Annotated in this window: 110 protein-coding genes and 2 pseudogenes; 49 read left to right on the top strand and 63 right to left on the bottom strand. The window is 68.0% G+C overall.

Annotation, left to right across the window (positions count from 1 at the left end; translation table 11 throughout):
• Positions 1–639: 639 nt before the first annotated feature.
• From D5S19_RS03760 to D5S19_RS03745, 4 genes are all read right to left on the bottom strand, one after another.
• Positions 640–918: a DUF397 domain-containing protein gene (locus D5S19_RS03760; RefSeq protein WP_120021931.1), complete on the bottom strand. Its 279-nt coding sequence runs from the start codon at positions 916–918 to the stop codon at positions 640–642.
• Positions 919–1,015: 97 nt separating this feature from the next.
• Positions 1,016–2,029 carry a ketol-acid reductoisomerase gene (ilvC, locus tag D5S19_RS03755; RefSeq protein WP_120021930.1) on the bottom strand — a complete coding sequence of 338 codons (1,014 nt, stop codon included), beginning with the start codon at positions 2,027–2,029 and terminating at the stop codon, positions 1,016–1,018.
• A gap of 35 nt (positions 2,030–2,064) precedes the next feature.
• Positions 2,065–2,571, bottom strand: a complete 507-nt coding sequence (gene ilvN, locus D5S19_RS03750; RefSeq protein WP_098510852.1) for an acetolactate synthase small subunit — start codon at positions 2,569–2,571, stop codon at positions 2,065–2,067.
• The gene (locus tag D5S19_RS03745) at positions 2,568–4,451 is read right to left on the bottom strand and encodes an acetolactate synthase large subunit (RefSeq protein ID WP_120021929.1); all 1,884 of its coding nucleotides are present in this window, start codon (positions 4,449–4,451) and stop codon (positions 2,568–2,570) included. The genes ilvN and D5S19_RS03745 overlap by 4 nt, the downstream gene beginning before the upstream one ends.
• Before the next feature lie 324 nt (positions 4,452–4,775).
• On the opposite strand from D5S19_RS03745, the gene D5S19_RS03740 reads away from it, so the two are divergent.
• Positions 4,776–5,294 (top strand): PH domain-containing protein, encoded by a 519-nt coding sequence (locus tag D5S19_RS03740; RefSeq protein ID WP_120021954.1) that lies wholly within the window; start codon positions 4,776–4,778, stop codon positions 5,292–5,294.
• A 72-nt stretch (positions 5,295–5,366) separates the two neighbouring features.
• The gene (gene ilvD / locus D5S19_RS03735) at positions 5,367–7,211 is read left to right on the top strand and encodes a dihydroxy-acid dehydratase (protein WP_120021928.1); all 1,845 of its coding nucleotides are present in this window, start codon (positions 5,367–5,369) and stop codon (positions 7,209–7,211) included.
• Between the two features lie 395 nt (positions 7,212–7,606).
• On the opposite strand, the gene D5S19_RS03730 is transcribed toward ilvD, so the two are convergent.
• Together D5S19_RS03730 and D5S19_RS03725 are read right to left on the bottom strand one after the other, a co-directional pair.
• Positions 7,607–8,182, bottom strand: coding sequence for a DoxX family protein (locus D5S19_RS03730; RefSeq protein WP_120021927.1), 576 nt, complete (start codon positions 8,180–8,182; stop codon positions 7,607–7,609).
• An 83-nt stretch (positions 8,183–8,265) separates the two neighbouring features.
• Complete coding sequence (locus tag D5S19_RS03725) at positions 8,266–9,174, bottom strand: 2-hydroxyacid dehydrogenase (protein ID WP_120021953.1); 909 nt, start codon at positions 9,172–9,174, stop codon at positions 8,266–8,268.
• A 59-nt stretch (positions 9,175–9,233) separates the two neighbouring features.
• Between D5S19_RS03725 and D5S19_RS03720 the strand changes: the two genes are divergently transcribed.
• The gene (locus D5S19_RS03720; protein ID WP_120021926.1) at positions 9,234–10,439 is read left to right on the top strand and encodes a PQQ-dependent sugar dehydrogenase; all 1,206 of its coding nucleotides are present in this window, start codon (positions 9,234–9,236) and stop codon (positions 10,437–10,439) included.
• 478 nt (positions 10,440–10,917) lie between these two features.
• Here D5S19_RS03720 and D5S19_RS03715 read toward each other — a convergent pair whose 3' ends face one another.
• The 4 genes from D5S19_RS03715 to gatC are packed head-to-tail and all read right to left on the bottom strand — an operon-like array spanning position 10,918 to position 14,752.
• Positions 10,918–11,436, bottom strand: coding sequence for a hypothetical protein (locus D5S19_RS03715; RefSeq protein WP_120021925.1), 519 nt, complete (start codon positions 11,434–11,436; stop codon positions 10,918–10,920).
• Entirely contained in the window at positions 11,437–12,942 is a 1,506-nt protein-coding gene (gene gatB, locus D5S19_RS03710) for an Asp-tRNA(Asn)/Glu-tRNA(Gln) amidotransferase subunit GatB (protein ID WP_120021924.1), read from the bottom strand. It lies immediately after the preceding gene.
• On the bottom strand, positions 12,939–14,456 hold the full coding sequence (gene gatA, locus D5S19_RS03705; protein WP_120021923.1) for an Asp-tRNA(Asn)/Glu-tRNA(Gln) amidotransferase subunit GatA: 1,518 nt from the start codon (positions 14,454–14,456) through the stop codon (positions 12,939–12,941). Before gatA ends, gatB begins: the two co-directional genes overlap by 4 nt.
• Positions 14,453–14,752 carry an Asp-tRNA(Asn)/Glu-tRNA(Gln) amidotransferase subunit GatC gene (gene gatC, locus D5S19_RS03700; protein ID WP_120021922.1) on the bottom strand — a complete coding sequence of 100 codons (300 nt, stop codon included), beginning with the start codon at positions 14,750–14,752 and terminating at the stop codon, positions 14,453–14,455. Before gatC ends, gatA begins: the two co-directional genes overlap by 4 nt.
• Positions 14,753–14,976: 224 nt before the next feature.
• Here gatC and D5S19_RS03695 point away from each other — a divergent pair, with 224 nt between their 5' ends.
• Entirely contained in the window at positions 14,977–15,630 is a 654-nt protein-coding gene (locus D5S19_RS03695; protein ID WP_199730326.1) for an ACT domain-containing protein, read from the top strand.
• Between the two features lie 543 nt (positions 15,631–16,173).
• On the top strand, positions 16,174–17,268 hold the full coding sequence (locus tag D5S19_RS03690) for an IS110 family RNA-guided transposase (RefSeq protein ID WP_325050213.1): 1,095 nt from the start codon (positions 16,174–16,176) through the stop codon (positions 17,266–17,268).
• A 430-nt stretch (positions 17,269–17,698) separates the two neighbouring features.
• Here D5S19_RS03690 and D5S19_RS31920 read toward each other — a convergent pair whose 3' ends face one another.
• On the bottom strand, positions 17,699–17,860 hold the full coding sequence (locus tag D5S19_RS31920) for a hypothetical protein (protein ID WP_158605485.1): 162 nt from the start codon (positions 17,858–17,860) through the stop codon (positions 17,699–17,701).
• Positions 17,861–18,033: 173 nt separating this feature from the next.
• Here D5S19_RS31920 and D5S19_RS33505 point away from each other — a divergent pair, with 173 nt between their 5' ends.
• A complete protein-coding gene (locus D5S19_RS33505; protein ID WP_267901063.1) occupies positions 18,034–18,159 on the top strand; it encodes a hypothetical protein in 126 nt (41 codons plus the stop codon).
• Between the two features lie 13 nt (positions 18,160–18,172).
• Here the strand turns inward: D5S19_RS33505 and ligA are convergent, their stop codons facing one another.
• From ligA to D5S19_RS03675, 3 genes are all read right to left on the bottom strand, one after another.
• Positions 18,173–20,338 carry an NAD-dependent DNA ligase LigA gene (ligA, locus tag D5S19_RS03685; protein ID WP_120021919.1) on the bottom strand — a complete coding sequence of 722 codons (2,166 nt, stop codon included), beginning with the start codon at positions 20,336–20,338 and terminating at the stop codon, positions 18,173–18,175.
• A gap of 11 nt (positions 20,339–20,349) precedes the next feature.
• Positions 20,350–21,066: a hypothetical protein gene (locus D5S19_RS03680; protein ID WP_120021918.1), complete on the bottom strand. Its 717-nt coding sequence runs from the start codon at positions 21,064–21,066 to the stop codon at positions 20,350–20,352.
• 71 nt (positions 21,067–21,137) lie between these two features.
• Entirely contained in the window at positions 21,138–22,172 is a 1,035-nt protein-coding gene (locus D5S19_RS03675; RefSeq protein WP_120021952.1) for a methionine synthase, read from the bottom strand.
• Between the two features lie 146 nt (positions 22,173–22,318).
• Here D5S19_RS03675 and D5S19_RS03665 point away from each other — a divergent pair, with 146 nt between their 5' ends.
• The 3 genes from D5S19_RS03665 (at position 22,319) to D5S19_RS03655 (ending at position 25,697) form a co-directional block, all read left to right on the top strand.
• The gene (locus tag D5S19_RS03665; RefSeq protein ID WP_147397322.1) at positions 22,319–23,008 is read left to right on the top strand and encodes a hypothetical protein; all 690 of its coding nucleotides are present in this window, start codon (positions 22,319–22,321) and stop codon (positions 23,006–23,008) included.
• 113 nt (positions 23,009–23,121) lie between these two features.
• Complete coding sequence (locus D5S19_RS03660; RefSeq protein WP_120021915.1) at positions 23,122–24,165, top strand: MBL fold metallo-hydrolase; 1,044 nt, start codon at positions 23,122–23,124, stop codon at positions 24,163–24,165.
• Between the two features lie 263 nt (positions 24,166–24,428).
• On the top strand, positions 24,429–25,697 hold the full coding sequence (locus D5S19_RS03655; RefSeq protein WP_233573692.1) for a DUF222 domain-containing protein: 1,269 nt from the start codon (positions 24,429–24,431) through the stop codon (positions 25,695–25,697).
• Between the two features lie 11 nt (positions 25,698–25,708).
• Here D5S19_RS03655 and mnmA read toward each other — a convergent pair whose 3' ends face one another.
• The 4 genes from mnmA to D5S19_RS03635 all read right to left on the bottom strand — a co-directional run bounded on the left by mnmA (position 25,709) and on the right by D5S19_RS03635 (position 28,943).
• On the bottom strand, positions 25,709–26,803 hold the full coding sequence (gene mnmA / locus D5S19_RS03650) for a tRNA 2-thiouridine(34) synthase MnmA (protein ID WP_120021913.1): 1,095 nt from the start codon (positions 26,801–26,803) through the stop codon (positions 25,709–25,711).
• Positions 26,804–26,806: 3 nt separating this feature from the next.
• A complete protein-coding gene (locus D5S19_RS03645) occupies positions 26,807–28,003 on the bottom strand; it encodes a cysteine desulfurase family protein (protein WP_120021912.1) in 1,197 nt (398 codons plus the stop codon).
• Between the two features lie 64 nt (positions 28,004–28,067).
• Positions 28,068–28,244, bottom strand: coding sequence for a hypothetical protein (locus D5S19_RS34035; protein WP_407641705.1), 177 nt, complete (start codon positions 28,242–28,244; stop codon positions 28,068–28,070).
• Positions 28,245–28,490: 246 nt separating this feature from the next.
• Positions 28,491–28,943 carry a hypothetical protein gene (locus D5S19_RS03635; RefSeq protein WP_120021911.1) on the bottom strand — a complete coding sequence of 151 codons (453 nt, stop codon included), beginning with the start codon at positions 28,941–28,943 and terminating at the stop codon, positions 28,491–28,493.
• Between the two features lie 440 nt (positions 28,944–29,383).
• On the opposite strand from D5S19_RS03635, the gene D5S19_RS03625 reads away from it, so the two are divergent.
• Positions 29,384–30,289 (top strand): NADP-dependent oxidoreductase, encoded by a 906-nt coding sequence (locus tag D5S19_RS03625; protein ID WP_120021909.1) that lies wholly within the window; start codon positions 29,384–29,386, stop codon positions 30,287–30,289.
• Between the two features lie 322 nt (positions 30,290–30,611).
• On the opposite strand, the gene D5S19_RS03620 is transcribed toward D5S19_RS03625, so the two are convergent.
• The 4 genes from D5S19_RS03620 to D5S19_RS03605 form a co-directional block, all read right to left on the bottom strand.
• On the bottom strand, positions 30,612–31,511 hold the full coding sequence (locus D5S19_RS03620; protein WP_120021908.1) for a lysophospholipid acyltransferase family protein: 900 nt from the start codon (positions 31,509–31,511) through the stop codon (positions 30,612–30,614).
• Positions 31,508–32,290, bottom strand: a complete 783-nt coding sequence (locus D5S19_RS03615) for a GNAT family N-acetyltransferase (protein WP_120021907.1) — start codon at positions 32,288–32,290, stop codon at positions 31,508–31,510. Before D5S19_RS03615 ends, D5S19_RS03620 begins: the two co-directional genes overlap by 4 nt.
• A gap of 502 nt (positions 32,291–32,792) precedes the next feature.
• Entirely contained in the window at positions 32,793–33,752 is a 960-nt protein-coding gene (locus tag D5S19_RS03610) for an electron transfer flavoprotein subunit alpha/FixB family protein (protein ID WP_120021906.1), read from the bottom strand.
• Between the two features lie 26 nt (positions 33,753–33,778).
• Entirely contained in the window at positions 33,779–34,564 is a 786-nt protein-coding gene (locus D5S19_RS03605) for an electron transfer flavoprotein subunit beta/FixA family protein (RefSeq protein WP_120021905.1), read from the bottom strand.
• 242 nt (positions 34,565–34,806) lie between these two features.
• On the opposite strand from D5S19_RS03605, the gene D5S19_RS03600 reads away from it, so the two are divergent.
• Positions 34,807–35,646: a DegV family protein gene (locus D5S19_RS03600; RefSeq protein ID WP_120021904.1), complete on the top strand. Its 840-nt coding sequence runs from the start codon at positions 34,807–34,809 to the stop codon at positions 35,644–35,646.
• 57 nt (positions 35,647–35,703) lie between these two features.
• On the opposite strand, the gene D5S19_RS33725 is transcribed toward D5S19_RS03600, so the two are convergent.
• Both D5S19_RS33725 and D5S19_RS33720 read right to left on the bottom strand, forming a co-directional pair.
• Entirely contained in the window at positions 35,704–35,865 is a 162-nt protein-coding gene (locus tag D5S19_RS33725; protein ID WP_325050212.1) for a hypothetical protein, read from the bottom strand.
• A 24-nt stretch (positions 35,866–35,889) separates the two neighbouring features.
• Positions 35,890–36,018 carry a hypothetical protein gene (locus tag D5S19_RS33720; protein WP_325050211.1) on the bottom strand — a complete coding sequence of 43 codons (129 nt, stop codon included), beginning with the start codon at positions 36,016–36,018 and terminating at the stop codon, positions 35,890–35,892.
• A 75-nt stretch (positions 36,019–36,093) separates the two neighbouring features.
• Between D5S19_RS33720 and D5S19_RS03590 the strand changes: the two genes are divergently transcribed.
• From D5S19_RS03590 to D5S19_RS03575, 4 genes are all read left to right on the top strand, one after another.
• Positions 36,094–36,867: a class I SAM-dependent methyltransferase gene (locus D5S19_RS03590; RefSeq protein WP_199730325.1), complete on the top strand. Its 774-nt coding sequence runs from the start codon at positions 36,094–36,096 to the stop codon at positions 36,865–36,867.
• The gene (locus tag D5S19_RS03585) at positions 36,864–38,393 is read left to right on the top strand and encodes a 1,4-alpha-glucan branching protein domain-containing protein (protein WP_233573691.1); all 1,530 of its coding nucleotides are present in this window, start codon (positions 36,864–36,866) and stop codon (positions 38,391–38,393) included. The genes D5S19_RS03590 and D5S19_RS03585 overlap by 4 nt, the downstream gene beginning before the upstream one ends.
• Before the next feature lie 21 nt (positions 38,394–38,414).
• Positions 38,415–38,906 carry a glutathione peroxidase gene (locus tag D5S19_RS03580; RefSeq protein WP_120021901.1) on the top strand — a complete coding sequence of 164 codons (492 nt, stop codon included), beginning with the start codon at positions 38,415–38,417 and terminating at the stop codon, positions 38,904–38,906.
• Between the two features lie 823 nt (positions 38,907–39,729).
• Positions 39,730–40,983, top strand: coding sequence for a glycosyltransferase family 4 protein (locus D5S19_RS03575; RefSeq protein ID WP_120021900.1), 1,254 nt, complete (start codon positions 39,730–39,732; stop codon positions 40,981–40,983).
• Positions 40,984–41,012: 29 nt separating this feature from the next.
• On the opposite strand, the gene D5S19_RS32825 is transcribed toward D5S19_RS03575, so the two are convergent.
• The 4 genes from D5S19_RS32825 to aceA all read right to left on the bottom strand — a co-directional run bounded on the left by D5S19_RS32825 (position 41,013) and on the right by aceA (position 46,062).
• On the bottom strand, positions 41,013–41,441 hold the full coding sequence (locus D5S19_RS32825) for a hypothetical protein (RefSeq protein WP_233573699.1): 429 nt from the start codon (positions 41,439–41,441) through the stop codon (positions 41,013–41,015).
• Positions 41,372–41,632 (bottom strand): class I SAM-dependent methyltransferase, encoded by a 261-nt coding sequence (locus D5S19_RS32820; RefSeq protein WP_233573696.1) that lies wholly within the window; start codon positions 41,630–41,632, stop codon positions 41,372–41,374. Before D5S19_RS32820 ends, D5S19_RS32825 begins: the two co-directional genes overlap by 70 nt.
• A 1,451-nt stretch (positions 41,633–43,083) precedes the next feature.
• The gene (gene aceB, locus D5S19_RS03565) at positions 43,084–44,694 is read right to left on the bottom strand and encodes a malate synthase A (RefSeq protein ID WP_120021899.1); all 1,611 of its coding nucleotides are present in this window, start codon (positions 44,692–44,694) and stop codon (positions 43,084–43,086) included.
• 81 nt (positions 44,695–44,775) lie between these two features.
• Positions 44,776–46,062 (bottom strand): isocitrate lyase, encoded by a 1,287-nt coding sequence (gene aceA, locus D5S19_RS03560; protein ID WP_120021898.1) that lies wholly within the window; start codon positions 46,060–46,062, stop codon positions 44,776–44,778.
• A gap of 229 nt (positions 46,063–46,291) precedes the next feature.
• Between aceA and D5S19_RS03555 the strand changes: the two genes are divergently transcribed.
• Positions 46,292–47,716 (top strand): short-chain fatty acyl-CoA regulator family protein, encoded by a 1,425-nt coding sequence (locus D5S19_RS03555; RefSeq protein ID WP_120021897.1) that lies wholly within the window; start codon positions 46,292–46,294, stop codon positions 47,714–47,716.
• Positions 47,717–47,720: 4 nt separating this feature from the next.
• Here the strand turns inward: D5S19_RS03555 and D5S19_RS03550 are convergent, their stop codons facing one another.
• Positions 47,721–47,969 carry a hypothetical protein gene (locus tag D5S19_RS03550; RefSeq protein ID WP_120021896.1) on the bottom strand — a complete coding sequence of 83 codons (249 nt, stop codon included), beginning with the start codon at positions 47,967–47,969 and terminating at the stop codon, positions 47,721–47,723.
• 247 nt (positions 47,970–48,216) lie between these two features.
• Here D5S19_RS03550 and ilvA point away from each other — a divergent pair, with 247 nt between their 5' ends.
• Positions 48,217–49,473 (top strand): threonine ammonia-lyase IlvA, encoded by a 1,257-nt coding sequence (gene ilvA / locus D5S19_RS03545; protein WP_120021895.1) that lies wholly within the window; start codon positions 48,217–48,219, stop codon positions 49,471–49,473.
• Positions 49,474–49,519: 46 nt separating this feature from the next.
• Here ilvA and D5S19_RS03540 read toward each other — a convergent pair whose 3' ends face one another.
• From D5S19_RS03540 to D5S19_RS03525, 4 genes are all read right to left on the bottom strand, one after another.
• Positions 49,520–49,840, bottom strand: coding sequence for a nuclear transport factor 2-like protein (locus tag D5S19_RS03540; RefSeq protein WP_120021894.1), 321 nt, complete (start codon positions 49,838–49,840; stop codon positions 49,520–49,522).
• Between the two features lie 58 nt (positions 49,841–49,898).
• Entirely contained in the window at positions 49,899–51,362 is a 1,464-nt protein-coding gene (locus tag D5S19_RS03535; RefSeq protein WP_233573690.1) for an alpha/beta fold hydrolase, read from the bottom strand.
• A gap of 126 nt (positions 51,363–51,488) precedes the next feature.
• On the bottom strand, positions 51,489–51,773 hold the full coding sequence (locus D5S19_RS31570; RefSeq protein ID WP_147397321.1) for a hypothetical protein: 285 nt from the start codon (positions 51,771–51,773) through the stop codon (positions 51,489–51,491).
• Between the two features lie 151 nt (positions 51,774–51,924).
• On the bottom strand, positions 51,925–52,683 hold the full coding sequence (locus D5S19_RS03525) for an acyltransferase (RefSeq protein WP_098510886.1): 759 nt from the start codon (positions 52,681–52,683) through the stop codon (positions 51,925–51,927).
• 52 nt (positions 52,684–52,735) lie between these two features.
• Here D5S19_RS03525 and D5S19_RS03520 point away from each other — a divergent pair, with 52 nt between their 5' ends.
• Together D5S19_RS03520 and D5S19_RS03515 are read left to right on the top strand one after the other, a co-directional pair.
• Entirely contained in the window at positions 52,736–53,683 is a 948-nt protein-coding gene (locus D5S19_RS03520; RefSeq protein WP_120021892.1) for a nucleoside hydrolase, read from the top strand.
• 1,292 nt (positions 53,684–54,975) lie between these two features.
• Positions 54,976–56,136 carry a C40 family peptidase gene (locus tag D5S19_RS03515; protein ID WP_199730328.1) on the top strand — a complete coding sequence of 387 codons (1,161 nt, stop codon included), beginning with the start codon at positions 54,976–54,978 and terminating at the stop codon, positions 56,134–56,136.
• Here D5S19_RS03515 and D5S19_RS33500 read toward each other — a convergent pair.
• Positions 56,133–56,267 carry a hypothetical protein gene (locus D5S19_RS33500; RefSeq protein WP_267901062.1) on the bottom strand — a complete coding sequence of 45 codons (135 nt, stop codon included), beginning with the start codon at positions 56,265–56,267 and terminating at the stop codon, positions 56,133–56,135. The two genes, D5S19_RS03515 and D5S19_RS33500, sit on opposite strands and share 4 nt — an antisense overlap.
• Before the next feature lie 120 nt (positions 56,268–56,387).
• Between D5S19_RS33500 and D5S19_RS03510 the strand changes: the two genes are divergently transcribed.
• On the top strand, positions 56,388–56,747 hold the full coding sequence (locus D5S19_RS03510) for a carboxylesterase/lipase family protein (RefSeq protein ID WP_158605484.1): 360 nt from the start codon (positions 56,388–56,390) through the stop codon (positions 56,745–56,747).
• Here the strand turns inward: D5S19_RS03510 and D5S19_RS03505 are convergent, their stop codons facing one another.
• Positions 56,748–57,719: a helix-turn-helix transcriptional regulator gene (locus D5S19_RS03505; RefSeq protein ID WP_120021889.1), complete on the bottom strand. Its 972-nt coding sequence runs from the start codon at positions 57,717–57,719 to the stop codon at positions 56,748–56,750.
• Positions 57,720–57,820: 101 nt separating this feature from the next.
• On the opposite strand from D5S19_RS03505, the gene D5S19_RS03500 reads away from it, so the two are divergent.
• The 3 genes from D5S19_RS03500 to D5S19_RS03490 all read left to right on the top strand — a co-directional run bounded on the left by D5S19_RS03500 (position 57,821) and on the right by D5S19_RS03490 (position 59,861).
• Complete coding sequence (locus D5S19_RS03500) at positions 57,821–58,216, top strand: VOC family protein (RefSeq protein WP_120021888.1); 396 nt, start codon at positions 57,821–57,823, stop codon at positions 58,214–58,216.
• Between the two features lie 83 nt (positions 58,217–58,299).
• The gene (locus D5S19_RS03495) at positions 58,300–58,944 is read left to right on the top strand and encodes a TetR/AcrR family transcriptional regulator (RefSeq protein ID WP_233573689.1); all 645 of its coding nucleotides are present in this window, start codon (positions 58,300–58,302) and stop codon (positions 58,942–58,944) included.
• 17 nt (positions 58,945–58,961) lie between these two features.
• Positions 58,962–59,861 carry a carboxymuconolactone decarboxylase family protein gene (locus D5S19_RS03490; protein ID WP_120021886.1) on the top strand — a complete coding sequence of 300 codons (900 nt, stop codon included), beginning with the start codon at positions 58,962–58,964 and terminating at the stop codon, positions 59,859–59,861.
• Positions 59,862–59,874: 13 nt separating this feature from the next.
• Here the strand turns inward: D5S19_RS03490 and D5S19_RS03485 are convergent, their stop codons facing one another.
• Together D5S19_RS03485 and D5S19_RS03480 are read right to left on the bottom strand one after the other, a co-directional pair.
• Positions 59,875–60,924, bottom strand: a complete 1,050-nt coding sequence (locus D5S19_RS03485; RefSeq protein ID WP_120021885.1) for a sensor histidine kinase — start codon at positions 60,922–60,924, stop codon at positions 59,875–59,877.
• Entirely contained in the window at positions 60,921–61,580 is a 660-nt protein-coding gene (locus D5S19_RS03480) for a response regulator transcription factor (RefSeq protein ID WP_120021884.1), read from the bottom strand. The genes D5S19_RS03485 and D5S19_RS03480 overlap by 4 nt, the downstream gene beginning before the upstream one ends.
• A gap of 100 nt (positions 61,581–61,680) precedes the next feature.
• Here D5S19_RS03480 and mptB point away from each other — a divergent pair, with 100 nt between their 5' ends.
• A complete protein-coding gene (mptB, locus tag D5S19_RS32320; RefSeq protein WP_199730324.1) occupies positions 61,681–63,528 on the top strand; it encodes a polyprenol phosphomannose-dependent alpha 1,6 mannosyltransferase MptB in 1,848 nt (615 codons plus the stop codon).
• Positions 63,482–63,757: pseudogene (locus tag D5S19_RS34030) on the top strand (SRPBCC domain-containing protein); the annotation flags it as partial. The gene mptB and the pseudogene D5S19_RS34030, both read left to right, overlap by 47 nt.
• An 80-nt stretch (positions 63,758–63,837) precedes the next feature.
• On the opposite strand, the gene D5S19_RS03470 reads toward D5S19_RS34030, so the two are convergent.
• The 3 genes and pseudogenes from D5S19_RS03470 to D5S19_RS34025 form a co-directional block, all read right to left on the bottom strand.
• Positions 63,838–64,650, bottom strand: a complete 813-nt coding sequence (locus D5S19_RS03470; protein ID WP_120021883.1) for a mannitol dehydrogenase family protein — start codon at positions 64,648–64,650, stop codon at positions 63,838–63,840.
• A complete protein-coding gene (locus D5S19_RS03465) occupies positions 64,640–65,146 on the bottom strand; it encodes an enolase C-terminal domain-like protein (protein ID WP_407641704.1) in 507 nt (168 codons plus the stop codon). Before D5S19_RS03465 ends, D5S19_RS03470 begins: the two co-directional genes overlap by 11 nt.
• Before the next feature lie 55 nt (positions 65,147–65,201).
• A pseudogene (locus tag D5S19_RS34025) lies at positions 65,202–65,270 on the bottom strand (hypothetical protein); the annotation flags it as partial.
• A gap of 816 nt (positions 65,271–66,086) precedes the next feature.
• Here D5S19_RS34025 and D5S19_RS03455 point away from each other — a divergent pair.
• Positions 66,087–66,662 carry a DUF2975 domain-containing protein gene (locus D5S19_RS03455; RefSeq protein WP_120021881.1) on the top strand — a complete coding sequence of 192 codons (576 nt, stop codon included), beginning with the start codon at positions 66,087–66,089 and terminating at the stop codon, positions 66,660–66,662.
• Positions 66,663–66,682: 20 nt separating this feature from the next.
• The gene (locus D5S19_RS03450) at positions 66,683–66,889 is read left to right on the top strand and encodes a helix-turn-helix domain-containing protein (protein WP_199730322.1); all 207 of its coding nucleotides are present in this window, start codon (positions 66,683–66,685) and stop codon (positions 66,887–66,889) included.
• On the opposite strand, the gene D5S19_RS03445 is transcribed toward D5S19_RS03450, so the two are convergent.
• Complete coding sequence (locus D5S19_RS03445; protein ID WP_120021879.1) at positions 66,874–68,109, bottom strand: MFS transporter; 1,236 nt, start codon at positions 68,107–68,109, stop codon at positions 66,874–66,876. The two genes, D5S19_RS03450 and D5S19_RS03445, sit on opposite strands and share 16 nt — an antisense overlap.
• Positions 68,110–68,207: 98 nt before the next feature.
• Between D5S19_RS03445 and D5S19_RS03440 the strand changes: the two genes are divergently transcribed.
• Positions 68,208–68,489 (top strand): helix-turn-helix domain-containing protein, encoded by a 282-nt coding sequence (locus tag D5S19_RS03440; protein WP_120021878.1) that lies wholly within the window; start codon positions 68,208–68,210, stop codon positions 68,487–68,489.
• 794 nt (positions 68,490–69,283) lie between these two features.
• Here the strand turns inward: D5S19_RS03440 and D5S19_RS03435 are convergent.
• Together D5S19_RS03435 and D5S19_RS03430 are read right to left on the bottom strand one after the other, a co-directional pair.
• On the bottom strand, positions 69,284–69,778 hold the full coding sequence (locus tag D5S19_RS03435) for an SRPBCC family protein (protein ID WP_120021877.1): 495 nt from the start codon (positions 69,776–69,778) through the stop codon (positions 69,284–69,286).
• Positions 69,732–70,121 carry an ArsR/SmtB family transcription factor gene (locus D5S19_RS03430; protein WP_120021950.1) on the bottom strand — a complete coding sequence of 130 codons (390 nt, stop codon included), beginning with the start codon at positions 70,119–70,121 and terminating at the stop codon, positions 69,732–69,734. Before D5S19_RS03430 ends, D5S19_RS03435 begins: the two co-directional genes overlap by 47 nt.
• Before the next feature lie 120 nt (positions 70,122–70,241).
• Between D5S19_RS03430 and D5S19_RS03425 the strand changes: the two genes are divergently transcribed.
• Positions 70,242–71,237: an NAD(P)/FAD-dependent oxidoreductase gene (locus D5S19_RS03425; protein ID WP_120021876.1), complete on the top strand. Its 996-nt coding sequence runs from the start codon at positions 70,242–70,244 to the stop codon at positions 71,235–71,237.
• Between the two features lie 414 nt (positions 71,238–71,651).
• Here the strand turns inward: D5S19_RS03425 and D5S19_RS03420 are convergent, their stop codons facing one another.
• From D5S19_RS03420 to D5S19_RS03400, 5 genes are all read right to left on the bottom strand, one after another.
• Entirely contained in the window at positions 71,652–72,413 is a 762-nt protein-coding gene (locus tag D5S19_RS03420; protein WP_120021875.1) for an HAD family acid phosphatase, read from the bottom strand.
• 44 nt (positions 72,414–72,457) lie between these two features.
• A complete protein-coding gene (locus D5S19_RS03415; protein ID WP_120021874.1) occupies positions 72,458–73,657 on the bottom strand; it encodes a THUMP-like domain-containing protein in 1,200 nt (399 codons plus the stop codon).
• 1 nt (position 73,658) lies between these two features.
• Positions 73,659–74,624: a class I SAM-dependent methyltransferase gene (locus D5S19_RS03410; RefSeq protein ID WP_120021873.1), complete on the bottom strand. Its 966-nt coding sequence runs from the start codon at positions 74,622–74,624 to the stop codon at positions 73,659–73,661.
• Positions 74,621–75,400: an enoyl-CoA hydratase/isomerase family protein gene (locus D5S19_RS03405; RefSeq protein ID WP_120021872.1), complete on the bottom strand. Its 780-nt coding sequence runs from the start codon at positions 75,398–75,400 to the stop codon at positions 74,621–74,623. The genes D5S19_RS03410 and D5S19_RS03405 overlap by 4 nt, the downstream gene beginning before the upstream one ends.
• 64 nt (positions 75,401–75,464) lie before the next feature.
• Positions 75,465–76,277, bottom strand: coding sequence for an ABC transporter ATP-binding protein (locus D5S19_RS03400; protein WP_120021949.1), 813 nt, complete (start codon positions 76,275–76,277; stop codon positions 75,465–75,467).
• Positions 76,278–76,592: 315 nt separating this feature from the next.
• Here D5S19_RS03400 and D5S19_RS03395 point away from each other — a divergent pair, with 315 nt between their 5' ends.
• On the top strand, positions 76,593–77,135 hold the full coding sequence (locus tag D5S19_RS03395; protein ID WP_120021871.1) for a cysteine dioxygenase: 543 nt from the start codon (positions 76,593–76,595) through the stop codon (positions 77,133–77,135).
• The gene (locus D5S19_RS03390; protein ID WP_120021870.1) at positions 77,135–77,530 is read left to right on the top strand and encodes a rhodanese-like domain-containing protein; all 396 of its coding nucleotides are present in this window, start codon (positions 77,135–77,137) and stop codon (positions 77,528–77,530) included. The genes D5S19_RS03395 and D5S19_RS03390 overlap by 1 nt, the downstream gene beginning before the upstream one ends.
• Before the next feature lie 10 nt (positions 77,531–77,540).
• On the opposite strand, the gene D5S19_RS03385 is transcribed toward D5S19_RS03390, so the two are convergent.
• From D5S19_RS03385 to D5S19_RS03375, 3 genes are read right to left on the bottom strand one after another with little or no spacing between them, the layout of a single operon-like run.
• The gene (locus D5S19_RS03385; protein WP_120021869.1) at positions 77,541–78,197 is read right to left on the bottom strand and encodes a hypothetical protein; all 657 of its coding nucleotides are present in this window, start codon (positions 78,195–78,197) and stop codon (positions 77,541–77,543) included.
• Positions 78,197–78,544: a hypothetical protein gene (locus tag D5S19_RS03380; protein WP_120021868.1), complete on the bottom strand. Its 348-nt coding sequence runs from the start codon at positions 78,542–78,544 to the stop codon at positions 78,197–78,199. Before D5S19_RS03380 ends, D5S19_RS03385 begins: the two co-directional genes overlap by 1 nt.
• Before the next feature lie 16 nt (positions 78,545–78,560).
• Positions 78,561–79,391 (bottom strand): hypothetical protein, encoded by an 831-nt coding sequence (locus D5S19_RS03375; RefSeq protein WP_147397319.1) that lies wholly within the window; start codon positions 79,389–79,391, stop codon positions 78,561–78,563.
• Positions 79,392–79,689: 298 nt separating this feature from the next.
• Here D5S19_RS03375 and D5S19_RS03370 point away from each other — a divergent pair, with 298 nt between their 5' ends.
• The gene (locus D5S19_RS03370; protein WP_120021866.1) at positions 79,690–79,953 is read left to right on the top strand and encodes a hypothetical protein; all 264 of its coding nucleotides are present in this window, start codon (positions 79,690–79,692) and stop codon (positions 79,951–79,953) included.
• A 4-nt stretch (positions 79,954–79,957) separates the two neighbouring features.
• On the opposite strand, the gene glgP is transcribed toward D5S19_RS03370, so the two are convergent.
• Positions 79,958–82,501, bottom strand: coding sequence for an alpha-glucan family phosphorylase (gene glgP / locus D5S19_RS03365; RefSeq protein ID WP_120021865.1), 2,544 nt, complete (start codon positions 82,499–82,501; stop codon positions 79,958–79,960).
• Between the two features lie 124 nt (positions 82,502–82,625).
• Between glgP and D5S19_RS03360 the strand changes: the two genes are divergently transcribed.
• Positions 82,626–84,068 carry a neutral zinc metallopeptidase gene (locus D5S19_RS03360; RefSeq protein WP_120021864.1) on the top strand — a complete coding sequence of 481 codons (1,443 nt, stop codon included), beginning with the start codon at positions 82,626–82,628 and terminating at the stop codon, positions 84,066–84,068.
• Positions 84,069–84,141: 73 nt separating this feature from the next.
• On the opposite strand, the gene D5S19_RS03355 is transcribed toward D5S19_RS03360, so the two are convergent.
• Complete coding sequence (locus D5S19_RS03355; protein WP_120021863.1) at positions 84,142–85,113, bottom strand: tetratricopeptide repeat protein; 972 nt, start codon at positions 85,111–85,113, stop codon at positions 84,142–84,144.
• A 112-nt stretch (positions 85,114–85,225) separates the two neighbouring features.
• On the opposite strand from D5S19_RS03355, the gene D5S19_RS03350 reads away from it, so the two are divergent.
• Complete coding sequence (locus D5S19_RS03350) at positions 85,226–85,633, top strand: hypothetical protein (RefSeq protein WP_120021862.1); 408 nt, start codon at positions 85,226–85,228, stop codon at positions 85,631–85,633.
• An 89-nt stretch (positions 85,634–85,722) separates the two neighbouring features.
• On the opposite strand, the gene D5S19_RS03345 is transcribed toward D5S19_RS03350, so the two are convergent.
• The gene (locus D5S19_RS03345; RefSeq protein WP_120021861.1) at positions 85,723–86,025 is read right to left on the bottom strand and encodes a thiamine-binding protein; all 303 of its coding nucleotides are present in this window, start codon (positions 86,023–86,025) and stop codon (positions 85,723–85,725) included.
• Between the two features lie 79 nt (positions 86,026–86,104).
• Between D5S19_RS03345 and D5S19_RS03340 the strand changes: the two genes are divergently transcribed.
• Complete coding sequence (locus D5S19_RS03340) at positions 86,105–86,605, top strand: MarR family winged helix-turn-helix transcriptional regulator (protein ID WP_120021948.1); 501 nt, start codon at positions 86,105–86,107, stop codon at positions 86,603–86,605.
• Positions 86,606–86,662: 57 nt separating this feature from the next.
• Here the strand turns inward: D5S19_RS03340 and D5S19_RS03335 are convergent, their stop codons facing one another.
• Both D5S19_RS03335 and D5S19_RS03330 read right to left on the bottom strand, forming a co-directional pair.
• Positions 86,663–87,028 carry a DUF3817 domain-containing protein gene (locus tag D5S19_RS03335; RefSeq protein ID WP_120021860.1) on the bottom strand — a complete coding sequence of 122 codons (366 nt, stop codon included), beginning with the start codon at positions 87,026–87,028 and terminating at the stop codon, positions 86,663–86,665.
• Positions 87,029–87,472: 444 nt separating this feature from the next.
• Positions 87,473–90,712, bottom strand: a complete 3,240-nt coding sequence (locus tag D5S19_RS03330; RefSeq protein ID WP_233573688.1) for a GH92 family glycosyl hydrolase — start codon at positions 90,710–90,712, stop codon at positions 87,473–87,475.
• Positions 90,713–91,034: 322 nt separating this feature from the next.
• On the opposite strand from D5S19_RS03330, the gene D5S19_RS03325 reads away from it, so the two are divergent.
• From D5S19_RS03325 to D5S19_RS03290, 8 genes are all read left to right on the top strand, one after another.
• Positions 91,035–92,018 (top strand): LacI family DNA-binding transcriptional regulator, encoded by a 984-nt coding sequence (locus D5S19_RS03325; RefSeq protein WP_120021859.1) that lies wholly within the window; start codon positions 91,035–91,037, stop codon positions 92,016–92,018.
• Positions 92,015–93,052, top strand: coding sequence for a class I mannose-6-phosphate isomerase (locus tag D5S19_RS03320; protein WP_120021858.1), 1,038 nt, complete (start codon positions 92,015–92,017; stop codon positions 93,050–93,052). Before D5S19_RS03325 ends, D5S19_RS03320 begins: the two co-directional genes overlap by 4 nt.
• A 125-nt stretch (positions 93,053–93,177) precedes the next feature.
• On the top strand, positions 93,178–94,218 hold the full coding sequence (locus D5S19_RS03315; protein WP_120021857.1) for a sensor histidine kinase: 1,041 nt from the start codon (positions 93,178–93,180) through the stop codon (positions 94,216–94,218).
• Positions 94,215–94,967, top strand: coding sequence for a LytR/AlgR family response regulator transcription factor (locus D5S19_RS03310; RefSeq protein ID WP_120021856.1), 753 nt, complete (start codon positions 94,215–94,217; stop codon positions 94,965–94,967). The genes D5S19_RS03315 and D5S19_RS03310 overlap by 4 nt, the downstream gene beginning before the upstream one ends.
• The gene (locus D5S19_RS03305; protein ID WP_120021855.1) at positions 94,964–95,311 is read left to right on the top strand and encodes a DUF485 domain-containing protein; all 348 of its coding nucleotides are present in this window, start codon (positions 94,964–94,966) and stop codon (positions 95,309–95,311) included. The genes D5S19_RS03310 and D5S19_RS03305 overlap by 4 nt, the downstream gene beginning before the upstream one ends.
• On the top strand, positions 95,312–97,042 hold the full coding sequence (locus D5S19_RS03300; RefSeq protein ID WP_120021854.1) for a sodium/solute symporter: 1,731 nt from the start codon (positions 95,312–95,314) through the stop codon (positions 97,040–97,042).
• Positions 97,043–97,114: 72 nt separating this feature from the next.
• Positions 97,115–97,468, top strand: a complete 354-nt coding sequence (locus tag D5S19_RS03295) for a DUF485 domain-containing protein (RefSeq protein WP_120021853.1) — start codon at positions 97,115–97,117, stop codon at positions 97,466–97,468.
• The gene (locus D5S19_RS03290) at positions 97,465–99,096 is read left to right on the top strand and encodes a solute symporter family protein (protein WP_120021852.1); all 1,632 of its coding nucleotides are present in this window, start codon (positions 97,465–97,467) and stop codon (positions 99,094–99,096) included. Before D5S19_RS03295 ends, D5S19_RS03290 begins: the two co-directional genes overlap by 4 nt.
• A gap of 45 nt (positions 99,097–99,141) precedes the next feature.
• Here D5S19_RS03290 and D5S19_RS03285 read toward each other — a convergent pair whose 3' ends face one another.
• Positions 99,142–99,882, bottom strand: a complete 741-nt coding sequence (locus D5S19_RS03285; protein WP_120021851.1) for an isocitrate lyase/PEP mutase family protein — start codon at positions 99,880–99,882, stop codon at positions 99,142–99,144.
• A gap of 218 nt (positions 99,883–100,100) precedes the next feature.
• Between D5S19_RS03285 and D5S19_RS03280 the strand changes: the two genes are divergently transcribed.
• The gene (locus tag D5S19_RS03280) at positions 100,101–101,093 is read left to right on the top strand and encodes a trypsin-like serine peptidase (RefSeq protein WP_120021850.1); all 993 of its coding nucleotides are present in this window, start codon (positions 100,101–100,103) and stop codon (positions 101,091–101,093) included.
• Positions 101,094–101,456: 363 nt separating this feature from the next.
• Here D5S19_RS03280 and D5S19_RS03275 read toward each other — a convergent pair whose 3' ends face one another.
• Positions 101,457–102,644 (bottom strand): acetyl-CoA C-acetyltransferase, encoded by a 1,188-nt coding sequence (locus tag D5S19_RS03275; protein WP_120021946.1) that lies wholly within the window; start codon positions 102,642–102,644, stop codon positions 101,457–101,459.
• Between the two features lie 140 nt (positions 102,645–102,784).
• Between D5S19_RS03275 and mce the strand changes: the two genes are divergently transcribed.
• A complete protein-coding gene (gene mce, locus D5S19_RS03270; RefSeq protein WP_120021849.1) occupies positions 102,785–103,243 on the top strand; it encodes a methylmalonyl-CoA epimerase in 459 nt (152 codons plus the stop codon).
• Positions 103,244–103,315: 72 nt separating this feature from the next.
• Here mce and D5S19_RS03265 read toward each other — a convergent pair whose 3' ends face one another.
• Together D5S19_RS03265 and D5S19_RS03260 are read right to left on the bottom strand one after the other, a co-directional pair.
• Positions 103,316–103,897, bottom strand: a complete 582-nt coding sequence (locus tag D5S19_RS03265) for a TetR/AcrR family transcriptional regulator (RefSeq protein WP_120021848.1) — start codon at positions 103,895–103,897, stop codon at positions 103,316–103,318.
• A 43-nt stretch (positions 103,898–103,940) separates the two neighbouring features.
• A complete protein-coding gene (locus D5S19_RS03260) occupies positions 103,941–104,309 on the bottom strand; it encodes an SPW repeat domain-containing protein (RefSeq protein WP_120021847.1) in 369 nt (122 codons plus the stop codon).
• A 369-nt stretch (positions 104,310–104,678) separates the two neighbouring features.
• Between D5S19_RS03260 and D5S19_RS03255 the strand changes: the two genes are divergently transcribed.
• Positions 104,679–105,866: a chromosome segregation protein gene (locus tag D5S19_RS03255; RefSeq protein WP_407641707.1), complete on the top strand. Its 1,188-nt coding sequence runs from the start codon at positions 104,679–104,681 to the stop codon at positions 105,864–105,866.
• A gap of 8 nt (positions 105,867–105,874) precedes the next feature.
• The gene (locus D5S19_RS03250; protein ID WP_120021845.1) at positions 105,875–106,228 is read left to right on the top strand and encodes a hypothetical protein; all 354 of its coding nucleotides are present in this window, start codon (positions 105,875–105,877) and stop codon (positions 106,226–106,228) included.
• Positions 106,229–106,496: 268 nt separating this feature from the next.
• On the opposite strand, the gene D5S19_RS03245 is transcribed toward D5S19_RS03250, so the two are convergent.
• From D5S19_RS03245 to D5S19_RS31565, 3 genes are all read right to left on the bottom strand, one after another.
• Entirely contained in the window at positions 106,497–106,796 is a 300-nt protein-coding gene (locus D5S19_RS03245) for a barstar family protein (RefSeq protein ID WP_199730327.1), read from the bottom strand.
• A complete protein-coding gene (locus D5S19_RS03240) occupies positions 106,793–110,917 on the bottom strand; it encodes a polymorphic toxin-type HINT domain-containing protein (protein ID WP_120021844.1) in 4,125 nt (1,374 codons plus the stop codon). Before D5S19_RS03240 ends, D5S19_RS03245 begins: the two co-directional genes overlap by 4 nt.
• A gap of 354 nt (positions 110,918–111,271) precedes the next feature.
• Positions 111,272–111,484, bottom strand: a complete 213-nt coding sequence (locus D5S19_RS31565; protein WP_147397318.1) for a hypothetical protein — start codon at positions 111,482–111,484, stop codon at positions 111,272–111,274.
• 13 nt (positions 111,485–111,497) lie between these two features.
• Between D5S19_RS31565 and D5S19_RS03235 the strand changes: the two genes are divergently transcribed.
• Entirely contained in the window at positions 111,498–111,914 is a 417-nt protein-coding gene (locus tag D5S19_RS03235) for a hypothetical protein (RefSeq protein ID WP_120021843.1), read from the top strand.
• Positions 111,915–111,967: 53 nt separating this feature from the next.
• A complete protein-coding gene (locus D5S19_RS03230) occupies positions 111,968–113,467 on the top strand; it encodes a ricin-type beta-trefoil lectin domain protein (protein WP_120021842.1) in 1,500 nt (499 codons plus the stop codon).
• The last annotated feature ends 154 nt before the right edge of the window (positions 113,468–113,621 follow it).

Raw genomic sequence — 113,621 nt, 5'->3', positions numbered from 1 at the left:
CAACGGCAACAGCGGCGACCAGAGCATCCGAACCGTCGCCGTCTGGCCGTTCAACGGCGACTGTCGACCCCTCGACAATCCGCGCGTCGCCACCAAACGGCGAGGCCAGCATCACGCGATTCCACATGTCGCCACCAAGCGGCAACAGCCAGACCCGCACCGCCGCTCAGAGGCAACCGCCGACGCGACGACAGCCATCCCGCCTCTCGACGGCAAAGGCGATCGTCATCCGTTCGTCGCCGCCCAATGGCAACAGCCGCCTCCTGTAGCCGCCGAACGGCAACAGAAGCCACGGGACCCCGACCGTCGGCGCTCAAAGGCAACTCACCTCAGAAGCCCAAGCTGTCGCCACCCAAAGACCAGACTGCCCTCACCACTCCACCATCAAGACCACCATCCGTCGAACACACTCACCCGCCGCGGTGAACCATCGCCACACAGCGGCAACCCGCCGCCCCAGGACAAGCCGCTACCCCCACCACAGCTTCCGGCCAGCGACCCGAAGCCAACCAGAACCACCGGCCACCGCCCACCAGGAGCCGTCGCCGTTTTTCGGCAAAAGCACCCCGACCTGCCAATCCGGCGAGGGGCAACACCCTCATCCAGCACCCCGCCACCCGCGGACCATGGGCAAACCCGTCACCTGGCAGCCCGGTCCTCCGGCAACTCGAACTCCCCGGCCAGCACACCCTTCGTGAACGCATTCCACTCCGAAGGCGTGAAAATCAGAACCGCCCGGTCCGGATCCGTCGGCTGTCGAAGAGCCACGTAGGTGACACCGTCGGTATGCGGGACGAGGGCGTATTCAGCACAGTGCTCCAGCGTCGCACCTGCCGGTTGGGCACGGGTCCAGACGGCGCCGGCGAGGTCAAGCTCGTGCCGGATGTGCACCTTGTCGTCGGCAGGCCGGTCGCTCATGATCAGAGCGTATCCGTCGCCTGGCGGAAACCGGCCCACGGACGGCGAAGGCCCCTCACCCGGCGGGACGTGCGGGTGAGGGGCCGGTGAAAATCGCTCAGGCGGTCTCGGTGATCGGCCGGTCCACCCACGACATCAGACCGCGCAGCTTCTTGCCGGTCTCCTCGATCGGGTGCCGGTCGCCCTTCTGCTCGAGTTCGATGAACTTCGGGCGGCCCGCCTCGTCCTCGGCGACCCATTCGCGGGCGAACGTGCCGTCCTGGATCTCGCCGAGGATCTTCTTCATCTCCTCCTTGACCGCGGGCGAGATCACGCGCGGGCCGCGGGTGAGGTCGCCGTACTCCGCGGTGTCGGAGATGGAGTAGCGCTGCCGTGCGATACCGCCCTCGTACATGAGGTCGACGATCAGCTTCAGCTCGTGCAGCACCTCGAAGTATGCGATCTCCGGGGCGTAACCCGCCTCGGTCAGCACCTCGAAGCCGGTCTGCACCAGCGCCGAAGCACCACCGCACAGCACAGCCTGCTCGCCGAAGAGGTCGGTTTCGGTCTCCTCGGTGAAGGTCGTCTTGATGACGCCCGCGCGGGCGCCGCCGATGGCGGCGGCGTAGGACAGGGCCAGCGCCTGCGCGTTGCCCGAGGCGTCCTGCTCGACCGCGATCAGGCAGGGCACGCCCTTGCCGTCCACGAACTGGCGGCGGACCAGGTGGCCCGGACCCTTCGGGGCGACCATGGCCACGTCGACGTTGCCCGGCGGCTTGATCAGGTCGTACCGGATGTTGAAACCGTGCCCGAAGAACAGCGCGTCCCCGTCCTTGAGGTTCGGCGCGATGTGCTCCTCGTAGATGAAGCGCTGTTTGGTGTCCGGGGCGAGAATCATGATCACGTCCGCCTCGGCCGCCGCCTCGGCGACGGTCAGCACGCGCAGGCCCTGCTCCTCGGCCTTGGCGCGGGACTTCGACCCCTCCTGCAGGCCGATCCGGACGTCGACACCCGAGTCGCGCAGGCTCAGCGAGTGGGCGTGGCCCTGGCTGCCGTAGCCGATCACGGCGACCTTGCGACCCTGGATGATCGACAGGTCGGCGTCGTCGTCGTAGAAGATTTCCACTGCCATGGGGGGTACTACTTCCTTTCCTGACTACACAGAAATCAGCGGGGTGAGGTGGCGGTGATCGAGCGGGCCCCGCGACCCACCGCGACCATGCCGGACTGCACGAGCTCCCGGATGCCGTACGGCTCGAGCATCCGCAGCAGTGCGCCGATCTTGTCCGACGTCCCGGTCGCCTCGACGGTGAGCGCCTCCGGCGAGACGTCCACCACCTTGGCGCGGAAGAGCTGGACGGTCTCGAGCACCTGGCTGCGTACCGTGGCGTCCGCCCGGACCTTGACGAGCAGCAGTTCCCGCTGCACCGCGACGCCCGGTTCCAGTTCCACGATCTTGATCACGTTCACCAGCTTGTTGAGCTGCTTGGTCACCTGTTCGAGCGGTAGCTCTTCAACGGCGACCACGATCGTCATACGGGACACCTCGGGGTTCTCCGTGGGCCCGACGGCGAGGGACTCGATGTTGAACCCGCGGCGGGAGAACAGGCCGGACACCCGGGCGAGCACACCGGGCTTGTTCTCGACCAGCACGCTCAGCGTGTGCACAGTCATGCGTCTTCTCCCTCCGCGACCGCGGTGGCTTCCTGCGAGACCTCGTCGTCGTCGAACAGCGGCCGGATGCCGCGCACGGCCATGATCTCGTCGTTGCCGGTGCCCGCGGCCACCATCGGCCACACCTGGGCATCCTTCCCCACGACGAAGTCGATCACGACGGGGCGGTCGTTGATCTCCATCGCCCGCCGGATGGTGGCGTCGACGTCATCCTTGGTCTCGCAGCGCAGACCGGCGCAGCCCAGCGCCTCGGCCAGCAGCGCGAAATCCGGGATCCGGTGCTTGTGCGTACCGAGATCGGTGTTGGAGTAGCGCTCCGAGTAGAACAGGTTCTGCCACTGGCGGACCATGCCCAGGTTGCCGTTGTTGATCACAGCCACCTTGATCGGCGCGCCCTCGATGGCGCAGGTGGCCAGTTCCTGGTTGGTCATCTGGAAACAGCCGTCGCCGTCGATCGCCCACACCTGCGTGCCGGGCAACCCGAACTGCGCGCCCATCGCGGCAGGCACCGCGAAGCCCATGGTGCCGAGCCCACCGGAGTTGATCCACGTACGCGGCTTCTCGTACTTCACGAACTGCGCGGCCCACATCTGGTGCTGGCCGACCCCCGCCGTGTACACCGCGTCAGGCCCGGCCAGCTCGCCGATCCGCTCGATGACGTACTGCGGCGACAGCGAACCGTCGTCCGGCCACTCGTAGCCCATCGGATAGCTCTCGCGCCACGAGTCGACCTGCGTCCACCAACCGCTGAGGTCGGGGGCGCCGTCATGCTCGAACTCGGCCCGGACCGCGGCGATCAGCTCGGTGATGATCTCCTTGCAGTCCCCCACGATCGGCACGTCGGCCTTGCGGTTCTTGGAGATCTCCGCGGGGTCGATGTCCGCGTGCACGATCTTCGCTTCCGGCGCGAACGACGAGAGCTGGCCGGTGACCCGATCGTCGAACCGTGCGCCGAGCGCGATTAGTAGGTCCGCGCGCTGCATCGAGGCGACCGCGCCCACCGAGCCGTGCATTCCGGGCATGCCGACGTGCTGACGGTGCGAATCGGGGAACGCCCCGCGGGCCATCAGCGTGGTGGCGACCGGCATGTCGGTCAGCTCGGCGAGTTCGAGCAACGCCTCGGCGGCCTCCGCCTTGATCACGCCACCGCCGACGTAGAGCACGGGGCGACGCGCCTCGGCGATGAGCTTCGCCGCTTCGCGGACCTGCTTGCCGTGCGGCCGCAGCGTCGGCCGGTAGCCGGGCAGGCGCAGCTCGGGCGGCCAGGAGAAGGAGGTCATCTCCTGCAGTACGTCCTTGGGGATGTCGACCAGCACCGGGCCGGGCCGTCCGGTGGCGGCCAGGTGGAACGCCTCGGCGATCGCCTGCGGGATCTCGGCCGGGTCGGTGACCAGGAAGTTGTGCTTGGTCACCGGCATGGTGATGCCGCAGATGTCGGCTTCCTGGAACGCGTCGGTGCCGATCAGCGCCCGCGACTGCTGCCCGGTGATGGCCACCACCGGCACCGAGTCCATGTTCGCGTCGGCCAGCGGGGTGACCAGGTTCGTGGCGCCCGGCCCGGAAGTGGCCATGCAGACGCCGACCTTGCCGGTCGCCTGTGCGTAACCGGTCGCGGCGTGCCCGGCGCCCTGTTCGTGCCGCACCAGGATGTGCCGCACCTTCGTGGAGTCGAGCAGCGGATCGTAGGCGGGGAGGATCGTGCCACCCGGAATACCGAAAACGACCTCGGCGCCGACCGCCTCGAGCGAGCGGACGAGCGACTGCGCGCCGGTAACCCGTACCGGGGTACCGGCCGGGGGAGTCGGCTTCGGACGTGCTCCGGGGACTGCGGGCGCGGTCGGCCCGGGCTTCGCGTCGCTGTGCGACGTGGCACTGGTCATCGGTTCTGCCTCGTGGGTTCTCGGTGTCACTCGTTCGGGTAGGTCGGGGGCGGTACTGCCGGTCGAAACCGGTCCAACGCAACAAAAAACCCTCGCCGACCGAAAGGTCGCACGAGGGTCGCGCGTCGACGCAGCGGACTCTTCCTAAGCGTCGACGCGCTGAGGAAGTACGAGGCCGGTCTGCGGTGTCACGGCGGTGACGGTAGCCGGGCCACGGGTCGAGTGTCAACTGTACGGGACGGCGATTCCGCATGCTGGACGGCCAGTACTGCTCCCGGCGGACCCGGGCGCAACCCGCCACGACCGGCGGTGCACCATTTCCGGGTGGCCGAAAAAGAGCAGGACCAGCGCGCGGAAGAGGGCCGGAAGGCTGTGTTCCGGATTCCCAGCACGGCGTATCTCGCGATCGGTCTGCTGACCGTCTGTGTGACTCCGGTCGCACTCGGCGAGATCGGCGGATTCCAGTGGCTGTACGTCTTCCCGCTCGCCCTGCTCGTGTTCGTCGCGCGCACCCGTACGGTCGCGACAAAGGAGGGCATGAACGTCCGGACCGTCTTCGGCAAGCGCGACCTGCCGTGGTCGTCACTCAAGGGCTTGGCGATCACGAACAAGGCGCGCGTACGCGCTGTCCTCGGCGACGACACGCAGGTACCACTTCCCACCGTGCGTACGCGGCATTTGCCGGTACTGGCGCTGGTGAGCGAGGGCAAGATCAGGGACCCGTCGGGCGTACTGAGCGACGACGAACTGAAGGCGGACGCTTCGAGCAAGAAGCCCGCAGAGGACGAATCGCAGAAGGCGGCGGACGAGACCGCGCCGCCCGAGGGCGAACCCAAGGAGTAGAATTGGTAGGACCAGTTTGCGGGGCAGTCTCGTGACCCCGCCTGGACCTGCCTTCTGACCTGGGAGAATGCCGTGCCGCACCTCCGTTCCCGGACCACCACCCACGGTCGCAACGCGGCGGGCGCACGCTCGCTCTGGCGCGCGACCGGAATGACCGACAGCGATTTCGGCAAGCCGATCGTCGCGATCGCCAACTCCTACACCCAGTTCGTGCCCGGCCACGTGCACCTCAAGGACCTGGGCGAGATCGTCGCGGAGGCGGTTGCCGAGGCGGGCGGGATCGCCCGCGAGTTCCACACGATCGCAGTCGACGACGGTATCGCCATGGGCCACTCCGGCATGCTGTATTCGCTGCCGTCGCGGGAAATCATCGCGGATTCCGTGGAGTACATGGTCAACGCGCACCAAGCCGACGCGCTCGTGTGCATCTCCAACTGCGACAAGATCACCCCGGGCATGCTGAACGCCGCGATGCGGCTCAACATCCCGACGGTGTTCGTGTCCGGCGGTCCGATGGAAGCGGGCAAGGCGGTGGTCGTGGAAGGCGTCGCACACGCGCCGACCGACCTGATCACCACCATCGCAGCGTCGGCGAACTCCGCTATCGACGAAGACGGCCTGTCCGAGGTCGAACGCTCCGCCTGTCCCACCTGCGGTTCGTGCTCGGGCATGTTCACCGCCAACTCGATGAACTGCCTCACCGAAGCACTCGGGCTTTCCTTGCCCGGCAACGGTTCCACCCTCGCCACGCACGCCGCTCGCCGTGCGCTGTTCTCCGGCGCCGGGCGCACCGTGGTCGAACTGTGCAAGCGCTGGTACGGCGAGGACGACAAGTCGGCGCTGCCCCGCTCGATCGCGACGAAGGCGGCCTTCGAGAACGCGATGGCGCTCGACATGGCCATGGGCGGCTCCACCAACACGGTGCTGCACATCCTCGCCGCCGCGCAGGAAGGCGAGATCGATTTCACGATCAGCGACATCGACGCCATCGGCCGGCGGGTGCCGTGCCTGTCGAAGGTCGCGCCGAACTCCGATTACCACATGGAGGACGTGCACCGCGCCGGCGGAATCCCGGCCATCCTCGGCGAATTGCACCGGGGCGGGCTGCTGAACACCGACGTGCACTCGGTGCACTCCCCCGACATCGACTCCTGGCTGGCCAGCTGGGACATCCGCGCCGAGTCCCCGTCCGAGACGGCCCTCGAACTGTTCCACGCAGCCCCGGGTGGAGTCCGCACCACACAGGCGTTCTCCACCGAGAACCGCTGGTCGGCACTCGACACCGACGCCGCCGCCGGCTGCATTCGCGACATCGAGCACGCCTACACGAAGGACGGCGGCCTGGCCATCCTGCGCGGCAACCTCGCCGAGAACGGCGCCGTGATCAAGGCCGCGGGCATCGACGAGGACCTGTGGCACTTCGAGGGCCCCGCGCGTGTGCTGGAAAGCCAGGAGGAGGCCGTTTCGGCGATCCTCAAGAAGGAGATCCAGCCCGGCGAGGTCCTGGTGATCCGGTACGAAGGCCCGGCCGGCGGCCCCGGGATGCAGGAGATGCTGCACCCGACGGCGTTCCTCAAGGGCTCCGGCCTCGGCAAGAAGTGCGCCCTGATCACCGACGGCCGGTTCTCCGGCGGCTCATCGGGCATCTCGGTCGGGCACATCTCTCCGGAAGCCGCGGCCGGCGGCCTGATCGGCCTGGTGGAGAACGGCGACCGGATCGTCCTGGACATCCACGAACGCCGTCTGGAACTCCTCGTCGCCCCGGAAATCCTCGCCGAACGCCGGGCGAAGATGGACGCCGCCGAACGTCCTTGGCAGCCGAAGGAACGTCAGCGCCCGATCACCGCAGCGCTTCGTGCCTACGCCCGGATGGCCACCTCCGCCGACACCGGTGCCGTCCGGGATCCGAGCCGCTGAACCACTCCTTCAGCTATTTCGCCATTCGCGCTGGGCCGCGCACTTCCCTATGGGGTGCGCGGCCCTTTTGTCCGTCGGTGTTGCCCTCCAGTGGCGACGACAGCGTCGCCCCCAAGTTGGCCACCGCACTCTCGATCACCGCTCCAGATCTCCGGTCGTCCGATCTCCGGTCGTCCGATACGACCCGACACCGATTGCCTGGAGCCTGGCGTGATCGTCACCCACCGTTCGCGATCACTCCCATCCCCTGCAGTTCCGTCGCCACCTGACGGCGAAACACCGAAGAACCCCAGGTCAAAGCCTGTTGCCAAAAAACGGCAACACCCGTCCAGACCCGCAACGGCCACCGAATGACGACGGAGTGGCCCGCCACCGATGATCATTACGTCAGACGATCAACGCGTCAGGACGATGACCACCACGGACGCAGCCGCCGCCAGCAGCAGCGAGATGAACCCCAGGGGCAACGGCCGTTTCCGCCACGGGGTGTTCGTCTCCAGCGAAATACGACCCGAACCGGTGAAGATCAACGTGAGTGCACACAGTCCGAGCAGCAACTCGAATTCCCAGCCCTGCCCGGTCCCCAGGAAGAAACCACCGTGGAACTTCGCGTAGACGGCGTTCGCCGCGACCCCGAGCAGTCCCGCCGCCGCGAGCGGCGTGAACAGGCCGACGATCACCAGCGCGCTACCCGCGACCTCGGTGACCCCGGTTACCCAGGACAGCAGCGTGGTCTGCTTGTGGTACCCGTACATTTCGAGCACGTGTGCGAACCCGCCGACGCCCGGACCGCCGAATACGCCGAACAGATGCTGGAGACCGTGCGCGCCCATGATCGCGCCCAGCCCCAACCGCAGGATGAGCAGGCCGAAACCGAGACCACCCTGGCGCGATTCGCCGTAATCGTTGTTCTCGGATTCCTCGACGCCGGACAGCAGGCTGGTCTGGTGGTCATCCCCTTGACTGGTCACGCGCGAAGAGTAAGCGATCCAGACGTCCCCCGCGACCGAGCACGCCGAGGTCAGGGGCCATTTCAGGGTTTACCCGGAGGCAGTCAGTATTCACCGTGGACGAGGTTGTCCGGCAACTCCCCGCCGGCATACCGGGCGATCTCCGCCGCGGCCACTGCGTACGAACGCCGCCGGACCCCGTGCACCGCCCCGCCGACGTGCGGGGTGAGCACGACCCCGGGCGCAGTCCACAGTGGGTGTTCCGCAGGCAGTGGCTCCGGTTCCGTCACGTCGAGCGCCGCTCGCAGCCGCCCCGCGGTCACCTCCGCAACCAGCGCGTCGGTGACCACCACCGGCCCGCGAGCAGCGTTGACAAGGACAGCACCATCCCGCATCGAAGCAAGAAACCGGGCGTCGACCATGCCCCGGGTATGCGAGGTGAGGGGGACCATCATGACCACTACATCGTGAAGCGGTAACAATGCCGGGAGATCCTCGACGCCGTGCACCCCATCGCGCGCCGACATACCCACCATCGTGCACCGGACGTCGAACGATTCGAGCCGTCGCCGCAACTGCCGCCCGAGATCACCGGCGCCGACGATGAGCACATGCTGCCCCTGCAGCGTCTCGGACGTCATCGGTTCCCACCGCGCCATGCGCTGCGCCGTGGCGAAAACGTCCAGCTGCCGGTACATCGACAGCAGCACCGCGGCCACCCACTCAGCCATGCTGCCGCCGTGCGCGCCCCGGCAGGTGGAGAGCAGCACACCGTCGGGAACCTTGCCCACCCAGTCGTCCGCACCGGCCGACAGCAGCTGTACGAGCTTCAGGTTCGGCAACTCCCGCCACAACGCGTTGTCAGCCGGGTGTCTGCCGGGAATGAGCACCTCGGCCTTGCTCGCCTCCGGCGGCACGGGGTCGCCCCATTGGTAACGCACGGCCTGCACGAGGGGGTTTTCGGACAGCGCAGCGACGCCCTCGTCGTCGGGGACCAGCACGGTAACGGTCATGATCACCAAGGTAACCACTTACCCGTGGCTCACGCCTGGACACCTAGGCTGAAGCCATCATGCGTACCCGGTCCCGGTGGTCGGCGCCGCTGGCCCTGCTCGCCTGCGGCGGCCTCGTGCTCTCCGGCTGCGCCCGTTTCGACGACACCACGGCCGCGCAGAAGTTCAGCCCGGCCGCACCGCCGAGCCCCGAATCGCCTCCGCAGGTCAAGGACCCGGGAAGGTCGGGCAGCAGTCCGGGTAACGGGCCCTCCCAAGGCTCACCGACTCCCGTCCCTCCGCCACAGGGCTGCAAGGACTTCGACAAGGCAGTCATCGCGACCTGCCTGGACACGGTCTCCGCAGTAGCCGGCCTACCTGGCAACGGATCCGCGCCTGCCGCCCTCGCGGGAGAGCGGAAAACCGGCCGGGTTCTCCTTGCCACCGCCGGTCACGACGCGTCGTCGTTCGCCCAGCTCGACGTCCAGGCCGCCGGCGATGGTGGCCTCACCGGCCTGGCACTGTCCCCGAAGTACGTCGAGGACCAGCTGGTTTTCGCCTACATCACGACGCCGACCGACAACCGCGTCGTCCGGTTCGCCAAAGGACAACCGCCAAACCCGGTGCTGACCGGGATCCCGAAGGGTGCCACCGGCAACCGCGGCACGATCGCCGGCGATGGGCACGGCGCCCTACTCGTCGCGACCGGCGACGCCGGCAACCCCGCCGCCGCGGCGGACGCGAAATCGCTCGCCGGCAAGGTGCTGCGGATCGACACGTCGGGCAAGCCCGCGAGTGACAACCCCACCCCAGGATCCCCCGTGTACGCCTCTGGTCTGCATGCGCCAGGCGGCCTCTGCGGCTCCGCCGACGGGAAACGCATGTGGGTGACCGACCAGCCAGCTTCCGGTCCCGACGCGGTGTACCGCCTCCAACCCGGCCAATCCCTGAGCGCCCCCGCATGGACCTGGCCGGACAAACCTGCCGTCGGCGGCTGCACCGACTTCGTCGACGCAAACGGCATCCTCGCCGTCGCCTCGTCAGCGGGCCTGCAGAACGTCCCGGTCAACCCAGACGGCGCCGTCACCGGCACACCCACCGTCAGCCTCGATGGCAAAGGCAAACCCCCCACGACCTACGGCCGCCTCGCCGGCATGAGCATGATCAACCCTCAGACCGCCGTCGCAGGCACCACCAACAAGGACGGCGGCAAACCCGTCTCCAGCGACGACCGCGTAGTCCTGATCGTCATCTCCGACACCGGCGGCGGCCAAGGAAAGGACTGAGCCGCACGGACGACCCGGCGCTCCCGCCCCGCTCCGGCGAAGTTTGCCGTTGCCCGGCAACACCCGGTCCACCGGCCGAGCCTCCGGCCGTCGCCATTGGACCGCAAGTCCCGTACCCGGGACCGACCGCCAGCGTTTCCGCCCTCGCCGCTCAACGGCCAAAGTTCGACCGAAGACGATCCCGACGCCTGGAACGCACCCGTCCACCAAACGTCGTCGCCCCTCAATGGCGACTTCTCCACCGTGATGATCTCCCCGTCACCGCAGCGCCGACTCCACTCACCGCCACCGAGCCGCCGCCGAACGACGACCCACACCTCCATGGCCGCCGCTTCGCGTTCGCTCCCCGGCGACCACTGCTCCGCTCCGGCAAACGCCCAGAACACAAGCGACGAAACCCGTACCTCTACCCGATCAAACAGCCCTGCCTCGAACGCGCAACCCGTAGCCACTCACCGGCGAAACCCGCAGTTGCCGTTCAACGGCGACGCCGAGAAGCCCTGCTCTCCGCACGAGCCGCCCGCATGTCGAAGATCGCCACGACGACCGAGACCAGCGCGAACAGCAGACCCACGTAGCGCCCGACCCCAGCGCCGACCGCGATCCCCGCGGCGTCCAGGAACGCGCGCTGGTCACTGTCGAACACCCAGTCCAGCGTCGCCCACCCGATCGCCATCAGCAGCACGGTCGCGAGGCTCCCGACGAGCCACAGCTGCGGCAGCCCGGACATCCGGACCTTCCGGATTTGCCCGAGACCGACCACCGCGAGACCGATCAGCACCAAGACGAACGGCGGCAGCCACGAGAACGGATCCGAATTCCACGCCGAGCGCACGACGTCACCACGGGGCAATGCCTGAAAGGCGTTCTGCACGTCCGCATCCGCGGCGCCCGCCGTCAGCACCGTCCATGGCAGAAACAACGTGCCCAGCGCGAGCAGCCCGGCCGCCAAGCCAAGCCACTCGCGCCAGGTGACACGGGTGATCGAGAAGGCCACTCAGGAACCAACGCGCTCGATGATCAGCTCACGCACGCGCTTGGCGTCGGCCTGTCCCTTGGTCGCCTTCATGACAGCTCCGACGATCGCGCCGGCCGCGGCGACCTTGCCACCGCGGATCTTGTCGGCGACGTCCGGCTGCGCGGCAAGCGCCTCGTCGACGGCCGCGAGCAACGCGGAATCGTCGGAAACGACCTTCAGCCCGCGCTCTTCCACGACCTCACGCGGCGCGCCCTCGCCGGCCAGCACGCCCTGCAGGACCTCCTTGGCGAGCTTGTTCGTCAGCTCTCCCGAGGTCACGAGCCCGATCACCTCAGCCACCTGCGCCGGCGTGATCGGCAGCTCGCCGAGCTCCATCTCGCGTGAGTTCGCCTCTTGTGCCAGCGTGTTCACCCACCAGCCGCGCGCTTCGTCCGGGGTCGCCCCGGCCTCGACCGTGGCCGCCACGAGGTCGACAGCGCCGACGTTCAGCAAGTCCCGCAACGCTTCGTCGGAGAGCTTCCACTCCTCCTGGATCCGTTTCCGGCGCTCCCACGGCATTTCCGGCAGCGTCGCCCGGAGCTGTTCGACCCATTCCCGCGAAGGCGCGATCGGGACCAGGTCTGGTTCCGGGAAGTACCGGTAGTCCTCCGCGGTTTCCTTGGCCCGGCCGGCCGCCGTCGTGCCGTCCGCCTCCTGGAAGTGCCGCGTCTCCTGCCGGATCGAACCACCGTCGGCGAGGATCGCCGCCTGCCGCGTCATCTCGTACCGCACCGCCCGCTCCACGCTGCGCAACGAGTTCACGTTCTTCGTTTCGGTGCGCGTACCGAACTCCTCGGCGTCCTTGGCCATCAACGAGACGTTCGCGTCACAGCGCATCGAGCCTTGGTCCATCCGGACGTCGGACACGCCGATGGCGCACAGCAAGTCGCGCAACGCGGTCACGTACGCGCGCGCCACTTCCGGAGCCCGCGCACCGGTGCCGGTGATCGGCTTCGTGACGATCTCGATCAGAGGGACGCCGGCGCGGTTGTAGTCGAGAAGCGAGTGCTCGGCGCCGTGGATCCGACCGGTCGCACCACCGACGTGCAGCGACTTTCCGGTGTCCTCTTCCATGTGCGCGCGCTCGATGGCGACGCGTACGACCTCACCGTCGTCCAGCGTGACGTCGAGGTAGCCGTCGAAGGCGATCGGCTCGTCGTACTGCGAAGTCTGGAAGTTCTTCGGCATGTCGGGATAGAAGTAGTTCTTCCGGGCGAACCGGCACCACTCCGCGATCTCGCAGTTCAACGCCAGGCCGATGCGGATCGCGCCCTCCACCGCCTTGCCGTTCACCACCGGCAGCGAGCCGGGCAGCCCGAGACAGGTGGGGCAGGTCTTCGTGTTCGGCTCGCCGCCGAACTCGTTGACGCAGCCGCAGAACATCTTCGTCTTCGTGTTGAGTTCCACGTGGACCTCGAGCCCGAGGACGGGGTCGAAGCGCTCGAGGACCTCGGCGTAGTCCATCAACTCGGCCACGGCAGTCACTTCGTTCCTCCCAGCTCCGGAGCCTGGTGCACGAGCGAGCCGCCGGCACCAGCGTCGCGCGCGGCCTCGTACGCGGCGCCGACGCGGTACAGCCTGTCGTCGGCGAGCGCCGGGGCCATGATCTGCAGGCCGACCGGGAGACCGTCCTCGTCGGACAAACCGCTCGGCACGCTCATGGCGGCGTTACCGGCGAGGTTCGACGGGATGGTGCACAGGTCGGCGAAGTACATCGCCATCGGGTCGTCTACGCGCTCCCCGATCTTGAACGCCGTAGTCGGTGTCGTCGGCGAGACGAGCACATCGACCCTCTCGAACGCTGCGGTGAAGTCGCGCGTGATGAGCGTGCGCACCTTCTGCGCGGAACCGTAGTACGCGTCGTAGTAGCCCGACGACAGCGCGTACGTGCCCAACATGATGCGCCGCTTAACTTCAGGACCGAAGCCCTTCTCGCGTGTCAGCGACATGACTTCTTCAGCACTGTGCGAACCGTCATCGGCCACGCGCAGGCCGTAACGCATGGCGTCGAACCGCGCGAGGTTCGACGACGCTTCGCTGGGTGCGATCAAGTAGTACGCAGGCAACGCATAGGTGAAGCTCGGGCACGACACCTCGACAACGTCCGCACCCAGCGCACGCAGCTGCTCCACTGCCGCACCGAAAGACCGAAGAACACCGGGCTGGTAGCCGTCGCCACCGAACTCCTTGACGACGCCGACGCGTACGCCCTTGAGGTCACCGTTCGCGCCTTCGCGTGCCGCGGCCACAACGGGCGGCACCGGCGCGTCGATGGACGTCGAGTCCAAGGCGTCGTAACCGGCGATCACTTCGTGCAACAGCGCCGCGTCGAGCACCGTACGCGCACACGGTCCCGCCTGGTCGAGCGAAGACGAGAAGGCGACCAGGCCGTAGCGCGACACGCCACCGTACGTCGGCTTCACGCCCACGGTGCCCGTGACAGCGCCCGGCTGCCGGATCGACCCACCAGTGTCGGTACCGATGGCAAGCGCTGCTTCAAACGCGGCAATGGACGCAGACGAACCGCCGCCGGAGCCGCCTGGGATACGCGCGTGGTCCCACGGGTTGTGCGTAGGACCGTACGCAGAGTTCTCCGTGGAGGAGCCCATCGCGAACTCGTCCATGTTCGTCTTGCCCAGGATGACGACGCCTGCTTCGCGGAGCTTGCGTGTCACAGTCGCGTCGTACGGCGGAATCCAGCCCTCGAGCGTACGAGAGCCGCAAGTCGTCGGTACGCCTTCGGTGGTGAGCACGTCTTTCAGTGCAAGCGGCACGCCCGCGAGTGGCGAAGCAGGTTGCTCCCCCGTGGCGAGCTTCTCGTCAACGGCCCTGGCCGCAGCGAGCGCACCGTCGGTGTCGACGTGCAAGAAGGCGTGTACGTGGTCGTCAACCGCGGCAATGCGGTCCAGGTGTGCCTGCGCGACCTCGGTCGCGGACACCTCACGCGCGTGGATCTTCGCCGCCAGTTCGGCGGCGTTCAGCTTGACGAGATCGCTCACTGTTCTTCTCCCAGGATCCGCGGCACCCGGAACCGGCCCTCCTCGGCGGCCGGCGCACCGGCCAGCGCCTGCTGCTGCGTGAAGCAGGGGCGGATTTCGTCCTCGCGAAAGACGTTGGTCAGCGGTACGGCGTGCGAAGTCGGCGGAACGTCCTCCGTGGCGACTTCACTCACTTTCGCGACCGAGTCCAGGATCTGGTCGAGCTGGCCTGCGAAGACGTCGAGCTCGTCATCGGTCACGGCCAGCCTGGCCAGCTTCGCGAGGTGTGCGACCTCGTCTCGGGAAATGTTGGGCACGCGGGTGACTCCCGGGGTGTGCTGTGCGGGTGCTGTCGGAAGCTGTAAGTCTATGGTGACGACGTCGGACGGCTCGACCGGGTTATCCGGCGACGCGCACCGGGCAAGGCATCCCGCCGGCCGGACGGCGAGACCGCAACGGGTGCCCGGTCTGTCACAATCGGCGCCCGGCGAAGTCGCGTTCCACGGCAAGGCTGGAACGCCTGAGGCGAGAGGGGCGCGTGGTGTCGTTCTTGATCCGGGTCCAGCTTCCGGACTCCCCCGGCACCCTCGGCGCCGTGGCGACCGCGCTCGGCACCGTGGGCGCCGACATCCTCAGTGTGGACGTGGTGGAACGCACCGGCGGTCTCGCGATCGACGACCTGGTGGTGGAGCTGCCGTCCGGGCGGCTCCCGGACGCCCTGATCACCGCCGCGGAAAGCGTGGAAGGCGTCGAGGTGGACGCGGTCCGGCCGTACGCCGGGATCCTGGACACGCACCGTGAGCTGGAACTCGTCGAGGAGATCGCGGCACAACCGAAGACCGGGCTCGAGCTGCTCGCCGAAGGCCTGCCGAAGATCATCCGCGCCGGCTGGGCGGTGGTCGTGGAACACGGCGAACCGGAGTCCAGGCGGCTCGCGTCCTCGAGTGCCGCGCCGGAGAGCCCGTTCACCGACCTGCCGTGGCTACCCCTGGAACGCGCCACCGTCCTCGACGGCGAGGAGTCGTGGGTTCCGGATACCTGGAAGGAGCTCGGCACCGAGCTCGCCGCGACCCCGCTCGGCAAGCCGGGCAAAGCACTCCTGGTGGCCCGTCCCGGCGGGCCGAACTTCCGTGCCGCCGAGGTCGCCCGCCTGGCCCACTTCGCGGGCATCGTCGCCGTGGTCCTGGACGGCTGAACGACTCCGCCTTTCCCCGACCTACCGGTCGCTGCGCCGGCGATGTTTCGGAAGCCCGCTCTCCTCGAGCCTCGGGCTTTGCCGAAGCACGACCGGGAACTCAGCGACGGCCGACTTGTTTGTTCCAAAGGGAGTCGAAGGCGTCGGCAATTCCTGTCCGTTCGCGGACCTGGGCGGCCGGTCCGGTCCGCCGCCAACGATCGCCGGCATGCCTGGTTTCGTCTCCTGACCAAGGCCGCTCACGAACGTCACGTCGACCGCTGTGGCCAGCGGTAACCGACGGGCTGGCCCGTGTCTCGCCACTTGGCGGCAACACGATCCGAACAGAACGGGCAACCATGCCGTCGGAACGGCCCCGAACCAAGTTCGCCGTCGAATGGCGAATCGGCACCTCGCCAGGACGAGGCGACGCGGAGAGCGCTCGAAGACAAGACTCCAACCACCGACCTGTCAGCGAAAAAGCAAACCAGAGAAGCCCCACCCGCTGTTGCCAAAAAATGGCAACAGGCTCTGATGCGATGAAGGAGGGGGGCCTCGCTCCTCGTGGGGGTTCCCGGCGGATGCTGGGGGTGCTTACGTTCACGACGGAGGAGGCCCTTGGTGGAAGGATACGCAGGGCCGCAGTTTGTGGGTATTGATCTGCATCGGCGGCGCGGTGTGATCGTGCGGATGACCGAGGCTGGTGAGGTGCTGGAGACGACCCGGATCGTCAACGATGCCGGGCGGTTGGTGTCGGTGTTGCGCCGGTGCGGGGAGGCACCGGAAGTGGTCGTGGAGGCCACCTGTGGGTGGTACTGGGCCGCGGACGTGATCGCTGGTGCGGGTGCTCGGCTGCATGTGGCGCATCCGTTGGGGGTGAAGGCGTTTGAGTATCGGCGGGTGAAGAACGACGAGCGGGACGCGGCGGATCTGGCGGATCTGCTGCGGATGGGCCGCCTGCCGGAGGCATGGATCGCCCCGCCGGTGACCCGGGAGCTGCGGGAGCTGGTGCGGCATCGGGCCAAGCTGGTGGCGTTGCGGTCGCACTGCAGGGCCGAGATTCACGCGGTGCTGGCCACATGCGGGGTGCAGGTGCCGATGACCGACCTGTTCGGCGTGGCGGGCATCGACCTGCTCAACCGCGTTGGATTGCCCGGCGTCTATCGGGGCCGGATCGACTCGCTACGCCGGTTGCTGGAGCTGCTGGAGTTCGAGATCGACGTGTTCACCGGGATCGTGCGGGCCCGGCTGTCAGCCGATCCCGGCTATGTCGCACTGCAGACCATTCCCGGGATCGGGCCGGTCCTGGCGGCGGTGTTCGTCGCCGAGATCGCCGACGTGCATCGGTTCGCCGGCCCGGACAAGCTGGCCTGCTGGTGCGGGCTCACCCCGAAACACCACGAGTCCGACACCCACGTCCACCGCGGAGCCATCACCAAACAGGGCTCACGGCTGGTCCGCTGGGCCGCCGTCGAATCAGTACAGGTCCTCCCCGCGACCAGCGTTATCGGCGCGTTCCGGGACCGGATCGCCGCGAAACGAGGACGCAACATCGGCGCGGTCGCCGCCGCTCGCAAGCAAATCGGATATGTCTACTACGCGCTACGTGATCACCACGTTCGTGCTCTGCACGCCACATCGAAGGCGCGTGCGGCGTGAGCCGCACCGGTAGCGGGTCGGCGCGGGTCGTGCAGGTCATGACCCCCAGCCTGGCGCGGTCGCCGTTCTGATTGATCCCGCCGACCCAGCACAGCGCACCCCATCATGCCGCCACACGAGCGCGGCGAAGGGATGACCGGCAGCCGCTACCGGCCTGCCCACCGCCGGAACAACCGGCCCTGATGAGCGCCACGACCACACCACCGCAGACAGCACAGGAGAATCCTCACCCCCTTTCCCCGCCACCCACAGCATGCGCCGACCGGTGCCGGCGTCAAGGCCCTCCGGCCGCTCCGCGGTCGGGCTCCGCCCGAACCTTGACCCCAACACCTCAACCCGACGCGCCCACAACCCCGGCGGGGACCAACAAACCCAAGGTCAGCAACCCCTTGACCGACCCCACTCCTTCAGGGATGACCTGTGATAATCCCTACAGATCGTATTCGTCCGCGATCAGGCCAACACTCAGGACGCCGATCCCTCCCAGCCGACTGAAGCCGATCCGCTCATACAGCCGATGCGCCGTTCTCCTCTGCTCAAGGCTGCTCACCAAGACCTTGCCGACCCCAACGACGTCCTCCGGGTCCAGCACAGCCCGGTGAGTGCCGCACCGATCCCGCGCCCGCGATCCTTACCCGCTCATTGTCAGCATCCGGAACTCCAGCTCAGCGACGTGGGAACCCTCGGCATACTCACTCCCGGCCGCACGACCGTGACCGATCCGAGCATCCGGTCGTCGTCCTCGACGGCCACCAGCATCTCGGCATGCTCGGCTCGGCGGGCGGCATCCCGCAGCAACCCTCATGCCCAGCCTCGACGTCAAAAGCCGTCAATCCGGTACGCATCCACCATGACATCGCCGATTTCCGCGAATTCCTCGACCCGCGCTGACCGGGTCCGGACTTCAGCCATCGTCCCCCTCGGTCTCCGGTTCCTCATCCGTTCCCGTCTCGAGAGCCACCTCCGCGGCGGCGTCCGGGCCGCGGTCCAGCAACACCCGGAACCCGTTCTCGTCCAGGACAGGCACTTTCAGCTGTACCGCCTTGTCGTACTTCGACCCCGGCGAGTCGCCCACGACCACGAACGCCGTCTTCTTGGACACTGACCCAGCCGCTTTGCCGCCCCGGGCCATGATGACTTCCTTGGCCTCGTCACGGGAAAACCCACCGAGCGAGCCGGTGACGACGATCGAAAGCCCCTCCAGGTTCCGGGGTACGGAGTCGTCTCGCTCCTCCGCCATCCGGACCCCGGCGTTTCGCCATTTTTCGACGATCTCCCGATGCCAGCCGACCTCGAACCACTCCTGCACGGCATGCGCGATCGTCGGCCCGACGCCGTCGACGTCCGCCAGCTCTTCCTCACTCGCCTCCTCGATCCGCTGCACCGAACCGAATTCGCGGGCAAGGGCCTGCGCCGCGGTGGGGCCGACGTGCCGGATCGACAGCGCGACGATCACCTTCCACAGTGGCCGGTCCTTCGCCGAATCAAGATTGGACAGCAATTTCCGCGCATTCGCCGAAAGCTCCCCCGCCTTGGTGCGGAACAACTCCACTTCGGCGAGCGAATCCTCGTCGAGGTCGAAAACGTCACCCTCATCTGCGACGACCCGCGCATCGAGCAGCGCGACCGCAGCCTCGTACCCGAGCACTTCGATGTCGAACGCACCGCGCCCGGCCAGGTGGAACAATCGCTCCCGAAGCTGCGCGGGGCAGAACCGCGTGTTGGGGCAACGGATATCCTTGTCGCCCTCCTTCTGATAGGCGAGTTCCGTCCCGCATTCGGGGCAGCTCGTCGGCATGACGAACTCGCGCTCGTCGCCCGTCCGCGCGTCCACGACTGGGCCCAGCACCTCCGGGATCACGTCGCCGGCTTTGCGGATCACGATCCGGTCACCGATCAGCACGCCTTTGCGCTTGACCTCTTCCTGGTTGTGCAACGTCGCACGCGCGACCGTGGATCCCGCGACCTTGACCGGCTCAGTAACCGCAAACGGCGTCACCCTTCCGGTCCGCCCGACCCCGACCTGGATGTCGAGCAGGGTCGTGATCGCTTCTTCCGGCGGATACTTGTACGCGATCGCCCAGCGGGGAGCCCGCGACGTGCTGCCGAGCCGACGCTGAAGCACGACTTGGTCGACCTTGATCACCACACCGTCGATCTCGTGCTCGGCGTCGTGCCGATGTTCCCCCCAATAGGCGATGTGATCGGTGAGTTCCTTCGCGATCCGCAGGACCCGGGTGTGCGGCGAAACAGGCAGCCCCCAGGCCGCCAGTGCGTCGTAGGCGTGCGACTGCGTGACCGGTTCGAAGCCCTCGCGCTTGCCGAGCCCGTGGCAGATCAGACGCAGCCGTCGCTGTTTGGTGATCTTGGGATCCTTCTGCCGCAACGAGCCTGCCGCCGTGTTACGCGGATTCGCATACGGCGGTTTACCCGCCTCGACCATCCGCGCGTTCAGGTCGAGGAAATCCTCGACCCGGAAGTAGACCTCGCCCCGCACCTCCACGAGCTTGGGCACCGGGAACTCGTCGGTGCCGGTCAGCTGGTCCGGAACCTGTTCCAGGGTGCGGATGTTGAGCGTGACGTCCTCACCGATGCGGCCGTCGCCGCGAGTGAGCCCGCGGGTGAGCTTGCCGTTTTCGTACAGGAGGTTGATGGCCAGCCCGTCGATCTTCAGCTCGGTCAGGTATTCGGTGGGCCCGATTTCTTTCTCCACGCGTTCGACCCAAGTCAGGAACTCGTCCTGGTCGAACACGTTGTCCAGGCTCAGCATGCGTTCGAGATGGTTGTGCGCCGTGAACTCGGTGGAGAATGTCCCGCCGACGTTCTGCGTCGGCGAATCAGGCGTGACGAGGGCCGGGTGCTCGTCCTCGATGGCCTGCAGATCACCGAGGAGCGCGTCGAACTGGCCATCGGACACGATCGGCGAGTCCAGCACGTAGTACCGGAACTGGTGACTGCGGATCTCCTCGGCAAGAGCGCCGTGGCGCTCGCGGACGTCGGCCGGCACGTCGGCCACGTCCGGTGCGGCCGCCTCGGCCGCCGGGTCCTGGGGTAGGTCGGTGCTGCTCACGGGTAGTGAGCCTAGCCGGAGGTACCGGCACTTTCGTCCGGTCGTTCCGGCAGCGTACGGACCAGGTCGCGGAACTCCACCAAGCCGACGGTGCCCTCGGGCTCGGATTCGGCCGTTTCGACCCGGCGTAGCCGCTCAGCGGCGACCCGCTCGCCCAACGCGGCGTCGAGCGGGAGGAACGTCAACGCGGTGCGCGCAGCCTCATCGAGATCCGTGAATGCCGGATGATGCACGGCCAGGTCGACGACATCCTCGTCGACCTGGGCGACGATCCGGACATCGGCGAGCGAGACCCGTTGCCCGCCGACGTTGACGGTCACCTCGGTCGGATCGGGCACCGGCGGCACCGAATCGTGGTACTCCCAGATCGCGTCATCCTGCGGCCCGGCGGCTTTCCAGGCGTCGGTGTACGGCCGCAATTCCGGATCTTCCTGACCGCTGAGGACCAGCGCATAAATCGCCTGGCGGCCGCGCTCCAGCGCGAAGTGCAACCGCGGATGCAAAGCTTCCACAAGCTGGCACAGGTCGTGCTCGACTCGGTGTGGCTCCCGATCCCCGAGTGCCGCGCTGACCTCCGGAAGCAGCTCGTACCAGCCTGTCCAGAACGCGGCTGCGGCCGTCGTCACGTCCGATGGCACCGGCTGCTCTGGCCACGGCGTGCGCGGGTCGGGCGGCAGCACGCCGGCTGTGGTCCCGGACTCCGCACGACGGCGGCGGAACAAACCCATGATCGCGGAACTCCCCCTCGTCTTTCTCCCGCCTGCTACAGTACGCGCCCCGCGACCGCCGGGTCCTCGGATCACCAGCTTTCAGGCGGCTCCAGGAATGCTTTGCCCAGGTCACGGCTCAGAGCGAGAGCTCGACGCAACCACTCGTTCGTGGCACCCGCCAGGCCGCAAGCCGGCGTCGGCACAGCCCGTTCAGCCAGGATGGCGCGATTGAAGCCCAGCCGGTCGACAAGGTTGAGCGCGGGCGCCGCGAGCTCCTTGAGCCCTGGCTGCGTCGCCGGGTCCGTGGACGGGACAAGGCCCAGGAAGAGTGATGTGCCGCTGTCCCAGGTTTCACCGACCTCATCGAGCAGCCCCGCCGAGGCGCCGCCGAGCTGGCTGACATCGAAGGCGATGGCACCAGCGCCGGCCGATCGCAAGAGCGCGATCGGCGGATGCGGAGCGCAACAATGGACGACGACCGGCTGACCGGTAATGCCACCGATTCGGTCGATCATCACAGTGAGTAGTTCCCGGGCCTCCGGCTCAGGCACAGCCGACACGTTGCCGTATCCGGAAGGCGTGGGCAGGCCTCCCGTGAGCACGGCCGGCAGCGATGGCTCGTCGAGCTGGACCACGACTGGCGCGCCGGTCCTGGCCGCAAGCTCACCGATGTACTGGGCAAGCCCATCGAGCAGCGACTCAACGAAGTCGCGCAACGCGCCGCGGTCAGTGAGTACGCGATGGCCACGGGTGAGCTCGATACCGGCGCCAAGCATCCACGGACCCGCGATCTGAGCCTTGATCACCGGTGGGGAGCCGACATTCTCCCGCGCCTGCTGAACCGCGTCGAGATCCCATTGCTGCAGGTCACGCCCACGCCTGTGGTCATGCCCAGGCCGCCCGGCCACGCGATACCCGCTCGGGACGACCTCGACGGCGAGGTCGACGAGCAACGCGGCGGTCCGGCCGATGAGATCCGCACCCACCCCGCGCGCCGGCAACTCAGGCACGTGTGGAAAGTCTGGCAATTCCCCGAAGACGACCGCCGCCGCCTCGACCGGATCGACCCCCGGCATCGAGCCGATCGCCGTCGCCGCACCCGCGGGCCAAGCTCGTTCAGTCACGAGCCGAATTGTCTCCGAACGGGCGATCGCCCGCCGCACCACCCCACACGACGGTGCCCGACCGCGATCTCGGCGATAGCCGGACATTCGCCGCATATCCCTTTGACAGCAACGATTTCGCGCCCTGCGAGATATCCTGAAATACGATGACCAGTCCTGCGCCACCACCCAACTGCCCCTTAGATGACGCGGCCGCCCCGGCGTCGCAACAGGACGATGAACGCCGACCGCCTCGCCACCGACCGTCGAAAGACGTCTTCGCACGCACCCTCTTCACCGAGCCGGTACTGGTCGTTACGCGCGACGCCGAGCCGCAGGAAGCCGCTGGCAGTGTGCATGGAGTCTTTGACCGCCGGGGAAACCGACTCGGCCACGTTGTGGACATGGGCCGGGGCTTCATGCGTCGAGCCGCCCGGCTGCTGCCGAGATACGCCCACTACGTTACTCAGCGGTTCGAAATCCAGGATGCGAACCACAGCGCGGTCCTGAAGGTGACAAGACCTGCCAAGGCCCCGCGAACCCGCTCCGTGGTCGCCCGCCCCGATGAAACCCCGATCGGCGAGGTCATCCTCAACGACACCGCCGACGAGGGACAGTTCACTCTCTTCGCCAACGGGGACCCCATCGCCACCGTCCACCTCGCCAGCCACAGCGGGGATGCCGTCATCAGAACCACGGTGGGTCTCGAGATCGCCCGGGTCGGCCAGCCATCGACGAGCATTTCGCCAACCAACGGCAACACATACGTCGTCGAGATCCCGGAACACCTTCCCGAACCTCTGGCCAGCATGGTTCTCGCGATCGCGCTCACCCCCGACACGACGCTTGGCCACTGAACCTCCTGAACACGTGACCGGTGTCTCACGCTCGCCCGTGGACACCAGCCCGGACACGGCTCAATGTAAAGAATGCCCGGGACGTCGAAGTCCCGCCTGTACGGGAGGTCGCTGTGGAGCCGTTGCCCGATGGCAACAACCCGAATTGGGCCGATCCCGGGATCTACGAAGTAGCCGACGGTGTCTACCGGATCCCCTTGCCGCTGCCGAACGACGAGCTGCGAGCCGTGAACGTCTACGCCGTCACAGACGGCAAAGATCTCGTTCTCGTCGACGCCGGCTGGGCTCTCGACGAAGCTCGCCAGCTCCTGGCCATCGCGCTGAAGGGCATCGGCGCAGAACTCGGCGACATCCGAGAATTCCTGATCACCCACGTGCACCGCGACCACTACACCCAAGCGGTTGCCCTTCGACGCGAATTCGGCGCCAAGATCGCTCTCGGCAAGCTTGAAGAGCCATCGCTGAAGGCCTCCTCCGATCCAGACCGCTTCCCCATGCAGGCGCAGATCGACCTCCTTCGCCGAAATGGCGGCGATGAGGTCGTCGAGGGGCTCAGCCGGGTGTTCGGGTCGAGCACTCGCCCCACGGAAACTCATCTCTGGGAAGAACCGGACGAGTGGTTGTCACCTGGTCACCGAAGCGTTCTGCCCGACCGGCGATTCGACGTCGTTCACACACCTGGACACACCAGCGGCCATGTAGTGTTCCTCGACGGCGACGCTGGCCTCTTGTTCTCCGGCGACCACGTCCTTCCGCACATCACACCGTCTATTGGCTTCCAGCCGGTTCCCACCGAGTTGCCGCTGAGCGACTACCTCGACTCGCTCCGCCTGGTCCGCTCGATGCCGGACCAACGAATGCTCCCGGCGCACGGACCTGTGACCGACAGCGCACACACCCGAGTCGATGAACTCCTCGAGCACCACGGTCAACGCCTCGAAACTATGGCAGCTCAAATCGTCGCCGGCGCCGATACGGCGTTCGAGGCGGCGAGCCGGCTGAGCTGGACACGCCGAAAGAGGAAGTTGTCCGAAATGGACGCCTTCAACCAGATGCTGGCAGTCCTCGAGACTGGCTCTCACCTTGATCTTCTTGCCTCGCAAGGAAAACTCGCGGCCATAGAGATAGATGGTGTTCGCCACTACCAAGCCGGGTAGCCCTGACGAAGATCGCCCATTCGATGGAACCGATCGCCAGGCGGTCCACCGCTTCTACGAACGCCTTGGTTTCGCGCGGCCACAGCAGATTTCGAGCTATGCCCCTGATCCTCTCCCCTCGGCAGTTCGCCGTCCTCCCGCAGCCCACTCTCCACCTCCACGGTGCCAGAGTCGCGAGCCGACTGCCAAGCAAAGTGCACGAGAGGTCCCATCACACCCAATTTTAGCTGACTGTGCACGCTCGAATGCGTATGGTGATGACCATGGGCAACCCGACCTCACCGACGAACCACGCCACTGCACCCGATTCCTCCAACGAGACAGCCGATTTGGCGTTCCTGCTGCGCGCGATGCACGCGGACCTTGGCCTTCTTCAACGCTTGCGTCCTGAGCAGCTCATGGCAGCGCTCAAGGAGACTGGTCGCGAGATCGCCCGGCTGCAGGCATTCCAGCTGCATTGCCTGGCAAGCCTACGAAGACGAAGATCCGATGCCCGTGAGCTGGCTTCCGAACTCGCGCTTACTCTGCACGTCACGGACAACCGGGCAGGCGCCATGATTTCCGCCGCTGAAGCCCTGACCAAGCGTCTTCCCCGGACCCTACGTCTCATGGACGAGGGAAAGCTCGACTTCTACCGGGCAATGAAGGTCACAGACGGGACCAGCTGGATGTCCGACCACGACGCACGGATCGTCGACGTTCTACTCGAAAGTCGTTTGGAAGAAAAGAATCCCACTCAGATCCGCAAGTCGACTGCTTATGCAGCAATGAAAATCGACCCCATCGGCGCAGCAAGCAGAATGGCCCAACGACGCAAGGAACGCCGGGTGGTCCTGCACCACCAAGACGAAGGAATCTCGCGGCTGGCAGTCGACAACGTCTCAACGGAGAAGGCGACCGCCGCCTACCTCCGGATCGACAAGATCGCCCGCGCGCTCCGAACCGGCACCGAGAAACGAACTCTCGATCAGCTACGCGCCGATGTCGCACTCGACCTGCTGCTCAGCGGAAGGGGCGGAGTCTCCGAAAAGACCGAGGTCTACCTCTACCTCGATCTCGAGACCTACCTCGGGCTCAACGAGAACCCCGCCGAGCTGACGGGTCATGGACCGATCCCAGCGGAACTGGCGCGGCACATCGCGACCGGCCCGGACACCACGCTTCGCCGAGTGATCACGGACCCGCTCACGGGACAGGTCATCGAGGTCGGCAAATTCCGCTACAAGCCCAGCCTCGACGTCGAGGAGTTCGTTCGGGTCCGCGACCGCGAGTGCCGTCAACCAGGCTGCCCCAGGCCCGCACAAAACTGTGTCGTCGAGCCCGTCGGCTCCCATCGCCGGAACACTGACACCTCGATGAGCTACTGTATTCGTCACCGTCGCCTGAAGAACCGTGCAGACTGGCAGTACAGGGTCCTCGACGGCGGCAAGGTCAGCATCACCACGCCTACCGGGCAGAGAATCGAGACCATCCCGCCGCCGGTACACGAACCACGTGCTGAACATCCCGAAGAAGAACGCTTGGGCGCATAGTCCCGTCGCGCTCAGCGTGTGCTGGAGATCTTAGCGCTGCCCAGCACAAGGTCACCGGCCTCGACGTCTCGCCGATAAAGGACAACGACCTGGCCGGGCGCCACACCACGCAACGGGTCACGCAGTTGGATGGCAACTCGACCGTCGGCATCGGCTTCCGCCACAGCCTCGGCGATGCCTCCATGTGCGCGCACCTGCACCATGCATTCCGTCGGCCCGTCCAACGCACTCCCGCTGGGCCAGGTTGCCTTGTCCGCCTCGATGACCTGCACGCCGAGATTTGCGGACGATCCGACCTTTACGTTGCCTGAAACCGGCTCGAGCGAGAGCACATACCGAGGTCGCCCGTCCGCGGCCGGCGCATCGATGCCCAGCCCCTTCCGCTGTCCGACAGTAAAGCCGTGCACGCCCGTGTGATGCCCGAGCACCGCGCCCGTCTCTGCGTCAATGAGGTCGCCTGGCCGCTGCCCCAACCGCTTCTCCAAGAACTTCTTGGTGTCGCCATCAGGGATGAAGCAGATGTCGTGGCTGTCCGGCTTCCTTGCCACCGACAGGCCACGCTGCTCGGCCTCGTCACGAACTTCCGACTTCCATGAATCACCCAGCGGGAACATTGCGTGGCGAAGCTGCTCCGGAGTCAGGGAAGCGAGGACATATGACTGGTCCTTGCCTTTGTCAGCGCTCCGGCGAAGCTCCAATGCGCCGCCGACAGTGGCCAACCTGGCGTAGTGGCCAGTGGCCACAGCGTCGAATCCGAGAGCCATAGCCTTTTCGAGCAACGCTTCGAATTTGATCTTCTCATTGCAGGTTACACACGGGTTCGGCGTGCGCCCAGCCGCATACTCGCCGACGAAGGTCTCGACAACCTCCTCGGTGAAACGCTCCGCGAAATCCCAGATATAGAAGGGGATCCCGAGGATGTCGGCGGCTCGGCGAGCGTCGTGCGAGTCCTCGATCGTGCAGCAACCGCGGGATCCCGTCCGCAGGGTGCCAGGCTGAGCGGAGAGCGCCAGGTGCACCCCGACGACGTCGTGCCCGGCATCGACAGCCCGTGCGGCGGCGACTGCCGAATCGACTCCGCCGCTCATGGCAGCCAGTACGCGCATCTCTTACACCTCCTGCTTCTGAGTTTGCTTGCGCATGCCGGCGAGGCCCGCTTGACGGGCTCTGGTGACGACACCGCCGATTTCACGGACAAGGGCCTTCACGTCGTCCAATGTGGACGTGTGGCCGAGCGAGAATCGAAGTGAGCCACGAGCAGCGGCGGCGTCCGCACCCATCGCCAACAAGACGTGGCTCGGTTGTGCGACACCGGCCGTGCATGCCGAGCCTGTGGAGCATTCGACTCCCTTGGCGTCCAGGAGCATCAGGAGACTGTCTCCCGCGCAGCCGGGAAAAGTGAAGTGGGCGTGGCTGGGTAGGCGTTCGCTATTGCGTCCATTCAGGATTGCGTCCGGGACTTCGCGCAGAACGGCTTCGACCAGTTCGTCTCGGAGTTGCTCAACGCGGGCGGCATACTCAGAGCGAGTGCTGACGCTCTCGTGGACGGCCGCTGCGAAACCGACAATCGCAGGCACATCGAGTGTGCCGGAGCGAACACTGCGCTCCTGGCCACCGCCGTGCAGGACCGGGACACAGGGGGTGTCGCGGCCGAGTAAGAGCGCGCCGACGCCGTAAGGACCGCCCAGCTTGTGGCCAGTCAAGGTGAGAGCGGCGGCACCGCTGGCGGCGAAATTGACCGGAATCGCGCCGACAGCCTGGACTGCGTCCGTGTGGAGGGGGATTTCGTACTCGTTACAGACCGTGGCGAGGGCGGCGATCGGATTGATCGTGCCGACTTCGTTGTTCGCCCACATCACCGTGGCCAGGGCGACGGTTTCGGCGTGAGCGCCGATCGCAGCGCGAAGAGTCTCCGGGACGACTCGGCCCTGGTCGTCGACCTCGAGCCAGGTGATCTCGGCGTTGGAGTTCTGCTCCAGCCACTCGACAGTGTCAAGAACCGCGTGGTGCTCGACCGTGCTGCAGAGGATGCGACGCCGGGCCGGGTCTTCGGCGTTGCGTGCCCAGTAGATGCCCTTGACTGCGAGGTTGTCACTCTCCGTGCCACCGGCGGTGAAGATGACCTCGGAAGGGCGGGCTCCGACGGCGGCCGCGATCACCTCGCGCGACTCCTCGACCGAGCGGCGAGCGCGGCGGCCTGAGGAATGCAACGCCGAGGCGTTGCCAACGGTGGGCAAAGCCTCGGTCATCGCCGCCACGGCTGCGGGCAGCATCGGAGTCGTCGCCGCATGGTCAAGGTAGGTCATCGCCCTATCAGGGTAGACCGCTGCAGGCCGTGACGGAGCCCACCCCGGCAGGTGGAGTGGCTCGTCACACGCGCTTCGGCCACCTGCTCGTGAGGCGGACACCCGTGAGCGCCAGCAGGACGAGGACCACGCTGAGCAGCCCCATCGCCGGGGACGGCTGAACAGCGGACGCGATCGCCGCCAGCAGGACTCCGCCGAGACTGATGAGCAGGGCGGATCCAGCCCAGTCAGCGAGTTGCATCGCGGAAGTGTTGAACCCCGTTCGCCCTCCGGCGAGTAGCGGAGCAGGAGAACCGAGATCGCGCGCATCGCGATCCCCATTCCGGCGCCGCCGATCGCGCACACCATGCAGGCGACCCCAGCCGGGAAACCGTGACTGTGCGACGAAACCGAAGCTGACGACGCCGAAATGTGACGAGGGCAACCCGGCATGCAGCGACGGCGGTGAGCGCCCGACCTCGGCTGACCGGGCCGTGTGTGCAACGTCTTAGTGCACCTGACGATCGTCGTGCAGTCCAGCGAGTTCGACGGAGGCTTCGACGTGCGCGACGACAGGTGCGAGCTGGTCGGCCAACACGTCGAAAGCAACGCGAACGGACTCATCCGACAATGTTTGGGCGCGATCGGTCACAGTGCGAAGTTCGTCGAGCGCGCGAGCCGCCAGGTCGGTGGCAGTCTGCCGGGCGACGGCATCACTGAACCGGCCCGATCGCAACCCCGACAAAACCGCGACAAGTGTCGCGGCGTGGGTTCGGCCGAGGTCGGTGACAGTCTGGTCGACCGTTGCCACGTCGAGATTGCCGGCGATCAGTTTCGGTTCGACTTCAGTGGCCCGCGTCGAGGCTGACCAGGTGCCGCAGCCGAACGGCGACGTCCAGAACGTCGGAAGGCGGATATGGATCCTCGGGACCAGCACAAGCACAGAACCGTTGCCGATCACCGGGCGAGAAGCCAGGACCGCAAGCCGACGTCCAACGCCACCGAAAGCCTCGTCCGGAATCGCCCGGTCAGCGAGGTAGTCGGAGCTTGACGCTAGTCACCCCATCGGTAGTCCCCTGGTCCCCACGGTCTTGTGCGGGCAACCGCGGGTCTGCATCACTGCCTCACGATGCGGGAGCAAGACGGGCAGGCCGTGCGAGAACTGCGACAGCATCCTCGGCCGGGAGACGGACCTGACCCGCACAACGACATTGAGCACCGCCGCCGGATCGGACCAGGATTCGTCCATGCGTCCCCACAGTGCACGACAGCGACGGGGTGTCCCGCCCGTCCGGGCTAGTGACCGCTACTCGTCCGGGTAGTTCGGAATGCACGGCTCGGCGCTTGGCTTTGAATGGGTACGTGCGGAGGCCGTCCAGAACGAAGGAGAGACGAACCGACATGCGAGCCATCACTTTTGCTGAGTACGGCGGGTCGGAAGTCCTGCGCCTGTCCGAAGTCCCGATGCCGGAACCCGGTCCCGGCCAGGTGCGCGTCGCCGTCCGGCGAGCGGGAGTCAATCCGCTCGACTGGAAGATCCGCAGCGGCGCTATGGCGAACGGTGCACCGCTGGAAAGCCCTCAGATTCCGGGCGTGGAACTCTCGGGAGTCGTCGACGCGGTCGGCGACAACGCAGAGTTCAGCATCGGTGAGGAGGTTTTCGGGTGGTCAAATGCGGGCTCATACGCGGAATTCGTAGTGCCCACGACCATAGGCCGCAAGCCGGCGGACCTCTCGTGGGACGATGCAGCGGCGTTGCCGGTCGCCGGCGAAACCTCGTTGCGCGTGCTTCGGCTGCTCGGGGTCAAAGCAGGCGAACTGCTGCTCATCCACGGGGCAAGCGGCGCCGTCGGGCGTTTCGCGACGCAGGTGGCTGTCAAGAACAGTGTGACGGTGATAGGCACTGCAGGGCAGCACAACCTCGACGAGGTCAGGTCGCTCGGCGCGATCCCGGTCCGCTACGGAGACGGCTGGCCGGACCGGGTCCGTGAGGCGGCATCCGGCCGCTCGGTCGACGCGGTGTTCGACACTGCGGGCCACGGCGTACTGCCGGATTCGATCGAGCTTCTCGGGTCAACCGAGCGAGTGGTGACGATCGCTGATCCGGCCGCATTCGAGCTGGGGGTGCCGTTCTCCTCCGGTGGCGACACGGATCTTGCGGAGGCCCTGAACGAAATCCTTGGTTATGTGCGAGGTGGGCTGCAGATTGCGCACGGAGCCAGCTATCCACTCGAGGACGCGGCGGCGGCTCAGGAAGAGAGCCAGAACGGGCATCCAGGTGGGAAGTTGACGATCGTCGTTTCTTGACCGGCTGCGGTCGGTGACCGCTGGGAGTGCTGACATCACTCCGACTCCGGCTGGCGCTTGCGGGGTTCAGCCGGCAGCGGGACCTCCGGAGTTGGGTAGGTCGTTTGATCGTGGTGAGACCGGGGTCTCCTGGCTGTCGCCGTTTGATGGCGCCGGTCGCGGTCGGTTGCCGCCGCTGGATGGCGACAACCGAGGAACCAAGGAGGGTGCCCGAATCGCCGTTCAATGGCGACGGACTCAGGAAAGTGAGGTGCACCTGCGTCTCGCCGTTGAGAGGCAACAGCTGGCTTAAGTCAGCCGGGGCGCGCGGAACTGTCGCCGTTCAGCGGCCAGAGTTGCGCGCGACCACGGCATCGTGCGACACGCGGGTGCGGGTCGTCGAGCGGCGGCGTTGCGAAGGAATCCGGACCGTGCCGAGGGCCGAGTGCACGGAAGCCTCGGCAAGGGCGGCCAAGGTGCTGCGATCTTCGGCTCGTCCCGGGGCGATTTCCGGGCACACGTGCGCTTCCAGGACCAGGCCGCGCAGGGCCGCGACCCGGCGAAGGGACGCGATGAGCGATTCCGGGCCGATGAAAGCCGGCTGGCTGGTTTCACGGCCGTCGACCAGGCAGTAGCGCAGGGCGATCGGGCGGACCGGGACGCCGCCGTCGATAGCCGCCTGGAACGTCGCCGTGGTGAAGCGGCCCAAAGCAAGACCGCACCAAGTGGTGCCCTCAGGGGTGACGTTCACGAGCGAGCCTGAGCGGAGGGCGTCCGACAGTTCCGCCACCGTGCCCGGCAGGGTGCGCAGGTGGTCGCGGTCCAAGAAGATGCTGCCGCCGCGGCGGACCAAAGTCCCCAGGACCGGCCAAGTAGCGATCTCGATCTTCGCGAGCGCACGCATCGGGCGCAGGGAGTTGATCGCGACGATGTCGAGCCACGAGATGTGGTTGTTGACGACGAGCGCGCCACGGCCGGCCGGTGCGGTCAGAAAATCGGCGCCGCCCTGCACGATCAGTCGGATGCCGAACGCCCGGAGCACGGACCGGAAGATTGTGCGGACCAATCGCTCCCGACCTTTGCCGCGGAGAACGAGCAGCATGGGAGTACAAAGTAAGGCTGCGAAGACTGCGGAACCGGCTGCGGAGTAACGCAGGATCCGGCGGGCCAAGCCCACCGTCGGAGCGCCCGTGGTCAGGCATTCGTCGCCGCAGGGAGACGTAGGCATCCAGGCGTGGCTCATGCCTGCGCTCCAAGGAAGAATTTCAGGTAGCGCTCGTCGACCTGGTGCAGATCGAGCAGGACGAAGAAGTCTGCGACGCCGAAGTCGGCGTCCAGCGCCGGCGGGCCATACGCCTTCGCCCCCAGCCGGACGTAACCCTTGATCAGCGGCGGGAGGACAGCACGTTCAGGGCGGGCGATCCCATCGGAGGACCAGGGGCGCAGCGGCGAGACCCGGCGTGAATCATCGGCGTAGTGCTTGCTGCGCAGGACATCCCACACCCCGGCGGCATAGCTGCCCCCGTCGTTCAGCGGGACCGAGGAGCAGCCCGCGAGGTAGCGGTGGCCGGAGAGCAGCATGTACCGCGCGATCCCGGCCCACACGAGGCTCACGACGGCGCCGCTGCGGTGCTCCGGGTGCACGCAGGACCGTCCGGTCTCGACCAGTGACGGGCGCAGGTCGGCGAGTGCGGACAGGTCAAATTCGCTGTCCGAGTAGAGTCTTCCGGCCGTGGCGGCGCGGTCCGGCGGCAACATCCGGTAGCAGCCGACGATCTCGCCGGTCTTGTCGTCGCGGACGACCAGGTGGTCGCAGAACTCGTCGAAGTAGTCGACGTCCGAGCCGGGCTGCAGGGAATTGAGCTGCGCCCCCATCTCCTCGGCGAACACTCGGTACCGCAGCCGCTGGGCGGCGAGCACTTCTTCGTTACCGTGTGCGACCAGGAGCGAATACCTCGGCGCGTCCGCGGGGAGGTCGACACCCGCCTGATCAGTGCTGACGAGGAGCTGTGACGACGTCATGGTCAAGGTGTACCCCCCACCGAGAAACCGCGGAGAGTGCCAATCGATGACCGATCAGTGCACGTTGAGTTAATTGCCGGTTCTCAGGCTTCTCTCAGGCTTTGGGTGATCCGGCACGGCGGCGTCCTCGGCTCGTGGCCACTTCGGCGACACCCCGGAACCACCTCGTGGCCATTTCGTGGCAACTCCAGACCTCGCGGCGGCTCCGGAAACCTGGGGCGGGCCAGCCCGCGGCCGCCGCCCCGAGGAAGCCGAAAGGACCTCGCAAGCAAGCCTTGGCCGTCTGGCAGCAACACCGGGTCATCTCCCGGCTTTCGCAGAGACCCCTCCTGAGGCCACAGCAAAGCAGCGCGCCAGAACGGCCAACGTGCGGCAAGCTCGCAAACCACGGCCGCAGAACACCATCCGGCCATCACCAGAGCGATCCCGGCGCCCCGGCGAAGAACCCCGGAAACACCGAAGGCCGCCGCGTACGCACGCGGCGGCCTTCAGAGCGGAAACGTCAGCCCTTGCGCTTGTCGACCGCCTCGGTCAGCTGCGGCGCGACGTTGAACAGGTCGCCCACCACACCGAAGTCGGCGATCTCGAAGATTGGCGCCTCGGCGTCCTTGTTGACCGCGATGATCGTCTTCGAGGTCTGCATGCCGGCCCGGTGCTGGATCGCGCCAGAAATACCGAGCGCGATGTACAGCTGCGGCGACACCGTCTTACCGGTCTGCCCCACCTGGAACTGGGCCGGGTAGTAGCCGGAGTCGACCGCGGCGCGGGAGGCACCGACGGCCGCGCCGAGCGAGTCGGCCAGCTTCTCCACGACGTCGAACTTCTCCGCCGAGCCGACACCACGGCCACCGGAGACGACGATCGACGCTTCGGTCAGCTCCGGCCGATCCCCGCCGACCACCGGCTCGATGCCGGTGACCTTGGCCGACTTGGCCGGATCCTGCGCCGGAATCTCGACGACCTCCTCGGCGGCGGCGCCTTCGGCGGCTTCGGCCTCGACGGCGCCCGGACGGACCGAGACGACCGGCGCGCCCTTGGCGGCCTTCGACTTCACGGAGAACGCCCCGCCGAAGATCGACTGGTCCACGGAACCGTCGGAGTTCACCCCGACCGCGTCGTAGAGCAGACCGGACCCAAGGCGGAACGCGACGCGCGCGGCCACCTCCTTACCCTCGGCGCTGGCGGCGACGAGCACCGCGGCCGGGGAGACCTGCTCGGCGACCTTCGTCAGCACGTCGACCTTCGGGGTCACCAGGTAGCCCGTCGCGTCGTCGCCCTCGGCGACGTACACCTTGGCCGCGCCGTGACCCGCGAGCGCCTCCTTGGCCTTCGCCCCGGCGCCGGTCGGGCCGACGACCACGGCGGAGGGCTCGCCCAGCGCGCGGGCGGCGGTCAGCAGCTCGAGCGTGACCTTCTTGACATCACCGTCGACGTGGTCGACGAGGACGAGTACTTCAGCCATTTCGGAATCCTCCTCGAAACCCTGTCTCAGATGAGCTTCTGCGCGACCAGGTACTCGGCGACCTTGCTGCCGCCGTCACCCTCGTCCTCGACCTTCTCGCCCGCGGTGCGCGGCGGCTTCGGGGACGACTCGACGACCGTGGACCACGCGTTGCCGAGACCGACCTCGCCCGCGTCGACGCCCAGGTCCGCGATGGTCAGCGTCTCGACCGGCTTCTTCTTCGCAGCCATGATGCCCTTGAACGACGGGTACCGCGGCTCGTTGATCTTCTCGCTGACGCTCACCAGCGCGGGCAGGTTCGCCTCGAGGTGGGTGATGCCGTCCTCGGTCTCACGGTCGGCCTTCACGCTGGTGCCCTCGACGGTCAGCGCACGCACATAGGTCAGCTGCGGCAGGCCGAGGATCTCGGCCAGGATCGCGGGCACCGCGGCGCCCCGTCCGTCGGACGCCTCATTGCCGGCGATGATCAGGTCGTAGCCCTCGACCTTGCCGACGGCGGCGGCGAGCACCTTCGCGGTGGCGATCGCGTCCGAACCGTGCAGCGCCTCGTCGGAGACGTGAATGGCCTTGTCGGCGCCCATCGAGAGGGCCTTGCGGATGGCGTCGGTCGCGCGGTCCGGGCCGACCGAGATCACGGTGACCTCGCCCTCGCCGGCTTCCTTGATCTTCAGCGCTTCCTCTACGGCCTTCTCGTTGATCTCGTCGAGCACGGCGTCGGCGGATTCGCGGTCAAGCGTGTGGTCGGAACCGGAGAGCTTCCGCTCCGAGTAAGTGTCCGGTACCTGCTTGACCAGGACAACGATGTTCGTCATGGGTCTTCTTCGACCTCCCGGTAGGGGCCGGCTCTCGGCCGCGGGACAGTGCTCTACTGGCCGGTAGATTAGGGCTATTCCGGCGCCAGGACTCGCCGAGGTGACGGCATTCACCTGGAAGAGCAACTTCCTGGGACTATCGTCCCAGTAGTTGCGGGATTGCCCCACCCCGGTCGAAGATCGCCCGATCGGGGGATTGGTCCCTACTCCCGGTAGGACCTGAGGCACTAACCTCCGGCAGCATGTCCGCGCACATCGCCGTAGTCACCGACTCGACCTCGTGCCTGCCCGGGAACCTCGCCACACAGTGGGGGATCGGTGTCGTACAGGTCCAGCTCCACGTCGGGGACCAGACGGACGATGAGCACCGTTTCGATCGGAACCGGCTCGTCGAGGCCATGAGGACCGGCACCCCGGTGTCGACGTCCCCACCTGATCCCGGTGCCTTCTTCTGGACCTACCAGGACGCAGTCGCCGCCGGCGCGTCCGCCGTGGTCAGCCTGCACATTTCCGGCCGCCTGTCGGACACCGTGCTGGCGGCTCGCGAGGCGGCACAGCAGATCCGGGTCCCGGTGCACATCCTCGACAGCGGAACGTCCAGCATGAGCCTGGGTTTCGCCGTGGTGTCCGCCGCCCGGGTAGCCGGCGCGGGTGGGCAACTCGACCGGGTACTCGACGCCGCGGAACGACGCGTTCGCGGGTCCACCGAACTGATCTACGTCGACACCCTCGAGTACTTACGGCGATCAGGACGGATAGGTGCTGCTCAGTCACTGCTGGGCAGCGCGTTCTCGATCAAGCCGTTGCTCACCGTCCGCAACGGTGAGGTGAGCCCGCTCGCTCGGGTCCCCGGTGCCAGGCGGGCGCTGGGCCGGCTCGTCGACCTCGCCGCGAACGCCGCCGGAGACCAGCAGGTCGACCTCGCCGTGACGCGTTTCGGCTCGGACGAACGTGAGGTCGTGCGACGGTTGAAGGAACGAATTCCGAACATCGGCGATCTCCTGGTAGGCGACGCGAGCACCGTGATCGGCGCGCACATCGGCCCCGGCGCATTGAGCATCACAGTGTCGCCGGTGAACTGACCATCGCCCGGCGTCCCGGCAGCATCAGCGTCACGAGCGGGACCACGACTGCGAGCGTCACGTTCTGGAGAACCTGGTCGGTCGGCGGGAAGTGCGCCCGAAGTGATAGCCGATGTGCGGAATGGAGAACAGCAGCGCCGCCGCCGAAACCATCCGTGCGACGGCTGTGGTGCCGATCACGGCTCCGCCGAGCAGGACCGTCACGAGTGCAGGACTCAAGCCCCGAAGTCGCGGATCAGATGTTCATTGAACGGCCAAGTCCACGAACGCCCAGCCGCTCCGGAAGCCGGGAAAGTCCAGGTAGTACCCCATCGGCGCGTCCGTCGCCCAGATCCCTTGCGCCAACTCGACGAGACCGAGCAGTACCAGCAAGATGCGTGTGATTGTCCGTTGCATGCGGCAGGAACGAGGCGAACGAGCCGGATGCGACGCGCTAGGGTCGCGCAGGTGACCCACGCAGCCACCCGGGCCGAGGCACTGCACCTCACCGGCGAACGGACCGTCCCCGGCATCCCGGAGGAGAATTACTGGTTCCGGCGCCACGAAGCCGCCTACCTCGCCCTGCTGCCACACTGCGCCGACGCGACGGTGCTGGAAGCAGGCTGCGGCGAGGGATACGGCGCAGGACTCATCGCCCGGCACGCGCGCCGGGTGCTGGCGCTGGACTACGACGTGCCGACCACCGAACATGTCGCGCGCCGCTACCCCGACGTCACCGTGGCCCGCGGGAACCTCGCGTACCTCCCGGTGGCGGACCGGGCGGTCGACATCGTCGCGAACTTCCAGGTCATCGAGCACCTCTGGGACCAGGGCGGCTTCCTCGCGGAATGCCACCGCGTTCTGCGGCCGGGCGGGAAACTGCTGGTCACGACCCCGAATAGGCTCACCTTCACACCGGAGGGCGACACTCCGCTCAATCCGTTCCATACTCGCGAGCTAGCACCGTCCGAATTGGACGGTCTACTGCGCGCCGCCGGCTTCGATGTGGAGACACTGCACGGCCTTCACCACGCAGAAAGCCTGCGTGCAGCGGAAAAGCGGCATGGCGGTTCGATTGTCGACGCCCAGCTGGCGGTCGTCATGGGCGCACTGCCAGGGCAAGCCACATGGCCTGCGAAGCTGCTCGCCGATGTCGCTGCGATTCGCGCGGAGGATTTCGCGGTGCATGGCAGGAATCTCGACGCCAGTCTCGATCTTGTGGCCGTGGCGGTGCGCCTGTGAGCGTCCGGCAGCCCGAGCACGAAGGCACGTTCTGCCTGGTCCTGCACAGTCACCTGCCGTGGCTGCCACACCACGGCAGCTGGCCGGTCGGCGAGGAATGGCTCTACCAGGCGTGGACCCATTCGTACTTGCCGGTCGTCGATCTGCTGCGCCGTTTCGCCGATGAGGAGCGCCGCGATGTGCTCACCCTCGGCATGACGCCAGTGCTCGCCGCCCAGCTGGACGATCCTTATGCGATCCGGGCGTGTCACGACTGGCTGGGCCACTGGCAATTGCGCGCCCGCCACGCGTCGACGCTCTGGCACGGCGACCCGCTCCTGCGTGCGCTGGCCGCGGCCGAGCACCAAACCGCCGCGCGTGCCACGGAGGAGCTGGAAACCCGCTGGCGGCATGGCTTTTCCCCGATTCTCCGCTCGCTGGTGGACAGTTCTACGATCGAACTGCTCGGCGGCCCGCTGGCCCATCCGTTCCAACCGCTGCTCGACGGACGCGTGCGGCAGTTCGCGTTGCAGGCGGGGCTGGCGGATACGGCGTTGCGCCTCGGCCGAGCGCCGGCGGGCATCTGGGCTCCGGAATGCGGTTACGCACCGGGTCTCGAACGAGACTATCACGACGCCGGTGTCCAGCGGTTCCTTGTCGACGGCCCGTCCCTGCACGGTGATACGTGGGCTGCGCACCCGGTCGGCGAGTCGGACGTGATCTGCTTCGGCCGCGACCTCGAGGTGACTTACCGGGTGTGGTCACCAAAAGCCGGTTACCCGGGGCATTCGGCATACCGAGATTTCCACACGTGGGCACATGAAGTAGGGCTCAAGGCCGCGCGAGTGACCGGCAAGAACGTGGAGCCGCAGGACAAAGCGCCGTACGACCCGGCACTGGCCGCAGACGTGTTGGGCTTGCATGTCAAGGATTTCGTGGAAACGGTCGTCACGCGGCTGCGGTCACTCCGCGAACGGAATGACCGGCCGGCGCTGGTCGTGGCCGCTTACGACACGGAGCTTTTCGGCCATTGGTGGCACGAAGGACCCGCTTGGCTGGAGGGAATTCTGCGTGCCTTGCCCGAGGCGGGCGTGCGGGTGACAACGCTGCAAGGCGCGCTGGAGTCCGGGCACGTCGGGGCGCCGGTGAACCTGCCAGCGTCGTCATGGGGTTCGGGGAAGGACTGGCGGGTTTGGGACGGTGAGCAGGTCGCGGACCTGGTGCAGGACAACACTGCGCTGCAGGCCCGGCTGCTCGATCTTATAGACCGGAGCGAGGGGACCGCTCGCGACGCGGTTGTCGACCAGGCGGTGACGGAGGCGATGCTGGCCCTGTCCAGCGACTGGGCGTTCATGGTCACCAAGGATTCCGCCGCCGACTACGCACGCCGGCGCGCCCGCGTGCACACCGAACGTTTCGACGCATTGTCCGCCCTGCTCCACCGCGGCGACCCGACCCGTGCGCGCACTCTCGCCGACGAATACCGCCGGGTCGACAACCCGTTCGGCCATTTGGACGCACGCGGCCTGCGTCGTCCGTCCGTGTGACTATTTGGAAGGAATCCTGACATGGGCATCCGCGAATTGCCACTGAAGACCCTCACCGGCGAAGACACCACCTTGGACCGCTCGCTGGCAGGCAAGGCGTTGCTGGTGGTCAATGTGGCGTCGAAATGCGGCCTGACCCCGCAGTACTCCGGCCTGGAACGGCTACAGGAACGCTATGGCGACAAGGGTTTCTCGGTCGTCGGCTTCCCGTGCAACCAGTTCGCCGGCCAGGAGCCCGGGACGGCCGAAGAGATCCAGACGTTCTGCTCCACGACCTACGGAGTGTCGTTCCCCCTGTTCGAAAAGCTGGAAGTCAACGGCGAAGGCCGCCACCCGCTCTACACCGCCCTCACCGAGACTCCGGACTCCGACGGCGAGGCGGGCGATGTGCAGTGGAACTTCGAGAAGTTCCTGGTCGGCCCGTCCGGTGAGGTCCTCGGCCGCTTCCGTCCCCGCATCGAGCCGGAGGACGAGGCCGTGGTGACAGCCATCGAAGGGGCTTTGCCGTCCTGACGGTTCCTCGTTTCTCGGCGGGCCGCACGTGCGGGTGGCCCACACCGGGTGATGAGGGCGGGGGCCTTCCGTTCCGGTCGTCTCGAATGCGTGGTCCGTTGGCGTTCGGAGACGACCGAACGGTGCTTGGCTCTGTGCCTTCCGAGGTGCTCCGCCGCTGCGCCAGGTCGTCTGGGGCGGTGGCACGTGGCGGCTTCGAGTCGACGTCCTACTCTCGCGCTTCGTCCCGGTTTGCCAGGCGCCGTCTCGTTCCGGTTCCTTCAGACCCCGCTCGGCTTCCTCTCGCATCGCCTCGTTCTGGTTCCCCTCGCTCCCCTTTTCACCAGTTGCCCCACGGCGGCAACATCACTGGCAGCCCGGGGCAGCCGAGCGGCCCAGACCGTTCTTGGCCGTCGCACAGCTTCGTCGGCCATCACGCTGTCGACAAATTGACGCTCGACTCGGCGTACCCGGCCGCGTTCTCTCTGCCCAAACCATCGATCGGTCGGTACTGGGCTGTCACACCGTCGAGCCTGAACCCAGAAGCCATGCAACACAGCCGCCGCTCAACAACTCGGACCGCGCGCTGCCCTATTCAGCTTGCTACCGCAGCGAGCTCGAACCGTCGAACAGTCCCCTGCCGCCCCGCCATCCCGAGGCCTCCGACCAGCCCGATACGGTCTCGCCACCAACCTCCCGGCAGCCAGCCAGCCCCGCTCTCCCGTGCTGTTCGATCCGGATGCCACCTGCCGATCCGTCATTGCCTTTCAGTGGCGACACCCTGGTCACCCCGGTCAATCGGACAGGACACCGACCATAGGCGACTGGCGAGTAACCTCTGGCCATGCGCGTGTTGATGTTGTCGTGGGAGTACCCGCCCGTGGTCATCGGCGGGCTGGCCCGACACGTGCATGCGCTGGCCCGGCATCTCGCTCAGCAGGGACACGAGGTGGTCGTCCTGTGCCGCCACACCGCGGGCACCGACGCCTCCACCCATCCGCGCAGCGACCGTGTCGTAGATGGAGTACGCGTGGTCCGGGTCGCAGAGGATCCGATGCACCTCACGTTCGAGCGCGATCTCGTGGCGTGGACGCTCGCCATGGGACACGCAATGATCCGGGCTGCGCAAGATCTCTTGCGCAGCTGGCAACCCGATGTGGTGCATGCGCACGACTGGCTCGTCACGCACCCCGCCATCGCGGTCGCCGAAGCAGCACACGTTCCGCTCGTCGGCACGATCCACGCGACTGAGGCAGGCCGGCACTCCGGGTGGCTTTCGCATCCGCTGAACCAACAGGTCCATTCGGTCGAGTGGTGGCTGGCCAACCGAGCCGATGCCCTGATCACCTGTTCACAGGCGATGCGCGCGGAAGTGGCCCACCTGTTCGAGATCGACGCCGCCGAAGTCACCGTCATCCACAACGGTATCGAGGCACGCAGCTGGCGCGTCTCGGCCGGCGAGGTGGCGAAAATGCGGGAACGACACAGCCCGGCCGGAGCGCCGTTGCTGCTGTTCTTCGGACGGCTGGAGTGGGAGAAGGGCGTGCAAGATCTCCTGACCGCGCTCCCTCGCATCCGCCGCCGGTTCCCGGGGACCAGACTGGTCGTTGCCGGAAAAGGGCGACACCACGACGAGCTGGTCGAGCAGTCCCGCAAGCTGCGGATCCGCCGGGCCGTGGACTTCGCCGGCCATCTGCCCGACCGTGACCTGCGCGCGCTACTCGCCGCGGCCAACGCAGTCGTGCTGCCCAGCCGCTACGAACCGTTCGGGATCGTCGCGCTCGAGGCGGCCGCCGCGAAGGCGCCGCTGGTGGCTTCCACAGCCGGTGGTCTCGGCGAGGTGGTCTTGGACGGCGAGACTGGGCTGGCCTTCGAACCCGGCAACATCACCGGCCTGACCGAAGCGGTCACCGCCGTCCTGAACGACGCCGCTGCGGCGACTCGCCGTGCACGAGCCGCACAGTCACGGCTCTCCGGCGATTTCGACTGGGGCCGGATTGCCGAAGAGACCGTCAAGGTCTACCACCGGGCACGAATAGGCGAGCCGTTCGAACTGGGACGTCCGAAAATCGCAACCGGCAACGCCTTCACACCGTGACCGGCAGCCCGCCGACAATGGACACTCCATCAGCACCTTCCTGTCACAATCTTGACAGAAACAGGCTCAACGTACGGCGCATGCGGCTCGATGGCCATCCGGATCCGATCCGCGAAGGTCGCCCGATCTTGGTGAGCAGGCAAGCTGTCTTCACTGAGAGCTGAATAGACTCCGCCAACGATCTGATCCAGGGTCAGTTCACTACGATACTCAATGACACCATTATCCACCGCATACCCGGCTGCCGCGAGTGATTCACCATAACGTGTTTGACTGATCTCGTCGGTGCCGCAGGTTACGGTGAGGGGCCGGTCAAACCAGCCTGCGAGCACTTCGTCGAGCGCACGCGACCACGGACTTTCCTGAGACCACAGCGGCAGGCCGTTCGTCACCACGGCGACTCCCCCGCCCTTCCGCAGCATTGGCCGAATAGCGGCGAACAGCCGCTCGTGGTCCATCCAGTGCAGCGCCTGGCCGATCGTGACCGCGCCGACGCCCCCACGCCACGCGCGATCGCAGGGATGTCGGTATCGCCTCCCAGAAGCCACGAAACGTTGCCGACCCCACCTGCCACTCCAGCGCGACGCGCCTTCTCCAACATGTCCGGCGACGGGTCCATTCCCCCCACTGCGCGAACACGCTCCGCCATCGGAAACGTCAATTGCCCCGTACCGCACCCGAGATCGACCACAACGTCATCACCGTTGAGGGTGAAAGCATCACAGAGCGCATCGACGGCCGGCGCCGGATAGCCGCGACGGTACCGATGGTAGAAATCCACTACTTCCCCACTGAATCTCAGATCCATACAGCGATCGTGCCGACTACAGTGAATAAGGTCAGCCGATTTCGCCGTCAGCTGAGCGGAGGAAAACCGCATTTCGCGCAGAGCGAAATCAGTACCACCTGTCCGGACCGAGAAGTACCCTGCAGTGAGGAGAATCGGACAGTCCACTCGTGGCGCAGTACTTTTGACCGTTTGGCAGCGCGGTCGATGTAGGTTGGCGCCCCTGGGCAGTCTTCATCTGCTCTGCCCGAGGAGACCGAACGTCGCCGCGGAGTGGCAACGACGTTCGGTCTCCTCGGGCAGGTCGCGTCCTGCCCGGTTCGAGCGCGCTTCACGCACCGGCCGACCGCGCCTCGGCGACATTCGCCGTCCCATGGCAACCGTGACGGCGATGCGAGTCCCAGCCGGGTGGTCACTCCAGACCGGTCCCTGCGCTCGCCAGAGCACCGGAAAGCGGCCTCGACCAGGCATTCGCCACTCAACGGCGAAAGCCCGGACGTCCGGAGACCTAACCAGGGAGCCGACGCCACCGCACCAGCGCGAGTCCCGGACCACACGGACAGTCGGGACGACCAATTCGCCATGCAACGGCGGTCGTCCGAGCGCACCCGAACGACCGCCGAACCCATAACGTCGTCTGACGGCTGGCCCACCGGACCATTTGGCCCGCCGAAGCCGAACCCCTCGCCGCTCGGCGACGAAATCCGAGGTGCACGTCCCGGCCCAACACGACCGCTGCTCTCCTCGCTCTCCCGCAGCAGAGTCTGAACCGCCCAACCGCTCCCTCCCGTCGGCGGCAAGACCCGAACCACATACCCACGCTCTCGCCATTCCGCGGCGAAAGCCGAAGCCACCCGATGCACCTTCGCCCCTCGATGGCGAACCCAACTCACCTGACCTCGCCAGATAGGCCCTCGCCCCTAAACGGCAAGAGCGCACCGGAAGAACCCACACCTTCCCTAGCCATCCAGCCCGTGCCGCAGGCCCTCGCGCCTCCCCACGCACCGAGACCCAGACCGTCCAGACGAACGACAGCCCGAACCTCGATCCTCAACGGCCGGATCCAATCCACGCCAACCATCCAAACCACCCGACCACGGTTGGAACGATCTGTAACCCGCCGGTCGACGACTTGTCGCGCGCTGAACAGCCAGAAGCCCGTGCGTTGCCATTGAACGGCGACAACGCACGGGCGCTGGAAAACCCGGGTCCGGTGGCGGGGAGCCTCCGCCACCGGACCCGTTCCCGCACAGTCCCAAACACTGTGCAGGAAGCCGGTCGTCCGCGGTCAGGTCACGGACGCCGGAGCAGGTTCACCGGATGGTGTCGGTGAGGTACCGGGCGTAGGCGCCGGTGGTGAGGAAGCTCGGGAGCTTCTCGCCGAGGGCGGTCTCGGTGAAGATCGCCCGGGCGTCGTCGAGGCGGGCCGAGGCGCCCAAATCGGCGCGGAACTTGGCGAGTTCGTCGTCGAGGAACCCGACGGCCAGTTCGCGGGTGAGGGCCGTACCGTCTTCCAGCTTGGTGCCGTTGCGGATCCACTGCCAGATCTGGCAGCGGGCGATCTCGGCAGTCGCGGCGTCTTCCATCAGGTTGTGGATGGCGGCGGCGCCAGTGCCCCGCAGCCACGAGTCGACATACCGCAAGGCGACGTTGATGTTCGCTCGCACGCCGGCCTCGGTCACCTCGCCGCCGGCGCTGGCGACGTCGAGGAGGTCTTCGGCGGACACCTCGACGTCTTCGCGCAACCTGGTGAGCTGGTTCGGCCATCCGCCGAGCACCTCATCGAACACCTCGCGGCACACCGGGACCAGGCCGGGGTGCGCGACCCACGAGCCGTCGAACCCGTCGCCCGCTTCGCGGTCCTTGTCCTGGCGGACCTTTTCCAAAGCGAGTTCGTTGGTGGCAGGGTCCTTGCTCGGGATGAACGCAGCCATCCCGCCGATCGCGTGGGCGCCGCGGCGGTGGCAGGTGCGCACCAGCAGTTCCGTGTAGGAACGCATGAACGGGACGGTCATCGTCACCTGTGCCCGATCCGGCAGCACGAAGTCGGCACCGTGCGCGGAGAAGTTCTTGATGACGCTGAAAATGTAGTCCCACCGGCCGGCGTTCAGGCCGGACGCGTGCTCACGCAGCTCGTAGAGGATCTCGTCCATTTCGAACGCGGCGGTGATCGTCTCGATCAGCACGGTCGCCCGGACGGTACCCCGAGGGATGCCGAGTTCCTGCTGTGCCAGCAGGAAAACATCGTTCCACAGCCGGGCCTCGAGGTGGCTTTCCAGCTTCGGCAGGTAGAAGTACGGGCCGCTGCCACGGGCGAGCAGCTGGCGGGCGTTGTGGAAGAAGTACAGCCCGAAGTCCACGAGGCTGGCCGAAACGGGCCGGCCATCGATCCGGATGTGCTTCTCCACCAGGTGCCAGCCGCGCGGCCGGGCGACGATGGTCGCCGGGTCGTCGCCGATCGTGTAGCGCTTGCCGGTCTCGGTGGTGAAGTCGATGTTGCGGCGGATGGCGTCGAAGAGGTTCAGCTGACCGTCGACAATGTTGTGCCAAGTCGGCGAGGTCGCGTCCTCGAAGTCCGCCAACCACACCTTGGCCCCGGAGTTGAGTGCGTTCACCGTCATCTTGCGGTCGGTCGGCCCGGTGATCTCCACCCGCCGGTCCTCGAGACCGGGGGCCGGCGGGGCGATCCGCCAGCTGTCGTCGGTGCGGATCCGGTGCGTTTCCGGCAGGAAGTCCAGCCGCTCCTCCCCCGACTGCACCCGCTCGCGACGGCGGCGGCGCTCGTCGAGCAGCTCACTGCGGCGACCGGCGAAGGTGTTGTCGAGCTTGGCCACGAAGTCCAGCGCGGCCGGGGTCAGGATCTCGGCGAACCGGCCACCGGTCGGCCCGGTGACCTCGATGCGGTAGTTCAGCTTGGCGACCATCTCGTACCTCCGCGAGGGGAAGGAAGGGGGACGGTCCGGCGGCGAAAGAGAATGCGCCGCCGGACCGCGAGGGGGAGCAGGTCAGAACTGCGCTTCCTCGGTGGAACCTTTGAGCGCGGTGGTCGAGCTCTCCGGGTTCAGCGCCGTGGAGACCTGGTCGAACCAGCCGGTGCCGACCTCACGCTGGTGCTTGGTGGCGGTGTAGCCGCGGTCCTCCGAAGCGAACTCGCGCTCCTGCAGCTCGACGTAGGCGGTCATGCCTTCGCGGGCGTAACCGTGCGCCAGGTCGAACATCGAGTAGTTCAGCGCGTGGAAGCCGGCCAGGGTGATGAACTGGAACTTGTAGCCCATCGCGCCGAGTTCGCGCTGGAAGCGGGCGATCGTGCTGTCGTCCAGGTGCTTCTTCCAGTTGAACGACGGCGAGCAGTTGTAGGCCAGCATCTGGTCCGGGTACTGCGCCTTGATCGCTTCGGCGTACTTGCGCGCCACCTCGAGGTCCGGCGTCGAGGTCTCCATCCACAGCAGGTCGGCGTACTGCGCGTAGGCCAAGCCACGGTCGATGCACGGCTCGATGCCGTTGGTCACCTCGTAGAAGCCCTCCGCGGTACGGCCTCCGGTGAGATACTTCTGGTCGCGCTCGTCCACATCGCTGGTCAGCAACGTGGCGGCCTGCGCGTCGGTGCGGGCGACGACCAGGGACCGCACGTTCAGCACGTCCGCAGCAAGCCGGGCCGCGTTGAGGGTGCGCTCGTGCTGCTTGGTCGGGATCAGCACCTTGCCGCCGAGGTGGCCACACTTCTTCTCGGACGCGAGCTGGTCCTCCCAATGCACACCCGCGGCGCCGGCCGCGATCATGCCCTTCATCAGCTCGAACGCGTTCAGCGGGCCACCGAAGCCTGCCTCGGCGTCGGCGACGATCGGGGCGTACCAGTCGATGTCGGTAGTGCCTTCGGCCCAGTTGATCTGGTCGGCGCGGCCCAGCGCGTTGTTGATGCGGCGGACGACGGCCGGGACCGAGTTGGCCGGGTAGAGGCTCTGATCCGGGTAGGTCTGGCCGGCCAGGTTGGCGTCGGCCGCGACCTGCCAGCCGGACAGGTAGATCGCCTTCAGTCCGGCCCGCACCTGTTGCACGGCCTGGTTGCCGGTCAACGCGCCGAGCGCGTGGATGTAGTCCTCGCTGTGCAGCAGGTCCCAGAGCCGCTCCGCGCCACGACGGGCGAGCGTGTGCTCCTCGACCACGGAACCACGCAGCTTGACCACGTCCGCAGCGGAGTAGGTCCGCTGCACGTTCGCCCAGCGGGGGTCGGTCTTCCACTGCTCGGCCAGCTCGGCCGCCGCCTGCTCGAGCTGCTTGGCCTGCTCGGTCATCGGACTCTCCCGTGTTGCGAAGTTTGCGATTGCTCGCCTTGCCTGGTGACGACACTGACACGAGCGGGAAAACCCGGTCCATAGCTCCAATTTGCCAATTTATGTGAAGGGTGCCTAGCATCTTGCAAAGCTTGCGAATCACTGCTTCGCAAGCACGGGAAGAACACGCGGCCTGGATCGTTCACGTAATCGTTCAGGCCCGGAAACCTTCCGGCCGAACGGAGGAGTGATGGACAAAACTTTCGCCGGGGCGCGACTACGGCACCTGCGGGAGAGCCGGTCGATGAGCCAGGCCGACCTCGCCCGTGTGCTCGAGATCTCACCCAGTTATCTCAACCAGATCGAGCACAACTCCCGCCCGCTGACCGTCCCGGTGCTACTGCGGATCACCCAGGCGTTCGGGGTGGACACAGAGTTCTTCGCCAACAACGACACCGCACGGCTGGTCGCGGACGTCCGGGAGGCGCTGCTCGACGAGGTCGTGGGCATCGACGTGACCACGAGCGAGCTCAACGAGCTGGCCACGAACCTGCCGTCGTTCGCCCAGGCGCTCGTGAAGCTGCACCACAGCTACCGCAACGCTGTGGAGAGCAACGCCGCACTGACCACGGAGAACGGCCTCGGCCTGCACGGCAGCGCCGCCGGGGCGCTGCCCCACGAGGAGGTTCGCGACTTCTTCTACGAACGTGAGAACTACGTCGCCGAGCTTGACGAACGTGCCGAGCAGATGGCCGCGGCCGTGCCGCTGATCCGCGGTTCGGTGCTGGGCTCACTCAAGGAACGGCTCTGGCAGCGCTACGGCGTCGAGGTGACCACCGACGGGATCGACGAATCAGCAGGTCAGCAGCACCGGTACGAACCGGCGACCCGGATACTGCGGCTCGCGCCGAGCCTGCGGATCGGGCAGCAGGCGTTCCGGATGGCTTCGCAGATCGCACTGCTCGAGTACGACGACCTCATCACTGAACTAGCCGATTCGTGGGCATTTTCCGGTCCGGCCGCACGAACACTCGCGCGAGTCGGCCTGGCCAACTACTTCGCCGGTGCGCTGATCCTGCCGTATGGCTCGTTCCTGGACTCTGCGGAGCGGTTCCGTTACGACATCGAGCGGCTCTGCGATCACTTTGGTGTCGGCTTCGAGACGACGTGTCACCGGCTGTCGACGTTGCAGCGGCCAAAGCAGCGTGGCATACCGTTCTCGTTCGTGCGGGTGGACCGGGCCGGGAACATGTCCAAGCGCCAGTCGGCGGCCGGCTTCCACTTCTCGCGCGTGGGTGGCGCGTGCCCCCTGTGGAACATCTACGAGGCGTTCACCTCACCCGGCAAGATCCTCACCCAGATCGCCGCGCTGCCGGACGGCAAGCGCTACTTCTGGATCGCGCGCACGGTGTCCCGCAACATCGGCGGCTACGGGCGGCCGGGCAAGACGTTCACCGTCGGCCTCGGCTGCGAACTGCGCCATGCCGGCCGGCTCATCTACTCAACCGGCCTCGACCTGGACGAACCCGCCGCGGCGACGCCGATCGGCATGGGCTGCAAAGTCTGTGAACGGCCGGCGTGCTCGCAACGCGCGTTTCCGGCGATCGGCAAACCACTGACGGTCGACGAGAACACGAGCAGCTTCGTCCCCTACCCCGCCGTTCCCAAGAAGTGAGACGCTACGAACTCCGCAAACGGAGGTAGGCATTCGACACCGGCAAGTACCCGAGCACCAAGCCGGCGATCGCCAGCACAGCCTGCGCTATCGCGCCGACACCAACTGGCGACAGCGTGAATCCATCAGCGAGTCCGTCCACGACACCGTAGCCGAAGGCCAAGGCAGGCACCGCGAGCACGGTGAGCGTGATCCGCCCCCACCGTCCACCGAGCCAGAGCCGCAGCACCGAGTAGAACCCGATCAAGCTCATGGCCAGAAGACCGAGACGGCCGGGGCTCAAGGTGCCGCATTTCGAAGATCGAGATCAGCCAGAGCAAGCTCTGGCCGGCGAAGACGACGACGGCGAGCACCACCGGCGCCGGACGGGCACCCTCATCATCGACATTCGCGAACGGACACATTAGGGCGGATCGGCGACAGCCAGTATCCGCTGACCGCATGCTGCCGCCGGACACCCGCGCGAATGGCTCAGTGAGTGGGAAGTAGATTCAGCGACTGTGCAACGGATCGAAACCGTCAGTGCCCAGATGGTGGAACAGGCTGCCGAACGGCTTTCGGGAGTCATCACCCGGACACCGCTCGAGCCCAACGCCCGGCTCTCGTCCCGTGTGGACGCACGCGTCTGGCTGAAGCGCGAGGACCAGCAGACTGTCCGCTCGTACAAGATCCGCGGCGCGTACAACTTCATCGTCCAGCTCGCTGACGACACTCGGGCACGCGGCGTCGTCTGCGCGAGCGCCGGCAACCACGCACAAGGTGTCGCGTACGCATGTCGCCGCTTGGGGGCGAACGGCCGTGTGTACGTCCCCGGTACGACGCCGCGCCAGAAGCGTGAACGCATCGCTGCACTCGGTGGCGCGCATATCGAGGTCATCGTGGTCGGCGAAACCTACGAAGACGCTTTCACCGCGGCGAAGGACGACGCGCACCGCACCGGGGCGATTCTCGTGCCGGCGTTCGACGACATCCGCACCGTCGCCGGGCAAGGCACTGTCGCGCTCGAAATCGTCGAACAGCTGGGCTTCGTCCCGGATGTACTGGTGGTCCCGGTCGGCGGTGGCGGGCTGCTGGCGGGCATGGCGACGTGGCTGCGCGAGCGGCATCCGGAGATTCGAGTCGTCGGTGTGGAGCCGGCGGGAGCGATGTGCATGGCGGCCGCGCTCACCGAGGGCGAACCGGTGCGAATCGCCACCGTCGACCCGTTCGTCGACGGCGCTGCAGTGCGCGAAGCCGGCCAGGTGACGTTCCCTCTCGTTCGCGAGAGCGGGTCGGAGCTGACATCGGTCGCCGAGGGTGCGGTGTGCACCGAGATGTTGTCGATGTACCAGTCGGACGGCATCATTGCAGAACCCGCCGGCGCACTCGCCGCGGCGGCGCTTGGAAACACCGTGCACGTCGTACCCGGCCAGACGGTGGTGTGCCTCGTCTCCGGCGGGAACAACGACGTCAGCCGGTACAGCGAAATCCTCGAACGGTCACTGATCCACGAGGGCTTGCGGCACTACTTCCTCGTCGGCTTCCCCCAGGAGCCCGGCGCGCTCCGCCGGTTCCTCGACGAGATCCTCGGCCCGGAGGACGACATCACCCGCTTCGAGTACGTCAAGCGCAACAACCGGGAGACCGGGCCGGCGCTGATCGGCATCGAAATCGCCCGCCGCGCGGACCTGCCCGGTCTGCTGTCCCGGCTGGCCGCGAGCCCGCTGCAAGTCGAGCGAGTGGAACCGGGCAGTCCGCTGTACCACTTCGTCGTCTGACCGTTTTCGCTGGTCAGCGGCATTTGCCAAAAAACGGCAACAGCGATCAGCCCAGTTCGGCGCGGCCTTCGCGGTCGATCTTCCCGGACGCAATGCGGTCACCTTCGAGCTGGCAGAACCGGGCAATCGGAGACTCGCGATCGACCCCGTCCCAGCTGAGCCGTTCGGTCGGCTGAGCGGCAATCCGATCATCACCGGATCTGACATTTCCGGCGGTCAGCGTAGGCGGCAGTGTCACCATCACGCTCCCGAACAGCTCGGTAAGTTCGGCACGCCCACGCGCCACACTCGTCCCGGTCACCCAGACGGTGTCGTCGGTGAATCCAGTCAACAGGCCTTCGATATCGCGCGCGTCGCAGGCGGCCACGTGACGCCGCCGCGCCTCTCATGGAACAAGATTACCGACGGCGTCACGGGAATTTTCGCTACGCTTTCGGCTCCGGAATCGCGGGGCCGGGGCAGGATTCCGTCGTCGTCCGGCCGGTGTCGAAGAACGTCACCGCGGCCGACGCACAGGGCAGCGACTGCAACGAACCGTGCGCATCGTCCTCGATCTTCATCAGCGCGCCACCGATTCGCCGCTGCATGGCAACGGCCCATCCGATCGGCGTCACCGGCTCGAATACGTGGCCCACGAGCTGCAACGGACTCTTGCCCGGCTCGAATGCCCACTGCTGCACGGGAGCAGGCCAGCCGATGCACTTCTGTTCCCAGAATCCGTACGAACCGCTGACCGGGTTGCGCTCGATCCGGTCGAGCCAGTGTCGCCACACGGTCTCGAAGTCCCGCGGGCTCGGCGATTCATTGCACAGCAAGGCATTCTGCTGGAAAGTACTGCCACCAGAGCGTTCAGTATCCCAGCCAAAGCCGGTCTTCGGGACCGGGCCTTGATTCACCTCAGGCGTTCCACCGTCACGGATAGTGGCCAGCCGGGTAGCAACATCTGGCCATGTCTTGCGAGGGTCGGCGAGCATGTCGTTGACGGTCTTGCCATCGACCGGCGAACCATCAGCCGCCTTACGCGGCTGTGCGGTCAGTTCAGCACGCAGGTCGAGCAGGGCTTTGGCGACCGTTTGCGCGTCACGGCCGAAGTGGTAGACCGAGTCGTGGCGGGCGATCCAGGCGGAGAACTCACGGAAGGTCTTCTCACCCACGGTAGCTATGTCATCGTCCATTGTGGTGAGATTCAGTTCCGGCGACATCACCGAATCGAGCAGCATCTTGTCGACATGATCGTCGAAGAGCGTGCGGTATTCCGCACCGAGCGCAGTGCCCCAGGAAACGCCGTAGTAGCCGATCTTGTCCTCGCCCAGCGCCTGACGGATGCGATCCACATCGCGCGCGATGTTCGACGTGGTCAACGAACGGACGAACGCGGGGTCCTTGTCGATGCACCGCTTCCGGGCCGCTGCGTCCCGCTCGGCAACGAACCGAGCACTGTCCTTTTCGGACATACCAGGAGACGGCGAGGTCTCATCCTCCGGGCAATTCACTCCCGCGCTGTAGTCGACGCCCCGAGGATCGAACCCGATCAGGTCGTGATGTTCCAGCAATCCGGCGGCTTTGCTGTCCACAATCGTACTCGGCGTGACCATTCCGGACTGACCCGGACCGCCGGGGTTGAAGACGATAGCCCCGCTCCGCTCACCTGTCGCCGGGATCCGGCTGACCGCGACGTCAATCTTCCGGCCATCTGGATCGGCGTAGTCGAGGGGGACAGTGATCATCGCGCACTCGGTCTGTTTGTCGGTGTCGTCCCAGCCCTTCGCGATCGAAGCGCAGGGCCGCCAAGCCAGCCCTTCTGCCGACGCAGCGGAAGGTACGAGCGGGACCATCGCGACCGCTGCCACGACGGCTGCGAGAGTACGGGTTTTCGACATGAAGATCATGATGGTGTGACTCGGCCCGGCAGCGGATCAGCCGATCGGCCGATCGACTTCGCCGATGGACTGGTTTGCTCAACGACGCTCGATCACCCGATGAAGCCGCCACTGGAGTCGAGGCCACATGGTGCCTTACGCACAGTCGAACGTCGGAGGGCATTGCCGCTCAACGGCAACTCCGCCCGGCGGAACAAGGGCCAGACCTCGCAGGCCGACGTCGCCGTTTTTCGGCGACTGGCAGGTCAGCGCGGGCGACGCTCCAACGACCGCCACCGGAAGGTCGACGTCGAGTCCGAACCCAGCATGTCGGCGCATCCGTCGTGTCGGCGAATGTACCAGCTCATCGACGATGTCGTCCGAACTCCGCCGAAATGCAACGGATTCGACCATGAGCCGGTGGCCGATCAACTCCTGCACCTCGACCGGTACCTCCGCAGTACGCGCAGCGGCTGAACCTCCGGTTGCTCATGTCACCTCCACGGCATCGCGTTAGCGCCGGGTCGGCTACCTCACCGTGCTGACGCGAAGGTGCCATTCACTCCCAGAGATTTCGCCGGCTGAAGCTCGGTCAACTGGTCTCGCCCAGCGTCTTCTGCAGGGCCTTGTTCGCCTTGCGCGCCATGTCGGCAACCGCTTCCCGGCGAACGGCATCCGCGGCGTAGTCGTCTTCGCGGTTGCGGACCACCCGGGCGGGTGAGCCGACCGCGATCGAGTAATCCGGGATGTCACCGCGCACCACCGCGTGCGCGCCGAGCACGCAGCCGCGGCCGATTCTGGTGCCCTTCAGAACGCTGACCTTCGTGCCGAGCCAGGTGTCCGGCCCGATGCGCACTGGTGACTTGACTATGCCCTGGTCCTTGATCGGCACGTGGATGTCCGCGGTGACGTGGTCGAAATCGCAGATGTACACCCAGTCTGCGACGAGCGTGGCTGCGCCGAGCTCGATGTCCAGGTAACAGTTGATCACGTTCTGGCGCCCGAAAACCGACTTGTCACCGATGCGAAGGGACCCCTCGTGACAGCGGATGGCGTTGCCGTCGCCGATGTGCACCCAGCGGCCTATCTCCAGCCGTCCGTAGCCGGGGCGGCAGTGGATCTCCACGTTCTTGCCGAGGAACAGCATGCCGCGCAGGATGATGTGCGGGTTCGCGAGCCGGAACTTCAGCAGCCGGTAGTAGCGCACCAGGTACCACGGGGTGTAAGCACGATTGCGCAGCGCCCACCGCAGCGAATCGACGGTCAGGAACCTGGCTTGGCGCGGGTCTCGCCGAGCCCGGCGCCAAGCGCGCACCCGCGACAACGCGGGCGCACCCCACATCGACGTCATGCCGTTGACCGTAACCTGTGGCCGGCGGCTCGGTACAGGCAAGGGGAGCACGATGGGGACCAAGCTGATCATCGACACCGATCCGGGTGTCGATGACGCTTTCGCGATCGCGCTGGCGGCGACGTCGGCGGAGGTCGAGCTACTGGGCGTGACGACCGTCTTCGGAAACGTCCCGCTCGCGAGGACCACTGCCAATGCCCGGCGGCTACTGCAGTTGTGCGGCCGCTCAGATGTGCCGGTCGCGGCGGGTGCCGCCCGGCCGCTCGTCTACCAGGCAACGCGGCGGTTAGGCGGCGTACACGGCTCCGACGGGCTCTCCGGCCGAGCCGACACGCTCCCCGAAGCAACTCGCCCGCTTGAGGACAGCGATGCGGTCAGCCTGCTGGTGTCATTGCTCGATGCCGCGGACGAGCCGGTGGCCATCGCACCGATCGGACCGCTGACGAATATCGCCGCGCTGCTCGCCGCTCATCCGGGCATACGGTCGAAGATCAGCCGCATCGTGCTGATGGGCGGAGGTGTGGCGCGCGGAAACACTACCGCCGTCGCCGAGTTCAACATCTGGGCCGACCCGGAAGCGGCACGGAGAGTGATCACCGAGGACGAGGTTCCGTGTGTGATGGTCCCCCTCGATCTCACGCACCAGTGCGCTGTTGACGATGTATGGCTGGGAAAGCTGGGCGGCTCCGGTCCCCTGGGCCGGACGCTGGAGACGCTGACCTCGGATTACCGGGCGCACTACCGGCGGGTACTCGGCTACGACGGCATGGTGTTGCACGACGCGGTGGCCGTCGCCGAGGCGATCCGGCCCGGCCTTCTGCACACCGAGACCTACCCGGTGACCGTGGACACGAGCGCGGGCCCGGCCCGCGGGATGACGCTGGTCGACCGGCGGGCCGTTCCACTCGAAGCCGCCGGGCGAGAAGTGGAGGTGGCTGTGGATACCGATGTGGATGAACTGCGGAATTTCGTCCTGTCGAGACTGGCCGGTGGCCGCTGATGGCCGGAACGAACCGTCCGGACGAGTTGCCACTGAATGGCGACGAGCAGGTGGACGCGGGTTTTTCCGGTGCTGACCCTGGTCCGGCCGAGGGCGTCGGTCTGCCCGATGCGGGCGAGACGGCGGGCGCGGCAGCAGAGCGGGCGGGGTCGTCGCCTGGTGTGGATAGGTCTGTGGACTCGCCGCCGTTGAGTGGCGACGGGTCTGCCAGGTTTGCGGCTGGGAGCCCGTCGCCTTCGGATGGTGGGCTCTCGCCGGTGAGTGGTGACGGGCGGGACAGCGGGTCTGCCGGGCTTGGGGCCAAGAGCACATCGTCTTCGGGTGGTGGGGATGGTGGGCGGTCGCCCTCAAATGGCGAAACGGCGGGTAGTGCGTTGCCCGGTGATTCTTCTGGAACTGGTGGGTTGCCGGTGGGCGGCGAGTCTTGGGGTGGTCTGTCGGTGGATCGTGAGGATAGGGGCGATGGGTCGCCGGTGGTTGGCGAAGGTTCAGATGGGCGGTCGCAGGTCGATGGCGAGGGTTCGGATAGGCGGCCACCGGTGAATGGCGAAGTTCCGGGTCGGCCGTCACCGATGGATGACAAAATTCCGGATCGGTCGTCGCCAGTGGACGGCGAGACTTCGGCTGAACCGTCACCAGTGGACGACAAAGTTCCGAGTGGGCCGTCGCCGGTGGATGGCAACCGGGCTCCGGGTGAGCCGTCGCCGTCAAGTGGCGAAAGCCTGGTCAGGCCGTCGCCGCTGATCGGAGGGGGGTCAGGTCGGCCGTTGCCACTCACTGGCGAGAGTTCGGACCAGCCGTCGCCACTTGTCGACAAGGCCTCGGGCCAGCCGTCGCCGCCTAACGGCGAGACCGCGAGCCAGTCGTCGCCGCCCGGTGACGAGACGTCGGGCCAGCCATTGCCGATGGACGGCGAGCGCTCAAACTGCCCGTCACCGCTGGTCGGCGAAACGACAAAGCGGCCGTCGCCACTCGACGGCGAAACCTCGGGAGACTTCTCAGCGGAGGACGGTGCAGCGTCGGCCGACCGGTCTTCGGTGAAGGACGGGCGTTCAGGCGATCTCTCGCCGTTGAGGGGCGAGACTCGAGACAAGCCGTCGCCATTGAGCGGTGAAGCGTCGGGCAAGCAGTCGCCGTTGAGTGGCGAGGCTCCCGGCAACCCCCCGCCGTTGAGTGGCGAACCGCTGGTCGCGGCGGGAGCGGGTGTGCTCAGTGAGACACGGGAGGCAGCTCCCCGGGAGACCTGGGCATCGGCGATGAATGTCGGAGAGTCAGGGAACGGCTCCGGGGGAATGCCCGCCGATGTCGATGGAGCGTCAGTGGAGCCAGGGATCGGCGAGCGGCCGAGGCAGGCGGGTCGTGTTCGACGGCGGGTTGTGGTGGCGTTGGCGGCGGTGGTGGTAGTGCTGGGGGCGTTGGTGATCGCGGTGCGGTTTGCGCCGTCCGGGAATGGGGCGGGAGACACGGTGGGAGCGTCGGCTTCGGCGGTACCTTCGAGGGAGGGGGCGCCGCCTCGGTCGTCGGTGCCGGCGCAGCCGAAGGTGCCGCAGGCTGGGGAGTTTGGGGCCTGGGCGTCGCGGACCAGCCAGTGGCTTGATATTCCGCTGCGAGCGATGAAGGGGTACGCGCAGGCGACGGTCACGCTCAGCAAAGAACAGCCGGACTGTCACCTGTCGTGGATCACCCTCGCCGCGATCGGGAAGATCGCCAGCGATCACGGGCGGGCGCAGAGTAGTCATCTCGGAGACGACGGGGCGCTCGCGAAACCGCTCGGCGCAGTCGAGGTCCGAGACTTCTACAACCGCGTGGTTTCGAGTCCGGGCGCGGCCGGGCCGATGCAGCTGGCGCCGGCGGTGTGGACGAAGTGGCAACGCAGTGCGTCCGGCGGCAAGGCGGATGTGCAAAACATCGACGACGCAGCGCTCACCACAGGGCGTGCGTTGTGCGCCGGTGGCCGCGATTTGGCGACGGACTGGTGGAACGGCGTCGCCACGTTGGCACCGGCGCCGCTCATGTTGCATCGGACGCTGGCGACCGTCAACGTCTACGGCACTGTCGGGCAACGCGATCAGGCACCGGACCCTGCGGTGCTGAGCGCGGTGGACTTCGCGATCGACAAGATCGGTCTTCCTTATGTCTGGGGCGGTAATGGGACCGGCGGCGCCGACCCCGGGTTCGACTGCTCCGGTTTGACGACCGCGGCCTACGCCAGCGCCGGGGTGAAGCTCATGCGCACCGCCGACACGCAATTCCGCAGCATCCCGCACGTGAACGAACCCGAACTGGGTGATCTGATCTTTTACGGGGAACCTGCGACGAAGATCCATCACGTCGGTCTCTACATCGGCAACCAGCAAATGATCGATGCTCCGCAGACCGGACAGGCGGTGCAGGTTCATCCGTATCGCAGGCCGGGCGACGATTACGCGGGGGCTGGGCGGCCGGCTGCTTAGTACGGCAGGGTCACCGGCAGCCAGCCAAGGCCGGGGACCAATCGCCAGCCCTCCCCGGCCAAACCCAGCCGGAACGCCGCGTAGAACCCGACCGGCAGCCAGGCAAGACCCCAGCCGCGCCACCACGGCAACCAGACAACAGACCGATTGGTCTTGAAGTGCGGGCTTTCCTTCTTACGCGGGGTGCGCCGTTATCGCGCCAACCGCCCTGGGGCCACGCCCGGCGATCTGTTCAGGGCGATCCTCACCGATTGGTACTACTGGATTCCCGCACTGCGCCCGCCGAGGGCCATCCGGGCACGCACGTCTACGAGTTCGCGTGGCGCTCCCCTGCGTTCGGCAACACGCTCGGTTCCTGCCACGCACTCGAGGTGCCATTCGTCTTCGACAATCTCGATGACCCCGGCTTCACGCCGTTCATCGGCGAGAACCCGCCGCAGCAGGTGGCCGATGCGATGCACCGGGTGTGGATCGGCTTCGCCACGACCGGAGATCCCGGTTGGCCCGCCTACACTGCGGAAAACCGCGTCGCCATGCGGTTTGACGACACCTCGGCGGCCACTGTGGACGACCGCGCCGACGAGCGGGTTCTCTGGGGACGCCGGCAGTGATCAATTGCCCGGCCGCGCCGCGGCGTGCTCGGCCAGCCGGGCGGCCAGTTCGCGCACCCGGTCACGGAGGGCGTCCGGCCGTTCGATGACGAACGGGCTGTCCAGCGCGGCAAGCAAGGGCGGGATCCAGTCGAGCCGTTCGGCGCGGATGCACGCGCGGACCCAGCCCTCGCCGATTTCCGTCAATGAGGCGACGGCCGGCGGCAGAGTACGGCGGATATCGCCGGGCGTCGAACGGATCCGCACGGATACCTCATGGCGGTGCGGTGCTTCGGCGATGGCGGTCAGCACGTGGCGGGCCGGATCGAAACCGGGCGGCGCGGCGAATGTCCCAGTCGTGGCACCGACCGTGGTGATCCGGTCGATCCGGAAGGTGCGGATCTCATCGCTGGCGGAGTCGAACCCGGTCAGATACCAGCGGCCGGAGTGGGCGACAACACCATAAGGGTGCACGACGCGTTCGCTGGCCCGGCCGTGTCCGGCAACGTAACCGAGTTCTACGGGGCGACGGTCCCGCGCCGCTTCCGCGACGGTGAGCAGTACCTCGGCCTCGGCGGTGTGCGCGGGCCGGGCGGGTGCGGTGAAATCGGTGACGGCCAACAGCGCGTCGAGCCGCTGGGCGACGGCCGCGGGCAGGACGCGCCGGACCTTCGCGGCGGCGCTCTCGGCGGCCGCGACCGACGTGGTGATCAGCCCGGCTCGCCGCCCAGCGACCAGGCCGAGCACGACCGCGAGCGCTTCTTCCCCGGTGAGCATCAGCGGCGGCATCCGGTAGCCGGGCTCGAGCCGGTAGCCGCCGTAGCGGCCACGCACCGAGCGGACCGGCACGTCCAGGTCCAGAAGATGCTCGACGTACCGGCGGACGGTGCGTTCGTCCACATCGAGCCGGCGGGCAAGTTCAGCGACGGTCCGGGTACCGCCGCCCTGCAGGATCTCCAGCAGAGCCAGCACGCGGGCGATCGGCCGGGGCATGCCGGAAATCCTCTCAATACCGGGCGGATCCTGTCCACTATTGCTTCTACCGTGGCCAGTGTTCGCGGAGGAACCGCCTCCCGTCCCGAAAGGAATCAGTCATGCAGTTCGCCTCGGTCCGCATCATCACCCACGACGCCGCCCGGCTCGCCGAGTTCTACGAGAAGGCGACCGGGATCGCCGCGCGGTGGCCCGGCCCGCAGTTCGCCGAACTCGTAGGCGCCTCATGCACGCTGGCGATCGGCAGTGCCGAGACGATGACGCTGTTCAGCGCCGGAGCGGCGGTGCCCGAGGAGAACCGGACGGCGATCCTCGAATTCCTGGTCGACGACGTCGACGGCGAGTACGCGAAGCTGGCCGGCTCGGCCGAGATCGTGCAGGAGCCGACCACGATGCCGTGGGGCAACCGTTCGCTGCTGTTCCGCGATCCCGACGGCAACCTCGTCAACTTCTTCACCCCGGTCACCGACGCGGCCCGGGACCGATTGGGCCACTGAGCGCTCTTGGCGATCTCGCCTATACAGACGTATAGTCAGCTGTGTTGATGTACAGTAGACCATATGTCCGGCTAGGAGAATTGGTGACCGTCATTCCCCGCGATCCCGAGGACCTGACCGCCCGTGCCCGGATCCGGGACGCGGCCATGGCGCACTTCGGCGAGTACGGGTTCGAGCGGGCCACCATCCGCGGGATCGCCGAGACCGCGCAAGTTTCGCCTGGGCTGGTCAGGCACCATTTCGGTGCCAAGCAAGGCCTTCGCGAAGCCTGCGACGCACATCTGGTCAAGCTGATCCGGCAGCTCGCCGACCAGACCCAGGCCGGCCGTGGGCTCGGAAACGGCAATCCCATCGCCGCAGCAAGAGCGGCGGTGGGACCGTACGAGAGCTACCTCGCCCGCGCGCTCGTGGAAGGCGAGGCCGCGCCGTTGTTCGACGAGATGGTCGAACTCGGCGCGCAATGGCTCACGGACGCGGACGCAGCCCGGAACCGCAACGACCCGCCAGCCGCCGACGCCAAGGTCCGCGCGGCCGTCACGACCGCGATGGCGTTGTCCATCACCGTGCTGCACAAGCACATCTCCCGCGCGATCGGCTCCGATGTGTTCAGCACCGACGGTGACGAACTCCTGGCCAGGGCGCTGATCGACCTCCATTCACACCCGCAGCTCAGCCTCAAAGAGGCCCGGACCGCGCTCGACGCCCTTGATCGGCAGCACCGGCACTGACAAGTAAGGGCCCAGCCATGGCACCGGCGAACACGATGCGCATCCCTCCCCTGCCGCTCGACGAGATGGACTCGGAGCAGCGCAGACTGGCCAAGCTCGGCGCCGACACCGTGGTCCAGGTGCTGGCCAGAGCGCCGGAGCTGATGCGGGCGTCCTCCGCGCTCGGCGGTTTCCTGCTTGCACAGGGGACGGTGCACCCGCGTGTCCGGGAGCTGGCGATCCTGCGGGTCGCGCTCCGGTGCCAGGCCCCCTATGAGTGGGCCAACCACGTGCCGGCCGCGCTGGGCGCCGGGGCCACCGAAACAGAGATCGTCGCACTATCCGACCCCGATGCGGACTGGGACAGCGAAGACGCCGCCGTGCTGCGTGCCGTCGACGAGTTGTGCGCCGAGGACGTCGTGTCCGATCCGACGTGGGCCGCGCTGGCCTCGGCGTGGGACCACGCGCAGATCCTCGAACTGCTGTTCCTCGTCGGGTATTACCGCATGATGGCAGGATTCCTGAACTCCGCGGGCGTTCCGGTGAAGCCCGGCCAGCCACGGCTCGGTGCGTGCGGACATCCCGAATCCGCTGTTCCGACACCAGTCGGCACGCGACCGGGCAGCGGAAAGACCGGCGTCACGGGCACTTGGCAGCTCACTTTCACCCATCCCGCGGGCAGCAAAGAGCTGATCCTCGACCTCACGACGGCGGACGGAACCGTGCGTGGCTCGATCCACGACACCCAGCTCGAGGTCACCGTGCCGATCGTATCCGGCACGGGCGAGGGCGGGCAGCTGGACTTCACCGCGGAAGTCACCGACCCGGCGCGGTTCGACGTGCACGTGACCGCCATTGTGGACGGTGACGTGCTCACCGGTTCGGTCACCATCAAGGGCGGCGGGACGTTCCCGGTCTCCGGTTTCCGGCGCGACTGAGCCACGAAACCGGTCAGGGCAGCGTGACGTCGACCCGCAAACCGCCGTCCACGCCGGGCACCGCGGTGACCTTGCCATGGTGCGAGGCGGCGATCGAGTTCACTATGGACAGTCCGAGACCGGCACCGTCGCGGTGGTTCATGCGGTCCGCGGACAACCGGCGAAACGGCTCGAACAGCGACTGGACCGCTTCCGCAGGCACCGGTTCACCGGTGTTGCGCACCGACAAGGCCGGCTCCCCGCCGACCACCACCTCGACTCGCCCACCTGCGCGGTTGTACTTGATCGCGTTCTGCACGAGGTTGCTGATCAACCGTTCCAGCAGCACCGGATCGCCCGGCACGGTTCGTTCGGCCAGCGTCCGGGTCAGCGTCAGGTCATGTTCGGCGAATCGGTCCTCATAGGACGCGAGAACCGAGGAGGCCAGCTCGTCCAGCCGCACTGGTACGGTGCCGGGCAGCCCACGGTCGGCCTCGGCGAGCACGAGCAGGCCCTCGATCAACCGCTCGTTGCGCTCGTTCACCAGCAGCAGCTGCGAAGCCAGCCGGCGCATGTCCTCGCCGCCGCCGGTCACCATCGCCACCTCGACCAGAGTCCGTTGCACAGCAAGGGGTGTACGCAGCTCATGCGAGGCGTTCGCGGCGAATCGCCGTTGTCCTTCGAAACCGATGGCGACCCGGTCGAGCATATCGTTGACCGCGACCGCGAGCTGGCGAGCCTCTCCCGACAGCGACTGCACCGGCATCCGCTGGCCCAGGTTCTGCGGCCCCACTTGCTCGACCGACTCCACCACGTCCGGCAGCAGCCGCAGCACCCAGCGCGCCAGAGGCCGGCTCAGGATCAGAGGCAGCACGACGATCGAGATCAGCACCACGATCCAGAGGATCGCGCTCCAGTGGTCACGGCAGGCAGTCGTGCGCGGGCACACCTTCCAGTCCACATAGGTCCCGATCGGGATGAGAACCGCGTTGGACAGAGAGAAGGCCAGCAGCAGGCTGAGCGCGGTCACCGCCGCGCAAGCCCAGCGGATCCGGCTGTGCAACGACCTGCGGGGGCCCCTCATGCGCCGATCCGGTATCCGGCGCCCGGCACGGTCTGGATCACCGGTGGGTTGCCCAGCTTCCGCCGCAGCGTCATCACCGTGACCCGCACCGTGTTGGTGAACGGATCGGCGTGCTCGTCCCAGGCCTTCTCCAGCAGCTCCTCCGGGCTGACCACTCGCCGCTGCGCCCGCAGCAGCACCTCAAGGACGGCGAATTCCTTGGGGGACAACGACAATGTCCGGCCGTCCCGGGACGCGAATCGCTTCGCCGGGTCGAGCCGCACCCCCTCGCAGTCGAGCACCGGGGGCAACGCGGGCAGCGCGCGCCGGGCGAGGGCGTGCAGCCGGGCGACGAGCTCGGCGAAGGCGAACGGCTTGGTGAGGTAGTCGTCCGCGCCGAGGCCGAGCCCGTCCACCCGGTCGCGGATGCCGGCCGCGGCGGTCAGCATCAGCACGCGGGTTTCGCCTGCACTCTCCGCGATCTTGCGGCAGACCTCGTCGCCGTGCACCAGCGGCAGGTCCCGGTCCAGCACGACCACGTCGTACCGGTGCACCATCACCCGTTCGAGGGCCGCATCGCCGTCATAGCAGACGTCCACCGCCATGCCCAGGTGCCGCAGTCCTTCGGTGAGCGAGTCGGCCAGCAACCGCTCGTCCTCAGCCACGAGTATCCGCATCAGGTTTTCCTCACGAGAACCAGTACATAGCCGCCGGGATAAAGATCGGATAAGTGCCGATCTTAACGGCCGGAGATGCGCCGCTGGCTACACCTGGGGCATGGTTTTCGCCGGAAGGTGCGGGACGCACCAGTTCGCCACGCTGGCCGGGTTCGCCGGCATCGGATTGATCGTCGCCGGCGCGTTCGGCTCGGGCGCACGGCCCGGGGCGCCCGCGCCGGCGAGCTGGAGCAACACTCTGTTGTACCTGGGCATCGGAGTGTTGCTGGCGGCTTGGGTCCGATTGGGACACCTCGTCCGCGCGGGCTCGGCGAGCGCCGTCGACATCCGCCGCGCGGTGTGGTTGTGGGCGGTGCCGCTGCTGGTCGCACCACCGTTGTTCAGCAACGATCTGTACACCTACCTCGCGCAGGGCGCGGTGGCCCAGGCCGGGCTTGATCCGTACACGCATGTGCCTGCGGAGCTGTCCGGTGAACTGATCGAGAACGCCGGCGGGCACTGGCTCTCCGTTCCTTCGCCTTACGGGCCGCTGTTCATCCTGGTGGTGAAGTCCGTACTCGGCCTGACCGGCGGAAATCCCCTGTTCAGCGCGCTCCTGACCCGGTTGGCGATGGTGGCCGGGCTGTGGTTGCTGTGCCGCGCGATCCCGGTTCTGTGCCGCCATCTCGGCGGAGCACCGGCCGGTGCATTGTGGATTGTCGCGGCGAACCCGCTGGTACTGCTGCACCTGGTGTCCGGCGGGCACAATGATCTGCTGATGATCGGCCTGCTGGCCGCCGGCGTCGGCCTGGTACTCGACCGCGCCGCGGTGCGTGGGTTCGCGCTGGTGGCGATGGCGGTCGCGGTGAAGGCGACCGCGGGGGTGGCGCTGCCGTTTCTGGTGTGGGTCTGGGTGGCTCAGCGGTCCGGCTCCGGGCCGACGTGGCGGGAGTTCCTGCGCGCCGTCGTCCTCTCGGTGTCCACAGTGGTCGTCTCTTTTGGACTGATCAGCGGGCTGGCCGGGGTTTCCCTCGGGTGGATCAAGGCGCTGGACGGGAATTCGGTGCTTGAACCCCTGCTTTCGGTGCCGACCGCGCTGGGGAAGATTGCCGCCTTACTGGTGCCCGGTTTTGATTCCGGGCAGCTGGTTCCAGGGTTCCGGACGGCCGCGTGGTTCGTACTGGCCGGGTTGGTCGCCTGGCTGTGGTGGCGGTCGCGGCGGAATGCGGTCGCTGCCGTTCGTGGTGCCGCGGCGGCGTTGCTGGCCACTGTCATGTGTTTGCCCGTGGTCCTGCCTTGGTACTACAGCTGGCCACTGGCCCTGGGCGCGGCCGTTCGGTGGCGGGTCACCTGGATCGCTTTCGCCGCAGGGTTTTCCGCCTTCCTGGTGGTGAGCAGCCAGACGAACGGGAGTACCCCGCTGCCGCTCTGGGGGTACGTGGCCGGGGTCGTGTTCTCGATCGCCGTCGCGGCCGGCACGCGGCTGCGGAAAAGGACGTGCTCGCCGGGTGATCGTGCTGGTAGGCTTTCGGTATTGAGGATGTATACCGTTCTTGCTCCCGGGTGGGGATGTCCCGCACAGCGCGCGGACTTGCGTGACGCGCTGAAGGCAGCTCTGAAGAACCGTGACCGTGCGGCTATCGGCGCGCTGCGCTACGCCTTGGCCGGAATGGGGGATGTGGCGGCAGTGCCGGTGGCTGGGGGCTCGATCGCCGAGGGTGGTCGCGTGGCAGGCGCCGCGGGCGGCCTTGGGGTGGGCGAAGCTTCGCGCGGTGGACTGTCCAATGGCGGCGTTCGCTCGATTCCGTCGACCGTGTCGGTCGGGTCGACCGTCTCGGTCGTGGAGAACGAGGGGCGGGAACGGGCAGCGGCCGTGGAGGAGTGCGAGCGGCGCCTGCGACCGGAACAAGCCGGACGGCTCTGTGCGAGGGCGACTGTGCCGCTGCGGCGGGTCGAACTCGTGGACTGACTGGGGTGGGTCTTTTCTGCCGTCAGACTGGCAGGTGGGCTCCGCGGTCACGCACCGGTTCGGGGATGCGGCCGAACCGTTCTTCGGCGGTGGCGAGGTACTCGAATGCGACCCGCCGCGGCGGCTCACCTACACCGCCGGATTCGTGCCCACGGCGAAGGATCCGACGCCCGACACCCGGTTGACCACGGCGACGTTCGAACTCGTGCAGACCGGCGAAATCGTCAAGCTGACGATGACCAGCGTCGGCCCCCGCGAGCAGATGCGGGTGCACGTGAACGAGGGGTGGGTTCTGGTCGTGGCGAACCCTCAAGAGTTTCCTGGAAACGGGGAAGCCGATGCCGGTCTGAGGACAGCCGGATCGGTGCCGGGTATCGGCAGCGGGAATTCGTCGGTGAGAACCCAGAGCTTGTACGGCTCCGTGATCACCGCGGCCCGGTCGATGACACCGAGGCGGGCTGCGACCGCACTCAAGTCGGCCGTGGTGGCCGCGGGGGTGATCCGGTCGACCACCGATGCCGGGAACGACACACACGAGGCCAGGAAGTCAGAAAGGGCGCGATTACGGCCTGGGTCGAGTTCCCGCGCGAGTGCGCCGAGCGCGCGAGGCAGCGTGCGGTCGCCGTTGCGGAGGTTGTCGCACGCGACGATCGCGAGTGGTTCCGCGGTGGCGTCGAGGCGGGCGAGCAGGCCGGAGACCAGGTGACCGAGCGCCGCTCGGTCCACGTAGCCCTGCTCGGTGATCGTCAACGTCACAATACTGGTGCTTGGCGCGGCGATCGCGGCGATGAACGCTTCTGGCTGCCTGGTGAGCGCCAATGCCTGGCTGATCGAGCCGATCACCCGCGTTCGTGTGGCACTGCCGTCGAGTTCGGTGACGCTGTAGTAACCGGCCTGCGCCGCCTGCTGGTCCGCGCTGGCGGTCGACCGGGGGCTGACCGCGAGGATCTGCCAGCCGTCGCCCGCGTCTTCGGTGTAGACCGCCTGATGCGCGCGATGGAATGCACCGAGTCCGATGTGGACGATCCTGGGTGGTGCGACGTCTCGGCCCGCCGGTCGCCGGATCGTGGTCGGCAGGCGGGGAAGCGTGCTCGCCGACAGCACGTGCGCCTCACCAGTCATGGATCGTTCCGTCGTGAAGACGGTTCACCGGCAACGACTTCGGTTCGTAAGCATATCGGGCTGCGGCCTCCTCGTCGATCTCCACCCCGAGCCCCGGCGTGTCGCCGGGTTTCATGTACCCGTCTTCGAACCGATAGGAGGTCTGGAAAACCTCTTCGGCCGGGCTGAGGTGACCCATGTACTCCTGGATGCCGAAGTTCGGCACGGCGAGATCGAGTTGCAGTGCGGCCGCGAAGGACACCGGCGAAAGGTCACCTGCGCCGTGTGATCCGGTGCGGACGCCGTACAGCGCGGCGAGGTCGAAGATCTTGCGCAGGTGGGTGATTCCGCCGGTGTGCGAGACGGCGCAGCGGATGTAGTCGATCAGCCGGTTCGAGATGAGGTGCTGGCAGTCCCAGATGGAGTTGAACACCTCGCCGACGGCCAGCGGCGTGACCGTGTGCGCCCTGATCAGTTCGAAGGCCCGACTGGTCCTCTGCGGGAGTGGCGTCCTCAATCCAGAACATGTCGAAGGGTTCGAGCGACTTGCCCAGCCGCGCGGCTTCCCGGGGCGTGAGCCGGTGGTGCACGTCGTGCAGCAGGTGGAATCCGTAACCGTATTCCGCGCGGACGGCGGCCATCAACTCGGGCGTGAAACGCAGGTACGCGGCGGAATCCCAAACGTTTTCGGTGGGGTAGCGCGCGTCCGCGCGGCACTTCTCGCCGTCGGTATTCCGGGAAATGCCGCCGCGGCGACATTCGTCGACAACTTCGACTCGTTCAACACCGCCGTGTGGTCCTGTGAGTACAGTTGCCCGACCGTCGACGACGGTGTGGCCAGGTTCAACCTGAAGCCGGGTGCCGCGCCCGACACCACGGGCTCGTGGTCCAAGATCAGGTACAAGGCGAAGCACTTCACGTCGGGCAAGTTCACCACCCGGTTCGCGCTCAGCGGGCGGCCGAAGCAGGCGGTGTGGTGGGGAACGGCACTGTGGAGCGGCGCCGGCAGCCAGTTCAACGAAATCAACTTCGGCTACACGACCAGTCAGAGCTTCACGAATTCGCAATTACGTTTCGAGAGCGCCAAGGCGGGCAAGGTGACGTCGCTCAAGGTCGACACCGGTGTCGACATCTACGACGGCAGATACCACACGGCGACGCTTCAGTACAATTCCTCGTCCGTCTCGTTGTACTTCGATGGCAAGCTGCTGCGGACGATCACCGACACGAGTGTCATTCCGACCGCTCCCATGGATCTCGTGGTCGGTCCCAGGCTGGTGACGGGCAGTGAGCCACTGACGACCACGTTCACGCAGACGGTCACCTCGGTCGAGGTGACCTGACCCGCGACTGGGATGCACATATCGTTTATCGATGTTATCGTTTGTCGATAGCATCGATAAACGATAGTGGCGGGAGCAGGGATGATGAGTGCCGCGCGTAATCCGTTGAGGCCTTTGACCAGTATCTTCAGCGTCGCGACGTGGGTGGTCGGGATAGCCGCGCTGGCGGTCGTGATCGCGAATGTCAGTGCACTGGGCTGGTTGCCCGGAACGTCCGCGAGTGAGACCTGTGTCGACGCGGGCGATGCGGTGACCGCACTCGAGCCCGGTGCGGTGGTCTCCGCGGGTGGCACATCGGTGTGCGTCGAGCACCCCGTGGCGATGCAGCGGCTCGCCGATCTCGGTGACCAGCTGCCGCAGGTCGTCTTCGAGTTCGGCGCGTTGTTCCTGGTGCTGCGTTTCCTGCGGACGGCGTCGCGGGAAGGGCCGTACGCGGCCGCCGTGCCAGGACGGCTTTCGGCGGCGGGTTGGTTCGTGCTGATCGGCGGCCCGCTCAGCGGTCTGCTGGCGACGCTGTCGCAGGCCTACCTGCGGTCGACCATGCTGGCCGATGCCAGGCCGGGCTGGTTCGGTGAATGGATGAACGCGTTCCCGGGCTGGGCTGTCGGGACCGGCGTCGCGGCGCTCACCTTCGCCTACATCCTGCGTATCGGCGTGGGAATGCGCGAGGACCTCGAAGGCACCGTCTGATGCCATCCGAAGAGTCCGCTGTGGACATTTTGGTCCATCTTGACGAAGTACTCGCCGCGCGAGGGATGACACTGACACAGCTCGCCACGGAAGTCGGCGTCACCGTGGTGAACCTGTCGGTGCTCAAGAACGGCCGCGCGCGCGCCATCCGGTTTTCCACCCTTGCGAGGCTGTGCGAGGTCCTCAACTGCCAACCGGGCGACATTCTGAGCTATCGGCGGCACTGAGAAGCGTCGAGCGCCTGATTTGGCCGGACATGGACGACCGCGATACTCGCCGCCGCGAGCAGGCCGATCGCCGAGAACGCGTAGAAGCCCCAAGGATAAGCGATTCCCGCCGTCAGCATGGCGCCGCCGAGCAGTGGGCCGCAGATTGCGCCGAGCCTGCCGACGCCGGCGGTCCAGCCGAGTCCCGTCGCCCTGTTGTGTTCGGGATAGACATGCTGGGTGTAGGCGTAAGTGAGCGCCTGAGCGCTGAAAACGAAAAAGCCCGCGAAGAAGATGACCGGATAGAGGCCGACCATGGGCAGCTTGACGACCAGCAGCGCGAGAAGGGCACCGGCTCCCAGGAACCAGCAGACGGTGGAGCCGCGCAGGCCGCGGCGGTCGGCCAGCGAACCCGCAGCGATCATGCCGGCGACCGCGCCGAGATTGAGCGCGAGCAGCAGTGCGAGCGCGGTGCCGAGTGGATAGCCCGCCTGCCGCATGATCTGGGGCAGCCAGATGTTGAGCCCGAACACGAGCATCAGGCCGAGGAAAGTGGTGCACCAGAACGCCAGCGTCGCTTGCAGGAGGCCGCCTCGGAACAGCCCGGCGACAGCCTCCCTGCCCGCGCGCGCCGGTGGTGTCGCGGCGCGGTGCAAGCGCTGGAAGCTCGCCGATTCCGGAAGGTGCTTGACCATCAGCGGAACCAGGACGAGAGCGGGCAGTGATCCGGCGACGAACATCGCACGCCAGCCGAACGGCTCGATGAACAGAATACCCAGCAGTGCCGTCAGCACGGCACCGACGTGATAGCCGGTCATGACGGTGGTGGACGCACTGGGCCCGCGTCCTTGGTCGGCCTGGTGGTCAGTGACGAGCGTGATGGCGGTCGGCAGGCAGCCCCCGAGGCCCAGGCCAGCAAGGAATCGCAGCGTCGCGAACATGCCTGCGGACGGAGCGAACGCGCACAGCAGGGTGAACGCGGAAAATGCCGTCACGGAAAGGATCAGTGCTTTGCGCCTGCCGATGACATCGGTGATTGTGCCGATCGTGAGCGCGCCGATCGTCATGCCCGCCAGGCCGACGGTCGAGATCAGCGTGCCCGGCGCCGGCGTCATTCCCCAGATGCGAGTGCCGAGCAGCACCGGCAGCACCACGCCGAGCACGACGAGGTCGAATCCGTCGAGTAACACCGCTGTCCAGCACAAAGGACGGACCCAGCCATTTCGTGTGTTCGTTGCCACTCGCGCCTCCACAGCTCCGTGGTCTCCGGTCGGTGGAGCGTAGGAATTCGGGTCAGGTGGAAGCTAGAGTGTTTTTCCACCCGATGGAAAGAGGTGGGATGGGCGGCAATACTCGCGAGCCGTCGCGCAGCGCGGCGGATCGGCTTTTGTCTTTGCTGGCGGCGTTTTCCTCCGCCCGGCCGACGCTCACCCTGAGCGAACTGGCCGAGGCGGGTGCGCTTCCCGTTTCGACAGCGCATCGGCTGGCCACCGTGCTGACCGAATGGGGAGCGTTGGAACGGCGGTCCGATGGCCGGTTCCAGATAGGCATGCGGCTGTGGTACGTCGGCGCGTTGGCACCGGGGTTCTCGTCGGGCGGCTGCACGGCATGGAGCAGGTAGCCGGCACCGGAGCGTGGCCCGTGGAGGGCCGCCAAGCGCCGCACCGGTCACCGACGACGCCGAGAAGGCAAGCAGCCGCCCGGAAAACAGCCCTTGGCAAGCGCCAGCCGAACGCGGGCGGCGGCGCAGACGATCGAAGGTGCCGAGAACAACGACCAGCCGCCCGAAGACGGCCGCGGCCGTGTAAAGACCAGTTGTACAACAACGCCCCACCCGCCGAGGTCACCACGAGCAGCCACGCCGACCCGGGTTGCTCGCCGGACAAAGGCGATCGCACAACACAACCCAGCCGAATACGACCACTGGCGGCCCATTCACGGCACCGAAAGGTGCATAAAGACACCCGCCCGCCGGACAGAGACGACCGCGCAGCCGCCACGGCTGAGCAGAGACCGCCACGGGCAACCTCACAAGCCGCCGACGGCAAAACCCCAAGACCCCGGAAACAGCCGCCAGCGGGTCAAAAGCGATCACACAACAATGTCCCCACCCAGTCGGAGGCCACGAACAGCCACGCAAGCCATCGACAGCACCCCAAGGCACCCGAAAGAGTCGCCCGCCGGGCAAGGACGGCCACCCACCAAGCCGAAGGTCGCCGCAAGCAAGCCAGCCACGGCGACCCGAAGACCCGAAAACAGCCGCACGCCGGGCAAAGACGGTCACACAACACCCCATCCAGCCAAGGGTCGCCACGAGGGAAGCCACTCACGGCACCCCAAAGACACCAGCCCGCCAGTCAAAGGCGACCGCGCAGCGGCCGAGGTGGCCGCGGCTGCCGGGCGGCGGAAACGGGGTCAGGCCAGCGAGAGTGCCAGTTCCTCCAGGATTACCAGCTGTTCCTGCAGGCCGACCTCCATACCCGACTCCAGGATCATGTCGCGGAGTTCCCGGGAGTGGGTTTCGGTTCGCATGGTCACGGTGGTGCGGCCGGCCTCCTCGGTGAACGTTACCGTGACCACGGGTGCGCCTTCGTCGGTCGCGCCGGGGATTTCGTACACCTCTGTGTACACCAGTTTCTCGTTCGGGAGGACTTCTCGGTACTCGCCGTGAAAAGCGACTTCGAAGCCACCGTTCGCGATCATCACGTAGCGCCAGCGGCCGCCGGGGCGCAGGTCCAGTTCCACGTCCGTGGTCTTGCCGCGGCGGCCTGCCCACCAGCGGCGAACCAGGTCCGGGGTGGTCCAGGCGCGGTAGACGAGATGCCGCGGGGCGGCGAACTCGCGGGTGATCAGGATCTGGTCGTCAGCGGGCAGGGTCACCTTCGCCGCGCCGGTTCCGGGCTGTGCCATGGTCGTTCTCCTCCTCGGTCCGGCCGAGCTCCGTCACTACAGAGTCCAGCAGGTCGAATCGCTCTTCCCAAGTGCGCTCATACCGGCGCACCCAATCGTGGATCGGCTTCAGCGCGGCGCCGTTGACCCGGTAGACCCGCTGCCTGCCGGCCTCGCGCACCTCGACCGCACCCACCGCGCGCAGCACCCGCAAATGCTTCGACACCTGCGGCTGCCCCAGCCCGAGCAGCCGGACGAGATCGTGCACGGGGCGTTCCCCCTCGGCGAGGAGGTCCAGGATCTCCCGCCGCCGGGGTTCGGCCACCGCATTGAACACGTCCGTGGTCGTCGCTGCTCGTGCCATGCGGCCAATAATATTCCCATATGGGTATGAGTCAAGTTTTTGCTGTTTCCGCAAACACTTTTGCCAGGGTTCCGGGTTGTCCGGATAGTCCTGGGCAGGAAACGGCAACTGGAGGAAGCAATGAAGAAGTACGACGTGGTGGTGGTCGGCGGGGGCGCCGCGGGGCTGAGCGGGGCGGTGGCACTGGCCCGGTCGCGTCGCTCGGTGCTGGTGGTCGATGCCGGCGAACCGCGGAACGCGCCGGCCGGTCACGTGCACAACTACCTTGGCAGGGAGGGCACTCCCCCGGCCGAGCTGCTCGCGATCGGACGGTCCGAGCTGGCCGGTTACGGCGGCGAGGTGATGAACGGGACCGTCACCTCGATCACTCGGCACGAGGACGGTGAGTTCACCGTCCAGCCGGCCGGTGAACCGGCCGTCCGCGCCCGCCGCCTTCTGGTGACGACCGGGCTGAAAGACGAGCTGCCCGAGGTGGCCGGGCTGGCGCGCCGGTTTGGCCGCGACGTGCTGCACTGCCCGTACTGCCACGGCTGGGAGGTGCGCGACCAGGCCATCGGGGTCCTCGCGACCAGCCCGATGAGCCTGCACCAGGCGCAGATGTGGCGGCAGCTGAGCGACGACGTCATCGTCTTCCGGCACACCGCACCGGCGTTCGACGTCTCGGAGCTCGCCGAGCTGGCAGCGCGCGGCATCCGGGTTGTCGACGGGGCGGTGGCCGCGATCGAGGTTTCGGACGACCGGCTCAGCGGCGTCCGGCTGGAATCGGGCGAGGTGGTGGCGCGGGAGGCGCTGGCGATCGCGCCCCGGTTCGCCGCGCGGGCCGAATTGCTGGCGCCGCTCGGATTGACGGTGGAGGACGTGGAACTCAACGGCCACGTGCTCGGCACCCAGGTGCCCACCGGCGAATCCGGGGCGACCGCAGTACCGGGTCTGTGGCTGGCCGGGAACGTCACGAACATGATGGCGCAGGTCTCGGTCTCCGCCAGTGCCGGACTCGCGGCGGGGGCGGCGATCAACCGGAGCTTGATAGAGGAGGAGGTCGCCGAGGCGGTGCGGCGAAGCGGGGAGCCGGACCGGACCGAACGCGCGGTCGTCGCGGCGGGGCGGAAACGCTAGGCGTGGCGCGGGGTTCCGAAGTGGACGGCAAGGACCCCCGGCTGCCCACGCGAAGGGAAAGTGCGAACTGCGCGCACACCCGGCGTAGCACGAAAGTCCACAGTGGATGACCAGTCGTTGAGACATTCGAGTCACGCACCCAAAGGGAAGCATGAACTTCTTGCATTGCACTCAGCAACAGGACCAACACCCGGGAACATTCGGGCCACGCTCGCACGGGTAGGCACTAAGCTCCCCCGGCAACCGTCTGGCATGCGAATCAAGTCCACAGTAGACGTCCGGCTGCCGAGACACTCGGGCCGACGACCAAGGGAAGCGCAAGCCCCAAGTGCGCACCCAGCAGCGGCTCTCAGGAAACCTGAGCCCGTCCGTGCCGCCCGAGTCCGAAGTGGACCCAGGCGGCACGGGCGGGGATCAGGGCAGGTAGTACATCGGGTTCGGCAGCTTCACCGGGTACGACGCGTGGCCGCCCTCCAGGTCGCTGAACTGGTCGCCGACGTTGAGGACGATGGTCGCACCGGTCTTTTCGAGGTGCGCGCGGGTGCCCGACTTGTACTGCACGGTGTTGCACTTCAGGCCGCACGGCAGGTAGTCCGGAGCGGTCGTCGCGGGCTTGAAGAACGCGCCTGCCGGAGCGGGGAAGCCTTCGTTCGCCAGGTTCTTCAGTGACTGCGGGCCTTGCGGTTCGGAGCGGCCGGTGACGAAGTAGACCGCCACCCCGCGCTGCGCGGCCCAGTTCGCCAGGTCCAGCACCGGTTTGTTGGCCGGGAAGGAGCCGTCGTCGATCGCCTGCTGTTGTTTGGCCGGGTCGAAGCCGAAGTCGTTGTCGGCCTCCCAGCCGTAGGTGACTTCGGAGGTGTCGTCGATGTCGAGCACGATCGCCGGGCTGCGCACCCGGCCCAGCTGCTCGGCGAGATGCCGCTTCGCGTCTGCGACCACGCGCAAGGTGTCGGAGACGAACCGGCTCGTGTCCGAGTAGTGGTGCTTGCCCGAGGCGTCGAGGTAATCGCCGTAGTAGGCCTTGACGTCGTTCTTCACTTGGCCGATGTTGGCGGGCTCACGACCGTGCGCGGCGGTGACCTCGTCCGAGCCGGCGAGTGCGGTGGCACCACCGGCTACGGTGGCACCGACGGCCGCGGCGACGGCGAGCTTGACGAGAGCGGGAAAACGGGACAAGACAACCCCTCTGGTTCAGGCGAATTACGGCGAGCCAGCCGAACCTACGCCCGGCCCGTCCGCCGGTAAACCCCCGAAAGGATCCGTTCGGCCCGGCAGAGGAACGCCACCGGCGAGCGGCCGATCCGCGTCAGCACAACAGTGGACTCTTCGGTGCCTCGTGGTTTCAGCCTGCGCCGCAACGCATCCGGATCCACATCGAGACCACGCACCAGGATCTCCAGCCGTCCGACGTCGAATCGCCGCAACGCGGCGGCCAGCGTCTTCTCCCGGTAGGGCAGCTGCTCCAGCACCCGGAAAGCCCGGCCGGGCGGTGGCGTGTCGCCGGTCAGGTAGGCGATGCGCTCGTCCAGCTGCCACAGGCCGTGCCGGGCCGCGTAGTGCCGGACGAGGCCGGCCCGGACCACGGCACCGTCCGGGTCCACCAGCCACTGGCCGGGCGGGCGCACGGGGAGGTCGTCCGGCTCGGCGTCGGTGATAGTCCATTGTGTACCGTCTGAACGCAGCACTGTGGCACGCCGGGTGACGTCAGTGGACGAATCGCGCCAGAGACAGGCCTCTCGGACCTGACCGTCCAAAGACACCAGTTCGACTTCCGAAGCCCACGGCGCGATGGAGAAATCCATACCCGGCGCACACTTCACCGACAGGACCCGGCCGGGATAGGCGTCGACCAGCTCGTCCAGCGGAGGCAGGAAGTCCGCAGGGCGCCACACGCGGCGGCCCGCGGAATCCCGGCGCGCCGGATCGGCGACTACCGCAGCCTCTCTCGATACCGGGCGCAAGGCGTCGGCCTGGACCACCGCCGCAGAAGCCGAGGCCATCGAAGCGTTGTGCCGCGCCATTTCCAGGCGCACCGGGTCCACATCGGACCCCAGCACGACCCGGGCCGACTTGGCCAGTTCGACCAGATCGGCCCCGACCGAACAGGTGACGTCGTGCACCACCAGTCCGGCCAGCCGCGCGGCCCGATGCCGGGCCACGGGAGTGGCGCTCGCCTGCTGGAGCGCGTCGGCGGTGAACAGCCACTCCCCCGCGTCCGCGATCTTCGCCGCCGATTTCCGGCGCAGCGTCACGGTTTCCAGCACCGCGGCGGCCCGCTCTCCGGCCACGCGGCGCATCGCGGTCACGTCGGCGATCCGCGACGTGTCGGTCAGCCGCAGTTCCGCGCACGCCGCGAGCGCCGCCGTTCCCGCGGCAGAACGCAGGAAGGCGACGTCGTCGACGGTGAATCGGTAGGTCAATTCAGGACGACCGCTTGGTCCCGGTGATCATCACGTTGTAGAACAGCTCCCGCGGCAACACCTTCGACAGCACCTTCTTGTCCAAAGCGGACAGCCGCAGCCAGAGGTGATAGGCGAACAGCCGCCAGCGCACGGTGAGCTTCTCCTGCGGCACCGCGGCCTCGAACGTGCGGATCGGCCAGCCCGCCAGCGCGGCGGAGAACTCCTCGGTGACCGCGCGGACATCCTGCGCCCCGGCGCCGCGAGCCGTCTTCTCCAGCTCGGACGGGTCGAAGGTGTGGATGTCGACCACGGCCTCCAGCGCCGCCGCGCGCGAGGATTCGTCCAATTCGGACTGTGGCCGCCGCCAGGCGCCCAGCACCGGCAGCTTCGTCAGGTTCGTCGTCAGATACCAGGTGAGCCGGCCGAGCCGACGCGCGTAGCGGTCGCCGATCTTCGTCGGCTCACCGGCGAACACGAACCGGCCGCCGGGCTTGAGCACCCGCAGCACCTCGCCGAACGCCTGGGCCACGTCCGGGATGTGGTGCAGCACCGCATGCCCGACCACCAGGTCGAACGTGTTGTCGTCGTACGGAATCCGCTCCGCGTCGGCGACTTTGCCGTCGACGTCGAGGCCGAGGTTCTCCGCGTTGCGCAACGCGACCTGGACCATGCCCGGTGACAGGTCGGTGACCGAGCCCTTCTTCGCGACCCCGCCCTGCATCAGGTTCAGCAGGAAGAATCCGGTGCCGCTGCCCAGCTCCATCGCATGCGAGTATGGCTGCCCGCCCGCGCCGGCGACCGCGGTGAACACGTCGGTGGCGTAGGAGATGCAGCGCTCGTCGTAGGAGATCGACCACTTCTCGTCGTAGGTCCCGGCTTCCCAGTCGTGGTACAGGACGTTCGCGAGCTTCGGATCGTCGTAGGCCGCTTTGACCTCTTCGGCCGTGGCGTGCGGATTCGGCGCCGGATCGGCCACCGCGGTCACTTCCCCTCGAAGGTGGCCTTGCCCGGCCCGTTCTCGATGAACGACCGCATACCGTTTTTCTGATCCTCGGTGGCCCACAGCGCGGTGAACAGCTGGGTCTCGATCTTCAGGCCGGTGGCGAGGTCCACATCGAGGCCCGCGTCGATGGCGGCCTTCGCGGCCCGCAGCGCGACCGCGGGACCGTTCGCGAACTGCGCGGCCCACTTGTGCGCGGCGGCGTACACGTCGTCCGGCGCCACGACCTCGTCGACGATGCCCAGCTTGAGCGCTTCCTCGGCCTTCACGAACCGGCCGGTGAAGATCAGGTCCTTGGCCTTGCTCGGGCCGATCAGCCGGGCGAGCCGCTGGGTGCCGCCGGCCCCGGGGATGATGCCGAGCTGCACCTCCGGCTGGCCGACCTTCACGTTGTCGCCGGCCACCCGGTAGTCCGCGGTCAGCGCGAGTTCGAGGCCGCCGCCGAGGGCATAGCCGGTGATGGCGCAGACGACCGGCTTGGGGATGTTCGCGACCCGGGCCAGCGACGCGGTCAGCTCGGCACCGAACTTCGCGATCTCCGGGTAGGTCCGCTCGGCCATCTCCTTGATGTCCGCACCGCCGGCGAAGGTCTTCTCCCCGCCGTAGAGGATCACCGCGCGCACGTCGTCGCGGTCGGAGGCCTCGCGGGCGGCCTCGGCCAGCTCGGCCTGCAGCTGGTTGTTCAGCGCGTTGACCGGCGGACGGTCCAGCCGGATCGTGCCGATCCCGCCCTCGACCTCCAGGGTTACGAACTCTCCCACGATGCTTCCTCCTCGTCGGCGGGACCCGCGGACCGCCCGCGGGCTACCCAACGGTAGGGCCAACCTACCTGCGGCGTGCGAAGAACCGTGCACCCGAGCGTTGCAGCACCAGGTCCTGATCGAAGGTCTTGGACAGGTTCTCGCTGGTGATCACGTCGTCCACCAGGCCGGACACCACCGCGCGGCCCTCGCGCAGCAGCAGTGCGTGGGTGAACCCGGGCGGGATCTCCTCCACGTGGTGGGTCACCAGCACAGTGGCCGGCGCGTCCGGGTCCATGGCAAGGGACGACAGGCGGGCGACCAGGTCCTCCCGGCCGCCGAGGTCGAGACCGGCGGCCGGCTCGTCGAGCAGCAGCAGCTCCGGATCGGTCATCAGGGACCGGGCGATCAGCACGCGCTTGCGCTCGCCCTCGCTGAGCGTGCCGAAGGTGCGCTCAGCGAGGTGCGCGATGCCCAGCGTGCCGAGCAGCTCCGCGGCACGGTCCAGGTCAAGTTTGTCGTATTCCTCACGCCAGCGGCCCATCACCGCGTACCCGGCGCTGACCACCACGTCGCCGACCAGCTCCTCGCCGGGCACGCGCTGGGCGATCGCGGCGGAGGTGAACCCGATGCGCGGACGCAGGTCGAAGATGTTGACCCGGCCGATCCGGTCGCCGAGCAGATCCACCTCGCCGGTGGTGGGGTGGAGTTCGGCGGCGGCCAGGCGCAGCAGCGTGGTCTTGCCCGCGCCGTTCGGGCCGAGCACCACCCACCGCTCGTCCAGCTCGACCGACCAGTCGAGGTCTGCGAGGAGGTCGTTGCCGGTGCGGCGGACGCCGACACCGGCCATCCGTACCACCAGATCGTCAGGGTCGCTGGGCAGGATCGGCTCGCTCACGCGCCCATTGTGGCGGCCCGCGCCGACCCGCACGCACCCGCCCGGGGTAACCGGTTCCGGCCGCCGCGGCGGTCCAGCGGCTGAGACGCCCGGCAGCGGGCCGCCGCGCTGTGGCAGCATGCGGAGGTGATCGTTTCCGCGCCCGCCGTCCGCCCGGTCAGCCGGGGCTCGTTCTGGCGCCGTCGCGCGATCGATCTCCTTCTCGTCGCCTCCTGCGGGTGTACCCGGGCGCGATAGGCACGGCGGATCCCTGTCCGCGGGTGCTCCGTCGCGCTGCCGTGTCCAGCCGTTTCCACACCCACCCCAGGAGCACCGTTGACCACCTCGATCAGCCCTTCGTCCGTCGAAACCCATCCCCAGCTGACCGACCCGCTGCTGGCCGAACTGCTGCATCCGGCCCGGCTGCTGTGGACCCCGCGGGAGCTGGCCGAGCTGACCCGCACCGTGACCACCGAGCTGACCTCCGGGCTGCGCGGCATCCTGCGTTTCGACGAGGATCGCCGCTGGTGGGCGCGGCTCGCGCTGACCGACGGCGTCGAGCTGTGGCTGTTGTCGTGGCTGCCCGGCCAGCACACCCAGCCGCACGATCACGGCGGCGCGGCCGGTTCGTTCACCGTGCTGCAGGGCGAGCTGGGTGAGGAGTACCGCTACCCCGGCGGTCCGATCCGCCGCCGCACGCACGTGACGGGCGAGGGCATCGGCTTCGGCGCCGGGCGGGCGCACCAGGTGACCGGCATCGGCGATCAGCCCGCGGCGAGCGTGCACGCATACTCACCGCCGCTCGTGCCGACCCGCGCGTACTCGACGCTGGCCGATGTGCCGAGCGAGATTCCCGCGCTGCCCGCGATAATCCGCTGATGACCGCGATCGACACCCGCCTCGCCGACGCTCGGTCCACATTGGACCGGGCGGATCCGGCACGCGCGGCGGACCTGCAAGCCGCGGGTGCGCTGCTGGTCGACATCCGCCCGCACGAGAACCGGCTCGCCGAAGGCGAGATCCCCGGTTCGGTCGTGGTCGAGCGGATCCACCTGGAATGGCGGCTCGCGCCGGACAGCGAATGGCGGCTGCCGGGGGTGACCACCGACACAGTGGCCGTGGTGGTGTGCAACGAGGGGTACGCGTCCAGCCTCGCGGCCGCCGATCTGCAGCGGCTCGGCCTGCGCCGGGCGACGGACCTGGCCGGCGGTTTCCGCGCGTGGGCGGCGGCCGGGCTGCCGGTGCAGCCGGGCGGGAGTCCGGCGGTTCCCTAGGCCAGGTGGGTCAGGAGCCGTCCGGTGCCAGACGGGCGCCGATGGTTCCGCCGAGCGCCTGGAAATGCCGGAGGACGGCGTCGCTGAGGGCCTGGAGGTCCGCGTTCGTGCCGCCGGGCACCGGGAACTGCGCCACGGACCAGGCGGACGGTCGCGTGCTGGTCTCGGTCGGCAGGACCAGCGCGGGGATCTCCGGCGGACGCAGGTTCGCGTCGGGCGAGGAGAGGGCCACCGGCGCCAGCGCGGGAAGATCACCGAGGGTGGCCTTCATTTCTTCGAGTGCCGCGCTGGCCTCGTCCAGCACGCGGGCCGCGTCGGCGGCGTGGTGGCCGCGTTCGGTCAGCATCTCGGCCAGGCTGGGGCCGGACGTGTCCTCGGGGAAGCGCCGGGACAGATCTTCCGCGGCATCCGCGTAACGGTGGAGTGCGTGTGTCGCGGCGCGGTGGGCTTCGGCCGCGCGCCGGATCTGGTCGAGCTGCTTCTCGCGCACGGCGTCGTAGGCTTCGGCGCCGCCGCCCGACCACCATCGGGCGTGGGTGCGCGCGGTCAGCTCCGCTTCGACCGGTTCGAGCAGCACGACCACCCTCCGGCACCGCTCGGCCTCCGCCCGCATAAGCCCGAAGATGTCCGACCACGACGGGGGCGGACCGGTGTAGCCCTGCGCCATCAGCCGAGTGCCTTCCGGATGCCGTTCGGGTCGGCGTCGGACTCCTCCGTCGCCCGGCCCACTTCGTTGATCACGGCCTCGGCCTCGGCCTCGTACGCGGCGTAGTGCTCCGCCGCGATCCGTACGCGTTCGGCGAGCTTCGCCAGATCGGTGGCCACCAGTTCCCGGGAACGCACGGAAGCCTGCTGGAACCGCTCCAGGCTCTTGGCCAGCAGCACTTCACCCGCCCGGTCGGGGCGGACGCTGAACTGGAGCGCGCCGCGGCCGGTCTCGAACTCCGTGTGCCGATCGGTCAGCCTGCCCGCGACCTCGCGCAGCCGCGCGGGGTCGGCTTCGTAGCCGGTCATCGTCCGCCCTGCCGCCTCAGGATCCGGACATCGTGCGCAGCACGGCGGGCGGCAGCGAGACCGTCCGCTCGGTGCCGCTGCCGGGCACCGCGCTCGGGTTCACCAGCACGCCGGTGGGCTTCCCACGGCGCACGGCCGCGGTGGCCAGCTCGCGGCCCGACCAGTGCCGGATCCCCGACCACCGGTCGCCCACCACCCCGCGGTATCGCTCAAGCGTCCAGTCGTCGGTGAAAACGCAGTACCACTCGCAGTCCGGGCCGAGCGAGGCGACCAGCGGGCCGTCCCCGAGCAGCGGGACCCGCAGCCGTTCCTGCGGGAACCGGGAAAGGACGTAGCGCGGCAGGTCGACGAATGCCTCGACGGCGGACAACTCACCACGTCGGGGCGCGGCCTTTTCCCCGGCAAGCAGTACGCGCGCGGCGGCCAGTTGCGCGGATTCGAGCGGCCGTTGTGGACGACGAACGCTTTCCGCTATCCGGGCGGTGAATAACTCGCGTTGGTCATCGCATTTGGTGCGGCCCGCGCCGAGCCGGGCGAACCGGCCGCGCAATGTCCGGGATTCCGCATCCTGGGTCAGGCCGACGTTGAACGCGGCCCAGAACACCTCGGCGAGGCCGGGGTCGCCGAATTCCGCGAGGACCGCCGCGAGCCGCGCGACCACGATGACCCGCACCAGCTCCGGGTCCGCGTCCCCGGGCACGTGCCAGCGCCGCCGCAGCTCCGGGCCGAGGAACGACCGCAGGTCCGCACGCCAGATCCCCCTTCCCTTGTGCAGCGCCTCGATGGCCTTCGACATCGCGCCGCGTACTGGGAATTCCCCTCGTCGCACGTGTTCCGACGGACCCACGTGGTCCTCCTTCCCGCCCAGGGCGCTGATCTTAAACGAAGAACGCACACCGAGAATCCGGAATATTCCACCGCGGTCCGGACCACTCGCGTGAACTGGGAAAACGCGGAAAAGACGTGGAATTCTGTGCGGGAAACCACGGGGTAATCACGGTCCGGCAGATCGAGGTGACATCGCGTATCGGGTATCGGCCGCGACTTTCCCGCGAGAACCACCGGAATGGCGGTGTGCCCGCAGCCGCCGAGGTTAGGTTCGGGAAAACGGACCAGCCCGTGGGTCCGGGAATGGGGAGAGACCGGTGGAAATCGCGATGATCGTCGCGCTGTCGTTGCTCAGCGGCGCCAGCCTGACCGCGCTGCAGGCGAGCTGGCGCGCGCGGCGCCGGCTCGAACGGCGGCTGGCCGAATCGGCGCAGGTCTGGCCGGTGTGGCCGGAATACCACCCGTACGACCAGCCGTGGCCGGTCGTCGTCCGGCAGCCGGTGCAGTACCCGGCCGTGCCTTCGCAGCCGGTGCGGAGGTACTGGCCGCACGAGGTGCGTTACCCGCCGAACCGGCGGTGAGACCTCAGGCGAGCACCACTCTGGCCAGCTCCGCGGGGCTGGCCAGCAGTGGATGTTTCGGCAGCACGCGCACGGTGTAGCCGATCGAACCGGCGCGGGGCAGCCGGAAGGTCGCCGCGAACGCGCCGATACCGTCGCCGCGCATCGGGACCAGGGCGGTATCGGTGAGTTCGTCACCGTCGCCCACCCGGCCGACCACGGCTTGGACGTCCACTTCGGACGGATCAAGGCCGGCGAGGTCGATCCGGGCGCGCACGGTCACCTCGGTACCCACCACGAACCGCTCGGTGCGGTCGTGAAGCAGCTCGGCGTCGAAGATCCGCACCCGGGGCCACGCGACTTCGAGCTTGGTGCGGTAATCGGCCAGCGACAGTGCACCGCGGTAAGCATCGTCGGTCGCCGCGGCGACCATCCGGGACGCGGGCAGGTAGCCCGAGTCCACATACTCGCGCACCATCCGCGAAGCCTGCACGCGCGGGCCGAGGGTCTCCAGCGTGTGCCACACCATGGACAGCCAGCCGGTGGGCACGCTGTCCTCCCCGGTGTCGTAGAACAGCGGCGCGATCTGCTGGCCGAGGAGGTCGTACAGCGCGGCGGCCTCCAGGTCGTCGCGGCGCAGCGGGTCGGTCACGCCGTCCGCGTTCGGGATGGCCCAGCCGTTGGAGCCGTCGTAGCACTCGTCCCACCAACCGTCCCGGATGGACAGGTTGAGCCCGCCGTTGAGCGCCGACTTCATCCCCGACGTGCCGCACGCCTCCAGCGGCCGCACCGGGTTGTTCAGCCACACGTCACAGCCGCGGTAGAGATAGCGGGCCATGGACATGTCGTAGTCCGGCAGGAACACGATCCGGTGCCGCACCGCGGGATCGTCGACGAACCGCACGATCTGCTGGATCAGCTGCTTGCCGTTCTCGTCCGCCGGATGCGACTTGCCGCCGACCACGATCTGGATCGGCCGCCGCTCGTCCAGCAGCAGGGCGCGCAGCCGGTCCGGATCGCGCAGCATCAGCGTGAGCCGCTTGTAGGTGGGCACCCGGCGCGCGAAGCCGACCGTCAGCACGTCCGGATCGAAGACCCGGTCCGTCCAGCCCAGCTCCAGCGCCGACGCGCCACGCTGCATCCACGCCGCGCGCACCCGGCGACGGACTTCGGCGACCAGCTTCTCCCGCAGCTCCCGACGCAACGCCCACAGCTGCTCGTCGCTCACGCCGTCGCGCAGCGAACTGCCCGGCGCGCGGCCTTCGTGGCCGAACTCGTCGTGGTTGCCGCCGAGCAGCGCGCTCAGCTCCCGCGCGACCCAGGTCGGGCCGTGCACACCGTTGGTGATGGACGAGATCGGCACCTCGTCCTCGTCGAATCCGGGCCACAGCCGGGAGAACATCCGCCGGGTGACCCGGCCGTGCAGCTCGGAGACCCCGTTCGCGCGCTGGGCCAGCCGCAGGCCCATGTGCGCCATGTTGAACAGGCCGGGGTTGTCCTCCGCGCCGAGCTGCAGCACCCGGCGCACGTCCACATCGGGCACCAGCCGCCCGTCGGAGAAGTAGCGCTGCACGAGGTCCACCGGGAACCGGTCGATGCCCGCGCTGACCGGCGTGTGCGTGGTGAAGACGGTGCCCGCCCGGACCGCCGGAAGCGCCTCGTCGAAGGCCAGCCCGTCGGCCTGGACGATCTCGCGGGCCCGCTCCAGCCCGAGGAACCCGGCGTGCCCTTCGTTGGTGTGGAACACCTTCGGCTGCGGATGCCCGGTCAGCTCGCAGAACTTGCGCACCGCTCGGAACCCGCCGATCCCGGCGAGGATCTCCTGCCGGATGCGATGGTCGGCGTCGCCGCCGTAGAGCCGATCGGTCACCGGGCGGAGGTCCTCGTCGTTGGCCTCGATGTCGGTGTCGAGCAGCAGCAGCGGGATCCGGCCGACCCGGGCCCGCCACAGCTGCGCACGCAGCTCACGTCCGCCGGGCATGGCGACCTCGACCAGCACCGGGCGGCCGTCCTCGGTCACCAGCTCCAGCGGGAAGGCGTTGGGGTCGATCACCGGGTAGTGCTCGACCTGCCAGCCATCCAGCGACAGGCCCTGGCGGAAGTAGCCCGACCGGTAGAGCAGGCCGACGCCGACCATCGGCACACCGAGATCGGACGCGGCCTTGAGGTGGTCGCCGGCCAGCACGCCGAGCCCGCCGGAGTAGTTCGGCAGCGCCTCGGTGACGCCGAACTCCATGGAGAAGTACGCCACCGCCGCCGGCAGGCCCTCGTCGGTGCGCCGCTGGTACCAGCGCGGTTCGGTGAGGTAACGCTCCAGCTCGGCCGCGGCTTCGTCCGTGCGGCGCAGGAAATCCTCGTCCACCGCCAGCTCTTCGAGCCGCTGCGGGGGCAGCGCGGTGAGCATCCGCAGGGGGTCGCGGATCCGGTCGAACAGCCCGGCGTCCATCGAGGCGAACAGGTCGCGGGTCGGGGGATGCCAGGTCCAGCGGAGATTGGTGGCCAGTGCGCCGAGGCCGGCGAGCGGCTCGGGCAGACTGGCGCGAACGGTGAACCGGCGGACTGCACGCATGGTCAGCGACCATATCGGGCCGGCGCCGGCGGCGCGCGTGGCCCACTTGGGGCATTGTGCCCATCCAGGGCGTACACGCTCGGTAGTCTCCGGAAGCCGAAAACGGGGATGGGAGCGAGGAAACATGAGCCGAGGGGGACGCACGCTGGCGATGCTCGTGGTGGCCGGGCTGCTGGGCACGACGGCGTGCAGCGGCACGAGCGCTGCTCCGGTGACGCCGGGGGCGGGCAACGTCGCGGGGCTGCCGGTGACCCATTTCGAAAGCGGGCTCAAGCCGGGCGCGGCCACACCGGACCTGCAGGTGCGCGGAGCCGAGGGCGGTACCGACGACCAGCTAGCCACCGCCGCCATCGCGGACGTGCAGGCCTACTGGTCGGCCATGCTGCCCGCGCAGTTCGACGGCGCAGCCTTCAAGCCGGTGACCTCGCTGCTGTCCTACGATTCGCGCCGCGACCGCGAGGAGACCGCCTGCGGCACCGTCAAGGAACTGGTGAACGCGTTCTACTGCGCCCGCGACGATTCGGTGGCCTGGGACCGCGGAGTGCTGCTGCCGATGCTGCGCAAGCGATTCGGCCCGATGGCCGTGGTGACCGTGCTGGCGCACGAGTTCGGGCACGCCGTCCAGTACCGGCTCGGCGATCGCGCGGGGATCACCAAGGCCACCCCGACCGTGGTCAAGGAACAGCAGGCGGATTGCTTCTCGGGCAGTTACTTCCGGTGGGTCGCGGGAGGCAGCGGCAAGTACTACCAGGTGTCCACCGCCGAGGGCCTGGACCAGGTGCTGGCCGCGCTGTTCCTCATTCGCGACCAAGCAGGCACGAGCGGGACCGACCGGCAGGCCCACGGCACCGCCTTCGACCGCACGTTCGCGTTCCAAACCGGGTTCGAGAAAGGCCCGAAAGAGTGCGCCGGGATGAACGCGGCGAACGTCCAGGCGCGGCTGACCGAGCGACCGTTCGACGCGGGCGACCGCGGCAAGGGCAACGCGAAGTTCGACGAAAGCACGCTGCAGCTGGTGAAGACCAGCCTGGACGAGGCGTTCCGAGGCGCGGGCGTGACGGCCCCGCAGTTCGTTCCCGGCAGCGGCAGCTGCCCGGCCGGCGGCCCGAGCACCCCGCCCGTCTCGTACTGCCCGGACGACAACACCGTGCAGCTGGACCTCAACCGGCTCGCGGAGCTGGCCCAGCCAGTGGACCAGCAAGCCGAGCTGGCCGGCCACACTACGACCGGGATGGGTGATTTCGCGGCGTTCGCCGAGCTTGCGTCTCGTTACGCGCTCGGCATTCAGAAGGGCGTCGGCGCCTCGCTCGACAACGCGAACGCGGGCCTGCGCACGGCCTGCCTGGTCGGTGCGTGGGCCGGGTTCACCCACAAGCCCGGCGCGTCCGGCAAGCTGCGGCTCTCCGCGGGCGATCTGGACGAGGCGATCGCAGACTTGCTCCGGCCGGACGGGCTGGTCTCGGCCGACGTCCGCGGGAAACGCCCGGACAGCGGCTTCGATCGAGTGGAAGCCCTCAGGCGTGGCTACCTGGAAGGTTCGGCCATTTGCTCGAAGCAGTACTCTTGACCAGTACGACGAAGGCCCGGTGTCCTCGGCCGGGGACACGGGGCCTTCGTCGTGCGTTTACGCGGGCTTCCGCTCAGTACAGCGCGCTGGCCAGCTCCCGGCGGGCCTTGCCGACCCGCTCGTCGGCCGGGTCGAACAGCTCGAACAGGGCCACCAGGTGTTCCCGGACCCGGTTGCGGTCCTCCCCCGCGGTCCGCCGGACCGCGTCGATCAGGCGGCGGAAAGCGGCTTCCACGTCCTGTCCGGCGACCTCCAGATCGGCGGCGGCGAGCTGGGCGTCCAGATCGGCCGGATCGGCGTCCGCCTTCGCCCGGGCGTCCGGGTCGGCGACCTCGGCCCGGGCCGTGAACTTGACCTGGGCCAGGGCGTTGCGGGCAAGATCGTTGGCCGGTTCGGCGTCCAGGATGCGCTCGTAGGCGGCCTGCGCGGCGGCGAAATCGCCCCGTTCGAAGGCTTCCTCGGCCTCGGTGAAACGCGGGTCCTCCGGCTCCTCGACCGGGCCGCGGGCCTCCTCGGCGGCCCGGATGCCGGGCAGCCGGTCGCGCAGGGCGTCCAGCAGTGAGTCCAGCCACTTCCGGATCTCCGGTTCGGGCAGCGCCCCGGAGAACGCGTCGACCGGCTGGCCACCGGCGATCGCCACCACGGTGGGGATCGACTGCGCGCCGAACAGCTGCGCGATGCGCGGATTGGCGTCCACGTCGACCTTGGCCAGCACCCAGGCGCCGCCGGCGTCCGCGGCCAGCCGCTCCAGCACCGGGCTGAGCTGCTTGCACGGGCCGCACCATTCAGCCCACAGGTCCACGACCACGAGCTGGTTCAGCGAACGCTCGACCACATCGGACTGGAAGCTCGCCTCGCTCACCTCGAGCACTGCCGCCGACGGGGGCGCGGACCCCCCGGCAGGCGGGGCGCCGTCCGCGGGTGGGGCGCCGGGCCGGCTCTGGGCCGCCTCCGCCCGTGCCTTGAGCGCGGACAGGTCGACCGCGCGGGACAATGCGGCGGACAGCGCCGCCGGGTTTCCTGCAGATCCGCGTGGGTTCGTCACACCTCCATCCTGGCACGCACACCGGCGCGGGGTGGCGGGAGTCCCACCGTTCCTGCGTTGGCGTTCCGGTCCCCGGCTGAGGCATGCTCTGCGGGACCGCAGGGAGGCCCGGATGCTGAGCCGGCGCAACGCGACGGTGGTGGCCGCCGTCGCCGCCGCGGTGGCGTGGATCGTGACCATCACGGTCCTCGTGGCCCACGAGGACGCCCCGGGCGCCCCGTCGGCGCCAGAACTACGCGAACAGCTCACCGCGGCACTTTCCGGGCGCGACACGGACGCGCTGGCCGGGCTTCTCGACGTCCCCGGCTCCGGCGCCGCCGACTTGGCCGGCGACTACGTCCGGGTGCTCGGCGACGACCAGGTGCGCGACGTGACCGTGCGGCTCGTCCCGGACGAGCACGCGCCGACCACCGCAGTGGTCAGCGGGGTCGGCCGGAGCGGGGCCCGGTTCACCTACCCGCTGGCGGTGACCAGCGCGAAGGGCCGGTGGACGGTGTCGTTCATCCCGCCGCTGCCTTGAGGGTGGGCCGGTGTCTCGCGCGGACTGGAACAAACTGTTGTCAGGTACTGCTACGTGTAGACGTTTTGTTCCACGAGCCGTCGCCGCGCTCAGTCCTTACGCAGGTGTGCCTCCACCCGTTCCACCTTCGCGGCCAGCTGGTCCTCGTAGCCGGGCCGGATGTCCGCCTTGAGCACCAGCCCGACCCGCGCCGACCCCTCCCCCGCGGCTTCCACGGCCTGCTTCACCACGGCCATGACCTCGTCCCACTCGCCCTCGATGTTGGTGAACATGGCGTCGGTCGAATTCGGCAGCCCGCTCTCGCGTACCACCTTGACCGCTCGGGCGACCTTCTCGCTCACCCCGCCGTCCGGGTCCCCGCCGGACGGGCTCACGCTGAACGCGACGATCATGCTCGACTTCCTTTCGCCTGCCGGATTTCCGGTGGGGCCTCAGGGCACCGCGCGGTACCCGCTGGTAGCTTCGCGTGTCATGAACCGTCCGCTGCCGTTCGACCCGATCGCCCGCGCGGCACAGTTCTGGGAGGACCGGATCGGTCCGGCCGGAACCATGGCCGCGGTCACCGGGGTGATGCGCGTGCAGCAGATCATCCAGTCCGCGGTCGACGGTGCGCTGAAGCCGCACGGCCTCACCTTCGCCCGCTACGAGGCGCTCGTGCTGCTCACCTTCTCCCGCCACGCGAGGCTGCCGATGCGGGTGATGGGTGAACGGCTGCAGCTGCACCCCACCAGCGTCACCAACATAGTCGACCGGCTCGAACGCGACGGGCTGGTCAAGCGGGTGCCGCACCCGACCGATCGGCGCACCACCCTGGTGGAGATCACCGAGGACGGCCGCGTCCGCCGGGAGGCGGCGACCGCGGCCGTGGTCGGGATCGATTTCGGCCTCACCGGCCTCACCGAGCGGCAGGTCGGCCAGCTCACCGAGCTGCTCACCAAGGTCCGCAAGTCCGCGGGCGACTTCACCGAATAGCACGACGGGCCTGCGCGAAGCTCGCACAGGCCCGTCGCTCGGGGGATTCGGGGAGGGTCAGGCAACCGGCTCAGGCACGCGCCGGAACAGGCCGACGCCGCCGTGGGTGAGCCGCTGCGGGCCGTCGAGCCGGCCGTTGCGCAGCGCCCACTTCTCGAACAGCCAGGTGAACAGCGGCGGGATGCTGGCCAGCAGCGCGAGCACCAAGGTGCGCGGACGCCAGCCCAGCGGCTTCGCCACGGACAGGGAGGTGATCACGTACAGGACGAAGATGACGCCGTGCACCATGCCGAGGACGCGCACGCCGCCCTCGCCGGAGGAGTCGACGGCGTACTTGAGAAACATCCCGATCAGCAAGCCGAGCCAGGACAGAGCCTCGGCGACTGCGGCCACGCGGAACACGAGAGCGGCCTTGCTGGACACGACATCCTCCTGTGCGTCACCTGGTGCGTGCTGCCTGCACACACAAAAACGTCCGGCGCACTGTCCAAGGCGGACGGATCCGCTCGGCGTCAACAGCGATGTCGGACGTATGACGACAGTGTGCGGGATGAGCGGGCTCACCGGAACACCGGGTCCCGTGACCCCGATCACGACGGAGATCGCGAATGGTCTGGACCACATGTGGTTTTTCGCAGCGAATGCCCGATCTGGTGACGGTTTTCCGGTCGGCTCCCACGATGCGGGAGAAGAAGTTCACCGGGTGTCCCCAGCCGACCACGGAGCGACAAACCGAGGCTGCAGGATGACGAAGGGTGATGTTCCCCACGTGCACCACTCCGGGCCGAATGCTGTGAAGGGCACCTTCACGGACTCTGAGTCCGTGAAGGTGCCCTTCACAGCTTTGCCCCCACGTGCCGGACCCAGTCAGCCGATACCGATGGCGAACACGTGCATGGCGCCGCCGTCCTTGGTGTCGCTCGGCAGGGTCACGCTCGCGACGGTCTTGCCTGGGGCGAGGGTGATCGGTGCGGTGGTAAAGACCACGGTGCGGATCTTCTGCGCGTCACCACCGGAGGCATTTCGGTACGGAGTGGACAGTGCGATCTTGTTGCCGTACGCCGGTTGCGCGTTTCCCCCATTGAGCGTCCAGTCGGAAAGTCCGACGGTGGCGGTGGATTTGCTGCCGTCGGTGTAGGTGAGGGTGAGTGTGCCTTGTGAGTTGCCGTTGCTGGCGGAACCGAGCAGGGCGAGCTTGCCGGAGCCGGTCACGTTCACGGTTTGGCCGGCGGCCACGGCGTTGTCCGGGTCGCCGACCGGATAGGACGGCCAGGTGAACTTCAGGCCATCGCTGGTCACCGTGCCGCCTGGCTTCGCTCCGGCGGCCGCCAAGGCATCCGACGAGTAGCTCCAGCCGCCGCCGTCGAAGTTTCCGGCGGCGGGGTTCGAGTCCGGGGAGAGTCCGGTGTTGTCCACAGTGGCCAGCCAGCTGTTCGGCTGCGCCACCAGCACGGTGAGCACGGCCTGCGTCGCGGGCAGGCCCGGCGTGGAGAACGTCACGGGGATCCGCCGCGGGCCGTCGGATGTTCCGGCGGGAACGCTCACCTGTACGGCGGCGCCGGCTTTGCCCGAAGCCGGGACGGCGATCTGGCCGGTGGCCGGCGAGAGCGTGATGCCGTCGGCGCTTCCTGCGGTGTAGGACCAGTTCGTCGGCTTGCCGGTCAAGTCTTGCACGCCGATCGACGCCTTCGCGGTCGAGCCTGCGGGTGTCACCACCCGTGCCGGGTCCGCAAAGGACAGACTCGGCTTTTCCTGTTCACGGAACGACGGCGGCGCGTCGGCCGGGGCGGAGCCCCATGCAGTGGCCTTGGCGGAACGGGTGAAGTCGAGCGTGCCGCCGGTTCCGATCAGGGCTTCGGGCAGCCACGCCTTGCTTGCCGCGCTGCCGTTGACTTTCAGGCCGCCGACGTAGTCACCGGTGCCGGGCGCGTTGATGGTGATCTTCTTGCCTGCGCCGGTGGTGAGCGTGGCGCTCTCGAATCGCGGCGTGGTGAGCAGAACCTCGGCGCGGCCCGGGATTTCCGGGTAGATGCCGAGCGCGGACCAGACGTACCAGGAGGACATCTGCCCGAGATCGTCGTTGCCGATCAGGCCTTCCGGACGCGGGTTGTACAGCTCGTCCATCGACCGGTGCACGATCGACTGCGATTTGGCCGGTGCACCGGCGTAGGAATAGACGAACGGCGCGTTGGAGTTCGGCTCGTTGCCCATGAACGCGTACGGCTCCTGGGTGCCGGCATTCAGCTTGGTGAAGAATTTGTCCAAACGCGACTGAACAGCGTCGTTGCCGCCGAAGGCCGACACCAGACCACCGAGGTCGTAGGGCACCATCCAGTCGTACTGCGCGCCGTTGCCTTCGACCCAGCCCTGCGAGCTGGCCGGGTCGTAGCTGCCGGAGAACGAACCGTCCGCGTTGCGCGGCTGCAGGTGGCCGGTACCCGGGTTGTAGAGGTTCTGCCAATTCTGGGCACGCTTCATGAATGTGCTGTACGTGGCGCCGTCACCGAGGCGCTTGGCGAACTCGGCGATAGCGAAGTCCGCGCTGGTGTACTCCAGTGTGTCCGCGCCGGCGCCCGGTACGTAGCCCAGCTTTTGGTAGTCCGCCAGCCCCGGCCGTTCGACATAGCCCTGTGTCGGCTGGGTGGCGCCCTTGACCATGAGCAGCAACGCCTTGTGCGCGTCGAAGTCACGAGCACCGAAGGCGTACGCGCTGGAAACGATGATGTGGTACGGATCGCCGTTCATCACGCCGGTGTAGTCGTTCGCGACCGTCCAGCGGTCCCATGAACCGCCCTGTTCGGCGTAGGCCATCATCGAACGCACGATGTCCGAAGTCTGCTTGGGATCGATCGTGGCCAGCAACGGGATCTCCGAGCGGTAGATGTCCCAGCCGGAGAAGTTGGTGTACATCGCATGGCCCCGATCGGCCTGGTGTATCCGGCCGTCGAAGCCCGGATAGCGACCGTCCACATCGGAGAAGACGTTCGGCTGGATCAGCGAGTGGTAGAGCGAGGTGTAGAAAGTCGTCCGGTCGGCGTCCGGGCCGCCGGTCACCGCGATCTTGCCGAGCTGGTCGTTCCACGCCTTGCGCGCGTCCGAGGCAACTCGGTCGAAAGACTTCTCGCCATTGTTCTCCGCCGCCAGGTTGGCCTTCGCGCCATCTTCGGACACAAAGGACAGTCCTACCCGGACATTGACCTGCGCGCCGTTGAGGTTCGGGAAGCTCACGTACCCGCCGCTGCCCGGACCGCTCACCGTGGTGCTGCGCGGCTCCGCCTTGGCCGGGCGCGCCATCGACGCGTTCACCCCGTCCGGCTGCGCGACCTTCGCCTTCGCGCCACCGCGCTCCGCGGTCTTGCCGGGCGTGACCGCACCGTTCTTCCAGGTGCCGACGGACTCGAACGGCGTGTCGAACTTGGCCGAGAAGTACACCCGGTAGCTGTTCTTGGCTCCACAGAACCGGCCGCTGGCCGCCCACCCGCTGATGGTGTCCTTGCCGATGGTGATCGACGCGTCGTCAGTGCCGTTGACCGAGCCGGAAGTATTGAGCAGCAAGGTCGACGCGGCGCCGGCCGGATAGCTCAGCCGCGCCGAGCCGGTGCGCTGGGTCGCGCTCAGCTCCACCTTCGCGCCGCTGTCCAATGTGACGTCGTAGGCGCCCGCGGTGGCGTGTTCCTTGGCGTGCGAGAACTTCGCGGTGTAGTGCCCCGGATCGGTCGCCGGTGAGGAGGAGACCTCACCGACGTAGGGCATGAACGGAAGGTCCTGATACGTACTGCAGCCCGCGCCGGACAGGTGTGTGAGACTGAACCCGGTCAGCGTGTCGTCGTCGTAGAAGTACCCGCCGGGCTGGGATTTCTGGGTGTCCGGGCTCCACTGCACGAGGCCGAACGGCGTCACCGCGCCGGGGAAGGTGTTGCCCGCCCCGCCGCCGGTCCCGTGGTCCGCCCCGCCGGGCCGGGTTCCGACGAACGGGTTCACCCACTTCGCCGGATCGGTGTCCGGAGCCTTCCCCGCGGCCGCCGCGGGGACCGCCACGGTGCTCACAAGGGCGGCCACCGCCGCGCAGATCAGTCCGGCTCGCCAGCGCGTTCGCGCCATCGCCATCGCCTCTCCGGTCGTCCGCGCGAACCGGCCGTGGCCACCGGCGCACCGGGTGGATGACAACCTTGTCGCGCACCTGTAGATGCCGGTCACCTTGAGTGGCGAAGCGAACGGGCGTCAAGACCGGCGGGCAGGCCTGTCTCGTTCCGGACAGGCTGATCAGCCATCCGTATGAAGACTTTCGCAGGCTCTTCGCGCACGGCCCGGTGCCGGGCATTGACAGCGGACCGCCGGGTGGTGTCCAATTCCGGGCATTATGACAACGTTGTCTCCGCAGGGACGGGACGCGGACGGGCTGCCGCGCCCGGCGAGCAGGCGGGCCACGATGAGCGACGTGGCCCGGCTGGCCGGTGTCAGCATCAAGACGGTTTCACGGGTGGTCAACGACGAGCCCGCGGTCCATCCGGAGACCGCCGAACGCGTGGTGGCCGCGATCGAGCAGCTCGGCTTCCGGCGCAACCTCGGCGCGCGCAATCTGCGCCGCGGGTCGACCACCGGCACCATCGGGCTGATCGTGGAGGACGTCGGCAACCCGTTCTACTCCGAGCTGAACCGCGCGGTGGAACGCATCGCCACCTCGTTCGGCAGGCAGGTGCTGACCGGTTCCTCGGAGGAGAACTCGGACCGGGAACGCGAGCTGGCGCTGGAGTTCTGCGCGCGGCGGGTGGACGGCATCCTGGTCGTGCCCGCCGGGCTGCAGCACGGGTACCTGGTGCCGGAGATGCGCGCGGGCACCCCGGTGGTGTTCCTGGACCGCCCGGCCGGCGACATCGTGGCCGACACCGTGCTGGTGGACAACCTCGGCGGCACCGTCGAGGCGGTCACCCATCTGGCCGCACAGGGTCACCGCCGGATCGCCTTCCTCGGCGACAGCCCGGACATCTTCACCGCCGCCGAACGCCTGCGCGGTTTCCGGGAAGGCTGCGTGCGCAACGGGATCCCCTACGACGAGAACCTCGTCGCCATGCACACCCCGACCCCCGAGAAGATCGGCCACGCCGTGCGCACGCTGCTGTGCGGGCCGGCCGCCGCGACCGCGGTGATCGCGGGCAACAACCGCGTGGCCGTGCACCTGCTGCGCGCGCTGGCCCACGCCGAGCACCGCCCGGCGCTGGTGAGCTTCGACGACTTCGAGCTTGCGGACCTGCTGGACCCGCCGGTCACCGTGGTCGCGCACGACGTCAGCGCCCTCGGGCACGCGGCGGCCGAACTGCTGTTCGCCCGGATCCAGGGTGAGCAATCCGCACCGAGAAAGGTGATTCTGCCCGTGCGTCTCGTTCCCCGTGGTTCCGGTGAGGTCGCCCCGTGACCGAACACCTCGACCCCATCCGGCTCCCGGCCAACCAGCCCCCGCAGTTCTACCGCGGCGGCGACGCGATCGCCCGGCTGCGCGGCGCGTCCGGCAGCGATTCGAAGTTCGGCCCGGAGGACTGGGTCGGCTCCGTCACCACGATGTTCGGCCAGGAGACCAACGGTCTCACCCGGCTGCCGAGCGGATTGTGGCTGCGCGAGGCGGTTCGCGGCAACGCCGCCGCCTGGCTGGGCGAACGGCACGTGGCGAAGCTCGGCGACTCCACCGGCCTGCTGGTGAAGCTGCTCGACGCCGGGCAGCGGCTGCCGGTGCACTTCCACCCGTCGGACGCGTTCGCGACGCAGCACTTCGACTCGCATTTCGGCAAGACCGAGGCCTGGATCGTGGTCGGCACCTACGGCGACGACCCGCGCGTGTACCCGGGCTTCGCCGAAACGCTGAGCAAGGCGACCGTGGCCGAGTGGACCCGGGAGCAGGACGCGCCGAGCATGCTGGGCGCGCTGAACAGCATCCCGGTGCGGGCCGGCGACACGGTGTACATCCCGGCGGGCTTGCCACACGCGATCGGCGAGGGCGTGTTCGTGGTGGAGCTGCAGCAGCCCACGGATTTCTCGCTCACCCTGGAGTGGCGCGACTTCCTGGCCTCGCCGGAGAAGGGCCACCTCGGCATCGGCTTCGACACCGCGCTCGAAACCCTGGACACCTCCGGCTGGGACGCCGAACGGCTGACGACGATCGTCAAGCACACCGCGGACGACGGCGCCGAGTCGGTGGATCTGCTGGCCGCCGGGTCCGGCGCGTTCTTCCGCGCCGACCGGATCCAGCTCACCGGCGGCGCTTTCGCACTGGACCCATCGTTCGCGGTACTGGTCGTGATGGACGGCGCAGGCACCCTGCGTACCGAGCGCGGCAGCGAGTTCCCGCTGGCCAAGGGCGACACCTACGTCGTGCCGTTCGACGCCGGGCAGGCCGAGGTGTCCGGGGCGGTCACCGTCATCCGGTGCCGTCCGCCGGCTCCCGAAGAGCGGTGATCCGGCACCTGTCCGTCCGAAGTGGACGGACAGGTGAGCGCTCCGGAAGGGACTTTCCGCGGGGAAAGGTCCCCTTCAGGGTTTTCGGTCGCTATCATCTACTCCCCACTGCCGAGGGAGGCCGGATGACCCAGCGCGTTCCGTGGCGTTCGCGTCCGGCGTCGGCCGGGGTGCTCGCGGCGGCCCGGCGGATCACCGAAGACCTGATGGACGGCCTGTCCGGCACCCGGGTCCGGCGGGCCGCGCACGCGCTGCGGCGACTGTTCGACGTCCCCGCCCTCGGCGTGAGCGACCTGTCCGGCGCCCTGGTCTGGTCCGGCCGTCCCGGTGCGGACGACGTGGTGACGCAGGTGCTCGACGAGGTCCTGCACACCGAGGAACCGGCGACCCGTGGCGAAGTCGCAGCGGTACCACTGCACGTCCACGACGAGCTGGCCGGCGCGTTGGTGCTGGTCGGCACGAAGGGGGCGGTGCTTCGGCAGGCCGCGGATCTCGTCGTGCAAGCGCTGGAACGGGGCCGGTTGGAGGCGTCGGCCGATCAGGCCGCCCAGGCGGAGCTGCGGGCGTTGCGCGCGGAGATGTCGCCGCACTTCGTCTACAACGCGCTCACGGTGATCGCGTCGCTGGTGCGTTCCGAGCCGGATCGGGCGCGGGACCTGATGCTCGATTTCGCCGACTACACCCGCTACAGCCTCGCCCGGCACGGTGAGTACACAGTGGTCGCCGAGGAATTCCGCGCGGTCGAGACATACCTGGCGTTGCAGCGCGCGGTGCTGGGCGACCGGCTGAAGGTGCAGGTTCGGGTAGCGCCCGAGGTGCTCGCGGTGGCGGTGCCGTACCTGGTGCTCGAACCCTTGGTGGAGAACGCGATCCGGCACGGTATCGAACCACGCTCCGAGGCCGGGCTGGTCCAGGTGCACGGGCAGGCCGAAGGCAACGACTGCGTGCTGACAGTGGAGGACGACGGAGTGGGCATGCCGCCGACACGGGCCGCGGACATCCTCGCCGGGCGTGCCACCGGCGCCGGGCTTGGTCTGGCCAATGTGGACAGACGACTGCGCGACGTTTACGGCGCCTGGTACGGCCTGACCGTGGAGACCGAGGTCGGCGCCGGTACGCGGGTGATCGTGCGGGTGCCGCGATTCCAGCCGGGAGTGCTGCCGTGAGCGGGCTGCGGGTGCTGGCGGTGGATGATCTGCCGCCGGCGTTGGACGAGCTGTGCCGGATGCTGTCCGACGCGCCGGAGGTCGATGCGGTGGTCGGCGCGGGCGACGCGCTCAAGGCGCTGAAACTGCTGCAGGCGGACCAGTTCGATGCGGTGTTCCTGGACATCTCCATGCCGGGGCTGGACGGGCTGGAGCTGGCTTCGTTGCTGGCGAAGCTGTCCGAGCCGCCGGTGATCGTCTTCGTCACCGCGCACGACGGGCACGCGGTGACCGCGTACGGCATCGGCGCGGTCGATTACCTGCTCAAACCCGTACGTACGGAACGGCTCGCCGCGGCGCTGGCGAAGGTCGTCCGGCTCGCGCCGAGCAGCCTGCCAGGGCCCGCGCCGGACGCGATGGCCGCGCTGCCGATCGACTCCGGAGGCCGCACCCGTTACGTCCGCCGCGACGACGTGCTGTTCGCCGAAGCACACGGCGACTACGTCTGGCTGCACACTCGCACGGGCGTGTACCCGGTGCGGATGCCGATTTCCCGGCTTGAGGAGTACTGGGAGGGCACCGGATTCACCCGCGTGCACCGCGGTTACCTGCTCGCCGTCAGAGCGGTGCTGGAGTTGCGCAGCGACACCACCGGCGGGCTGCTGGCACACACCGAAGCGGGAGACGTACCGGTCAGTCGCCGGCACGCCCGCGAGTTGCGTGACCGGCTGCTGGAAGCGGCCCAGCGCGGGCAACTGGGGACCCGGTGAGCCGGACGAAACGGGTCGCCGTGACCAGCCCGCAGACGCGTCTCGCGCGATCGCGGCGACAGGCCCGCGGCCGGTGGCGGATGCCGCGGCTCGCGGCTTCGGAGGCCGAGCGTGCGGCCTCGCTGTATCGGACACAGCGTCGTCGCGGGATTCCCGCGTTGGTGGCGATGTTCGTGCTGGTGCTCGGCCTGCCGGTGGTGTTCGCCGTGGCACCGGAGCTGGATTCGGTGCGGGTGTGGGGCATTCCGTTGTCCTGGCTGATGATCGCGTTGCTGCCGTACCCGGTGATGGCCGGGCTCGCGTGGTGGCAGCTGCGGCGGGCGGAGAAGACCGAGGACGACTGAGTGGACATCGCGCTGGCCGTCGCCCCCGTCGTGCTGATCACCCTGCTGATCGGCGTGCGCGGGGTGGCCGCCATGCGCACCACGTCGGACTTCCTCGTGGCGTCACGGCGGATCTCGCCGTTCGTGAACTCCGCGGCGGTATCCGGGGAGTACCTGTCCGCGGCGTCGTTCCTCGGCATCGCCGGGCTGGTCGTGAAGAACGGCACCGGTGCGCTGTGGTACCCGGTCGGTTTCACTGCCGGGTACATCGCGATGCTCGTGCTCGTCGCCGCACCGATGCGCCGGTCCGGGGCGCTGACCGTGCCGGACTTCGCCGAAGCGCGGCTGGCCTCCCCCGCGTTGCGCCGGCTCGCGGCCGTGGTGGTGCTGGTGATCGGGGCCATCTACGTCGTTCCCCAGTTCCGCACGGCCGGGCTCGTGCTCACCGCGGTGGGCGGCACTCCGTACTGGGTGGGCGTGGTGATCGCCGGGACCGCGGTCGGCGGCACCCTCGCGCTCGGCGGAATGCGGGCCGCGACCTACGTGCAGGCGTTCCAGTTCTTCCTGAAACTGGTGCTGTTCCTCGTTCCCGCGCTGTGGCTGGTGCTGCACGTGAGCGCCGGGGACCGGGAGGCGAGCCTGAAGCCGGTGGAGTTCACCCACTTCTCCGACGCGACCCCGGTGGACTTCGCCCACGACGCCACTCTGACGCTCCGGGAACCCACGGTGGTCCTCGAACAGGGCACCCCACGGACGTTGCCACCCGGACAGCTGCCGGTCCGCGAAGGCGCGCGAATCGTCTTCGCCGAGGGCGCACAAGTGCCTGCGCTGCAAGGGGAAACACCCCTCGGCGGCCCGAATTGGCAACGGCCGCTGCTGGAACTGGATCGGGGACACCCGTTGCTGGGCACCTGGGCGATCCTGATCGCGACCGTGCTCGGCACGATGGGCCTGCCACACGTGCTGATGCGTTTCCACACCAGCCCGGACGGCCGGGCCGCGCGCCGGACCGCGGCGATCACCGTGGCGCTGCTCGGCGTGTTCTACCTCTTCCCCGGCGTCTACGGGGTCCTCGGCCGGGTGCTCGTACCGGAGCTGTACCTGTCCGGGCAGACCGACACCGTCGTGGTCGCCCTACCGGCCCAGGTCGACCACGGCTGGGCCGGGCAGCTGTTCACCGCGCTGCTCACTGCGGGTGCGTTCGCCGCGTTCCTGGCCACCTCGCTGGGGCTGCTGCTGGTGATGTCCGGCGCCCTGGCCTACGACCTGATGCCCGGCGGGCTGCGGCGACTGCGGGTGACCGTGGTCGCCGTCGCGGCCGCCATGGTCGTGCTCGCGCTGCCCGCCACACGTCTCGACGCCGGGATCCTGGTGACCTGGGGGTTCACCGTTGCCGCGTCGACCTTCTGCCCGCTGCTGGTGCTCGGCATCTGGTGGCCGCGGCTGACCGCGGCGGGCGGAATCGCCGGGGTGCTCACCGGGCTTGTCGCGTCGTCCGGGTCGATCCTGTTCGCGCTGGCCGGACCGCCGCTGCCCGGCTGGGTGGCGATCTTGGTCTCGCAACCGGCACCCTGGTCGGTACCACTGGCCTTCGGGGTGATGGTGCTGGTCTCCCTGCGCAGCCGCCCGCCGGCGTGGGCCGGGGCCGCGATGCTCCGGCTGCACCTCGACGAACGGGTGCCCGCCCATTCGCCGGGACGCGCCGACCGTTCGTCAACCGTTCGTCGTGCCGGCCGGCGTTTGCGCCGCTGAAGCGTTCCGCTGGACGGCCGGCCCTCCCTACTGTGTCGCGGACCACATAGGCCGCGTCGCGAGGGAGAAGTGATGACCGACGACCGCCCGCCGGATCCGGACTGGGCACAGGTGCACGAAAGCGCCGAGTTCCGCCAGCTGCGCGGACGGCTGCGCCGCTTCGTGTTCCCGATGGCCGCGTTGTTCCTCGCCTGGTACCTGCTCTACGTGCTGCTGGCCGACTACGCGCACGGCTTCATGAGCACCAAGATCGCCGGGAACTTCACCGTCGGCCTGCTGCTCGGGCTGCTGCAGTTCGTCTCGACGTTCCTGATCACCTGGCTGTACGTGCGCTACGCCAACCGGAAGCTCGACCCGATCGCGGAGCGGATCCGCAGCGACCTCGAACACCCTGAACAGCCTGAACACCCGAAGGAGCCGGTATGAGCATGCTCGCCGCGGGCGTCGAGGGCAGCAACCCGGCGCTGAACATCGGCATTTTCGCGGCTTTCGTGGTGATCACGCTGGTGATCGTGTTCCGCGCGAGCCGCAATACCAAGACCGCGTCCGACTACTACGCGGCCGGACGAGCGTTCACCGGCCCGCAGAACGGGATCGCCATCTCCGGCGACTACCTGTCCGCGGCCTCGTTCCTCGGCATCGCGGGCGCCATCGCGATCTACGGCTACGACGGGTTCCTCTACTCCATCGGCTTCCTGGTGGCCTGGCTGGTCGCGCTGCTGCTGGTGGCGGAGCTGCTGCGCAACACCGGCAAGTTCACCATGGGCGACGTGCTCGCGTTCCGGATGAAGCAACGCCCGGTGCGGGCCGCCGCGGCCGTCTCCACACTCGTGGTGTCGTTCTTCTATCTGCTGGCCCAGATGGCCGGCGCCGGCGGGCTGGTCGCGCTGCTGCTGGGCATCGAGGGCAAGGCCGCGCAGTCGGTGGTGATCGCGGTGGTCGGCGTGATCATGATCGCCTACGTGCTGATCGGCGGGATGAAGGGCACCACCTGGGTGCAGATCATCAAGGCCGCGCTGCTGATCGTCGGCACACTCGCGATGACGCTGTGGGTGCTGGGCAAGTACGGGTTCGACTTCTCGTCGCTGCTGCAGGGCGCGGTGGACAAGGCGGGCAAGGCCGGGGAGGCGCTGCTCGGGCCGGGCAAGCAGTACGGCGCGACCGGAACGTCCAAACTGGACTTCTTCTCGCTCGGGATCGCCCTGGTGCTGGGCACTGCGGGCCTGCCGCACGTGCTGATGCGCTTCTACACCGTGCCGACCGCCCGCGAGGCCCGGCGCTCGGTGGTCTGGGCGATCGTGCTGATCGGCGTGTTCTACCTGTTCACCCTGGTGCTCGGCTACGGCGCGGGCGCGCTGGTCGGCCCGGACGACATCAAGGCCGCCCCCGGCGGGGTGAACTCGGCCGCGCCGCTGCTCGCGCTGAACCTCGGCGGGCCGGTGCTGCTCGGGCTGATCTCCGCGATCGCGTTCGCCACCATTCTCGCCGTGGTGGCCGGGCTGACCATCACCGCGTCCGCCTCGTTCGCGCACGACGTGTACGCGAACGTGGTCAAGAAGGGCAAGGCCGCGGCGGGTTCGGAGGTCCGCGTCGCGCGGATCACCGCGGTGGTGATCGGCATTGTGGCGATCCTCGGCGGGATCCTGGCCAACGGCCAGAACGTGGCGTTCCTGGTCGCGCTCGCCTTCGCCGTGGCGGCTTCGGCGAACCTGCCGACGATCCTGTATTCGCTGTTCTGGAAGCGATTCAACACCCAGGGCGCGCTGTGGAGCATCTACGGCGGGCTGATCGTCACGATCGTGCTGATCGTCTTCTCCCCCGCCGTGTCCGGCAAGCCGATCGACCCGAAGACCGGGAAGAGCACGTCGATGCTGCAGGGCGTGGACTTCCACTGGTTCCCGCTGGACAACCCGGGCCTGGTGTCGATCCCGGTCGCGTTCTTCCTCGGCTGGCTGGGCACCGTCCTGTCGAAGGAGCGCAACCCGGAGAAGTACGCGGAAATGGAGGTCCGCGCGCTCACCGGGGCGGGCGCGGAAAAGGCCACACAGCACTGAAACCACTCGTGGGTGCCGGGGCGGGTTCCCGGCACCCACGAGTGGTCAGTACGGCAGTTTCCCTTCGGCGATCTCGCCCAGCGTGGCCTCCAGCAGCCCGCGCGCGTGCCGCCACAGGCCGGCCCCCAGCGAGATCCGCGCGGCACCCAGCTCAGCCAGTTCGGCAAGCCCCGGCCCGCCGGGCAACGGGGCCACGTTCACCGGCCCGCCGACCTCCCGGACGAACTCCGCCAGCACCTCGGGCGAGCGCGCCAGGATCGGGTACACACAGTCGGCACCCGCGGCCAGATACGCCCGGCCGCGCTCCACCGCTTCGGCGAGAACCGCACGTTCGTCCTCGGCTCCGAGGAACACGTCGACCCGAGCGTTGATCACCAGCCCGGCGCCGGCGCCACGGCGCAACTCGGCAATCCGCTCCGCCTGCTCGGCAACCGGACGACGGCCGCCGTTGACGTGGTCGGTGTCCTCGTAATTGCACCCCACCGCACCGAGCGCGAGCAGCCGTTCGGCGACCTCGGCAGGCGGAAGACCGTAGCCGCCCTCCGCGTCGACGGTCACCGGCACCGCGACCGCGCGCACGATCCGCTCCGCGGCACCGAACATCTCGTCCACCGGCGCCCCCTCGCCGTCCGCCAGCCCGAGCGAAGCCGCGACCGCCGCGGAACTCGTTGCCACAACCGGGAATCCGGCAGCTTCGACGAGCCTGGCCGTGTCCGCGTCCCAGACGTTCGGCAGCACCAGCGGCTTTCCGGGTACCTGCAGCGCCCGCAGCGCTTCGGCGGTCACGCCGCACGCTCCTTGCTGAACACTTTCGTCATACCGGCCACGCTAATGCGCGGTGGACCGTGCGGATAGTCCACTGGGGAAGCACGAAAGTGGTCCAGTTGGGGCGGGGCTGTGTGATCCCGAGAGGTTCCGCTTTTTTTGACCTGCGCTTCCCGGAAATTGCCGGATCCTCATCCGAGGCTGACCGATCCCTGACAATGCCTGCTTAACGTGCCGGTATGACCTGGACTCAATCGCTGCCCGGCCTGGCCGTTCTCGCCGCCGGGCTCACGCTCGCACCCGCCGCGAACGGACCGCTGGTGCAGCCGATGGCCACTTCCGCAGCCGCCGAGCAGGCGGTCTTCGACTACTGGACCCCCTCGCGAATCGCGGCGCTCACCGAGCCGTCGTCGGGCAAGCCGCCGAAGAGCGGGGCGGACGGCGCGCCGTGGACGAGCGCGAACGCGGCGCAGCAGACCGTCGGCCGGCTCTTCTACACCGACCACGGTGAGGACGCCAGCTGCACAGCGACCGTGGTGGACAGCGCAAATCGCAGCACGATCGTCACCGCGGCCCACTGTGTCAACAACACCGACCTGATCGGCGAACACAACGCGTGGAACGCGCACCTGATGTTCGTACCCGGCTACCACGACGGCCAAGCACCGTACGGGAAGTTCGCGGTCCGCTACAGCGTGGCCGATGCGACGTGGCTGAAGAACGATCAGCAGGGCGGCCAGTTCAACACCTATGACCAGGCCTTCGCAGTCCTCGGCACGAACTCCGGTGGAAAGCGGGTGCAGGACGCCGTCGGCGCCGCCCAGCGAATCGGCTTCGACCTTCCCGCCGACGCCGAGGTGACCCAGTTCGGCTATCCGCGCGCGTCCGACGACCCGGCCCGCGAAGGTCTGCCGGAGTACACCGGCGAGCGGCTGGCCTACTGCACCGGCCAGGCCCGGCACCTCACCGGGACGAAGGAGTCCCCTGACCAGTGGGGCACTGCGTGCGTCATGGGCGGCGGCTCCAGCGGCGGCCCCCGCCTGCGCGACTTCGACCCGAAGACCGGACTGGGCACCGTGATCGGCGACAACAGCCACTCCGGGCTCCTGTCCGCGACCGGAATCCCTTGTGAGGACGAGAAAACCGACGGGTGCACGCGGTATCTGGCCGGACCGCAGTTCAGCCGCGCGGTGACGGAACCGCTGTATGAAGCGGCGCAGAAGCAGAGTTGAGCTGCGGTCGTCCGGTGCACCGCCGTGAGAACACGGGTCACGCTGCCAACACCGAGGCGACAACGGCAGCCAGGACCTTGGGTTCTGCCCACCCGGTGAACGACGACCTCCCGGCCGGACAGGCAAGTATCGGGAGTGGAGATCCCCCAGTCGCCAGTCCCCGAGCGACGGGTTCGACATGCAACCATGCCGACAGATCGATCACCACGCCGACCCACCCGGCGGAACACGACGACCGACACCGAGGGCCGGGCACACCAAGCCGACATCCGCCCACCTGGCACAAAGAAGCCGGCCGGGCGTGCGCAGCTACCTCCCGCGCACGCCCGGCCGGTTCACCGAAACTTCAGCCCCGGACAGGGATCACGCCGACGGAACGCGCAGCAGCAGGGCGTCGCCCTGGCCGCCGCCACCGCACAGCGCCGCCGCGCCCAGGCCGCCGCCGCGGCGGCGCAGCTCGTGCACCAGGTGCACGGCGAGCCGGGCGCCGGACGCGCCGATCGGGTGGCCGAGCGCGATCGCGCCGCCGTTCACGTTCACCTTCGCCGGGTCGAGGCCCAGCTTGTCCGCGGAGACCAGGCCGACCGCGGCGAACGCCTCGTTGATCTCCACCAGGTCCAGCGCGGACGCGTCCAGCTTCGCCTTGGCCAGCGCCGCGAGGATCGCGTTCGAGGGCTGCTCGTGCAGGCTCGCGTCCGGGCCGGCGACCACGCCGTGCGCGCCGATCTCGGCCAGCGGGGTGATGCCCAGCTCGGCCGCCTTCTCCGGGCTGGCCACGATCACGGCCGCGGCACCGTCGGAGATCTGGGAGGCCGAACCGGCGGTGATGGTGCCGTCCGAGGCGAACGCCGGGCGCAGCTTGCCCAGGCTCTCCGCGGTCGTGTCGGCGCGCACGCCCTCGTCGGTGTCGAACACGACCGGGTCGCCCTTGCGCTGCGGGATCGAGACCGGCGCGATCTCCGCCTTGAAGAATCCGGCCTCGATCGCCGCCGCGGCGCGCTGGTGCGAGCGGGCGGAGAACTCGTCCTGCTGTGCCCGGGTGACGCCGTAGCGGGAGTTGTACTTCTCCGTGGACGAGCCCATGGCGACCTGGTCGAAGGCGCAGAACAGCCCGTCGTAGGCCATGTGGTCGACGAGCGTGGTGTCGCCGTACTTGAACCCGCTGCGCGACTTCGGCAGCAGGTGCGGGGCCTGCGTCATGGACTCCTGGCCACCGGCCACCACCAGGTCGAACTCCCCGGCCCGGATCAGCTGGTCGGCCAGCGCGATCGCGTCCAGCCCGGACAGGCACACCTTGTTGATGCTCAGCGCCGGCACGTCCATCGGGATGCCCGCGGCGACCGCGGCCTGCCGCGCCGGGATCTGGCCCGCGCCCGCGGTGAGCACCTGGCCCATGATCGTGTACTGGACCGCCTCCGGGGCGACCCCGGCGCGCTCCAGCGCGGCCTTGATCGCGACCCCGCCGAGCTGCGCCCCCGAGAAGTCCTTCAACGAACCGAGCAGCCGCCCGATGGGGGTACGGGCAGCGCCCAGGATCACGGAACCGGACACGACGTCCTCCAAAGCATCGGTGCACTGGCAGTGCTGCCACGATACCGCCCGGATCGGGTGCCCGGCCCGTCTTGATGGAGCCAGTGTGAGGGGGCGCACGTGCCGCCCCGCGCCCGGCGCGCGGGCCTATCCTCCCGGACATGACCGCCGATCCCAGCGCCGCCGTCCTCAAGCCCTTCGTCACCGCGATCGACCACGTCGGCATCGCGGTACCCGATCTGGACGCCGCGATCGCGTTCCACCAGGAGCACTTCGGACTCGAAGTCGCGCACGAGGAGGTGAACGAGGAACAGGGCGTGCGCGAGGCGATGCTGGCCGCGCCCGGCGCCGCGGGCAGCGCGACGATGATCCAGCTGCTCGCCCCACTGCGGGAGGACTCGACGATCGCCAAGTTCCTCGGGCGCAGCGGTCCCGGCCTGCAGCAGCTGGCCTTCCGAGTGTCCGATGTGGACGCCGCAGCGGCGGCGCTGCGGGCGCAGGGGCTGCGGCTGCTGTTCCCCGAGGCCAAGCGGGGCACCTCGAACAGCCGGGTGAACTTCGTGCACCCCAAGGACGCCGGCGGCGTGCTGGTGGAGCTCGTCGAGCCGGCCGCCCATTGACCCGTTCGTTCCGCCCGCACAAGGAGTCCGTGAAGGGACCCTTCACGGACTCTGAGGCTGTAAAGGGACCCTTCACGGACCGGTCGGGTCGGCCCGCGCGTTCAGCGCGTTCGCGACGAAGGTCAGCTCGCCGTCGAACTCGGCCGGACGGTCGTCGCCGGAGTGCCGCGCGGTGGCGTGCCGATGGCTGACCGCGCGGGCAAGCAGCCCGGAGGCGTAATCGAGATCGGCCGTGGCGAGGCGGCTCCCCGGGCTCGCGGCCACCAGAACCGCACGGACCAGCCGGACCAGCTGCTGGAACCGGTCGGCCAGCGCCTCCCGCACCACGTAATGCGTATCGGCCTCCCGCCAGAGCAGGTGGGACAGCCCGAGTGAGCCGGTGAAGCGGCGGTCCAGCTCGCTCACCAGCCGGCGCAGCGAACCCGCCAGATCGCCTGGCACGACGACCGTGGCGGGCTCGATGCGTTCGTCCGGCAGCCGGTCCACGAGTGCGGCCAGCAGATCGGACTTGCGGCGGAAGTAGTAGTGGACAAGGCCTTTGGGCACCTCCGCCCGCTCGGCGATGCGGGAGGTCGGGGTGGCCTCGAAGCCGGACTCGGCGAACAGCTCCTCCGCCGCGCACAGGATGCGTTCCTTCGCCGAGTCCCCGGTCATCGCCGACCTTCCCTTCCGGTCACCGCCACGCGGGCGCGTGACGTCAGTGCTGCCCGGCCATCCGGTGAGCGGCGCTGGCCTGTGGCATCGCGGCCGCGCCGGCGATGATCGTCAGCGCCCCGGCGACCCAGGACGTCCAGGACGCCCCGTTGAACTGGGTGTAGCTCATCACCCACGGCGCGATGAACAGCAACGCGCCGAGGACGATCTGGACGCCCTCGCTGTACACCGCGCCGGGTGTCGCGAGCGAGACCAGTCCGTCGATGGCGATCAACGCACCGAGAACCACCATCGTCCACATCGTCATCTTGTCCGTGTTCAGCCAAAGGGGTGAAAGCGCGGCTACCACGCCGATGACGACCTCGGCCCAGTCATAGGGCCTCGTCCAGGCGCGCGTCGGGACTTCACTCATTCGTGCTCACCTCCACCGGGGAGAACAACCGGGAAACGGCTGTTCAGGAATGTCTTCCCGGGTCCACTGTGCGCCTTGACTGGCCAGGCGGTCAAGACTCTGGCCACAGACTCTCCGCCCGGCGATTCGCTTCGTGACCACTGTGGCTACCGAGGAGTAGTCTCCGGGCCGCCCACCGCACCGCCGGCACCCGGCCCGGCTCGCGCGGCGGCGCGGATCCGAGACGGGGCGACACGGCGCCGGGCCGGGAAGGCCGCCGTGTTCATCCGCTCGGCGCACGGCCGGCCGGGGCCTCGTTGGGTGCTCACCCGTCCGTGACCCAAGAGCGACTACGGTAGAACCATGAGCCTTGGCGATGAACGCGAACTCGTGCCGCTGGGAGCCGGCTTCGATGTGGCGAAGCGGGGATACAGCCGGGCACAGGTGGACGAGCACCTCGAACGGCTCGACGGTGATCTGAAGATGCTCACCGCCGACCGGGACGCCGCCATTGCCCAGTCCGGCGATCTGGCCCGGCAGCTGGAGACCGCCCGCGGCGAGATCGCCGATCTGCGGGGACAGGTCGACCGGCTGGCACAGCCACCGACCAGTGTCGAGGGCCTGTCCGAGCGGCTGCAGCGGATGCTGCGCCTGGCGCAGGACGAGGCCGCGGACACCAGGGCGCGCGCCGAAGCGGAGGCCGGGCACATCCGGGCCAAGGCGGAGACCGACGCGAGCGCCATGCGGGCCCGGTACGAGCAGCTGCTCACCGAGCTGGATCTGCGGCGCAAGGAGATGGAGGCGGAGCACCGCAAGGTGCTCGAGGACGCCCGCGCCGAAGCGAAGCGGATGACCGACGAGGCGGACGCCCAGCGCCGCCGGCTGGACGCCGAGGCCGAAGCCCGCCGTACCCAGGTCGAGGAGGACTTCGAGATCGCCATGGCCTCCCGCCGCGCGGAAGCGATGCGGATACTGGCCGAACAGGAGGCGGCGAGCAAGGCCGAGGCCGAACGCCGGGTCCGCGAGGCGGCCGAGGACGCCGCCGCGATCCGGGCGAAGGTGCTGGAAGAGGAAACGGCCGCCAAGGCGGACATCGACCGCCGCCAGCGCGAGTCGGTGGCGGACGCGAACAAGCGCCGTCAGGACTCCATCACCGAAGCGAACGCCCGCCTGGCCGAGGCCGCCGACGAGGCCCGCCGCCGCGTCCGCACCGCGACCGACGAGTCGAACCGCCGAATCACCCAGGCCAGCGAGCGCGTCGAGGCACTGCGCACGGTCCGCGCCGCACTGGCCGAGCAGGTCCGGGGCGCGCGGACGGTGCTGGCCGAGGCGCAGCACGTGCTCGGGGACACCGATGTCGAGGTGCCGGCCGACATCAAGGCCGCGGTCTCGGGTGATGGGCCGGGTGGTGCTCCGAAGCCGCCGGGCGGGGGCAAGCCACCGGCCGCGTCGTCCCAGCCCAAGCCGAGCCCGTCCGCCGCGAACGGCGGTGGGACGCCGCAGGGCCAGCCGACGGAGGGGGATGTCGAGCGGACGGTGCGGATCCGGGCTTCGGATGTGCCGAAGGCGCAGTCTTAGTTCAGAAAGTGGCCGCCTATCAGCGAGATCGGCCTTTGCAGTACTTGGTGTTGCCTTTCCTTCTGCATTACTCGGAACAAGTGGCCGAGAGGGGGCAGTGCGTCGCTGGTCTGGACGCGGCCGTCACCGAACGCGTTTACCCGGTCAGCGCGAGCGGCGGCGCAATGATCACGCTGCAAAAAGTGATCCATGCTCCACGGCGTCGTGCCAGGGTCGGCTTCTCGCGATTGCAGGCCGCCCCGGAGCGCAGCTTCTCCTCGGTGATTCGAGCGGTGACGATACTCCTGTCGGCCAGTCTGCCTTTCCCACGTGACGCGGATTTCGCCGCTCAAGGTCGGGTTGCTCAGGTGAATTTCACCTGAGCAACCCGATCTTGAGCCGGTGGGGCGGCATTCGGTCGAGTGGGACTTCGCCTGAACCGAATGCCGCACCGCACCTGCGATGGCCTGGGCTCGCATGGCCGACAACTAAGCCCTGCCGCCGTGAATGGCCTATGACTATCTGCCGGCTATCCGCACTTCTGAATGCCCGCACGAAGACTTGTCACCTTCGCCGCCCAGGACGACGCCCGGTTCCCGCCAGCGGAGGACCTCCGCGGCTACCCGCCCATCGAGCGTCGCCCTGGCGAAGTCATTCGAACTGCACGGTAAACCTGTCTTCCGGCTCTTTCGACGCGTCATCCTCCATGACATCGACCAGAAGGCCTGAAATCACTTGGAACAATTCAGAACCCAACGCCATTTTACTTGCTTCAGAGTTCTTCCAGATCAACTCCACTGGGCGTTCGACGTCCCGATACAAGCGGTCCCACAGGGCGTTGAGGTTGTAGCCATAGTAGGGACCGAAGTCGAGCTTCTCGGCCAGAAACCGATGAAGATCTTGAGTTGTTTTTATCGACAACCCATCGATGACCACACGCAAGAAGATCACTTCCAATTCGGCAGCTGATAAAAGATTTTATAGTGATTAAACGTGACATACGCCAGACCGTCACTAGAGTATACTAGGCGCCACCCTGGCTGCTTGGACCGCGATATAGCTGGATTGATCCCGACGTCCACTTCGTAGTAGATGCGACCAGGAGCAACTGGCAGCAACATGGAATCAGGGTCCTTGGGTGCGTTCTTATATATGTCACCGCCGATCTGACCTTCGGGAATATAGGTACCCACAGGCTTGCCACCCCTCCAACCGGCAGCCTCGGCCACTTCTTTGAGCACAAAGTTCGGTGGCAGCTTCCCCACGGTACGCAGACTCTCCATGATCGGATTGGCAGCCTCGGCAACCGTCAGGGAAGTGCCCAGGAGGATGCACGTCGAATTATGCACGATGACCGGCGTTTCACCGGCCATCACATAGTAGGTATGCAGGTCTTCGACAGTAAGATTGTGAACGCGGCTGACTTCGACCCGCTGATTGACCGCATCGACGGTTGCGACACGTCCGTCGGACTGGCGCAACTGCTCACCAGGGACCAACTGTCCCGCATTTACCCAGCGACTCTCCCGCATCGACCAGAACGGAAGATTCTTCGTCGCCGTGACGGTACCGGCTCCATGGTCGCCATGAGTCCGCACCTCGACAAGGTCTTTCCTGCCGATACTGGAGATGAGATCGGTAACGGGTTCAGGCTTGGTGACGCCGCTGCCGGAGTCGGTGGCGGTGACCACGTCGCCGACCTTGACATCTTTGATCGCCCTCCGGGATCCATCGGCGAGCAGAACCCTGGTTTCCGGCGTGAAACTATTGCAATCAGCAGCCCTTTGAGCGAATTGGCTCTCCAGGTTAGCAAGCCCGTTGCGCAGGGCGAGATTGCCGAGAAAGTCGATCTGCGTCAACGCGCTGAGTCGCGAGGCGAGGAAGCCGTCGGCCGCGACGCCGGCGATGAACTCGGCGCCGATGGTGAGGCCGACACCGGCTCCGGCGGCTTCGGCGAGGAACCCGCCCTCGGCACCGACCAGCGCCGAGACCAGCGGAGCAGTGCAGACCTGCGCGCAGAAGATGCCGGCGCCCACGATCACGGCACCGGCGACGATGGTCCCACCGATCGACCACCAGCGGTCACTGTCCGCCTTTTCCTTCGCCTCGGTGAACGCCTTGTTGATCTGATAGGAAAGGCTGGGGTCGTAAGCCCCTTTCAGGCAGTTGTTGAACGCCTTCTCGTTGTTCTGCTTGAACTGATTGCAGATCGCGACATTGCGCTCGGATTCTCCCTTGGGGTCGGCGATCATCCGGGTGGCGCGGTTGACACAATCGTCGTGGTCCGCGCCTGCAGGGACACTTTCGCAGGTCTTGTTGACCTCGGCGGCGAACTTGGCCTTCGCGTCTGCCATCTCGTTGTTGGCTCGGGCCACCGCCAGGTCTCGGGCTTCGTTCGCCGCCGAGATCGCGATGTTCGCGTCCTTGGTCGCGTCCAACGCGTCCTGATATGCCTGGTGCGCGGCCTGGATGGCACTCTGCGCGTAACCGGCGGCGATGGTGGCGGAACGGCGAGCCGACACAGCCGATCGGGTTGCTCGCACCGCCGATTGGGAGGCACGCGTGGCAGCCTGCCGGGCCGCCTCGGCCGATTGCGCGGCCTCCCGGGCGGAATTCTGCGCGTCCTGTGCCGACTGCGCGGCTTGCTGCGCGGACTTGCCCGCCGCAGTGGCGAATCCCTTGGCATCATCGGCATATTTGGCGGCCTCGGCGGCAGCATTACGGGCCGTGGCTGCCACGGACTGTGCGGTGGCCGCGTTTTGCGACGCGGTGGCAGCTACCGAAGTCGCTTCGGCCACCAACCCGGCGACGACCGCGTTGTGCGCCGCTGCTTCGCGATCATGCCGCGCGGCGACGTGCCGGCCGGTATCCCGGTACTGCCGGATGATCTCCGGTGACCCGTCGAGCGCCGCCCGGCCCAGCAAGCGGGTTTCCGGACCGGAAGCGGGGTCGGCGATGACCTGGTTGACCGCGATCCGGTCATCGGTCTCCCGCGCGACGTTCTGCCCGGTGTCGAGGAACTTGCGATACTCAGCGTCGTTCTCGCTGTCGAGCGCCTTGCGTGCGGCGGCGAGAACGGTGGTGTCGCCGGTGGTGCGCGCAGCGGCCATGACCTGATCGACCGCGATCCGGTCATCGACCTCCTGGCCGTGATACACCGGGGTCTGAAGGAACTGCTTCACGTCGGCATCGCTGCCCGCGAGCGCTCGTTCGCCGGCTTCCTTCATGCCCGGCTTGGCCTCGGAGATCAGCTCGCGGACCGTTTCCCGGTCGTCCAGCGCAGCGGCTTGGGCGATGCCGGTCTGCACGAAGGCACGGACCTCGGGATCGGCTCCGGACAGAGCCCCCTGAGCCGCCGCTTTGGTCCACGATCCGCCTGTGGACAGCAACCGCAACGCGATCTTGCGCCCGTTGGCAGCGACCAGGCCGGGGTCGGCACCCGGTGCGGTCGCCGCGGCAAGCCACTGGTCGGTCTCGTTGTCCCGCTGCGCCTCTTGGGCAGCATTGCGGTCGCGAGTCAGTCCCAGCTGATCGTGGACCTGGAGGCTCTGCTGGGCGGCTTCGGTGGCTTGGTCGGCCTGCATCGCGATCCGGTCGTCGTCGACCTTCCGGGCGGCGGTGTAGAGGCGCTGCGCCTGCGCCGCCGCATCGATGGCGATCTGTGCCGCCTGGGTCGCGGCGTTGGCATGATCAGTCGCGAGCTGAGCCGCCTGCGCGGATTCGCCCGCGTGCGCGGCTGCTTCATCGGCTGCGGCAGCGGCGAGACCGGCGTCCATTGCCGCTCGGGAGGCCAGCTCTCGCGCTTGTCCGGCAGCACCGGCGGCCTCGTCGGCATAGGCACGAGCCGAGGACGCAGCCCGGACTGCTCGACCCGCTTGGCGACGAGAGGTCGCCGCAGCGGCCTCGGCTTGCCGCGCGTCCATACCGGCTGCTTTGGCCCAGCGCACCGACTCCTGCGCGGCGTCAGCCGACTTCGACGCATTCTGTCCAGCAGAACTGGCGGCGTCGATGGCTTCTCGTGCGTGAGTCAACGCACCTTGCACCAGGTCGATCGCGTGCACGGCGTCCTGGGCGCTCTTGGACGCTTCGGCCGCGTTGACCGCCGCCGCCGTGGCGTCCCCGGCATGACCTCGATCGACTCGAGCGACGGCCGCGAAGTGCCACGCTGTGCTGGAAGCGCGACCTGCCTTCGCCGCGGCGGCGGCAGCGCGGGTAGCAGCATTGGCTGCGACCCGCGCGGCAGCAGCGGCAGCATTCGCCGCGCCGATCGCGGTCACCGCCGCGCCGGCCGCGCGATTGGCCGCATCAGCCGCATGTTCCGCGGCCGCCGCCGCGCCTTCTGCGTTGTCCTTGGCATCTTTGGCGGCCTGCTCGGCAAGCTCTGTTGCCTGCCGGGCAAGATCTGCCTCCCGCAGCGCCTTCTCCGCGGAATCCTTCGCGGCCTGTGTCTCTCGCGCAGCTTGTTCACCCGCAACCCGAGCAGCAGCTGCCAGTTCGCCGATGCTGGCCGTTTCCTGGTCCCTGGCCTCGGCGACTTCCCACTCACGCGCCATGAACAGCCGGAGGGCTTCCGGGGTCTCCGCGTCGAGCGCGATCTTCGCGGCCTTCTTCACCTCATGGCCGCCGGCGGCCATGATCTGATTGACCCGGATCCGCAGGTCGGTCTCTTCGGCCCGCACTGACGCCGTGCTCAGAAACTTCTGCAACGCTTGGGGGTTCTCCGCGTCCAGCGCGGTCTTCGCAGCCCTCTTCACCTCCGGGCCGCCGGCAGCCATGAGCTGGTCGACTCGGATCCGCAGGTCGGTGTCCGAGGCGGGCCGCCAGCCCGTGTTCAGGAAGTTCCGCAGCGCGAGGTCGTCGGTGTCCGCCGCGTCCAATGCGTTCTTGGCCGAGTTCTTCATCGCCGGACCACCGGCGGCCATGAGCCGGTCGACCGCGATTCGGTCATCCACCCTGGCCAGCCGATCCAGCTTCTGGGTCAGAAACGCGTCGACCTCGGCGTCGGATCCGACCAGTGCCTTCTCGGCTTCGGCTTTCACCTGGCTGCCGGCGCTGCGCCAGATGATCAGCACCTTGGCGCGAGGACTGAGCCCCGCCCCCTCGGACGGTTCGTCGTCGCCCGGCGCCGCAGCGGCCGGCCGGGCAGGCCCCGCGGAGCGTCGCCGACAACTACCTGCAATGTCAGCGCGACCACCAACGTCACGATGAGGCTGCGCCTTCGCAGCCGATGACGTCTCCTCCGCAGATGCATGACTCCCTTTCCCCTGAAGGTCAGAACTCGCCTATCAAAGCTCGAATTACGAACAATGGGCGCTTGGATATCGGAATTCATCGAAAATCATTAGCAAGACGACGTATGACCTGAGCCACATTCGACACGGCATCGCGACCATTCTTTCCCGAGGAAAGCGGCAAAATGGGGAACATCACTTACTTTCGAGGTAGCACGAGCCAGACTCTTCACGATACCTCCCGAGCGAACGCCCGAACGGCGTTTCGAATACCTGAATATTCAGAGGGGATTGCGTGCGTTCTGCATTGAAGTCCGGTACGATCTTGACGATTTCCGCAGTGTTGGCATTCATATCTGCGTATACCGTTGCCCATGCCGCCGGCCCGTCGGCCACGAGTACGTCCACCGAGCAGCCGTCCTTGGTCGAGGACTACGCCTACCCCGGCGCGGAAGCCATCCAGACCAGTTCAGGTATCACCTTGATATCCGGCGACGGTCAGATCATCCTCGCCGATTGTGCGACACCCCCCGAAGGCGACCTCGGCCTCTTGCGGGTGCGGACTTCGAGAATCGACGACATCGGCAAGGACGGGCTGACGTGCTTCAAGGTGCTCACGGCACCGGGGCTGCTGACGCTGAAGGTCCCCGCCGTCTACGAAATCCGTGGCGACGGGCGGGTCGACGGGGCCGGTCACAAGGTGAAAGCCGAACTCACCACCGATCAGGGGCAGCATACGACGGTCGAGGTCGACCCCAGTGGCCCTACCCAGGTCGGTGTCGGCACCAACCCGACCAGCCGGCCCACCACGCTGCTCCAGCTGACGGCTGTCCCCTGAGCGGGAATCACTGCCTACGAAAATCATCACGCACAAGACATCCGAGGATCTTCATGTCATCACTCCGTTCCCGGAGCGTGGCCGTCACCGTCGCAGTGGCCACAGTTGCCGCCGCCGGAATACTGGTCTCCGCACCAGCCCAAGCGATCAGCGGTGGCACACCCGCGCGCGATGGAACCTACGCGTTCGTCGGCCGCTTGGACACCGGCCGCCCCGGCGTTGACGGGCGCGCCTGCAGCGCCACTTTGCTCAGCCCTTCCTGGATCATCACTGCAAGCTCCTGCTTCGCGGACACCGCTCAAGCCGGCCCGCCACCGAAACCGACCAGTGTCACGTTCGGCCGCACGGCCCCCAGCATCGCGCGGATCGCCCGAGGTGTGTCGTACCTGGCACCGCGGACCGACCGGAACGTGACGCTGGCCCTGCTGGACGCTCCGGTCACCAATATCAAACCCGCGAAGCCGAGCGCCGCCGGTCCAGCGACCGGCGAGTCCCTGACCGGCGCCGGTTACGGCCGCACCACAGACACCTGGGTACCCGGCCAGGCGCACTCTGCAGCCTTCACGGTCAACGCCGCGACCGACACCGCCGTCACCATGACCGGCGCCAACGGGACGGACACGTGCAAGGGAGACGCAGGTGGTCCGCTGCTGCGGCAGGCCCCTGACGACACGGCCGAACTCGTCGCGGTGCATGATACGTCCTGGCAGCACGGCTGCCTTGCGGTCACCGAGACGCGGCAGGGCAGCACCGAGTCCCGAGTGGACAACCTCGTCGACTGGATCGGGCAGCAGACCGCGAGCATGCCCATCCGCAATGCCAACGGCCTGTGCATGGACCTCGGTGCCGACGCCCCGGGAACCAAGGTGGTCATCACCTCCTGCCAGGAGGGCAACACCAGCCGGCAGTGGCGCGCGTTGCCAGACGGCACGATCCGCAACCACAACGGCCTGACCCTGGACATCGGTTCGAACGCCGACGGCACACCCGTGGTCATCGCCACTGCCCGGCCCGGATACACCAGCCAGCAATGGACCCGGCCCGATGGCACCATCCGCAACCACAACGGCCTGTGCGCGGACCTGGGCGCCAACCGCCCCGGCACCACAGTGGTCATCACACCCTGCCGCAACGGTGCCACCAGCCAGCAGTGGGGCATGAGCGCGCTGCGCACCGTTAGCGGAAAGATCCGCAACCACAACAGCTTGTGCGCGGATCTGTACTCCGACCGGCCCGGCACCACGGTGACCATGTCGGCCTGCCGGCCCCCGGAGCACGACAGCCAGCACTGGACCGCGCCCATCGACGGCACGATCCGCAGCACCAACGGGTTGTGCATGGACCTGGGGGCCAACGAGCCCGGCACACGGGTGGGCACGGCTGCCTGCCTTCTCGGCAACCCGAGCCAGCAGTGGCGGATGCAGGATGACGGTCTCATCCGCAACTACAACGGCTTGGTCATGGACCTCGGTTCGAACGCCGAAGGCACACCCGTGGTGATCGCCACTGCCAAGCCTGGCTACGCCAGCCAGCAGTGGACCCTGGGCGGCTAGCCGGGTGTTTCGCACATGAGTGATGGTGGGCGGACCCGGGAACTCCGGATTTGTTGATCATGGCGGTTGGGTGGGGTCGACCGCAAGGAGGTCGAGTAGCCGGGCTTGGATCGGGGTCGGCTGTGGGATGAGTGCTGGCCGGCCGCTGCATGCG

This window comes from Amycolatopsis panacis (genome assembly GCF_003600245.1).
In the GTDB taxonomy this organism is placed as follows: domain Bacteria; phylum Actinomycetota; class Actinomycetes; order Mycobacteriales; family Pseudonocardiaceae; genus Amycolatopsis; species Amycolatopsis sulphurea.
The sequence above is the reverse complement of the archived record's forward strand: the minus strand, read 5'-3'. Positions and strand labels throughout refer to the sequence as shown.

What these genes read in the sequence shown, in the direction of transcription:
- D5S19_RS03330 (WP_233573688.1), bottom strand. Translation starts at nt 90,712, where the DNA reads ATGGCGATGGCGCGAACGCGCTGGCGAGCCGGACTGATCTGCGCGGCG.
- D5S19_RS03265 (WP_120021848.1), bottom strand. Translation starts at nt 103,897, where the DNA reads ATGACCGGGGACTCGGCGAAGGAACGCATCCTGTGCGCGGCGGAGGAG.
- D5S19_RS03555 (WP_120021897.1), top strand. Translation starts at nt 46,292, where the DNA reads ATGGACAAAACTTTCGCCGGGGCGCGACTACGGCACCTGCGGGAGAGC.
- ilvC (WP_120021930.1), bottom strand. Translation starts at nt 2,029, where the DNA reads ATGGCAGTGGAAATCTTCTACGACGACGACGCCGACCTGTCGATCATC.
- D5S19_RS03340 (WP_120021948.1), top strand. Translation starts at nt 86,105, where the DNA reads ATGAACCGTCCGCTGCCGTTCGACCCGATCGCCCGCGCGGCACAGTTC.
- D5S19_RS33505 (WP_267901063.1), top strand. Translation starts at nt 18,034, where the DNA reads ATGCTCGGCTCGGCGGGCGGCATCCCGCAGCAACCCTCATGCCCAGCC.
- D5S19_RS03620 (WP_120021908.1), bottom strand. Translation starts at nt 31,511, where the DNA reads ATGAGCCACGCCTGGATGCCTACGTCTCCCTGCGGCGACGAATGCCTG.
- D5S19_RS03525 (WP_098510886.1), bottom strand. Translation starts at nt 52,683, where the DNA reads ATGACGTCGATGTGGGGTGCGCCCGCGTTGTCGCGGGTGCGCGCTTGG.
- D5S19_RS03280 (WP_120021850.1), top strand. Translation starts at nt 100,101, where the DNA reads ATGACCTGGACTCAATCGCTGCCCGGCCTGGCCGTTCTCGCCGCCGGG.
- D5S19_RS03580 (WP_120021901.1), top strand. Translation starts at nt 38,415, where the DNA reads ATGGGCATCCGCGAATTGCCACTGAAGACCCTCACCGGCGAAGACACC.
- mnmA (WP_120021913.1), bottom strand. Translation starts at nt 26,803, where the DNA reads ATGCGCGTACTGGCTGCCATGAGCGGCGGAGTCGATTCGGCAGTCGCC.
- D5S19_RS03485 (WP_120021885.1), bottom strand. Translation starts at nt 60,924, where the DNA reads ATGAGGGGCCCCCGCAGGTCGTTGCACAGCCGGATCCGCTGGGCTTGC.
- D5S19_RS03260 (WP_120021847.1), bottom strand. Translation starts at nt 104,309, where the DNA reads ATGAGTGAAGTCCCGACGCGCGCCTGGACGAGGCCCTATGACTGGGCC.
- D5S19_RS03720 (WP_120021926.1), top strand. Translation starts at nt 9,234, where the DNA reads ATGCGTACCCGGTCCCGGTGGTCGGCGCCGCTGGCCCTGCTCGCCTGC.
- D5S19_RS03315 (WP_120021857.1), top strand. Translation starts at nt 93,178, where the DNA reads ATGACCCAGCGCGTTCCGTGGCGTTCGCGTCCGGCGTCGGCCGGGGTG.
- D5S19_RS03575 (WP_120021900.1), top strand. Translation starts at nt 39,730, where the DNA reads ATGCGCGTGTTGATGTTGTCGTGGGAGTACCCGCCCGTGGTCATCGGC.
- D5S19_RS03430 (WP_120021950.1), bottom strand. Translation starts at nt 70,121, where the DNA reads ATGGCACGAGCAGCGACGACCACGGACGTGTTCAATGCGGTGGCCGAA.
- D5S19_RS03480 (WP_120021884.1), bottom strand. Translation starts at nt 61,580, where the DNA reads ATGCGGATACTCGTGGCTGAGGACGAGCGGTTGCTGGCCGACTCGCTC.
- mptB (WP_199730324.1), top strand. Translation starts at nt 61,681, where the DNA reads ATGGTTTTCGCCGGAAGGTGCGGGACGCACCAGTTCGCCACGCTGGCC.
- D5S19_RS03290 (WP_120021852.1), top strand. Translation starts at nt 97,465, where the DNA reads ATGAGCATGCTCGCCGCGGGCGTCGAGGGCAGCAACCCGGCGCTGAAC.
- D5S19_RS32825 (WP_233573699.1), bottom strand. Translation starts at nt 41,441, where the DNA reads ATGGACCACGAGCGGCTGTTCGCCGCTATTCGGCCAATGCTGCGGAAG.
- D5S19_RS03385 (WP_120021869.1), bottom strand. Translation starts at nt 78,197, where the DNA reads ATGGCGCAGGGCTACACCGGTCCGCCCCCGTCGTGGTCGGACATCTTC.
- D5S19_RS03345 (WP_120021861.1), bottom strand. Translation starts at nt 86,025, where the DNA reads ATGATCGTCGCGTTCAGCGTGAGCCCGTCCGGCGGGGACCCGGACGGC.
- D5S19_RS03605 (WP_120021905.1), bottom strand. Translation starts at nt 34,564, where the DNA reads ATGACGAACATCGTTGTCCTGGTCAAGCAGGTACCGGACACTTACTCG.
- D5S19_RS03350 (WP_120021862.1), top strand. Translation starts at nt 85,226, where the DNA reads ATGCTGAGCCGGCGCAACGCGACGGTGGTGGCCGCCGTCGCCGCCGCG.
- aceB (WP_120021899.1), bottom strand. Translation starts at nt 44,694, where the DNA reads ATGGTCGCCAAGCTGAACTACCGCATCGAGGTCACCGGGCCGACCGGT.
- D5S19_RS03760 (WP_120021931.1), bottom strand. Translation starts at nt 918, where the DNA reads ATGAGCGACCGGCCTGCCGACGACAAGGTGCACATCCGGCACGAGCTT.
- D5S19_RS03745 (WP_120021929.1), bottom strand. Translation starts at nt 4,451, where the DNA reads ATGACCAGTGCCACGTCGCACAGCGACGCGAAGCCCGGGCCGACCGCG.
- D5S19_RS03625 (WP_120021909.1), top strand. Translation starts at nt 29,384, where the DNA reads ATGCGAGCCATCACTTTTGCTGAGTACGGCGGGTCGGAAGTCCTGCGC.
- D5S19_RS03230 (WP_120021842.1), top strand. Translation starts at nt 111,968, where the DNA reads ATGTCATCACTCCGTTCCCGGAGCGTGGCCGTCACCGTCGCAGTGGCC.
- aceA (WP_120021898.1), bottom strand. Translation starts at nt 46,062, where the DNA reads ATGACCGAGCAGGCCAAGCAGCTCGAGCAGGCGGCGGCCGAGCTGGCC.
- D5S19_RS03500 (WP_120021888.1), top strand. Translation starts at nt 57,821, where the DNA reads ATGCAGTTCGCCTCGGTCCGCATCATCACCCACGACGCCGCCCGGCTC.
- D5S19_RS03520 (WP_120021892.1), top strand. Translation starts at nt 52,736, where the DNA reads ATGGGGACCAAGCTGATCATCGACACCGATCCGGGTGTCGATGACGCT.
- mce (WP_120021849.1), top strand. Translation starts at nt 102,785, where the DNA reads ATGACCGCCGATCCCAGCGCCGCCGTCCTCAAGCCCTTCGTCACCGCG.
- D5S19_RS03665 (WP_147397322.1), top strand. Translation starts at nt 22,319, where the DNA reads ATGACCAGTCCTGCGCCACCACCCAACTGCCCCTTAGATGACGCGGCC.
- D5S19_RS34035 (WP_407641705.1), bottom strand. Translation starts at nt 28,244, where the DNA reads ATGCAACTCGCTGACTGGGCTGGATCCGCCCTGCTCATCAGTCTCGGC.
- D5S19_RS03505 (WP_120021889.1), bottom strand. Translation starts at nt 57,719, where the DNA reads ATGCCCCGGCCGATCGCCCGCGTGCTGGCTCTGCTGGAGATCCTGCAG.
- D5S19_RS03600 (WP_120021904.1), top strand. Translation starts at nt 34,807, where the DNA reads ATGTCCGCGCACATCGCCGTAGTCACCGACTCGACCTCGTGCCTGCCC.
- D5S19_RS03615 (WP_120021907.1), bottom strand. Translation starts at nt 32,290, where the DNA reads ATGACGTCGTCACAGCTCCTCGTCAGCACTGATCAGGCGGGTGTCGAC.
- D5S19_RS03550 (WP_120021896.1), bottom strand. Translation starts at nt 47,969, where the DNA reads ATGAGCTTGATCGGGTTCTACTCGGTGCTGCGGCTCTGGCTCGGTGGA.
- D5S19_RS03470 (WP_120021883.1), bottom strand. Translation starts at nt 64,650, where the DNA reads ATGACTGGTGAGGCGCACGTGCTGTCGGCGAGCACGCTTCCCCGCCTG.
- D5S19_RS03610 (WP_120021906.1), bottom strand. Translation starts at nt 33,752, where the DNA reads ATGGCTGAAGTACTCGTCCTCGTCGACCACGTCGACGGTGATGTCAAG.
- D5S19_RS03435 (WP_120021877.1), bottom strand. Translation starts at nt 69,778, where the DNA reads ATGGCACAGCCCGGAACCGGCGCGGCGAAGGTGACCCTGCCCGCTGAC.
- D5S19_RS03295 (WP_120021853.1), top strand. Translation starts at nt 97,115, where the DNA reads ATGACCGACGACCGCCCGCCGGATCCGGACTGGGCACAGGTGCACGAA.
- D5S19_RS03425 (WP_120021876.1), top strand. Translation starts at nt 70,242, where the DNA reads ATGAAGAAGTACGACGTGGTGGTGGTCGGCGGGGGCGCCGCGGGGCTG.
- D5S19_RS03360 (WP_120021864.1), top strand. Translation starts at nt 82,626, where the DNA reads ATGAGCCGAGGGGGACGCACGCTGGCGATGCTCGTGGTGGCCGGGCTG.
- D5S19_RS03325 (WP_120021859.1), top strand. Translation starts at nt 91,035, where the DNA reads ATGAGCGACGTGGCCCGGCTGGCCGGTGTCAGCATCAAGACGGTTTCA.
- ilvN (WP_098510852.1), bottom strand. Translation starts at nt 2,571, where the DNA reads ATGACTGTGCACACGCTGAGCGTGCTGGTCGAGAACAAGCCCGGTGTG.
- D5S19_RS03725 (WP_120021953.1), bottom strand. Translation starts at nt 9,174, where the DNA reads ATGACCGTTACCGTGCTGGTCCCCGACGACGAGGGCGTCGCTGCGCTG.
- D5S19_RS03645 (WP_120021912.1), bottom strand. Translation starts at nt 28,003, where the DNA reads ATGACCTACCTTGACCATGCGGCGACGACTCCGATGCTGCCCGCAGCC.
- D5S19_RS32820 (WP_233573696.1), bottom strand. Translation starts at nt 41,632, where the DNA reads ATGGCGGAGCGTGTTCGCGCAGTGGGGGGAATGGACCCGTCGCCGGAC.
- D5S19_RS03490 (WP_120021886.1), top strand. Translation starts at nt 58,962, where the DNA reads ATGGCACCGGCGAACACGATGCGCATCCCTCCCCTGCCGCTCGACGAG.
- D5S19_RS03440 (WP_120021878.1), top strand. Translation starts at nt 68,208, where the DNA reads ATGGGCGGCAATACTCGCGAGCCGTCGCGCAGCGCGGCGGATCGGCTT.
- D5S19_RS03655 (WP_233573692.1), top strand. Translation starts at nt 24,429, where the DNA reads ATGGGCAACCCGACCTCACCGACGAACCACGCCACTGCACCCGATTCC.
- D5S19_RS03680 (WP_120021918.1), bottom strand. Translation starts at nt 21,066, where the DNA reads ATGGGTTTGTTCCGCCGCCGTCGTGCGGAGTCCGGGACCACAGCCGGC.
- D5S19_RS03515 (WP_199730328.1), top strand. Translation starts at nt 54,976, where the DNA reads ATGCCCGCCGATGTCGATGGAGCGTCAGTGGAGCCAGGGATCGGCGAG.
- D5S19_RS03380 (WP_120021868.1), bottom strand. Translation starts at nt 78,544, where the DNA reads ATGACCGGCTACGAAGCCGACCCCGCGCGGCTGCGCGAGGTCGCGGGC.
- D5S19_RS03535 (WP_233573690.1), bottom strand. Translation starts at nt 51,362, where the DNA reads ATGATCTTCATGTCGAAAACCCGTACTCTCGCAGCCGTCGTGGCAGCG.
- D5S19_RS03390 (WP_120021870.1), top strand. Translation starts at nt 77,135, where the DNA reads ATGACCGCGATCGACACCCGCCTCGCCGACGCTCGGTCCACATTGGAC.
- glgP (WP_120021865.1), bottom strand. Translation starts at nt 82,501, where the DNA reads ATGCGTGCAGTCCGCCGGTTCACCGTTCGCGCCAGTCTGCCCGAGCCG.